Source organism: Proteiniphilum sp. LBM24028, from assembly GCF_056629195.1.
The window spans coordinates 2,364,531-2,479,873 of sequence record NZ_CM152817.1; the positions used below are offsets into that span (position 1 = coordinate 2,364,531).

Sequence of the window (115,343 nt, forward strand, 5' to 3'; positions counted from 1 at the left end):
AGATAGGCGACTACTACCCCGACCCTGCCAACTCCGCCACCGCCATAGGCGTGGTGTTCAGCATAAGCAACGGCAGCAAAAACGGCAAGATCGTGAGCTTGGATGAGGGGCAAAATCTGCAATGGAGTACAGAATCCTGTGTTACCGGTGCAATATCTGACTTTGACGGAGAGGCGAATACCAATGCCATTAAGGAGTATAAGCAGAACAACCCGACAAGCACCGTTACCTTCCCCGCCTTTGCATGGTGCATCAACAAAGGCGCGAGGTGGTATCTGCCGTCAAAAAATGAGTTAGTTGAGCTTTATGGTAAAAAACAGGCAGTAAACAATGCTTTAGCGGGCATTGCCGGAGCAACGCAGTTGTACAGTGGTTGGTACAGGTCATCGACGGAATACGCCCCCTACAGTAATCATGCGTGGTTAATCTATTTCAGTAATGGCAATATAGACTATGATTACAAGCTCGCTTTTATTAATGTTCGTGCGGTGTCTAAGTTTTAGCAATTAATGATTACAGAAGAAATCGTTTAAAAACAACCGATTATGCGAATGAAAGAAATATTTAAAAATGTAGAGACGTTGCATGTTGTAGAGACGCAATTACTTGCGTCTCTACGAACGGCATCTCTACTGGTGTTACTGCTGGCAGCAGTATCCTGCACCAAGGATACCGATATAGCCATTGCCCCTAACACCGACACAACGCAGCCCATCTGTTTCGAGATAGGTTTTGCGTGGCAAGGGGCGGGCGGAATGCAAACCCGCGCCGCTACCGACAAGGATTTCCACACCACGTGGGAAGACGGCGATGCCATCGGCATTTTTGCCGTGAAGTATAAAAAAGGTGAAACAGCTACCCTTGCGGCTTCGGGCAACTACATCCAAAATGTGAAGCTCACTTACAGTAATGCGACAGGCACGTGGACACCCGCCACGCCGCTCTATTTTCCGGCAGAAGAAAATATGCAGCTCGATTTTTATGCCTACTATCCTTATATGGATTTGACTGAAATAAATCCCCCTACTCAAATGGCATTTGGCGTGCAGACCGACCAGAGCGGCAACGGTTTTAACGCTTCCGACTTGTTGTTTGCCAAGGCGCTGAACGTAAACAAGGGTAGTACGGCTTCCCTCTCTTTTAACCATCTCTTTGCGCTGGTGGAGGTGGATATTTCGGAAAGAGCCGACAACACGCCCCTCTATGTTGCCGACAAACTGAAAGTATCACTCAGTGGAGTACAAAACTACGCGATGGTTGATTTGTCTCATAATCCCGTTTATCCCATCGTCATTACCGGTATTTCGCCATCCGATATTCTGATGCACCGCATGGATATGGGCGATGCCTCTAAATACGTGTATCGTGCCATTGTGCCCGCGCAAGCTATTGTTGCCGGGCATAAGATGTTTACCTTCCGGCAAGATTTGGACGGCAACGGCAGCTATGCCGACGGCAACGAGTTTTCGCTCTCCTACACCCTTCCCGCCCAAGCCGATCTGGTACCCGGCAAAGCCCTGCGCTACAAGATAAAGACGGTGGAAACCGCCACGCCCGACCCCAACCACCTGTATGCCGTGAGCAACTACTATCCACACGTGGGGAGAGTGCAAGGCGTGGTGTTCAGCGTAACCAACGGCGGCAAAAACGGCAAGATAGTGAGCCTGGATCAATCGCCGGAAGGCCTTATATGGAGTTCAGTAGATGACAGAGATTTTGGTGCAACATCTGTCAATGACGGACAGGCGAATACCAATACCATTAAGGCGTATAAGCTGAACAATCCGGCAAGCACCGTTACCTTTCCTGCCTTTGAGTGGTGTATAGCTAAGGGAGCGCAGTGGTATCTGCCGGCAAGAGATGAGTTGAGGGAGCTTTACACCCCAAAAGCAGCGATAAATACGGCTCTGGCGGGCATTAGCGGCACAACACAGTTAGACGATAGCGTGACCTACTGGTCATCGTCTGAATTCAATAAAAATAATTACGTGTGGAATGTCCTATTATTAGATGGTCACGGCAGTGCCTACTTGAAAAGCAGTAAATACTACGTCCGCGCCATATCCGCATTTTAACAATCGAACTATTATATAAACGTGGTATCAAAATAAAATAAATTAATTATGACACAAACAAAACAACAGTGGCGGCAGCCGACAAAAATCTGGTAGCGGTTGAATTGTACGACCTCTCCATCTCCGCACACAAAGAAGACCGTTTCGGACGGGTAGTAACCGGAAAATCGCTCAACGAGGACGATTTGATTAAAATTGCCGTGCGGCGGCGCACCGACATCAGCCCCGCCGTCTTCCGCGCGGTGCTGGACATCTTATTTATACTTTCCTCCAATTCCTTCAAATGCAGATAATATTAATATATCGCTTAAAGGGGATGATTTTAACTGGAAAGGAGTTGTAGTAAAAAACACAATAGAAAAATTTATTTAATTTCTATGACCGGATTTTTGAGTTTATCGGCATAAAAACCTCCGTACTCACGGATATGCCTCTCAATAAATAAACTAAAAGTATCGGACGCTGACGCTCGATAATGTTGTAATCTTCAATGAGTCTTTTCAATTGCCCGCCAATGCTCTTGTTTCCTAAAGCCGATTCAATTTCGGGTTGAGTATTGATTCCACCTGAAATCGCACTTAAAATAGAAAAATATGTGGCATAATTTTTACCAAATTCTTCTATCAATAAATTCTTTCCTTCATCCATAAATGAAGAGTTTTCCGGAACCATGAATTCTATCATTTTACTGATGCTCAAGCTTTTTCAATAACGAAACATGATGAATGGAACAGGGTATGGAGCGCAGTAATACGAATGGAAAGCAAGCACGATTTACATAAAGTGAAATGTCCTACCCTGTTGATGATAGGAGATCATGATACGATGACGAATTATCAGCAACCCTACATACAGGAAAATATTCCTCATTCCGAACTCAAAGTTATTCCCAATGCGCATCATGGAACCAATCTGGATAATCCCGATAAGGTTAATGAATTGATTAGGGAATTCTTACAAAAAATAATGTCTAAATATTGATGTTTAAAGGAATGTCAAAAAGGGAATCTTTTTGAATGCTATTTGAAAGGCCGTATCAGATAACGCGGCAATGAAAAAACAATCAGTGTAATAATTCGTTTTTATATAACAATCCTAAAACAATAACAATGAAGAAAAAACTATCATCCCTACTATTGCTTGCGATGGCACTGTCCGCTATCAGCTGTTCGCAACGCAAACCGGCTTCTGAAAAATCTACAGAAGCAACTGATTCTATTCAAAAAACAGATGTTTCACAGACGGTTACAGAAAAAGATGAATTAAGGAAATACGTTTTAACCCTGCCGTCGCTTCAAAATGAATCACAGTATAAAGTAGAAATTATACCTTCGGTATGGATGGAGGTTGACGATTGCAACGGCTACGGATTGCAGGGTAAATTTGAAAAGTCGGTTGACTTGGAAACAGGATTGACAAACTTGATCTTTAAGTCGGATGGAGAAGTATTTCAAACCGCGATGGGTTGTCCTACCGACAGCATGCACTATGAATATGTGACCGGACCAACCACATTGATGGATTACGATAGCTCTAAACCAATAAACGTTGAGGTTCCAGCTGGCAAGAATATCGAAATACGGCATACCGTGTGGAAAGTATCCGAGATGATATCGGTAGCCCAAAGTACGGAAGAGATTTTGAAAGATTTTCCTGAATATCAAAAGAAATTATATGGTTCCACCTACGAGGGTTACATGATTAAACTAACCAACATAGCTGAGGACTCAAAAATTGAACTTATCCCCGGAATAACCAAAGCGGTAGATTGTAACGAACATTGGATTACCAACCAAGGTTCTGGCAGCGGGGGTATGGTTGAAGTTCCTTATACCTTCTATTTTTACGAGTCCGACGGCAAAATATCATCCACGCGCATGGCTTGCCCTGACGGAAAGTTAACTAAAAAATTCATTCACAGTATGAATCCAATGACTGTCCCCTTCAAAAAATCGGAACCCATCGTTATATTTATCTCCAAAGGATTGGAACTTCGTTATCGCATATGGGATAAAACGGAAACGAATAAGAAATAATTGCTTTACAAGTAAACCTCCGATTATAAATCAAAAGCATACCCGTAGTGCATTTGTAAAATAGTAATAAAAAGTTGTTCATATCGGGTAATATCCGTACATTTATTTGACTGACAATCAATTAAACATCTTGAACAACTTCCTGTCAAAGTTCGAGAAAAATCTCGAGATATTAAAGCAATTTGAAACAAAAAGTAACTTTTTAAATCAAATTCGTCAGCCTCGTTTAAGCGATCTTGAATTAATCGCTGTTGATTTAACGGCAGAGTCTTTTGGAATTGATTTTGAACCTCACTTATTTAGTGAACTGCCTGAGGCAATTAGTTCAAAAATTGAACGTAGTGTTTACAATCGTAGAAGACGTAAACTGTTTTTTGTCAAAGAGCGAATCCGGAAGGCGTTGTCGGAGAAACTAATCGGCTCTGAAAATTATTTCATTGTTGACAGCATGCCTTTGGAAGTTTGTAAATTGTCACGCTCGTCAAGAGTAAAGATTTGCAAAGAAGATTACCTTACGAGTCCCTCCAAAGGATATCGTGCCAGTCAAAAGATGAATTTCTATGGATACAAGTTACATGCTGTATGCAGTTCAAGCGGAGTGTTTTGTGATTCTGAACTTACCTCGGCAGCTGTTCACGGCATCCATTATTTGAAAAATATAAAAAACAATTTTTCGTCTTGCGTTTTACTGGAAGATAAAGCTTATTTAAGTGATGATTATCAGTTGGATTTATTCACATCGAATAATATCTATCAGATTGGAAGTCCCTATGGAGAGTAAAACAGCGAAATTATATAAAACAGCCTTATCTGTTAAGCAAAACAAGATACCGTACAGAGGATCAAGCACAGTACAATCAGTTTTTTTGTAATTGTTTTCATTGTTATTTTTTTTAATTAAAGAGTTGTAATACAAAATTACGGTGGTACCTGCAAGGGTTCATTGACTTTGGTTAAGAACTGATTAGCGAAAACACAAGCCTGCTACAGAAATGCGTTGCATTGATGGAAAATTCAGTACATTTGCTGCGTAAACAAGGCGTTATGGGTAATTGTATGACGACCGCAAACAAAACGATACTAACAATAACAAGAAGATGATTTTACTGAATATAGTATGGCCTGCCGTTTACGTTTATGACGAAATTTGGCGATTTTGGTTTTTAGTATTTGCGACAATTGTAATTGAGACATTCACAATTATGGCAATGCTGAAATATTCATTCAAAAAATCCTTTTTAGCATCAATAATAGGTAATTTAGTTTCTGGACTTGTTGGGACTTTTGTAATGATGTGGGCAATGCTCTTTTGGCACGCACTAGTAGACAACTTTGTTCCTCACGCAACATTTGACATTACTAATTGGGTAGCAACATACATTCTAATGTGCTTAGGTAGTGTGTTCATTGAGGCCTTGACAATAAAACTTATTTTCAAAGGCACTTTAAAAAGGTTATTTATTCCTTTTTTAATCGGTAATTTATTGACTTATGGTTTCATTGCATATATAATGGCAACTAAGACAGACAAGGAACCAAATAAAAAAAGGACAGAACAAGTTTTGTATTTTCCGACACCGAGCAGTTTTACTCTGCTTGACAGCACAAAACTTTTAATATATACAGCTAATACAGAAATATCTTATGGTAAAGACGACAAAATATTGAACACAAATTATTCGTTAGAAATATTATTTGAAAAAGAGAAATCTGAGAACTTTCAATTTGAATTAAGACTTGTAGGTGACAAATACGCAGGTGGAATTGAAGATGGTAGAAAATTAATTCAACTTGACAAACTAACAGACACGATAGGAATAGTTTTAGAGCAAAAAAAATCTGATCCGGCCAAAGGCTGGACAGCGCCAATAATCACTGACACAATTATTTTTGTAAAGCAACCAAAAACAAAAGAATGATAAAAGCAACTACCCATAATAGCCGTTTGCCGCAATGGGCACTGATATGGTTAATCAAGTGCATTGCTTTTATCAACATTTGTGCGTGGATGACAGTAAAATACTCCGAAATTCGCCACCGCGCCCAGCCGCCAAACGTTAGTGGCAAGTGTAACATCCTTTAATAAAAAAATAATATGCAAGATTTACTATTCGACTTTATATCAAGATACATTTCTCTGACAGAGGAAGAAAAGGATGCTGTTTTTTCTTTGGACTTATTCAAGACGGTAAAGAAGGGAACTATTTTACGATTTTGATTATAGGCGCCACAGGCTCGGTAGGTTCTTCGGCAATTCAAATCGCAAAACATTACAAAGCAGACATTACCGCGGTTTGTAGTGCTGCAGGAAAAAGACTTGCAGAAGAATTGGGAGGAAATGACCGTGTTTTTTGACTTTCCCCTGGAGATCCGGAAGATTATTTACACGACCAACCTGATTGAAAATTTGAATGGTAAAATCAGAAAGTACACCAAAAACAAGATGGTATCCCCCAGCGATGAATCACTGAAAAAGTCTGTTTCTCTTTCACTTATGGAAATATCGAAGAAATGGACACAGCCCATTCAGAACTGGGGTTTGATTTTTAACTAATTTTTAGCTATCTTTGAAAATCAGGTTCAGCTGTAAATACAGCCAAACCCTCCGTTTCTTATTTACACAAAATGTTGAACAGTGTCATGAAGTATTTTATACCTATATTCTTCAGTGTTACCCTATTTTTCGTTGCCTGCACAATCCAATCGCCCGACAGGTTGGCCGATTATCCTTCTATCACTGAAATTTTCACGGAACAGGAAGTTTTGGATTTGCAAACATTGCTGGATTCGTTTGAACAAGAAATCGGCATTCAAGCCGATGCATCTCCTGAAACTAGAGTCGCTAGATATTCGGCATTCAACACGCAGGTTTTAGCCTCCATGGAGGAAGGGAACTTGAATAACTATCCGCTATCTAACGAACAGAAAATCAAACTGCTTGATATGTTGCATGTGGGTACGTTCCGCTCTATCTGGAGTTTGGGTAGCGGAGTTCGCCTGATTGAAGACTTGAAAAACAGGCCTGTTATTACCTTTGATATTCATACAATTGGTAAATTTACAGTTTTATTGGCGGAATTGGAAAAAGAGTACCCGCAATTTTCCGGTTTGACTGACGAATTACAAAGGTCAGGAGGTTTAACTCCTCACTTTGTTGTCACACTGTTTTTACAGAATGACAAACTCAATATGAGAGATGCTCGCATTCGACTTATTTATGTGATAAGTTGTCTGCAAGGAGAGTGGAGAAATTAGAAAAAGGAAACCGAAACAGCAAGTTTGCCATTCCGGTCTACTGATTTCGAACTCCTGACTTTTTTTATTTCAAATTACCCAAACCGTTACACCTTATGAAAGAAACAGCTCAGGAAATCAAGGCTATTTTCGACCCCTATTTTCAAGCACCCCTGGAAGTGTGGGAAAGTTTTACGTCTCACGGCGAAATCGTTGAAACAGAGAAAAACGAAGTGTTGAAAAAATTCGGCGAGCGAGAAAAGAGCTTCCATATTATCTTAAAAGGTTCGGGCGGAATTTTACTTTACAACAACAATAACTATATCTGCACCGACCTCTGCTACGAAGGCGATTTTTTGGTCGATTACCTTTCTCTTTTGTCCAATCAGCCTACGCAACTCGAAGTGCTGTGTTTTGAGCAATGCCGTTTATTTAAAATTATACGGCAGGATTTTATTAAACTCGCTCAAACCGGCTATGGCAGAATTATTTGTCAAACCGCGGCCGAAAGTTTGTTTATCCACAAGCAAAACCAGCAAATCGAAATACTTTCAAAAACGGCGGAACAGCGTTACATGGAAATACTGCGCAACCAACGTCATATTTTACAACGAACACCCGACAAATACATTGCTTCCTACTTGGGCATCACGCCCGAAAGCCTGAGCCGGATCAGGAAAAAAACCGTGTAACGCCGTTTCTTATCCTACGATAAGTTTTTTGAAGTTCTTGCACAATAATTTTGCATAAAACTTTAAAAACTTAATTACAATGGATAAAAAGAAAATTATTTTAACGACAATGCTGGCGGTTGTGGCTATAAACAGTACCGTGAAGGCACAACAAGCCGGATCAATTCAATTGGCAGATAAAACATCGGTGTTGCAAGAAATACTTGACAAGACGGTGGACAATAAAAAAGTATTCGGCGTCTCATTCAGCGTGAAGCACAAAGGCGAGGTATGGAGCGGTTCGGCGGGAGACATGGAAAACGAGCAACCGTTTTTTATTGCAAGCACCACGAAACTCTTTACCACAGCCATTATTCTGCACCTTGTTTCCGAAAATAAACTAATATTGGAGGATAAAATCGGCAGGTATCTTGATGACGATGTCATGCAGGGACTTCACTTGTATAAAGGTGTTGATTATTCCAATGAAATCACCGTTCGGAATTTGCTGGCGCACACCTCGGGACTGCCGGATTATTTTGAAGATAAAGGCACAAACGGAAAAAGCCTCGAAGAAGACCTTTTTTCGGGGAACGACCAATTTTGGACTTTTGAGCAAGCCATAGAAAGAAGCAAAAAAAATCAACCCCTGTTTGCTCCAAGCACGAAGAACAAAGCGCATTACTCCGATGCCAATTTTCAACTTTTAGGCAGAATCATCGAAAATATCACGGGCAAATCGTATTCGGAAAACTGCCGAGAACTGATTTTCGAGCCTTTAAACTTGTCAAAAACCTACTTGTATAACGACATAAATGACATCCGTCCCAAGGCAATGTATTACAAAAACAACGTATTGAAAATACCCAAGGCAATGACGTCTTTTGGAGCCGACGGCGGCATTGTTTCCACTTCGCGCGAATTATTGATGTTTGTAGAAGCGTTTTTTACCGGAAAACTTTTCCCTAAAAGCTACATCGAAGAATTACAGGTATGGAACCCTATTTTTCAACCCATCAAATCGGGCGTAGGCATTCATCAGTTTAAACTGCCTGCCATATTGGGCATGCCCGAACTTATCGGCCATTCGGGATTATCGGGCGCATTGGCGTATTATGATCCTAAAAACGACCTGTACATAGCCGGAACTGTAAACCAAATTTCCTATCCTTCAACCTCGTTCACGGTGGCAACAAAGTTAATTCAGGCAACAGTAAGCAAGCGGAAAGAGCAAAAAATCAAATCTGTTTCAGCTATCGGTATCGGAGCTACTTACTCAAGTATAGAAGATAACGCAGGAAAACCCAAAGCAGGCCTTTCGTTGGGTTTGTATAAAGAGTACAACATCTTCAAACCTGTTTCTTTCACGGCGGAGATTTTATACAACCAAAAGGGGGAAAGAGGCAATGACCCACTACAAAATATCAGGTTGCATTATATTGATTTTCCTCTTATGCTGAAATTCAATTTATGGAACGATAAAATCGGCATAGCGTCAGGTTTCAGCACCAATGTTTTATTGGGTTCCAATAAAGCCAAAAACACTTTTCAAAGAGTGGAGTATTCCGTCCCTTTCGCGGTAAATTATGTTTTAACTGATTTCCTACAGGTATCGTTACGATATAATATGGGCATCAGCAACATAGCCAAAAATGATTATCCCGATCAAAGATTAAAAAACAATTGGTTCGGTATTTCGTTACTACTGGTGAAACCATGATGAAAAATTTAAAAAATACTGTAAAGACTTGGAAGAACTATATGACAGATAAAAGAAAAGGAGCACGTTCCACAAAGGATATCCCGGCAAATATTTTGGAACAGCTAAATAGGGGTGAAATTGAAACTGCCAATCTTGTAGAATGGCTGGCAGTTGACCAGCGGATTTTGCTTGAAAACATGCTCAGACAGCATAACCGCACGGAATATCTAAGCCCTGTTCTATTGAAAATAAATCAATTGAAAAGGCAGACCGTAAACACCATAAACGAAGCCATCGGGACAGGTCTTTTTGAAATGGCGGTAAAAAATCGGGATGAAGACTTTTTGGCAATCATGTCAATGCATAAAGCCGACCTTGTTCGTTGCTGGGCAACGTACACCATCGGGAAAAACGAAAATCTGAATATTGTCGAAACATTGCAACAAATTCAACCTTTTGCGGCCGACAAACATTTTGGAGTGAGAGAAATATGCTGGATGGCCGTAAGATCGAAAATAACACGACAACTCAACGAAAGTATCGGAATCCTTTCCCAATGGACAGCCAGCGAAAACGAAAACATCAGGCGTTTTACGACCGAATCGACACGCCCTCGCGGTGTATGGTGCGAGCATATTGAAGACCTTAAACATCATCCGGAACAGGCATTACCCATTTTGGAACCGTTGAAATCGGACAAGGCAAAATATGTCCGGGACAGCGTTGGAAATTGGTTGAACGACGCCGGCAAAACCCGCCCAGACTTTGTTGTGCAACTTTGCAAGCGTTGGGAAAATGAAAGTGATACAAAAGAAACGAAATACATAACAAAAAAGGCATTGAGGACATTATCGATGAAATAAAAATCACTATGCTTAAACCGAAAGACATCTTCTTATTATTGGTTGTAATAGCCTTGACATTTGCGCTGGTGCCGATAGGCAATTGGGCAAACGGAGTGGTAATTTTCGACAACTTACCGCAAGTGATAAACAAGCAAATCGCTTATCAATCGGTTACATTGCTGGCAACCATTCTTTTCTTGCTGTTCTTGTGGGGCGTAAAAAGAAAGCAGTTTCGGGAGTATTTCAAGAAAGGTAATGTTTCCGCGGAGATTTTACCGGAGCCGATAGTCGGAATTAATCCAAAACCGACAGAAAACTGGTATCATTTCGGACGAAACTTCGCTATCGTCATCTCCGCTGTAACGGCTGTTGTCATCTATTTTCAACTTGTACGTCCGAATGGAATTACCTTTGGAACGATGCTATCCGTTTTACCGTTCACCATCCTCTTCGCGCTATCCAACGCTTTTGTAGAAGAAAGTATCACCCGCTTGGGAGTAGTAGTCGTGCTGAAAGGCAGGCTCAGAGACAAAACGATCCCCCTCATCTCGGCACTGATATTCGGAACGGTGCATTATTGGGGAAATCCCGGCGGAATTGCAGGTGTGATAGTCGCCGGATTTTTGGGATGGTTCCTGGCAAAATCGATACTCGAAACCAGAGGGATATTTTGGGCGTGGTTCATACACTTTCTGCAAGATGTAATTATTTTTTCAGCGTTATTGGCAATAAAATAAAAAGGCAATAAATAACTGCAAACAGTAATTAAAATGAAAAAGATACTGATAATTTTAAACGTCTTTGTACTTATTGCAGGAAGCTGTGTGCGGACAACAAAAAAACAGACAGAAAGTAAAGAATATCACATAGTTGAAAATAAAAAAGATACCATTAACAGCCCTTTAATAGAAGAAGATGTAGCGATAAATGGCTCGAGACCCGTATTGATAAACTCTTTGGACATTCACTTAATATTAAGTGATTCCATTTTTATAGGAAGTCCTGAAAAGATAGAGGTAAGAATAATCAATAATTCGGATCACAGGCTTCTTGCAGGAAACTCCTTTTTAATAAAACGTCTAGAGTTCGGATTTTGGGCTATTATTCCAGAATTCGAAAGAATAATATGGACGGATGAAGGATTTGAAATAGAGCCTAAAACTAAAAAAACTTTCAATTTAAATCTTGACATTCTTGATATAAACTTAGTTCAAGGGAAATATCGATTAGAAAAAGAAATATCTATTTTGGATACAAAAGAGAAAGCTAAACACGACAATGGATATCTTATTATGGGAAACCGTCTTCTTGATGCTGAATTTATTATCAAGTAAATCCATTTATATTTCCTGTAAAAGTTAATAAAAACGGGGATAGGTGAATAGAGATATAAAATAGGGTGCAAACCACGTAGATAGTTGATTTACACCCTTTATTGCGGAGAGAGAGGGATTCGAACCCCCGGAAGCTTGCACTTCAACGGTTTTCAAGACCGCCGCGATCGACCACTCTGCCATCTCTCCTTTCGATCGTATTGAAATTGAAGGAGTATAAAAACTCCCCTGTTTTTTTATGCGCGCTGACCGAAGTGAGTTAGCATCATCTTCAGCGCTTATATGCACCACATGGAAGCGAGAAACTCCCCCAAATGCGCGTGCAAAGATAAAACTATTTTTGTAAAGAAAAACATTCCATTGAGATTAATTTAGCCATTTACAGAAAATCAATTATTCATCGTATCTTTGTACCTTTGAAGAAATAAGGATATACAGATGCAATTTACCGAACTTTCACTTTGCAATACACTCCAGGAGGGCCTGGAAGCGATGAATTTTACAGAAATGACTCCCGTGCAGGAACTGGCGATCCCGGTGATCCTGGAAAAGAAGGATGTGATTGCCTGCGCCCAGACCGGCACGGGCAAGACAGCAGCCTTTCTGCTCCCACTCCTGAACAACCTGCAGTCGGAACCACATGAGGAAAACAAGGTGAATGCCATCATCATGGCTCCCACAAGAGAACTGGCACAACAGATCGACCAGCAGATGGAAGGTTTTTCCTATTTCACCCCCTTCTCTTCTGTGGCAGTATACGGAGGAAATGACGGAGAAGCATGGGATGTACAGAAAAGAGGGCTGCTTAGCGGTGCCGATGTGGTGATTGCCACACCGGGCAGGCTGCTCTCGCATATCAACCTGTATAACATTGATTTCTCGGGTGTGAAATATTTTATTCTGGATGAGGCGGACAGGATGCTCGACATGGGTTTCTTTGACGACATCATGAAGATTGCCAATCTGCTGCCAAAAGAGCGACAGACAGTAATGTTCTCAGCCACCATGCCGCCCAAGATACAGCAGCTGGCCAAAACCATCCTGCGTGATCCGGAGGAGATCACCATTGCCATTTCACGTCCACCGGAAACCATCCTGCAGTCGGCTTACATCTGCTATGACGCCCAGAAGATGGGTATTCTGAAGCAATTGTTCAAGGATAAGAAGCCCAACAAGGTGATCCTTTTCTCAGGATCGAAGCAGAAGGTAAAGGATATTGCCAGAACGCTCCATAAAATGGGTCTCTCTGCAGGCGAAATGCACTCGGACCTTGACCAGATGCAACGAAATCACGTGATGCACGAGTTCAAGAACGAAAGAGTGGATATTCTGGTGGCAACAGATATCGTGGCGCGGGGGATCGACATTGATGACATCACCCTGGTGATCAACTATGATGTCCCCTACGATGCCGAAGATTACGTGCACCGCATAGGGCGTACCGCAAGGGCGGGCGACACGGGCATGGCCATCACCTTTGTTTCGCCCGGGGAACAATATCGTTTCTCGTTGATCGAGAAATTTCTGCAGAAGGAAATCTACAGGATTCCGGTACCTGCAGACCTGGGTGAGGCACCTGAATACAATCCCACGCGGGAGAGTGCGCAACGCGGGAGAGGCAGCCGCACAAAAACAGGCAAAGGAGGAAAACGTTCAGGAGAATCCGATAAGTCGCAGGGAGCAGGAGGTACGGAAAGACCGCCCAAATCGGAACGCAAGGGCAGAAAAGAGAGGCCGGCCAAACTGGAGAAGCAGGAGGAGACGACAGCGGAACAGATTGAAGGAGCAGTGCTACATGCTAATGAAAGAGGAAAGTCCGGCAACCGAAGAAAAAAGGGTTCCCGTGTAAGGGAAGAAGACACGTTACAGCTCGAAAGCAGGGAAGCCGTTCCGATGGCGGATAACCATCCGGAAGGAAGGGATAAGCAACAGAAAAACCGGGATGACAGTGTATCACGTAAAGGTCGTGGAAAAGGGAAATCCCGCAGGAAACAGGAAGCTGCATCCGATGCAAGAGAACCCCTGGGAGAGAGGGAAGCCCGCAAGCAGGGCACCTCAGAAAGGGTACCCGGCGAAAAAACCGGGAAGAGACTTATTAAGAAATCGGAGAGACTGCAGCAGGATGCAGTAAAGCAGGCTTCCGACGGCGTGACCACACCACAGGAAAGCGCTTCCCGGGCACACGGTAATAATTCCAGCGTGAAGGGAGATCATTCCCGCGTAAAGGGAGATAAACGGACCGGTGAAGAACTAAAAAGAGAAAAAAGGTCCGGAAAAACGGGCATGATACGGCCCGAGAAAAACTCGGTGGCTCAGTCGGCAAAGGCCGGAGAATCCCAAAACAAACCGGTAGAACCGGACAGGAAAAAGAGATGGAGCTGGTGGCCTTTCGGCAAGAAATAAAATTTCTCGGGAATAGCTATTCAGCCTGTTGTTCCTGCTCTACAAGTTCCATACCCCGCAGGATAGCTGCCTCATTCATGGGCAGAAGCTTGTGGTGTCGCTCGGGCAGCGACTCCTTCAGTCCCTTCATCACATTCTCCAGTGCCACCATGGGCGATATCTTGAGCAGTCCGCCCAATATGATCATATTGAAAACCCGGCTGTTATCCATTTTCATGGATTCATCCATGGCATTGACCCTGTATACATTGATGTCCTTCCGTTCCACCTTTCTGTGGATGCCATAGCTATCGTAGATGAGTGCTCCGCCGGGCTTTACGCGCGACTCGAATTTCTCAAGCGAAGGCTGATTGAGCACGATGGCCACATCGAACTGATTCACCACCGGTGAGCTGATAGGCTCATTGGAGATGATGACCGTGACATTGGCGGTGCCGCCACGCTGCTCAGGCCCGTAAGCCGGGAACCACGATACTTCCTTTTCTTCCATCATACCCGAATAAGCGAGGATCTTCCCCATAGAGAGCACACCTTGTCCGCCAAAGCCTGATATCACTATTTCCTGCAACATGCTGTCTTCTTTTTAAATATTTTTCAAATCGCCAATAGGATATGCCGGGAACATGTTTTCCACCATCCAGTCGTTGGCTGCGGCAGGAGTCATCTTCCATCCCGAATTGCAGGTCGACACCACCTCTACGATGGAAGTTCCTTTTCCGGCCATTGAATTTTCAAAGGCAAGCCTGATCATTCGTTTGGCTTTTTTCACAGCTGCTGCAGTGTGGACGCTGACACGGGTTGCCAGGCAAACGCCGTCGAGCAGTGCCAGCAGGTCGAGTATCTTCAGCGGATTACCCATGGTCTGCGTATCACGTCCCTCGGGGCTGGTAGAGGTTTTCATATCTTTCAGCGTGGTGGGAGCCATCTGGCCGCCGGTCATCCCGTAAATTCCGTTGTTGATAAAGATGATGGCAATATTCTCACCGCGGTTGGCAGCGTGAATGGTCTCAGCCGTGCCGATGGCAGCCAGGTCGCCGTCGCCCTGATAGGTGAAGACCATCTTATCGGGCAGCAGCCGCTTGGTGGCGGTAGCGAGCGCGGGGGCGCGGCCGTGGGCCGCTTCCTGCCAGTCTATATCGATATAATTATAGGCAAACACGGCACACCCCACCGGAGCAATGCCAATGGTTTTTTCCTGCAGTTCCATTTCCCTGATGACTTCGGCTACCAATTTGTGTACCACTCCATGGGAACACCCCGGGCAGTAGTGCATATGGTTGTCGTTCATGAGCTCCGGTTTGGCATATACCAGGTTTTCGGGGCTTAGTATCTGATTTTTCTCCATACAATTATTTCTTACTAAATCGGTAGATGAGATAAAAAAGGATCGCGGCTCCACCGAAATACCAGGTAAGCTCCATATTCTGCGCAGACGAAAAATAGACGATGATGGTCCCAATGAATGACAACAGGAAAAGGAACAAAAATATATTTCTGATTTTTGGATCCATGACGGTTAATTTTTTAGTGAACTACTTTCTCTTTTAATGCCGCAAGCACCCCGTCGGGCGTGGGAACAATACCTCCCAGGCGGCCGTAGTGGGCGACCGGTATTTGGCCGTTCACTGCAAGGCGGACATCTTCCACCATCTGTCCGGCATTCAGCTCTACCGTGAGCATTCCTTTCATCTTGCCACCATAGGCATGCAATATTTCCGTTGGAAAGGGCCACAATGTGATAGGACGCAAAAGCCCCACCTTGATACCTTCCTTCCGTGCCAGATCGATCGCTTTAAGGCAGATACGCGCCGCGGAGCCAAAGGCCACCAGCAGATAATCGGCGTCGTTGCATTTCACCTCTTCATAGCGCACCTCCGTAGCTTCCACAACGCGGTACTTGGCCTGGAAGCGTTCGTTGTTCTTTTCCATAGCAGCAGAGTCGAGCTCAAGCGAGGTGATGATGTTCGGTTTCCTGTCGGCTGTTTTGCCGAGTGTGGCCCAGGGACATTGTTCCCGGATCTCCTGTTCGGTTCTGCGGCGGCGCCATGCAGGCAGCTTCACCTTTTCCATCATTTGGCCAATAACCCCGTCGGTCAATATCATGGCAGGATTTCGGTATTTGAAAGCCAAATCGAAAGCCAGCCCTACAAAGTCGGCCATTTCCTGCACCGAGTTGGGGGCCAGCGTGATCAGCTTGTAGTCGCCATGTCCGCCACCCTTCACCGTCTGGAAATAGTCGGCCTGCGACGGCTGGATGGTACCCAGCCCGGGTCCGCCACGTTGCACATTTACAATGAGTGCCGGCAGCTCTGCACCGGCCATATATGAGATACCCTCCTGTTTAAGGCTGATGCCGGGGCTGGAGGAGGAGGTCATGGCATATTTGCCGCAGGCGGCACCGCCATACACCATGTTGATGGCTGCTACCTCGCTCTCGGCCTGCAGGACCACCATACCCGTAGTTTTCCACGGGGCAGTTTCCATAAGGGTCTCGATGATTTCGGACTGTGGGGTAATAGGATAACCGAAGTAGCCGTCCACGCCGTAGCGTATGGCCGCATGTGCGATGGCCTCGTTACCTTTCATCAATACTGTTTCTTCAGACATAATACTCGTTTTATCCTACCTTTACCTTATAAATTGTCAGGCACCCATCGGGACAAACATATCCGCAGTTGGCGCAACCGATACAATCATCATCATTCTTCAAGTAGACGTAATGATAACCGCGGTCGTTCACTTCGCGCGGTTCCAGTTCGAGGACGTCGGTGGGACAAGCCACCACACAGAGATCGCATCCTTTACAGCGATCTGTGTTCACCTCTACATAACCCTTAAATTTAGCCATTATCAGGAGTGGTTTTTTAATTGATGCAAATATAACTTAAGTTTATGAAGCATTCAATTTTTCGATGTTAATTTTTAACATGTGGTCTTTCCTTACATCGTCTGTAACGGTCTGCCTGATTCATTATCAAAACCAGCAGGAACCCGTGTTTCATAAGGAATGCCGGTGAATGTCTTTGCTTATGAGGCTGTAAAGTTCTTTCATCACAGGATCGGTGAGCAGGGAGAGCTGTTTCTCCATCACTTCCTCGTCGTACCGTACGGCTGGCCCCGTCTGGGCCGCCTGTGGCGATATCTCCCGCACCTTGGCTGCTGTCTCCGTGATGAGTGGAAGCAGGAAACCGAAGGGAAGTTCTTCCTTTTCAATGATCTCCGAAGCCAGTGTATACATATGGTTCACGAAGTTGCAGGCATAGACGGCTGCAAGATGCAGGCAACGGCGTTTGTCGCCTGAAAGCAGATGTACATTGCATGAGAGGCTTTTTGACAGTTCTTCCAGCATCCGGGTGGTTGCGGGGCTGCTTCCCTCAATGAAGATGGGGACAGATGAAAAATTTATCTCCCGGTTTTTACTGAAAGTCTGCAAGGGATATATCACCCCATGTTCCTCCTTACGTGCGGCAAACAACTGCATGGGCAAGCTTCCGGCGGTGTGTACCCAGGCACCACCGGTGCCTGGCATCTGCTGAATGACGGCGGGAAGGGCATCATCCTTCACTGAAAAGATATAAAGGTGTGCCGCAGGGCTGATCTGAGACAGCTCGTTTGTTGCCTCAGCCCCTGTTTGTGCAGCAAGCAGTACTGCATTTTCCATTGTTCTGCTATATACCTGAACAATGGTGTGTCCTGCCGACCGGCATGCACGTGCCAAGTGTGTTGCCAGATTTCCGGCTCCTATAAAAACAACGTTCATCTTTTCCTTATTTTGTTCACGACGGACAACGATGCTGCTTATTGCTTTCGCTGCGCAGTTACTTTTATTCCGATCTTCTCTATACCTGGCAGCGGGTTGGCGTCCATCACCTGTCGCAGCTTAACCACATAACCAGAAGCTGTGTCGAGTGGCAATGAAAAAAGAAAGGGTTGCGACAGCTGGTTTAAGCCTCCCACGCCGTACCCCAGCCATCGGCCATAGTCATCGGCAATGCGAAAATGCAAGGTATCGTTCCGGGGAAGCGTATCGGTAAGATTATGGGTTACCTGTATCCAGATATCACGGTAAGGATAGGTTCCGTTCGTGGATATCTCGATGGAAAGATCATATTTCGCACCTGCCAGCAGTGTCAGGGAGTCCATATGAAACTGCATTGTACTGTCGCGATACCATCTACCCTTATCAATATGTTGAAATCGGTAATACACCTCTCCTTCCGCACAGGAAAACAAAAAGGCAAAGAGCAGAATCAAAGGATAAAAACGGATGTTACGCATCCTTCTCTCCGGATCCTCCGGCCGGCTGCCCACCTTGTCTGTTTCTGTTTCCCGGCGACTGATCGGGACGTCGGCGACGGGGTTTCCTTTTTTTGTTGGTCTGATTTTTCCGGTCGTCATCAAAACGGGTGATACTTTGATTTTCAAGAATATCTCCTCCTGCAAAAGTTTTCTCATCACGGGTCTTGTCATCTGCGTCGGATATCATCCTGAGCGGCTTCTGTCCTTTTTTATTCATTGCGACGATCTCGAAGACACGTTCTTTGGAGATTGTCACCAGGTTGCTGGCATTGAACTTATCGGTAGAATAGGTCATCAGACCCGAGAAGATATCAGTCTTGAAATGGTAGAAGTCTGCATCTTTTGTCTGCAGAATGATTTCCCGCGAGGGCAGGCTGCGCTGTGCTTCCACGTAGGCGTCCACCTCATAGTTCAGGCAGCACTTCAGCTTACCGCATTGTCCGGCAAGCTTCTGCGGGTTGATTGATATATCCTGGTAGCGTGCAGCCGAGGTGGAGACGGAGACAAAACTCGGCATCCAGCTGCTGCAGCACATTTCGCGACCGCAAGGACCGATACCTCCAATGCGGCCTGCTTCCTGACGTGCACCAATCTGTTTCATCTCAATCTTGACCCTAAACTCGGCAGCCAGCACCTTGATGAGTTCACGAAAGTCCACCCGTTCATCAGCGATATAGTAAAAGATGGCTTTATTACCATCGCCCTGATATTCCACATCTCCAATCTTCATCTGCAGTCCCAGCTCCTCTGCAATCTGGCGGGACCGTATCATGGTAGGCTGCTCGCGTGCCTTTGCCTGCTCAAACTTATCCAGGTCGGTGGGCCGTGCAATACGATAGACGCGCTTAAGACCACCATTGGCATCTTCGCGGAAGTTGTATTTCTTCATCTGCAGTTCCACCAGCTTACCGGTAAGGGTCACCGTCCCAATGTCGTGTCCCGGGATGGACTCAACGGCCACGATGTCGCCCAGTTTGAGCTCCAGGTCGTTGCTGTTAATGTAATAGCCTTTACGGGTATTTTTAAACTGTATCTCCACCATCTTCGAAAGGTTCTGGAATTCAGGAAAATCGTGAAGCCAGTCATAGATGTGAAGCTTATTATTATGGGGTGTGCAGCCTTTGCAGCTTTTTGTATTTCGTGTGGTAACCGTCTTCAGGGGGACGATATCCGCCATTTTATCTGATAAAACTTCTTTGTCCATATATATTTATTCGCTTTTCGATGACCGATTGGCGAGACTTTTGATTTTTAATTGGTAATGAGCCTGCAAGTTACTAATTTATTTTCTTAATAACACCGTAACTTTTAAACAAAGATCGAGGAAAATAATCTTTGCATTGCCGTTTTGTTCTATCTGCCGGTGTGCAAGCGAAAACTCCTCATTAAAATCCTCAATGTTCCGCTCGTTAATATAGGGAGAGAAGCGTTCTCCGAACAGTCTTTCTTCTTCGTTCAGGTAGACCATTACAGGCTCGCCAAGGTTACTCACGAAGTATTCACGGAACATGCGGAGGGCATAGAGGAGGTAGCTCTTTTGCATTTCGCGGCCAATGCCCGCCAGTTCGCCTGCGGTATCCTTAATGGCTTTGATGTTGCCCGACACCGATGTGCGCATCATCTTTACAAACAGGTCGAAAAAATAACGGGTCTCCTCGGAGGAGGTGATCAGCTCGATGGCTTTGGTGAAACTGCCGTTGGCAATATGGGCAAACGTTGCGGCATCGGTCTGTTCGAGGGTATATTGCTGCTGCAGGGCCGCTACAATCTCACTATCTTCAATGGCACGGATATGGAGTGGCTGACAACGGGACCAGATGGTCTGCAGCACGTTCTCCCGGTCTTCGGACACGAGCAGGAATACGGTATGTTCCGGCGGCTCCTCAATCATCTTCAGCAGTTTGTTGGCACAGGCGTCGTGCATCTTCTCGGGCAGCCAGACGATCATCACCTTGTAAGGTGCTTCATAGACCTTAAGGTTTAATTTGCGGATAATCTCATCACTCTCTTTTGAGTAGATGATCCCCTGTGCATTCTCGGCCCGGATAAAGCCAAGCCATTGATTGAGATTAAAATAGCGGTTTTGCGACAGAAACTCGCGCCATTGCGGCAGGTATTCGTCGCTCACCTTCGACTTTACCACGGGGAAGACAAAATGCAGGTCGGGATGTGCCAGTTTATCGAACTTATGACAGGAGGGACACTTACCACAGGCGTCCTGTTCACCACGGTGGGCGCAATTCAGGTAACGTGCGTAGGCGATGGCCAGCGGCAGCTTCCCCACCCCTTCGGGACCGTAAAAGATGCGCGCATGGGGTACAAGCCCCTGCCGTACGGAGTGGATAAGATGTTGTTTTACATCATGAAGCCCTATGACATCATTAAAGTACATTAATATATTGCACTTGCTACCTTATGTACACTTTCGGTGGCCATCAATGCATAAAAATGAATACCGGGAACCTTGTGCTGCATGAGCTCCTTACACTGTGCGATGCACCAGGCCACACCCACCTCTTTTGCATCTTCGTCATCCTTACAACGGCGCAGTTCCTTCTCAAGTTCTGCCGGGATATCTGAACGAAAAACCTTTGGCAGCACGGTGAGCTGATTCTTCAGATGAATGGGCTTGATTCCGGGAATGATGGGAACCGTGATGCCGGCCGCACGACAGCGGTTGACAAAGTCAAAATACTTGCTGTTGTCGAAAAACATCTGTGTGACCAGATAGTCGGCCCCCTGATCCACTTTCATTTTGGTGTAGAAAAGTTCCGACTCCATATTGGGCGACTCCTCATGTTTCTCCGGATAGCAGGCCATTCCGTATGTGAAAGGTGTTTCCGGGGGGGTAAAGGTGGAACCATCGTAGGCAATGCCTTTGTTGAAGTTGTTCACCTGCTCCTGAAGGCCCGTGGCATGTAGATGAGAATCCATTTTTCTCTGTTCGGCATCGAGCTTCTTCGTATCACCCCGTAGCAGTAACAGGTCGGTTACCCCCAGGAAGGAGAGATCGATCAGTGCATATTCGGTCTCTTCCTTCGAAAAGCCCTGTGAGATGATATGAGGAATGGCCCTGATGCCGTACTTGTTCTGTATGGCAGCAGCAATGGCTACCGATCCGGGCCGTTTACGCACATTTACCTTGCGGTAGACCCCTCGTTCATCTTCCTTATAATCATTCTCACTATGATGCGTGGTGATATTGATATATTTGGGATTGAACTCCTTCAAGCGATCTATCGTATTGAATATCTGCTGAATGCTATTTCCCTTCAAAGGAGGCAACAGTTCTAAAGAAAAAGCTGTTTTTTCCTCCTGGTTGAAAAAATCCGAAATCTTCATGTTTCAGTCTCCTTCCTGGTTGAATTCACAGGCTCCTGCCTAGTTAAATATTGCCCGGATCACATCCATGCCGTTGGCGTAAAGCACGAGACCCAGCAATAGTATCATGCCGGCAATCTGTGCATATTCCATGAACTTCTCATTAGGCTTGCGCCGCACGATTACCTCGTAGATGAGGAACATCACGTGCCCGCCGTCGAGCGCCGGGATGGGGAGTATATTCATGAAAGCGAGAATCACCGAAAGGAAGGCAGTCATCATCCAGAATGCTTGCCAGTTCCACTGCGCTGGGAATAGATTTCCAATGGCACCAAAGCCGCCGAGCGAGGAGGCTCCTTCCTTGGTGAAAACATATTTGAACTGGGCCACATAATCTTTCAGGGTCTGGATACCCATCCGGGTACCGGCGGGAAATGATTCAAAAAAGCCATAGGTACGTGTCACGGTCCTATAGACCTGGGCGGGTCCCATGGCATAGAAACCCAGCGTTCCGGCAGAGTCGACCCGTATGGCAGTGGTATGTAGCACACCGTTACGATAGTAATCGAGGGAAACCTCGCTGTTACGGTTGTTGTCGAGTATCGTACGCAGATCGGCAAACAGAGGTATTGTTTCACCATTTATTCCCACGATGCTGTCGCCGCGTACCAGTCCCGCCTCCCTGGCAGCACTGCCTTCCATGGTTTCATATACCACGGCCGGTACACGGAAGTTGGCAAAGCCCTCCTTGTCTGTGAGCAGGTTTTGCATCAACGTCTCCGGAATGGAGAGTACCACTTCCTGTCCATCGCGCAATACAGTGACTGTGCTGGCATCGGCCACATCGATCAGCGTACGCACGCCAAAGCGTTCCAGCTCCTTGTCGTCGGCTCTTAACAGGATGTCACCATCCTGAAAACCGGCATTTTTGGCAGCCTGACTAAACTCCATGCCCTGGGTCACGTTTTTGAGCGGGAGGTAGGTGTCGCTCCAGGTGAAGAGCACCATGGCGTAGATGAAAAATGCCAGCAGCAGATTAAAGAGCACTCCCGCCACCATCACCAGCAGACGCTGCCATGCCGGCTTGGAACGGAACTCCCAGGGTTGAGCCGGCTGCGCCATTTGCTCCTTGTCCATCGACTCGTCGATCATACCGGCAATTTTCACATAACCGCCAAGTGGCAGCCAGCCAATTCCATATTCGGTATGACTATTTTTTGGTTTGTAGCGGAAAAGCGCGAACCAGGGATCAAAGAAGAGATAAAACTTCTCTACCCTGATCTTGAACATGCGCGCGAAGATATAATGGCCAAACTCATGTATGACGACCAGTATGGATAAGCTCAGAATGAGCTGAAGCGCTTTAATTAAAAATGTCTCCATTATATGATTTTACTTGTTATTTTTCTTATTATAATATTTGTCATATCTCTTTATCTATTACAAACCTTCTCTTTAACCACTGATTGTCATCTCCCAGACCTCTACCCCCGACGACCTTCCACAAGCAAAACTGATTATTGAAAGTGAACAGGCTGATTACTTGTCGATAGTAAACTGACTGCTGACTGCCGATCGCTTATCTGCGATCATCTCCCTCACTTCCCGGTCGCTCTGCAGATAATCGTCGAGTGAAGGTTCCTTCACGAAGGAAGCCTGTTGCATTGCCTCCTCTATCAGGCGGCTCATCTGCGTGAAGCCGATACGTTCCTGTAGAAAGAGAGACACAGCCACTTCATTGGCCGCATTTAAAATGCAGGGCATATTTCCTCCAGTGCGGACAGCCTCATAAGCATAAAGAAGGTTCGGAAACCTTTCCGTGTCTGGTTTTTCAAAGGTCAGCCGTGCCAGTTCGGTAAAATCAAGCGGTGCTATGCCGGTAGCCAGCCTCCGGGGATAGGAGAAAGCATACTGTATAGGCAGATGCATATCGGGTTGTCCCAGCTGTGCCATTACCGAGCCATCTTCGAACTGCACCATGGAGTGAATGATGGACTGTGGATGCACCAACACCTCTACCTGACCGGGATCCACTCCGAAGAGCCACTTGGCCTCGATCATCTCAAATCCCTTGTTCATCAGTGTGGACGAGTCTATGGTCACCTTGTCACCCATGTTCCAGTTAGGGTGCGCCAGTGCCTCCGTCCTGGTTGCGGTCTCGAGTGCAGCCTTAGAATATGTTCTGAACGGGCCGCCCGAGGCCGTGAGCAGAATCCTCTCTATTTTATTGTCACCCTCACCATTGAGGCACTGGAAGATGGCAGAATGTTCCGAGTCGACCGGCAAGATGGCACTCCGGTGTTTCAGTGCCAGTGCAGTAATCATCTCTCCAGCGACCACCAGTGTTTCCTTATTTGCCAGTGCGATTGCCTTTCCTGCCTCGATGGCCCGAACGGTCGGTTTCAATCCGCTAAAGCCCACCATGGCGGTAAGCACCATATCGATCTCCCTGTCCTGTACTACATCCTCAATGGCACTGCTGCCACACCACACCTTGATGGGCAGGTCGCTCAGCGACTCCTTAAGCTGTGGATAATGCGACTCGTTCGCAATCACCACCACTTCGGGCAGGAAGGTACGAGCCTGTCTTATGAGCAACTCCACCTGATTATTGGCAACCAGGGCATAAGCAGCAAACCTCTCAGGATACCGCGAGATAACATCCAGTGCCTGTGTCCCTATGGAACCGGTTGAACCTAGAATAGCGATTTTTCTTTTTCTTACCTCCATGCTGAAGTGGATTGACCCGTAAAACGTGCAAAGATAATAAAAAAATGGCTAGTTTTCCATGAATCGGGAGATCTGCTGTAACGCCTCCCCAATGCTGTACGTTTCCACACTTTCTCCTTCATGGCTGATAATCCAGCAGCGCCGTTCTTCGTTCACCATCAATTCAACGGGTGCTCCTGAAGATATTCTGAACCCTCTTCGCGTGAGAGCCTTGGTGGTCCAGCGGGCCATGAGGCTGCCGGGATGTTGCACCCGTGTGGAGATTGATTTATCGAGGAGTTTCTGTACGACAAAGCTGCCGTATTCCTTGTCGAATTCATAGGAAGGATGTTGGAAAACCTTGTCGAAGATGCCATTGAGTACCATATCTTCAGGCACCCCCACGGTGACGCCTTTCTCCCTCTCCATAAGCCACAGCTTGTCGGCCACCTGCATGGCTGTCTCCAGCTCATGGGTAGAAATAAAGATTGTCTTGCCCGTTTCCCGTGCCAGCTTTTGCAGCAGGAGCAGGATGTTGATACGGTTTGGGAGATCAAGGTGCGAGGTGGGCTCGTCGAGCAATATCATCGGCGTATTCTGTGCCAATGCGCGGGCAATGAAGACACGTTGCCGCTCACCGTCCGACAGTTCGTGTATATTTCTCTGTTCAAAGCCGTTGAGATAAGTCATATTCATGGCTTCATCTATGATGCGGTTATCCTCCTCCGACAGGCTCCCCAGCCATCCCGTGTAGGGATCGCGCCCTATGGAGATAAGTTCCCGTACAGTAAACGACGCAACCTGCTGCTGCTCTGTGAGAACTACAGAAAGAAGCCTGGCCCTCCTTTTGGGCGACATCTCCGCCAGATTCTCGCCGTGAAGCAGTATGCTCCCCTGTAATATGGGCTGCAGACAGGCGATGGATCGCAACAGGGTAGACTTTCCACAGCCGTTTTTTCCAATCAGCGCAATCAGTTCTCCTGCATTTGCAGTGAGGGTGAGGCCATACTGCACTACCTTTGTTCCCTGGCCTGCAGGGTAACCGATGGTGACATTTGAAAGCTGGAGAAAGGACATCTTATATCATATTCCGTAAAAGCATGATGTATCTCACTCATCAGTCAGTCCTTCGGGGAGGTACATCTCAAGGAGTTTATTTTCTTCATCGACAGCCACAATAAAATCTTCGGTGGCAGGTATCAGGAGTTCAGTCTCATCATTCTGCACTACAAACAGCACATTGATAGTCGTATTGTCTACCTCCCGGATGACACCGAGTATTTCGCCGTGCTGATCCATAATGGAATAACCCACAAAGAATTCCCATTCTTCGTGCTGCGTATGCATCTCATTCACAGCCTCAAGGGGCAGAAGCACTTTCATGTTTACATAGCGTGAAGCCTGCTTTTCGTCATTCACATCTTCAAGCTTCACCCGTGCTGAGACATCAGTGGCATAGGTGAATTCTTCCACGGCAAAAGGTACCGGGATACCGTCAATTTCCAGAAAATAAAATTCAGCATCAATCCCTGCATATTCAGCCCTGCGGAAGAGAATCATAATCTCTCCCCTGATACCGTAAGGTTTCTGGGTATGTCCTACATGAAGGAGATCATCCCGGGAGATCATGGCGCGTTATTTTTTACGTTGGTACTTGATATTCTTCAGTTTATCGCGACTGTTGTTCAGTTTCACGTCGGGAATGGAGTGTGTGTCGACACTCATTTTTATTTTACCGGCCGACAGATCAAACAGGTCATGAAATATCTTTTCATCGTCAGCCTCCTTATTCCACTGTGTATATGAGCGTTTCATCTGACTCACCAGCATTTTCAGGAGGTGTTCTTTCTTATCGTTCTCCTCCATCCCTGCAGCAATTTTAACCATTTGCTCCATAATCTTTCCATAGTGGCGATACTTCATGGTGGGCCTGCTGTAATCGAGATGACCCGGAGTGGTATACAACTCTTCCCGGGTGATCACCTCGTAGGGATAATCTATCTCCAGTTTGAAATCGGACATGATGGCCAGATGATCCCAGAGAATATGCTTGAAATTGTTTACGTCACGCAGGTGCGGGAACATATTTCCCATGATGTCGATGACTGTATATGCGCATTTCCTTCGCTCTTCCGGATCTTTTATTAAGACGCAGTGATCAACCATATTCTGGATGTTGCGTCCATATTCCGGGAGGACAAGTTTTTCTTTTTGGGTGTTGTATTGCATTTGTATTTCGTATAATTGATTGTCTGTTTTAGGCGGTCATCGGTTTGCTTTTAGATTTCAGCGATCATTGGTCGGCCGAAAGCTTCTATCTTAATTTAAGCCGGTCTCCCTCTTCAGGGACATATTCATAACTTTTTTTGTTCAGGCGGTAAAGGTTTCTAAGCCGGATACCGTATTTTTGTGAAATGCTGTACATCGATTCACCTACCTGTACCGTGTGATATAGATAAGGTTCGTCGGCACGTGCCTTTTTCTTCTGAAAATAGACAATATCTCCCTCACTCAGCGGAAAATCTTCAGGCACCTCATTGTATTTCAACAGTTCTTTCTCGTTAAAACCAAACTCACGGGCAATGCTGGCAAACGAATCTCCATTCACAGCCATCACATAGACCAGGCCATGGGTGATATATGGCTGGTGAGTCCAGGTGACCTGTGCTGTCTCCCGTGTCCGTTGCGACAGCCGTTCACTGCGGCTGACTCCCCGGCGGTACTTTTTGTCATCGAACCTGTAGAGTTCATAATCTTCAATGAGCTTTATCAGCTTATTGGCATATGCCCTGTCAGTGGCATAGCCCAGTTTCTGCAATCCTCGCGCCCACCCTTTGTAATCGGTTAAGGAAAGTTCGAACAGTGTCCTGTAACGACCCCCGTTGACCAGAAACTCAGAGTGATCCTGATAAGAATCTTCCACCCGGTCATACTTACGGAAACAATCGTTGGGCGAATCGTCGACGGCATATACAGAAGGGCCTGACCAGCCGCGGTGGCACTTTATTCCGAAATGATTGTTCGAACGTCGTGCCAGATCACTCAACCCTGCGCCCGATTCCAGAATACCCTGGGCAAGGGTGATGGATGCCGGAATTTTGTAAAGTTCCATATGATCGATGGCCAGATCGCCGTATCTGGCTATATAATCTTCGTAAGTTTTCACCCTCTGTTGCGCACAGAGTTCTGTGGCGACAAAGAAAAAAGAAAGAATGACAAAGAGCGATAAAATATGGCTATATTTGCGTGACAAAATCTGCATGAGGATATGAAAGAAATCAATTTAATCACAAAGATAGCTGTTTATCCGTTAGAGGAATGCTCCGATGTGGAAAAAAAATTAATTGCGTCTGCAAAAAGTGCCACAACAAAAGCTTACGCTCCTTATTCGCATTTCAGGGTAGGGGCGGCTGTATTGCTGGAGAATGGTGAAATTATTGCGGGAAACAATCAGGAAAACGCCGCCTATCCGTCGGGCATGTGTGCCGAGCGGACTACACTCTTCTTTGCCAATGCCTCGTTTCCCGATCAAAAAGTGGATGCCATAGCCATTGCTGCCTGGCACGACGGGAAGTTTACACATGATGCCATCACGCCCTGCGGTGCCTGCCGGCAGGTATTGCTGGAAGCGGAAAACCGCTTCCATTCACCCGTGAAGGTTCTGATGTGCAGCGAGGAAGGCATCTATGTAGTGCCTGCCGTCAGTGACCTGTTGCCACTCAGTTTCGGGGATGGGATGTTGAAGAAGTAAACGCTCCTCTAGAAGGAAGCTTCGTATAATGTGACAAGATACCACTTTTTATCGATCAGGGCAAAGTAGTAATTGGCATAGATACCGTTATTAATACCGCGTAATTCCACAACGGCCGTATCTTTTCTGAAACGTACAGCCTGATAGTACTGATCGTAGGGGCGCGTAAGGTAGGTACTGTCGTAAGTGAGGTCAAGCATCTCCCAGTCGTACTTCCCTACAGACTCCTTCATGGGAGCCATGCCTTCGTGACCTGTGTCGGGCACGACAACACTGATGGGAAATTTGATCCGTTCAAACTGAAACGATTCATCTGTGCTAAACCTACGGATAAACTCATCAAACTCCTCTTCGTAAGAGGCAGTCAGATCATTGGAGTTATCCATAAGCGCCTCTTCTTCTGTCTTTTCTCTGCCCTGTTCCTTGTTCTTCTCACCCAAACCCTGAAAACAGGAGATAAAAAGAAAAATAAACAGACTGGGAAAGATAAGACTTGTTATTTTCATTGTTTTATTGATTTTTTCCTGCCGCATTTACCTTTGGGGCGGAACAGTTTCGCATTGCCGTTGCGCACCTCCCGCGGGCAAATAACCAATTCAGGCGCAAAGGTATAAAAAAAGTTGATAACCAAACAGTAAAGCGATTATTTTTAGTGAAAGAAAATATCGTTACCTTTGTTTTATTAAAGCAACAATGAATGAATCTTTCGGATGAAATAAATAATTTGTTCTCCCGACAACAGGAGGAATGGGAATTATTGAGAACAGCCGTCAGCCAACGGAGTGCTGTCAGGGAGAAAACGTTTTCCTGGGGAGACGATTTCCGGGTGAAGGTACAATATAATCCCGCGCGGATAATATCAACAGGGGCACTCATCGACTCAAAAACGGTTGAAAAACGTCCCTGTTTCCTATGTGCCGGGAACCGTCCTTCCCAGCAGAGAGGCATTTCTTTTCTGGAAAGATACCAGATACTTTGCAATCCCTATCCGGTGGTGGAAAACCATCTCACCATCCCACTCCATTCCCATGTACCGCAACGCATTCGCAGGAAGATCGCAGACATGCTTTCGTTGGCAGAGCTTTTACCTGACTATGTGGTTTTCTACAACGGGCCCCATAGCGGTGCTTCCGCCCCGGATCATTTTCATCTGCAGGCCGGGCACAAGTCTCCGGTTCTGTTACAGGGAGATCACGCACTCCGCACCTGTCTGATGATTGAAAGCACAGACAAGGAGGAGGTGGAGGAGCTGTTTGAAGATGTATATCAATATCTTCATCACCTCCAGCCGGAAGAAGAGGAGCCAATGATGAACGTGATAACCTTCACGGAACAAAACCGTTACAAACTGCATCTCTTTCCGCGCAAGGCACACCGTCCGCGTCAATATTTAGAGGAAGGAAACAAACAGTTGATGATCAGTCCGGGCGCACTGGATATTGCCGGGCTTATCATTACCGTTCGGGAAGAGGACTTCAACAAGATAGAGCCAAACGATATCGAAGATATTTACGCCCAGGTATCGTTGCCGGTTATATAGTATTCAGGAGCCAGCTGATGGCGAAAAAAAACGTATGGAAAATTCAGAAATTATTTTACTCAACATCAACGGGGAAGACAAACAGGGACTGACAGCCGCACTCACTGAGATACTGGCAAAGCATGGCGCCTTCATCCTCGACATCGGACAATCAGATATTCACAGGAACCTCTCGTTGGGTATCCTCTTCAAGTCGATGCACAATAACTCAGGTGATATCCTGAAGGATCTGCTGTTTAAAGCGTACGAGATGGACGTAAATATCCGCTTTACGCCCATTTCGGAGGAGCGTTACTCCAACTGGGTGAGCATGCAGGGCAAGAACAGATATATAATCACGCTGCTTGGAAGAATTCTGACAGCCAAACAGATTGCAGCCGTATCCCGGATTATTGCCGAGCAGAATCTAAATATCGACAACATGATCAGACTGACGGGGCGCATACCGCTTAATGTGGAGGAGCGTGCCGCAAAGTCGTGTGTTGAGTTGTCGGTGCGGGGCACGCCAAACGACCGGCACCAGATGCAACAGTCGTTTATGGAGCTCTCCTCGTCGCTCAACTTCGACATCTCTTTTCAGGAGGAAAGCATGTATCGGCGTATGCGGCGGCTCATTTGCTTCGACATGGACTCCACGCTCATCCAGACGGAGGTGATTGACGAGCTGGCAGAGAGGGCCGGCGTAGGTGAACAGGTGAAGGTTATCACCGAATCGGCCATGCACGGGGAGATCGATTTTGAAGAGAGCTTCAGGCAACGTGTGAAGCTGTTGAAAGGGCTTGATATTTCGGTGATGAAAGAGATTGCCATGAACCTTCCCATTACTGAGGGGCTCGACCGGTTGATGAAGGTATTACAGAAGGTAGGATTCAAGACAGCCATACTCTCGGGAGGATTCACTTATTTCGGAAATTATCTGAAAGACAAATACGGCTTCGATTACATGTATGCCAACGAGCTGGAGATTGAAAACGGAAAGCTGACGGGCAATTATGTAGGAGATGTGGTCGACGGCAAGAGAAAGGCGGAACTGTTGCGGCTTATTGCCCAGGTAGAACGGATAGACCTGCGCCAGACCGTGGCTGTGGGCGACGGAGCCAACGACCTGCCCATGCTGGGCATCGCAGGCCTCGGTATTGCTTTCCACGCCAAACCTAAGGTGAAACTAAATGCGGAGCAATCCTTGTCAACCGTCGGTATTGACGGCATCCTTTATTTTTTGGGATATAAGGACTCGATGCTCGACAGCAAAATACTGAATAGTTAAAATGAACTTTAAAATATACGGGTATGGATTTTGTGGACATCTTATTGAATCGCATCGATGGCGAATCGGAACTAAAAAAACCTACCCACGCGCTGGTATGTTTCACCCGGCTTGAGACAGGTAAGAGACTGAGCAGGCTTGTATCGGACGTTATTCTTTCGAAGGCGGAAAAGTCATCGATTACCCTGTTATATTTTATCGACGACATGGATGCCGGGTTGGGAGGTGAGCCAATAGAAATGGTTCAGCATAAGTTACTGGCCGAGCTGATACCAAAAAATGAAAAAAATAAAATCACCATGCGCCTTTTTATCAGTGAGCTTGCCGGTTACACATCCGAAATCCGCAGAATGGCAGACGAGCAGGGTAGCAACCTTTTGTTGATTGGCCTCGGCCATGACGAAGTAGATCCCGGAGAAGCAGAAAAATACATGCGGCTGATGAATGATCCGGCAAATTCAGAGTCCGCCGTCCTAACTCAATTGGATGAAAAGAAAGCGGATACTTTAAAACAGGTGTCATCTCTATTGGAAAGAAACAGGATACCTACGGGGATTTTTCTCGACAACGGCCTGACCGGGATAAACAACATTTTCATTCCCATACTCTGCAAAGCCGATATACATATTTTCACCTTCATTTATCAGACTGCCCTGAAGGAAAATGTGCAGATCATGGTGTGGGATGCAGTGGGTGTTATCCAGTCGGGGCCCAGGATGCAAAAGCTGTATCAGTTTATCGTCAAAAAAAGCGACGGACGGGTGCATCTCTGGGACGACAATAAAAAGATCGGGAAGGAGCTTATGCAGAGCCAGGATCTTCTTATCACAGGCATCGACGGATGGAACAGACTACTGGCCACTCCCCTCTCCTGGAAAGATTCACTTCCTTCCACTCTTATTATCAAGGATTCATCAAACTGAAATATTATGCAACCCTCCGACACCTGGACCAAATTAAAAGTGATTCATTCTCATATTGAGCAACGACACCTGAAACAGGCAATTGAAGGTGTCAGGGCACTTGCCTCGCTGTCTCAACTATGGGCCATTACCGAAAAAATATCGGAACTGGAGACCAATTATCAGTATATGCTCCACTACCTGATTGAAGGAAAAAAGGATCCCGAACAACAGCATATTTACGAGAAGCTGATCCGTGATCTTTATGCCGTTGCCGACGATGCGGCGGAACATTTACTTCTACAGGAGAGTTCCTCCCTCTTTTTTGAAAAATCAAGGCAGCTGCAGGTACGTATTCCTCTTTCGGTGGATGAATACCGGAACATTATCACGCGCCTTGCTGACACCTTTTCTTTTATCGGCCTGCTTGAAGAGGGCGAGGAGAAAGAACGCCGCCTGAAAGAAAATGAACTGACACATGAAAATACCCTGCAGGATTTCTTCTACAGCCTTTTTGTATCGCCAAGAGCCAATGCCGATATGATCGGCTCCTACCGCGCTTTTCTGGAAGACGACCTCATTCCGTTATACGACAAAAGCGTTTTCATTTCTGCCCTCACAATGAATATACTGCAACGGTTCGACGCCGCCAAGGTGGAGCTGCTGCTCGATGTGTGCGGACGCCCTGAGTCGGAGCTGGCTACACGTGCTATCATCGGCATCATTCCCATCTTCCAGACCTACACTGCCCGCTGGCCTCTTTACTCCGAGTGTGGCAACAGGCTGAAGCTGTTATCGGACGACAAGCTGTTCAACCGGCGCTTTGTCTCCGCCCTCATCGGCTTCATTCAGGCACACGAAACGGAGAAGATCACCAAAAGGCTGACAGAGGAGATCATCCCGGAGATGATGAAACTGAGCCCCATGATTGGCAAGAAAATAAACCTCGATGAATGGATGGGCGAGAGCGGACTGGATGAAAAGAATCCCGAATGGCAGAAGATACTCGACGAAAGCGGGCTGACTGACAAGCTTCAGGAGTTTTCCGAGCTACAACTTGAAGGGGCTGATGTGTTCCACTCAACCTTCTCCAACCTGAAGTCCTACCCCTTCTTTCAGGAGATGAGCAACTGGTTTCTGCCTTTCAATCCCCGGCACAGCAGTATCAGACAGCTTTTTTCGGACAAGTCGGAAGGTGCCTCCATGATCGAGACCATGCTCCGTTCATCGCTAATTTGTAACTCCGACAAATATTCTTTCTGTTTCAGTATCATGATGATGCCGGAGAATTATCGCCGCATGATGATTGCACAGCTGAGAGCCGAGGGCGAGGAGCTTACAAAGATGCAGGCGGAGGAAGAGGTGCTGAAGCCCTATCAGAAGGAGGATACGTTGATAAAGCAATATATTCAGGACCTTTACCGTTTCTTCAAGCTTTATCAGCGGCGTGCAGGGTTCGGTGATATTTTCAGCCTGCCACTGAATTATCACCTCATAGAGGCTTTTCATCCTGTGGTACTGCAACCACGGCACCTGGAGCAGATTGCTCTTTATTATTTTGAGAAAAACAACTTCAGTGAGGCGCTTACGGCCTACATGATGCTGGCAGAGACAGGAGCGACCAAAAGTGAGGTATGGCAGAAAATCGGTTATTGCAGGCAGATGCTGGCAGATCTCGGCGGAGCCCTGGAAGCTTATCTGCATGCCGATCTGATCGATGAAAACAATACCTGGGTCATACATCGCATCGCTCATTGCTACAGAATGCTGAAGCAGCCTGAGACAGCACTGACTTATTATCGCAGGCTGGAACATTTCAGGCCCGACGATCTCCAGATCCAGCTCAACATCGGCCATTGCTACCTGGAACTAAAACAGTACGACACCGCTCTCAACTTCTATTTTAAGGTAGAGCTGCTCGACAGCCGCAACAGGCGTGCCTGGCGTTCGGTGGCATGGTGTGCATTCCTGTCGCGCAAGTTCGATGTGGCCAGGAAATATTATGCCCTTATTCTGGAGAATGAGCCAAATGCCCACGATTACCTCAACGCGGGTCATGTGGAGCTTTGTCTGGAAGAGAACAAGAAGGCGGTGCAGTTCTACCAGACCGCAATGGAGAAAGCCGGCAGCTTTGAAGCTTTTAGGTCAATGCTTGAAGAAGACAAGGATGAATTAAAGGAAGCAGGTGTAAATATTGCCCTGCTGCCAATCATTCTGGATAAGATCAGGTATGATCTTTAATGGCATGATGATGTGTTAATCAACCAAACTGCTAATGATTTATGCGGTAGAGTTGATTTTGTTTGATGTAATCGTATACCTTGGGTGGGAGAAAGGCGCGTACTTCTTTACCCTCTGCGATGGCACGCCGGATAAAGGTAGAAGAGATTTCCACCTCGGGAGCATTGACGAGTTGCACCGATTTGCCAAGTTTTTTAGGGATACGGATATTTTCACCCGGCCGGGGGTAGATAAGTATCTGATAATTTTCTATAATCTGTTCGTAATCTTTCCATTTATCGAACAGTGACCAGTTGTCTCCACCGATAATCAGTGAGAAGCGTCTATCGGGATGTTCCTGTGCGAGTGCGTTCAGCGTGTCTATTGTGTAGGATGGGCGCGGCATATGAAACTCCACGTCCGAGACTTTGATATTGTCATAATCCTCCAATGCCAGTCGTGTCATCTCCAGGCGAATATTATCGGGTAACAGGCTTTCTTTCACTTTCAACGGATTGTGGGGTGTGACCACAAACCAGACCTCTTCCACATGGGTGAAGGCACTGATGTAACCAGCCAGCATGAGATGCCCCATGTGGATGGGATTGAATGATCCTGAGAATATGCCGGTCTCAATTTTTTTTTCCATTATTCTTATATTCGAATAAAAAAACCGATGCATCTTTCAATACACCGATCTTTATGCCATTTTACGGGTTTTATCAGGCCCGCTTGAAGAGAGAAATGATCCAGAGCAACAAGATTGCCCCTACCAGTGCCGTAACAAGGCTTCCGATAACTCCTCCGGCAGTAATACCCAACAGGCCGAAGACCCATCCACCGATTACTCCACCTGCAATACCAACCAAAAGGTTAACCAGGAAGCCAAAGCCACCGCCTCTCATTAATTTACCTGCGAGCCATCCTGCTACCGCTCCAATAATGATCCACCAAATCCATCCCATAATTACATAGTTTTAATGTGAATACTTTTTTTGATTATATTGGTGAGAAATCAACCTTCTCACTTCAATAAACGCAATGTGGACAGAAATTGTTTAAAAAAATCAAAACGGTTTATTCAACTCATCCGGTTCTTGTAATCCTCATAGCCAAAACGGCGATAGAGTATAAACTGGTTATCGGCGCTCCAGAGACCAATTGAAGGGTGTGTTACACCGTTAAAAAGGGTGGTTTTCACCGTAGTGTAATGAATCATGTCCTCAAATAGGAGTCGATCGCCCACCTGCAGCGGTTCATCGAACGACCATTCGCCCATAAAGTCGCCGCTCAGACAGCTGTTTCCTCCCATCCGGTAGGTAGGCTTTCCATCTACCGGGTCGTGATAAGCTCCCCGGATACGGGGCTTGTAGGGCATTTCCAGACAGTCGGGCATGTGACAGGCAAAAGAGACATTCAACATGGCTGTGTTCACGCCCTGGTTCTCTACAATATCGGCCACAGTCGCGACCAAGACCCCTGTTTCCCACACGAATGCACTTCCGGGTTCAAGAATAATTTCAAGATGCGGATAACGCGACTTCAGGGCAGTCAGCACCTCAATAAGATGTTCCACATTGTAGTCTTTATGCGTCATCAGATGTCCCCCTCCCAGGTTAAGCCATTGAATCCGGCCAAAAAGCCGGCCGAACTTTTGTTCCACCACTGCCAATGTTTTCTCCAGATCGAAAGAATTATTTTCGCAGAGGTTGTGCAGGTGCAACCCTGTGATTCCTTCGGGAAGCTTATCCCCTATCCTGTCGGCCGTGACGCCAAGGCGCGAGCCGGGGGCACTTGGATTATACAGGTCGGTCTCCACCACCGAATACTCGGGATTGATTCTCAGTCCGCAGGTGATATTCTTCCCCGACGCCTTTACCATGGGATAGAAGCGCCCGAACTGCGACAGTGAGTTAAAGGTGATATGGCTGCTGTACTTCAGAAAAAGCGGGAATTCCTCCTCCGTATAAGCAGGTGCGTAAGTATGTGCCGGACTGCCCATCTCCTCGAAGGCCAGTTGCGCCTCCGAGACAGAACTGGCGGTGGAATGCCGGATATACTCGCGGATGATGGGAAAAGAACGCCACAGGGCAAAGGCCTTGAAGGCAAGGATGATGTTTACGCCGGCACGTTCCTGTACCGATCTTATCAGCTCCAGGTTTCTCCGGAGCAGCGTTTCCTCCATCACATAGCATGGGGAGGGTATTTTTGTCAAGTCAATCATTTTAGACATTCAGTTATAGGCGATAAGCCGTCAGCTTTTTTAAAGTTGAATATTGTAAGGGCAATGTTCAGGAATGATTGGCAGATTGATCGATTTACTGATTAATCATTGAATCATTATATGATCACATCATTTTATATTTTTCAATATGAACTTTTTCCCAGTGCAAATCATCCAGGCTGGCGGGGGTTCTCACTTTCTCTTTTCTGCCGAAGGCAATCACGCAAAGCACTTCCAGCGGCATGGGAATATCCAGCAGGTTGTTAATATATTCGCCCGCCAAGATTGTGTCGGTGTAAAACCTGTTGCGTACCTGTACCCAGCAACTGCCTATGCCAAGTTCTTCGGCCTGCAGCTGCATGAGGATGGCAGCAATGGAGGCGTCTTCAATCCAGGCATCGCTCTCGAGGGGGTTACCCACAACGACCACAGCCAGGGAGGCGTCGGCAATAAAAGTGGCACTATGTGGTTTGCATTGTGATAATCGGGCAAGCATCTCCTTTTGTTCCACCGCGATAAATTCCCACGAACGGCGGTTCTTGGAGGTGGGTGAAAGCAACGCGGCCTCAAGTATCAAACGGGTTTCGTCGGCTGTAAGCTGCTCCTTACTGAATTTTCTGATGCTGCGACGTTGCAGTAACAGTGGTTGAAAATTGTTCATCGTCACTTTTTGAAATAAGATACAATAATACAAAAAAAAAGGGAGAATTTCCGATCGACTGGAAAGAGAAAGCAAAATCGGGAAAAGTGTGACAGGAGAAATAAGGTGAGAGAAGAAATTAGTTTAATTAGAATAATTCCAAATAATTGCCATCTTTTTTCTATTTTTGCATAAAAATAGTGTTTTTCCGATATGTATCACGCATCGAGAATAAAAGTAAAATCACAAATGAAGATGGCCGATCTGATCGATGCCAACCCGAACCTTCTGTTGATGCTACAACATTTTAACATTGATTTCCGGGTGAGTGATCAGACTGTTTTACAGCTCTGCACCGGACATGGTATCAGTGAAAATCTGTTTATCAGCATCGCAAATCTTTATAATGGGCTGGAAGCGAATGTGCGCATTCCATTTACCCGTGAAGACATGATGCATGTCATCGATTTTCTGAAACATAGTCATCATTATTACCGATCCGACAAATACCCGCAGATCAGTTCCTATATCCGGCAACTGCAGGAGAATCATTCCGCAAAAGAGCTGAAGTTGCTGGAAAAGTTTTTCAATGAATATTTTACAGAGGTGATCGAGCATCTCGATTATGAGGACAATGTTGCTTTTCCCTACTTCATAGCGCTGCTTAAAAATGAAGGCAATACGGATCGTCAGGAGCTTTACTCCTCCATTGAGTATGGTGAGCATCATACCGATATTGAGTTGAAGCTGAAGGATCTGAAACACCTGTTGCTGAAATATGTAAAAATTGAAAACGACCTGGATCTGCGCCGAAAGTTGTTTTTCGCACTTTATGAGCTTGAGTTTGATCTGTATATTCACTCATTGATTGAGGAAACCATCCTGATCCCGGCGGGTGTGAACATTGAGAGGGAGCAACATGCCTAAACCTTCGTTACATATCGCCATTCTGGAACCCTCACGGATCATCTGCGAAGGGCTGCAGACCATTCTTTATCAGTCGGACCTGGACTGCAGGATTCACCGTATAGAGACACTGGAGGAACTCACTGAACTTCTTGAGACTGTCACCGTAAACATTCTCATTACCAATCCGCTTCAGTTTGTGAACCGGGAGAAGGAAGTACGTAAGATCCGTAGACAGTATCCTTCAATATCAATTGCCGGCATAGACTACGGCATCATCCAAAAGCAATCGATGCTGACCGACCTCTCATTCACGCTGTATGATTCTTCCGAACATATCATCCACTTGCTCTCGAAACTCGACAAACAGAACCGGTCTTATACAATGCAGAAAAATGAGGACGACAACCTCACCAAAAGGGAGATCGAGGTCCTCACAGGACTTGTGAATGGATTGATGAACAAGGAGATTGCCGATTCGCTCAATATCAGCATCCATACCGTGGTGCGGCACCGGAAGAATATCACAATGAAAACCGGTATCCGCAGCCAGTCGGGCCTCACCATCTATGCCATTTCAAAAAAGATTGTGGCTATAGAGGACATTGAGATTTAAAATTGCCAGTTCAGTGCCACCGCCACATTTCGCGGATCGGTGGGATTGAGATACCCTCCCCTGTAGTAGGCAGTATATCCCACCGAGTTAAAGATATTATTCAGAAGCAGTCGCAGCTGACAGCGGTCTATCCTGTATCCCGCCTGTAGATTCACGGTGGTGTAAGGGTCGGCCAGGAATGGTTTTGTGTTGGGCTGCACGTTATGGCCCGGCAATACCTGGTAGGTATATTCGGCGAAAGGCCGTTTTCCCGTGAAGTAGATGCCCGCTCCCAAGGAGAGATTTCTCAGAAAACCATCAAAAAAAGTATAGTTGAGCCATCCGTTCGCAGTATGTGCTGCAGCGTTCATGGGAGCCGACCCTTCGTGGTAGTGGGGACTGTCGTGATACCCCGCATCGAGATAAGCATATCCCGCCACGGCATCTAAATTTTTCAGCACCCTACCTGTCAGCTCCAGCTCCAGACCCTGCCGTTTCAGGTTTCCGGCTTTGATGTAATACCCGGTGTTGTTTCCTGCCTCATTGAGCACAGCATAGGTGAGGTTGTTGTTCAAGATATGAAACCAGGTGGCATTGAAACGCAGTCTGTTGTCGAACCATTCTCCTTTGAAACCTCCCTCAAATTGTTTTTCACGTGAGGCACCTACCGTCGTAACCTTGTCTTCCAGCAGGTTTGAAGCACCGCGCAGCGAGGTTGTGGTCGTGTAGGAGGCAAAGAAATTGATATTCTTGTATGGGGTAATGATCACGCCAAAGAGCGGATCCCACACGCTACCACCGCTCGTAGATACTGCCTGCCCGGTGATGCCACTCATCTGGCTGTAACGAAGACCGAGAGAAAGTTTCAGATAACGGTTGAAGGTCATCACCTCCTGTAGCAACATACCATAGGCATATTCACGTGAACGTACAGGATCTTCATTCTTGAGGGTTACCTTCGGCGCCACGTTGGAGATGGGTTGCAACACATCCACCGTATCTACCAACACCGTGTTGGTATTGACGGTGGTAAGGTCGGTCCAGCGGTAATCAAATCCCAGGTTGAAGGTATGCTTCACCCTACCGGTATATAAATCTTTCCCGATCAGATCGAGCTGAAACACTCCATTTCTATCGTCTCTCTCACTCCCGCTGTAGGTACGGGATCGTAAATTGTAATGGCCTGTTTTCGTCACATTCTTCAGGGGCGAGGCAAGAGATGCCGTCTTGGTCAGGTTCATATCGGAGCCGGCGTAGGCGGTGCGAAGACTGAGGAAATCATTCAGTGTGCGATATATCTGTACCAGGTAGGTAAGCGTGTTGGTGGTCTGACGATCGGTAGAGAATCCGAGGAAGCGGTCGTGAGGCATCTCAAACACGTTGAATATACTATCGGCACTCAGGTTCACCGTACCCTGATCAGGAGTGCGGGAGTCGTGCAGGTAATCCATCTCGAGCGTGATGTTGGTCCGGTCATCAGGACGCCATGCGAAAGAAGGATTCAGATAGACCCGGTCTTTCGAGACATGAGCCCGATAGTTGTCGGCCCGTTCCCATGCTCCGTTGATGCGGAAAGCAGTGCGTTGCAACTTATCGGTCACGAACTGCACATCAAAGATGGGACGCAGCTGTCCCCAGCTTCCGACGCGGAACCCTACGTTGCCGCTGTTGATGAATCGTGGGGTCTTGGTGGCGATGTTGACCACTCCGCCTGCCGAGCCGAGATCATTTCCCAGCCCCTGCGCTATGGCAGCCGAGCCACGCAGGATCTGGATGGTCTCCACCCCCTGCAGGTCGGTCAGAAAACCGTTGCCCCGGAAATCGGAATGCACCCTTACCCCGTTTTTTACTACAGGTATTCCACGGTATCCGCGTGAAGTCAGACTCTCCGTAGTGTTGCCGAAGGTGGCAAAAGTACCCACACCGGGAGCATTCCTGACGGCATCGTTCAAAGTAAGCATGCCCTGGTCGGTAATCATCTTCTGCGAAATCACCGAGATACTCTGCACCTGTTCATCGATGCGAAGCGGTATACGGGTGAGTGCATCCATCTTCTCGGGTCGTTCACGTCTCCGTCCGAACACTTCCACTTCAAGCAGTACCCTTTCATCCTTTTGCAGGTGAAAAGTATCTTCCCTTACCGTACCCTTTTGAAAGTCGATCTCTTTCGTGACAGGCTTATACCCTACATAGCTGACCACCACGGCATGTGTTCCCTGTGGCACACTGGCAATACGAAATGTGCCCGAAGCATCGGTATCATCTCCGATGCCCAGTTCCTCGAGATAGACTGTGGCGCCAATCAGCTCCCGGTCTTCCTCTCCCACTACTGTTCCCCTGAATATGTTGTTTTGTTGTGAAAACATTTCACCAAAGCCTGCAAGCAGGCTCATCAATAAGATAACCAGTTTTTTATTCATCTTTTTTACAATTTATACATAGGCAACACCCATCATTTTGATGTTACTTGCTCGTTTTGTTTTATTGAGTTTACCGGGTTACAAAGAAAAGTGAAAAGAAAGGTGGGCACAATACCATAAAATCACCATTTCAAATGCGGCGAATACCCACTATAAGCAATTGAAGCGTCCTATCAACGTTATTACTTTTGCTCCGTAAAATCATTTAAAATTTCAGACTAATAATGAAAAAAATGTATCTATGGTTTTTGGCTTCCCTGCTTGCAATCAACGTCAGCGGGCAGGCGAACAAAACAGACAATGCGTTCTTTGGCGATGTAAAAGAGAAGGCACCGGAGGAGAATCACTTCAACCTGGAGCAGGTGGTCGTTACCGGAACACGCACCCAGCATTATGTAAAGAGCGTGCCCATACGCACGGAGGTGGTAACGTCCAAAGCATTACAAAATAAAAATGCATGGAACGTGTTCGAGGCCCTGGAGGGTGTGCCCGGTGTCAGGGTGGAAAATCAATGCCAGTCGTGCAATTTCACCATGGTGCGGATGCAGGGACTGGGATCGGAACATACCCAGGTGCTTATCAACGGTCAGCCCATCTACTCGGGACTGGCCAGCGTGTATGGACTGGAGCAGATCGGCACAGGTGATGTAGATCGCATCGAGGTGATCAAAGGGGCAGGCTCGGCACTGTATGGCAGCAGCGCCATAGCCGGAGCGATCAATATCATTACGAAAAAGCCCTCGCCTGTTCCATCTGTGTCGGCCGACCTCCAGTTTGGGAATCACAACTCCAACATCTACAACCTGAATGCCTCCATGCGAAACGAAGAAGGGAATATCGGACTGAGCCTCTACGCCCAGAAGATAGACCATGGCGTGATTGATGAAACAGGGGAGGGAGGAACCTGGCAAGAAGTGAAAATAAAGGACGGCATCTCCGACAGGGTAGCGTCAAGACTGCATAACATCGGCGCCAGCCTGCATATCGACCATCCTTTTTTTGATGATGACAAGCTGGTGATCCGGGGAAAAGCCATTAATGAAAAGCGCGAAGGAGGCGTAATTACCGATGACCAGTACAAGAATCCGTTCACAGAAGGTACCGAAAACATATGGACCGACCGGTACGAAGGAGAAATAAACTACCAAAAGAGATTTGGTCAGGAGACCCTCCTCAATTTCAGCAATACATATATCAATCACAACCGGGATGCCACAAACGACTCTTATTTATTAGATTACAGGGATACCCACGAAGGGGTCAAACCCGACGTGCTTGACATGAGACCCTATCTGGCAGAAGAGAACTCGCTGATCTCGACACTCACACTGGGAATGCAGACAGGCAGTCACAGCCTTCTCTTCGGGCTACAGTATGGAAATCGTCGGACCTGAAGGCGGAAACCTCCCGCAGTGCCAACCTGTCGGCCGATTATTACGGCCATCATGTTCAGCTGAGCGCCAACCTGTTTTACACCTATCTGAAAGATAAAATTGATTTCACCGGTGCTGATGTGGATGTAAAAAACCTGGGATACACTTATCAGTGGCGTAATATTGACGATGCCGTGGTAAGGGGGATTGAGATGACGCTGCTTCTAAATCCGATGAGAAATCTAAATATTGGAACCGACTTCAGCATCAACAGCGGCAGCTACAAAAACACAAGAGAAGATTGGAGAGGCACCTCCTATGAGGGTATCAGCGACAAGATATCACGGTTTCCCTCAACTTCGGGCAGCGTGAAAATAGAGTATGCGTCCCACAACTGGAGCCTGACAATCTATGGATTTTACCAGGGCAAGAGCTACATCGACTACATCAGCGAGATGGAAAGCAATTCCAAAATCAGGGAGAGCGATCCTTACATGACCTTTAACGCAAGCATATCTCGAACCTTCGGAAAGGCACGGCTCTATGTGGGAGGTAAAAATATTTTCAGTTATGTTCAGGTTGAAAGGCATCTGGATGATGCTGCTTTTCTCTATGCACCCGTTTACGGGGCACTTTACTATACCGGCCTCTCTCTGTTGATCAATTGACGCTACCATCTGTTCTGCCCGTGGGCTAAACATGTGTGACTCCATTTTTAAAACCCCTAGTACCCATTGCGGTGTAGGTTTTTTTCTTTTTCCTGTTTTTGTTAAACAATTCAACGGGATCATACGTTTCAGTTTCTTCAACGCTATCTTATACATTTTTTTATTTACAAAAAAAAATCATAGATTTACAATTCTAAATGATATACTGACACGTCATGTCATCATTAAAGCATGAAAAAAAATTATTAATCATATGAAACGAGCATGAATTACGAAGTAATCGACTTTGTCAAAATCATTATCACACAAGATCATGACTAAAGCAAGTTCCATATGACACCTTTGAACTTTTTCGATAAGTGAATACATAAGCAAAACTTGTTTTGACTATGGTGAGCGCAGAAAAAGTCTAATGAAATAGAAAATAAATAGTTTAGTCATATGAAAATACATGAATATCAGGCAAAAGAAATCTTCGCTTCCTATGGACTCCCGGTGGATAAAAGTATCATATGCCGTTCGGTAGAAGATGCAATAAAAGCATACAGCCAGCTGGATTCACAGAAGGTGATAGTAAAGGCGCAGGTACACACGGGTGGCAGAGGCAAGGCCGGCGGTGTAAAACTGGCTGACGGTGAGGTGGAATTAAGAAAGCATGCCGCAGCCATCCTGGGCATGAACATCAAGGGATTCACCGTGGATCGCATCCTCGTGGGACAGGCCGTAAACATCGAAAAAGAGTATTATGTGAGCTATGTCATTGACAGGAATAGCAAGTCGACCATCCTGATGCTGAGCCGGGAAGGCGGCATGGACATTGAGGAGGTGGCACGGACCGCGCCGCAGAAGATTCACAAGTTTGTGATCGATCCCGCTGTGGGTGTCCCTGACTATCTGGCACGCGAAGCTGCTTTCAAGCTGTTCGACGACATTGAACAAGTGCGTCAGGCCGCACCCATCTTCCGGAAGCTCTATCGGTTATTTGTTGAAAACGATGCATCGCTTGCCGAGATCAATCCGCTGGTGCTGACGAAAGAGGGCTCCATCATGGCCATTGATGCCAAGATGACGTTCGATGATAATGCGCTGTTCCGTCACCCGAAGGTATCCGGACTCAAAGAGCTCACCGACGAGGAGAAGAAGGAACAAAATGCCAGGGACAAAGGATTCAGCTATGTACATCTGGGCGGAGACATCGGTTGCATGGTTAATGGCGCCGGCCTGGCCATGGCCACCATGGACATGATCAAGCTCTATGGTGGCGACCCGGCCAACTTTCTCGACATCGGCGGAAGCTCCAACCCCACCAAGGTGATTGAGGCAATGAAGCTGCTGCTGAACGATAAGGATGTGAAGGTGGTGCTCATCAACATCTTCGGCGGCATCACCCGCTGCGACGATGTGGCAAATGGCCTGTTGGAGGCATTCCGGCAGATCAGGACCGATGTTCCCATTGTGATCCGACTGACCGGCACCAATGAGAAGGAGGGGCGAGCCATGTTGCAGGGTTCTCATTTTCATGTAGCCGAAACGATGGGCGATGCTACGCGCATGGCTGTGGAACTGACAAAACAATATCAAGACTGAAAAACAATCAAAATATGAGTATACTTATAAACAAAGATACCCGACTTCTTGTGCAGGGTATAACCGGACGTGATGGCGGGTTTCATGCATCGAAAATGAAAGCATACGGAACCCGGGTAGTAGCTGGCACATCACCCGGAAAAGCAGGTGAGATTGTACAGGATATTCCTGTCTTTAACACGGTACGGGATGCGGTGAGGGAAACTGGTGCCAATACTTCGGTCATCTTCGTGCCTGCTCCCTTCGCAAAAGATGCAATGATGGAAGCAGCCGATGCAGGCATCGGACTGATAGTCTGCATCACGGAGGGTATTCCCACCCTCGATGTGGTGGAAGCCTACCGTTTCATCAAAAGCAAAGGTGCCAACCTCATTGGCCCCAACTGTCCCGGACTCATTTCACCGGGCAAGAGTCTGGTAGGGATCATGCCTTCCATGATCTTCCGGGAGGGCAGCACCGGTGTAATCAGCCGCAGTGGCACACTTACCTATGAGGTGGTATATAATCTCACCGAACAGGGTATGGGACAGTCCACGGCAGTGGGTGTAGGAGGTGATCCTGTGGTGGGACTATATTACAGGGAGTTGCTGGAGATGTTTGAGAATGATCCCGATACCGGTTCAATTGCACTTATTGGCGAAATAGGCGGAGATGCCGAAGAGCGGGCCGCTGAATATATCAGGGATCACGTCACAAAGCCTGTCGCCGTGTTTATTGCCGGACAACAGGCTCCCCCGGGGAAACAGATGGGTCATGCCGGTGCCATCATCTCCAGCGGATCGGGCACCGCCGCCGAAAAGATTGCCGCCTTCGAAGCGGTAGGCGTTCCGGTGGCAAAAGAACCCGGAGAAATTCCCTCCCTCCTGAAAGGAAGAAGATAAACAGGATTATATAGGGCGAAAGAGCGTACGATCAGTCTACGAAGGCATGCCGGAATCCCTGTACCCTGTTCCAGTTCCCCCGTGTGAAATCGGGCACTTCCACGGCGGCGTTATTTTGCTCAATGGAGATACGGCTTAGTTCTGCGAGTGAACACCACTCTGCCAGGTCGTATACGTCCATGTCAAGAGGAAGGCCGTTTCTCAGGCAGTAGATCAATCGATAGTCCATGATGAAGTCCATCCCGCCATGGCCGCCCACCTCTTTTGCCTTTTCTTCCAGTTCGCGGTGGATGCGGTGTTTGTATTTTGTCATCAACGCTTCCTTTACCTCATCCGAGACATAGCCGTGCGCGTTGAGTTTCTCATGATCGGGTGTCACATCTTCGCCAAGCATCTCTCCTTCGAGTGCGTATCCTTCTTTTGGATATTTGTTGGCAAATCCTTTGGTGCCACTCACCTGGTACATGCGGCTGTAAGGACGGGGTGAAGACACGTCGTGCTGAATCTGGATAGTCTTTCCGTTCTCGGTACGGATCATGGTCATGGTATGTTGTCCGTTTGCAAACTGGTAGGCACTATCGCGCTGCATTCCCCTTTCCTCAATCAGGTACTCCGGAATATTCACCGGTCTGGTGTCCATGGCTACCAGCGTGTTCATCTTATCACCCCGGTGCAGGTCCATGAGTTGTGCAGCCGGGCCCATACCGTGTGTAGCATATACGTCGCCCCGGAACTCCTTGTTGTATTGCAGTCGCCAGTCCCCTTCGTAAGATCCCCAGTAGTCTTTCAGATTGTGGATGTATGCACCTTCGGCGTGGAGCACCTCCCCAAAAAGCCCCTGCTGTGCCATGTTCAGGGTGGTCAGTTCAAAGTAGTCATATACACAGTTCTCCAGTTGCATGGCATGTTTTTGCGTTCTCTCGGCCGTGTTGATGACATCCCATATTTCATTAAGTGTCATGGCGGAGGGAACCTCACACGCCACATGTTTACCCTGTTCCATGGCATAGATCATCATTTCGGCGTGATGCTTCCAGTCGGTAGCAATATAGACCAGGTCAATATCGTCACGCCTGCAGAGTTCTTTCCAAGCGTCTTCATTTCCGCTGTATGCCGCGGCACGCGGAAGGCCTGCCTTCTCTAGAATGGTCTGTGCCTTTTCTACCCTGTCGGCATGCAGGTCGCAAAGTGCAACAATCCTAGTACCGGGAATGAACGTAAAACGTCTTACTGCGCCAGGGCCGCGCATGCCCAGTCCGATAAAACCTACCCGTACCGTATCCATTCCGGGTGTCACTAAGCCGAGTACATCTTTTTGGCCGGCGGGGCGCTCGGGCACTTCCGTCCTGATCACATACCGGGAGGGATCGTCACCATTGGTTTGCCTTCCGTTTGTCGTACATGATACAAATAAAGCCAGTAAAAAAGAAAGCGATAAAAAATTGAACTTATTCATATGATTAAAACTATTTATTTTCTATTTCATTAGACTTTTTCTGCGCTCACCATAGTCAAAACAAGTTTTGCTTATGTATTCACTTATCGAAAAAGTTCAAAGGTATCATATGGAACTCACTTTTAATCATGTTCTTGTGTGAGAATAATTTTGACAAAGTCGATTACTTCGTAATTCATGCTCGTTTCATGCTAATAATTTTATTAATCATGGGTCTGCCTGATATGTTTAATCTTCTAATGGTCCTCCTTTTTTAAACACCGGTAATTTACTACCGGTGATTGTCATAGAAGCACCATTTTCACCTGCTGTTCCTACCTGCACCGATGAGCAGTTTGTGAATATTTCCCGATTTAGATCACAAATATATCCAATTTTATTATACAGAGGCGTATAATATCTGTTTTACATTGTAAGAAGCAGTTACTTCCCCGGAGCATTCAGTATTTTATTTCCCTGGTTTTTTGCTTTGGCAACAGAACCGGGATCGGCCGCATTGATCCCGTACTTGGTAGGATCAGGCACTGTCAGTTCTGTTCCGGCGGGAACACGGTTGGGATTGTTGATTTGAGATTTATTCTCAAGGTATATGTAGACCCAGAACTCGCGGTCCCCGAACAGATCCTGCGCCAGGAGACGCAAGGTTTTGCCGTCGGCAAGACGTATTTTCTTCACTTCTGGAAGAGACAACTTATTTTTCACTTCCCGATGAAGTGTATTGGCCCCCGTTGAGTCAGTTAAGGTGCCGGAGGATACGTCGTGATTTTCCGTGGCTTCACTTCTCAGAATTTCAGACCGGGACATGCTCAGCACTCCAGCTTCCGGCAACTGTTGGAACACTACTGTCGATTCATTTTTTCGGGGTTGCCACATCCGGAAAAAAAAAAGAGCAGCCAATGCAAGTGCCACACCCCCCGCGATGGGAATCCACAAAGGTGGGTAAGGCTTGTGGTCACGGACAATTTTCATTTTCGTGTCAATCTCGCCGGTTATCTTTTCAGTTTTCTTTCCGGCTTCTGTTATATCCTTTTTCGCTTCGCCAGTTTCTTCCGTTACTTTCTCTACTTCAGTTGTTTCTTTTTTGATCTCTTCCGCTGCTATTGCTGTTTCTTTTTCCGCTTCAGCCACCTCTCTTCCAATCTCTTCCGCTACTACCTCCGCTTCTTTTTCCGCTTCGTCAGTTTCTTCCGTTGTTTTTTCAACTTCCTCTTCATCCTCCTCATCTCCTCCGGCAATCACTTCAGGGACACCGGGCAACGCTACTCCCTCATAGAGCGGGGTAGGTTCAAAAAAGGAGAAAGCACTGTTTACCGATTCATTCAGGGAGTCTTCGGGCATAAAAAACAGATCGGCAGAAGATTCAAACAGTACTTCCACCGCCGGGGGCATGAGGTATCGGTCATTGGTTTGCCTGTCTGTCAGGATATATTCAGGTTGTTTCGGGGTTGAGAATTTCCCGAAATCATCGAGATCTACCGGATTATTTGCTGCCAGCTCTGTTTTCAACACGGCAATAATTGCATCCAGCGCATCTGATACTGCCATATCCGACCATCCAAGCTGCCCGGCAAGTCTTTGAACAAGATCTTCGTGTGTCATATGATAAAAAGTTTTTCTCAATACACGCTTCCCGTCAGATCGAAGGGAAGGGCAGAGAGAATGGTTACATCGTAAAAATCGCCTACTGTCAGTGGTTTCTCCTTGGTGATAAGCACCTCCCCGTCTACTTCGGGAGAATCAAACTCTGTACGTCCAACATAAAAATCAGCATCATCCCTGTCGACGATCACCTTCATTGTTTTTCCCACTTTTTCCTCGTTCACCCTTAGCGCAATCTCCTCCTGCGTCTCCATAAGCAGGTTCATTCTTTCCTGCTTCACTGCGGCAGGGACGTCATCTGTATAATGTTTGTCGTTATATGTATCCTCCTCGTGTGAGTACGGGAAAGCGCCAAGACGCTCGAAACGTGTTTCCTTTACAAATGCGAGCAGCTCCTCAAAGTCGGCTTCCGTCTCTCCGGGGTGACCCACCATCATGGTGGTACGCAAGTGGATGCCCGGCACTTCTTCCCGGAACTGTTGAATAAGGTCGGTGGTCTGTCGTTTACTGATATTCCGACGCATGGTTTTCAGCATGTTGTCGCTGATATGTTGCAGGGCAATGTCGAGGTAGTTGCATACGTTTTCTCTTTCACGCATCACCCGCAGCAGGTCGGCTGGAAAGTGTGCCGGATAGGCATAGTGCAATCTGATCCACTCCACGCCGGGTATGTCTGACACCTGTTCCACCAGTTGGGGCAATTTCATCGACTTGTAGAGATCAATTCCATAATAGGTAAGATCCTGGGCAATAAACTGGAACTCCTTTACTCCCCGGCTTACCAGTTGCCGCACTTCATGGGTAATGTCTTCTATAGAGCGAGACTTGTATTTCCCTGTAATCAACGGTATAGAGCAGTAGGAACAGGTTCTGTCACATCCTTCCGAGATTTTCAGATATGCGTAATGGGGAGGCGTGGAGAGGGAACGGTCATATTCCAGCTCCTTGTAGTATGATTTTCCCAGGTCGGCAATCAGATTTTTCCAGTCGAACTTCCCATAGAACATGTCCACTTCGGGAATCTCTTCTGTAAGTTCCTTGCGATACCGTTCTGAAAGGCAGCCCATCACGATGAGTTTTTTGAGCTTATTCCGTTTTTTAGCTTCGGCAAAGGAGAGGATCATGTTGATGGATTCCTCCTTGGCGTCACCAATAAATCCGCAGGTATTGATCACGGCAATGTCGCCCCGGGCTTCCTCGGGATCGTGCGAAACAGTATAGCCGTTTGCTACCAGTTGACGCATGAGTAACTCCGAGTCGACCAGGTTCTTTGAGCAACCCAGGGTCACGACATCTATTTTGTTTTTAATCATATGTACTAACCTATCTTGGAGTAAATCCCGATTTTTTGAAAAAAGGCGGCACAAAGAGTTGCCGGAGGTGGAAACGGTTCCCCGTTTACTCTCCGAACAGGGAATCCACGAACTCTTTTCTTCGGAATACCTGCAAATCATTGATTCCCTCACCCAGACCGATATATTTTACGGGAATCCTGAACTGATCAGAGATGCCAATTACTACGCCCCCCTTGGCGGTACCATCGAGTTTGGTGATGGCCAGCGCAGTCACTTCCGTAGCTGCGGTGAACTGCCGGGCCTGCTCAAAGGCATTCTGTCCGGTGGAGCCATCGAGTACGAGGAGCACTTCGTGGGGCGCATCGGGCACTATTTTCCCCATTACATTCTTGATTTTAGTGAGCTCATTCATCAGATTAATTTTGTTATGCAGACGTCCGGCGGTGTCGATGATTACCACATCGGCGTTGTGCGCCTTGGCTGAGTTCACGGCATCGAATGCCACAGAGGCAGGATCGGCACCCATACTCTGCTTTACCACAGGCACTTCTACCCTTCGGCCCCAAATATCGAGTTGTTCCACCGCTGCCGCACGGAATGTGTCGGCTGCGCCCAGGTACACGGAAAGGCCCCTCTGTTTAAACTGATGCGCCAGCTTGCCGATAGTAGTGGTCTTTCCCACGCCATTAACACCCACGACCATGATCACATAAGGCTTTTTATCTCCGGGTACAGTAAAGTCTGCCAGGTCGTCACTGTTGTTTTCGGTGAGAAGCCTGACGATCTCGTCACGCAGGATGGCTGTCAGTTCATCGGTACCCACGTATTTATCGCGTGCCACACGCTCCTCAATGCGATCGATGACCTTCAGAGTGGTCTCCACGCCCACATCGGAAGTGACCAGTACCTCTTCCAGCTGGTCGAGCACATCGTCGTCGACTTTTGATTTTCCGGCTACGGCGCGGGTGATCTTTGAAAAAAAGTTTTCTTTTGTTTTTTCAAGCCCCTTGTCGAGTGTTTCGTTTTTTCCTTTCGAGAATCTGTCAAAAAAGCCCATAAAGCACTAAATATTTAAACGATGAATGCCAAATCTACAAAATTGTCAATAAAAAACTTCCCTGCGTGATGGCACAGGGAAGTTTTTATATATTTTTAACGTGCTTCTTGCCGACTGCTCCGGACAAGTTCTTTATCCCGGGCAGATATTGGAAACACAGCGGGTAATGTTTATTTCGAAAAATAATCCTTTACCTGATCGTTCAGTATCATCTCTTCTTTGAAGCTGTACGCACCCGTCTTGGGTGATTTCACCATTTTAATTACTTTGGTGTGACTGCGCCCGGTGGTTGTATTTTTATCGCGGAAACCCGCAACTGCTTTTTTTGCCATAGTTTATCCTGTTTTTACTTTATTTCTTTGTGAACAGTCATTTTCTTGAGCACCGGATTGTATTTCTTCAATTCCAGGCGCTCGGTCGTATTTTTTCTATTTTTGGTGGTAATATACCGGGATGTACCGGGCATACCGCTCTGCTTGTGCTCAGTACATTCCAGAATCACCTGCACCCTGTTCCCTTTTGCTTTTTTTGCCATTGCTGCTTTCTCCTTCTCGTTATGCGTTTAAAAATCCCTTCGCAGCAGCTTGTTTCAAGGCTGCATCCAAACCGATTTTATTGATGGTGCGCAAACCGGATGCCGAAATGCTCAGGCTGATCCAGCAATCTTCTTCCACCCAATAAAATTTTTTTGTGAACAAATTTACGTTGAATTTGCGTTTCGTCTTCTTGTTAGAGTGAGAAACGTTGTTGCCAACCATTGCTCTTTTTCCTGTTATTTGACAAATCTTAGACATTGCTGTATATTGTGTATTTATTGTTTACTTTCAGTTCGGAACGCAATCTTCCCGACAAATCAGGGCGCAAAATTAAGCATATATTTTTAATTTACCAAAGCTTCGGGCAAATTAATTTTGATATAATTTTGACAGAATCAGCCGTTTCTGTCATCAAACGGCGGGATACTTTTTAACGCAATGCTTCCAAAAGATCGGCATAAAGCTTGTTGAGCACACGAAGTGTTTCTTTTCGCAGATTGTTTTTCAGTTCATTCTCAACGCCCTTGAGTGTCAAGGCCTGATCGGTAATGGTCTCCTCGGCTGTATATATTTTAGGGAAAAATGACCCTGCTTCCCTGCGTGCATTCTGATATGTAATATCACGCAACACAAGGACACATCCGGCGTTGGTGACAGTCGCATCAAACCGGTAACTCATGATCATGCTCTCCTGCGCTCCCGATTTGTTTGCCGGCAGATTAAGCTCAGCCTTCGAGCTTACCGTGACAGTCTGGGATTTGTCATCATAACGAATACCCGACAAAAGAGGACTCCCCGCAAAGGTCTTTCTGGTCCAGTCCTGCAATTTCGTGTAGCGTGGATTTGCATTTCCCACCGGCTCGGCAGGGATGAACTGTTCAAACACCACTTTTCCGTTTACAACCGGCACGTTAGTGAAGCCAGCATCAATCTGCCCTTCTATGTGGAACAGACTTGCGACCAGAATGATGAATGTAAGTATATATTTTTTCATATTCCTTTTCTTTTCTATCTCTTTTATTTTTCGGACCCTTTCCTATAAGACGGACTCAAGTACATTTTGTTACATCATGTCGAACACTTCGTTATCGAAAAACAGACCGGCAACTGTTCCTAAGACTGCAAACGTACAAAAAAGATTAATCCGCCGTGTCGTTTTTACAAAAAACAGTCTTTTAAATTTTATTTATCATTTAAAAACCATTACTTTTGCATCTCAAAAAATAACGTCACATTTTTCAACAATCATGTCTGCAAAAAAAACGAACGAATCGAAGGCTGAGAAAAATTTCGAAAATATCGGTGAAGCTTTAACCACATCGGAACAGTTTTTGGAGAAGAACCAGAAAGTCATTCTAACCGGGCTGCTCATCGTCATTGTTTTGGTAGGTGCATTTCTGGCATACCATTATTTATATAAGGTGCCCCGTAACGAGAAAGCACAGACAGCCATCTTCAAGGGTGAGCGTTATTTCCAGGAGGGGCAGGATTCCCTGGCACTTTTTGGTAACGGCAACGATTACGTTGGTTTTGAATCGATAATCAGTCAGTACAAGGGTACCCGCACGGCCGACCTGGCACACGCCTATGCAGGCATATCGTACAATCGCCTTGGCAACAACGAAAAGGCGCTCGAGCACCTGAAAAAATTCAAGGGGGGCGATTTACTCATCACTCCGGCCATCACTGGCGCCATAGGCGATGTGCACATGAATATGGGCAACGCTGCTGAAGCCATTTCTTTTTTCCTGACGGCAGCCAAAGAAGCCGGCGACCAGATGCTGACGCCAATATATCTGAAAAAAGCGGGAGAAGCCTATCTGAGTCTCCCTGATTATGACAAAGCAATAGAGACCTTCACCCGTATCAAGGAACAGTACATAAACACCCCCGAAGCACAGGAAGCCGACAAATACATCAAACAGGCAGAACTGCTAAAAGAATCGAAATAAAAATGGCAACCGAACTGAATAATCTTTCGTCATACGATCCGAAACAGGTTCCCTCGGGAAACGGAAAAAGAATTGGCATCGTGGTGTCGGAATGGAACTCGTCCGTGACGGGAAGCCTCTTGCGCGGAGCGACTGACACACTGCTTAAGTTCGGAGTATCAACCGACGACATTCTGATAGAACATGTTCCCGGAAGTTTTGAACTGACTTACGGTGCAAAGGTGTTGACAGAAAAAGGCAATGTAGACTGTGTGATCATTCTGGGATGTGTAATACAGGGAGAGACTCCCCATTTCACCTTTGTCTGCAACGGCGTAACGGAGGGAACTACCCAACTGAATCTTACTCAAAATGTTCCCGTGATCTTCGGATTACTCACCACCAACACACTTGACCAGGCAAAGGCCAGAGCGGGTGGTAGACACGGAAACAAAGGGGATGAAGCGGCAATCACTGCATTAAAAATGATCGCCCTCAGGGAAAAATACCAATAATTTATTGTATCTTTGTACAAGAATAGGATGCGCTTCGGCGCTGTTCAGGCGAGTTTGACACAGACTCCGGCTTTCACCAGGTCTTGTATGTACAAAAGGGCAGTTACCAGAGTGGCCAAATGGGGCTGACTGTAACTCAGCTGGCTTACGCCTTCGGTGGTTCGAATCCATCACTGCCCACGGTTACGATTCGATGATTTGAACATTTGCTGATTCGATGATTTCTCATTAGCCAATAGCCACATCATCAAATCAATTTTGCGGAAGTAGCTCAGTTGATAGAGCATTAGCCTTCCAAGCTGAGGGTCGCGGGTTTGAGTCCCGTCTTCCGCTCTCAAGGGGAAGTAACATTGAAAAGGGTTACTTCCTTTTTTTGTATCACACCATCGTATGAAAGAGTCACCAGTACACACTCCCAACATCCGTGATCTGACGAGGGGTAGCATCTTCAGGCAGCTGCTTCAGTTGGCGTTGCCGCTGATGGCCATCAGCTTCATCCAGATGACCTACAACCTGGTCGATATCCTCTGGATAGGGCGGCTGGGCAGTCGCTCGGTAGCGGCAGTGGGCTCCATCGGCATGCTGATGTGGATGATGAACTCGGTGGCACTCATCTCCAAGGTGGGTGCCGAGATCTCCATTGGCCAGTCGATCGGGGCACGGCGGCTTGACCATGCATCGCTCTACGCTTCCCACACCACCACACTTGCATTGTCAATAGGTCTCATCTTTGGCATCCTCTTCCTCCTCTTTCCCCACCCTTATGTCTCTTTCTACAGGCTGGAGCACTCTATCGCAGCAGATGCTGTTGGCTATTTGCGAATCATCGCTCCCGGCATACCGATCATGTTCCTGATCCTCAACTTTTCCGGTATCTATATCGGCTCCGGTCGAAGTGACATTCCCTTCTATCTCAATGCGATCGGACTGATTTTCAACATTGTGCTCGATCCGCTGCTGATATTCGGGATGGGACCTCTTCCGGCGATGGGTGTACGGGGTGCCGCGCTGGCCACGGTACTCTCGCAGGGGGTGGTACTTTTGCTCTTCACGCATCATCTCAAGCGGAGAGATGGCCTGCTTGGCCGTTTCCGCTTTCTGATCCGTCCGCGCAGGCGCTATACCCTCAACATCCTGAAGCTAGGATTGCCTGTGGCTGCGATGAACGTTTACTTTGCTTTCATCAACATGAACCTGGCACGCACCGCTTCGCTCTACGGCGGCCATCTGGGTATCACCAGCCAGACCACCGGAGGTCAGATTGAGGGGATCACATGGAACACCTCCAACGGCTTTGCCACGGCATTGGGCAGCTTCGTGGCACAAAACTTTGCAGCGGGCAAGATGCTGCGAGCCGGTCGCGCCTTCCGCTATACGCTGACAATGATGGGACTTCTGGGCAGCATTGTATCTGCCGCCTTTATCTTCCGTGGCGAGTGGATCTTTTCAATGTTTGTTCCAGAGAGAGAGGCATACATCGCCGGGGGTGATTACCTGCTGATCCTTGGTTTCTCGCAGCTCTTCATGATGCTGGAGATCACCACCCAGGGCATTTTCAACGGGTTGGGCAGGACTACCCCTCCTGCCATCATCAGCGTGGCGTTCAATACATTGCGTATTCCTCTGGCGCTATTTCTGGGTGCGCGTATCGGGGTGACGGGCGTCTGGTGGGCCATATCCATCACCTCTTTCTTTAAGGGAGTGATCCTGCTGACCTGGTACATGGTGCTGCGCAGGAAGAGAGCATGGTAGGTATTTCTGGTCCGTTCTAGTCAGCCGGTTAACGGGTACAAGTAGCGCGTTATTTTCCTGTTTATTTGGTATTGAATCGATAGCCCAATCCCATCATCAAGTTGTTCGGATCTTTAAAACGGTATAGCTGATAGCCTGTATGGAGGAATATGTTATGAGTGATATGGGTCTTGAGTACAAAAGTCTGGTAAAATGAGTTCGTATCATCTCCCTTGCACAAAAAGTTTTTTCCAATACCCAGGTTAATTGAGAAGATGGGCATGACAATTTCCCCACGCAGTGAGAGCCCTGCCGAAAACTGTTCCCTGAAGGGAGGCCTGTAGAATCTAAGTTCTTCAGGCTCAGAAGGAATATATGTATTGGCTATATGTTTGCCGATGTTGGCACTTTCATCATACTGCAGATCGAGAGAAATACCGGCACGAAAATAATTGCTGAAATGATACAATGGATTGAGGTTCAATCCTGCAATTCCAAACGAGCCGGGAACTAGCATCGGGCTTTGATCTTCAGGAAAGATGCCCTTTTTCCGTGTAGCCCCATAAACAATGAGGTCATAGGTAACATACGAATTCAATGCGTGATTCTGAGACGGGAAATAGGAGAACCTGTTTTCTCTATTGTTTCCAAAAAAGTGTGCTACACCTATGGAGGCTCCGATTGTATTCACCCCTGAGTTGGGATAACTGGTATTTCCGTTGGAATAGTGTGTCACCCCCACCCCGCCACGCAGATAGGTACTTGGTGTCATTTGCCAGTTCAAGAGAAATCCAAGGTTAATATAGGCGTTAATTTTTGAACCGACGACCATATTGAGCGGATTTTCCTCTTCATCATATTGCTTCCAACCGAAAGCTGCGCCAAAGTTCCATTCATAATCGAATGACAAGTCGGGGGTAATGCTCGCTATTCTTGACGTCTGGAAGAGATAAACATTGATGGGATTTCCCAGTTCGGAAGAGTTGAAGAATGTATTGTAAGCGATTCCGATACCTTGTATGGCATAAGGATATTGCCTACCCAGATATGTGTTGTCAGAGAACTTGAAACCGTACTTCAGATGACCGGAAAGAGTAGAGTTCATTCTCTGTCCTGCACGGTTGGAGCCTTTGAAGAATTCATGCGTAGGGAACAGATATCCCGGCCTCAAATCGGCACCGATCATGTGTGTGATTTTTGTTGAAGTGGAGTCGCTTTTACCGGCAAAAGAGTCTACGGCAATGAATAGCAACAATATGGTGCATAAGGAGGATTTTAGGGCTCCATTATTTATTCTTATTTTCATTCAACTTTTGTTTTTAGGATAAAATAATCCGTAGGACGACTACTGGTGAGTTCTCCCGAAAAGATACGTTTTTTACCTGTTTTAGGATTGGAAACATACAACTTATAGGGTACGAAATATCTCTCCATGTCATTAAATGTCCGTACTCTTCTCTTGTCGTAGGCATCAACGGTCACCTCTACCGACAACTCCTTGTCCAATGATGTTTCAAGCTCCTGTTCCTTAATTCCAAAAGGCACTTTGGTGTCATGTAATACGGGTTTTGAGTCAACAATATCAGGGATGACAATATCGGGGAGCGTGGTACCAAGCAACCGTTTGAACAGTCCTTCTTCCCAGACAATCGTAGGGTCATGAAACTGAATTTCACGCGCGGATTTTCGAAACGGATAAACCACAAAGGTTATAGGTGTGGAGAGCTTGTTGTCAATTGTGATGGATTCCATCTCCTTGACAACACCTTCATGAATTTTAAATTCCTTCCAGTTATATGCTACGCTATCTATTTGATATTTACTTGTGGGAGCCAGCAGAAGCTTGATCTGTTGTTGATTGTAATCATTGCCCACTCTGATCAGCATGGTCACATCCTCATTCATGAGATTTTCATTGAGTGTAAGCTGCAGTTTGTTGCCGCCTCTTTTCTCTACACGGAAATCTAGAAAGTCGCTCAAGCAATGAACAATAGCCGGTTCTTTTTCATCGAAAGAAAAAGAGACGGGCTCACCATCGATGGTATATGCCTCGATAGCAAAGTGATAGCTCATAAAAGACACGACCTCAAGCAGCCTCCAGTTGTCTGACTTAAAATTGATTTCCTTTCTGTTGTCCGTTTCCGAAAGTACAACATCAATCTGTTCTCCGGGAAGAAAATCTTCCACAAAAATATCGCCGTTGCAGCCGGTCAGTAGCATCAGCGTGCTCATGAACAGCAGCTTGTATATTTTGATCCCCATATTTTATTTCTTTCTATTTCCTGCAGATCCCTGAGTCAATCCATGTACATGCACCCTTCATCACAACTTTCAGGAACTTACGACCTTGAGCCGAATCCGGATTGGGGTCTGAAATTCCGGTCTGTTTGATGCATGCATCAACCTGTTTTTCTATAAAAAACCGACAGGCATTTCTATGATGGTCAGCCCAGCTTGTAATTTATATCCTTTTTCTGCCTCTTCCATCTGTATCACTGTTTCTTCTAATCTGACGATTTCATCCGCCCTTTCAGGCATTGAGGTCTCAAAGCCCAGGTTGAGATTTTGATTTAACCGGTGGAGTGCATAATCGGGAATTTCCAGCATATAGCTGGATGTAACATGTGTTGTTGATATCTCATTGAGCGTAGGTTGTTTCTCTTCATCAACAGGATACGACAATACCAAGTGGTATCCATCATCCTTGTTCATGAAATGGTAATTTCCTTTTCCTCTCACCTTCAACACATAATCGGTTAATGAGATCCGTTCTCTATTAATTAGATAAAGACTTCGTTCCTTGTTGTTTACAAGGACAATAAACTCTATGTTCTTCAATGTGGGAGGAAATTCCGCATCTTTGTCTTCGAGAATAGATTCAGAGATGCCTAGCGTTTCATAATTGTCGGTTATTTTAATTCTGATTTCTTGAGACTCATTGGTTGCATTGTCGGTAACGGTAAGCGCTGTCTTACCGGTAAGCAGGCCGCGAACGGCAATCATCCCTGATGGGCTTGACCATCCATTCTCTACTTCGGCGGATAAGAGAAACGGATTTTGAACTTCAAGCGTGTAGTTTCCGCTGCCTGTTTTCGGACCGATCATAACGGTTCCGTGAATGGGCACTTCACGATAGTCATCGTAGAAAGAGAGCGATTGAGGCTCTGTCTTATCACAACTTGTGATCAACACGACAATAATGATGAATTGGAAAAGCAATTTGCTTTTTTGACGGATGTTCATATTGATATAATATTTTAAAAGATTATCTATTGATTTGTATGCGACTTACAATGAGAATTAACCATTACTACAGACGCAGAATATGGAGAATTGCTGCATCATTAAATGTTAACAAAAACTAATCATTCGATTTCCCTGTTCGATGATACAATTAACCGCCCGTATCGGATATGTGTATTGTGTATTTGCATTATTGAAAATAATACAATTGATAGAGATATACAACTGTGAATTAAAAATGAATATCAATACCCGTGCAGAAAGAGGCTGATGTCGGCAACAGGAAAGTTAAAATGGTTGGCTACGTAGGAATTGACCATTTTTCCGGCATACATGTAGAAACCGGAGGCGAAGCCCCGGTCGAAACGTGCAAAGTGAGCCACACCACCACAGTCTCCCATGCCTGTGAACAAAGAGACAAAGATATTACTTAACGCGATGGAGGCAGTACGAGCCACGCGTGCGCTAAGGCTCATTTCACAGAAATGCAGTACGCCTTGTTTTTCAAAGATGGCCGGATGATCAGGCAGACAGGCCTCCATGGTGGTTTCAAAACATCCTCCCTGAGCCATACGCAAGTCGATGATAAGAGATCCTCGCTTCATCTCCCGGACAAGATCTTCGGAGATACGGTAAAAATGGGTTTTGTTAATGTACTGCATGGCGCCAATCACCACATCGGCCGAGCGAAATACATTTCTTAATACATTGGGCTGAAGTGTGGAGGTGAAAAGCGGGCTTCCCAGCTCATGCCTGATATTACGCAGTTTCAGGATGTCATCGTCGAATACCTTCACCACGGCTCCCAGGGCCAAGGCGGCGCGTGCTGCCATGGTGCCGGCCACACCGGCACCAATGATTACCACCTCGGTGGGTGATATGCCGGGGATACCGCCAAGAAGGATTCCCTTACCGCCATGGGCATTGCTTAACAGCTCTGCTGCCAGCGTGATGGAGGAAGCTCCTTCAATTTCGGAGATAGAAGTTACAAAGGGCGACACGCCGGTTTCATCATAAATGAGTTCGTAAGCGAGTGCATTAATTTTTTTCTCGGACATCAGTTCCAGTAATGGTTTGGTGAACTTATGCAGGTAGAGAAACGAGAAAACGGTGGTTCGCGGTCGCATCATCTGAACCTCTCCGAGCGTGGGAGGTAATATCTTCAGGATCAGGTCGGCCTGAAAGACTTCCATGGCTGTCTCTACAATCTCTGCCCCCGATTCGGCATAGTAACTATCTGAGTAGTTGATGGAGAGTCCTGCTCCCGCTTCAAACAATATTCTGTACCCCGCTGAAACCAGTAAAGAGACAGTTTCCGGGGTAAGTGGCACCCGTCTTTCCTCAGCCTGACTCTCTGCGGGTATGCCGATAACCAGGGATACTTTCTGCTTTTCAGCTTTCAGCATTAGTTCACGTACGATGAAAGAGGTGCTTTTTAGGGAGTCGTGGATCATGCTTTTTTTCTGTTACTTAATAGTTCTTCAATACCCAGTACCGTTAGATGAATTTCTTTTTTTGTAATCATACGGTCGGTATGGTAAACAATATGTGCACCGTTGTAATAACGCTCTCTTTGTGCCAAATGTTCCCTGATGAACGGAATAAGCTCCTCATCCGTTTTTCCGGCAATAAGTGGGCGTACCGTCTTGGATGCCTGCAGACGGGCGGCGAGTTCTTCGGGGGAGGCTTCAATATAGATGGTGGTACCGGTCCGGTTCATCAGCGCCATATTATCGAAATAACAGGGTGCTCCTCCGCCGGTGGAAATCACCACATCCTCAAAGGCTGACACTTCCTGCAGCGCATGACTCTCAATTCTTCGGAAAACCTGTTCCCCTTTCTCTGCAAAAAGAGCTACAATCGACTTTCTGTATTTGTTCTCGATATAGGCGTCCAGATCGATAAATTCCAGCGACAATGATTTGGCCAGCAGCTTACCTACCGTGGTTTTTCCTGACCCCATATATCCTATTATAAAAATTCGTTCCATAATTTTAGCGGTCAGTAATCAGCTAATTACAACAAAGGTGCAAAAAGCCGCAGCAATGATTCAAAAAAATGTCTTGTTACCGGGCGTTTCAACCATTCCCGTTGCGTTATCTGCTGACAATGGCGCTGATCATCGGTAAAGATATCTTCCGCCTTCTTCGCAAGCTCATTGTCGTATATAAAAGCCTCCACTTCGAAATTCTGATCGAAACTTCGCGAATCGAAGTTGGCCGATCCCAGGAGGGTGAGCGAATGGTCGAACACCATCATTTTGGCATGCAGGAAACCCTTCCTGTACTGATAAATTTTCACGCCGGCATGCAACATCTCCTTGAAGTAGGAGCGCGAGGCCTGCTGCACCAGGGCCACATCGGAACGCTCCGACAGCATCAGCCGCACATCCACTCCCCTCAGTGCAGCCGCCTGGAGGGCATGTACCATGGTGTCGGGTGGCAGGAAATAGGGTGTTTGAATGAAGATGGACTGACGTGCTTCATATATAGCCTGTGTAATACCGTATGAAATCTCGTTTTCCTCGCTCAGAGGTCCGCTATTGACAATTTGCATGGGACATTCGCCAAAATTGTCGAGCATGGGAAAATAATCGCGTGAGGTGATCAGCGTTTGGGAAACAAAATACCAGTCGATCAGAAAGACCGACTGCAATCCCTGCACTCCCTTTCCCTCTATGCGGGCATGGGTATCACGCCAGGGGCCCCAATTGAAACCGTGTAAATACCGGTCTGCAATGTTCATACCTCCCGTATAGCCTATCTGGCCGTCGATCACCACTATTTTCCGGTGTGTCCGGTAGTTCAGCCGCGAAGAGAATGCCGACCAGGTAAGTTTAAGAAAAGGTTCCGTTTCAATTCCAGCCATGCGGAACTCCTCGAAGAATCTCTTCTTTGCCTTCCGTGAACCGAAACTGTCGTAAATAATACGTACTTCCAATCCCTCTATGGCCTTTTGGATCAGTGCTTCCTGAAATTTACATCCTATTTCATCATCCATGAAAACATAATACTCCACATGGATGTGTTTTTTTGCTTTTTTTATGTCGTCAAGGAGGCTCTCAAATTTATCCCTGCCGTGAGTGAACAGTTTCACATTGTTTCCACCGAGAAGGGGGGTATAATCCATATTTTTCAGCAAATTCACCAGGTTGACATGTTCTTCCGGGACGGAGACCTCAACAGGTGTTTCCATCTCATCCAGCGGACGTTTCTTCAACTTGCTGTACATCCTCTTTGATATAAGATACTTTTTGGTGACATCCTGTCCGAAAATGGCATACCAGATGATGCCGATGAAAGGCAGAAAGACCACAGCCATCACCCACGCGACAGTTTTAATTGGATTGCGGTTCTCCGAAATCACCACTACCACGATTCCTACCACCGTGAGGAGGTAAAGTATCTCCAGTATCAGGATGAATGTCGCGTTGATTTGCATGCTTTATAAACGATATTTATCTGCGCCAGTGTCTTCCAGAATATTTAGGTAAGAATGATATCGGCTTTCACTGATGTAATGTTCTTCCACCCCTTTTAGGACGGCACATTCCGGTTCGTTCAGGTGCATACAGTTGTAGAATTTGCACTTCTCCGACATTTTGAATATTTCCGGGAAATAATGGGAAACTTCTGCCGGCACCATGTCGATGGTACCAAATCCTTTGATACCGGGTGTGTCGATGATAAATCCGCCATTATCCAGTTCAATCATCTCCGAGTAGGTTGTAGTATGCATCCCCTTATGATGATAGCCGGATATCTCGCCTGTTTTTTGCACGTTTTCCTTTTTCAAGGCGTTAATAATACTCGATTTTCCTACACCTGAATGTCCTGCCAGCAGGATTATCTCGTCACGGGTAATCTCACGGATCTCCTCCACTCCTTCACCCGTAATCATGGATGTCTTTATACAACGGTAACCAATTACCGAGTAAAGATGGGTTAGCGCCTGCAGGTACTCCTTCTCTTCTTCGTTGTAAAGATCAATTTTATTGAAAACCAGGACAACAGGCACGGAGTATGCTTCAGCAGTCACCAGGAACCGATCGATAAATACCGTGGTGGTTTCCGGATAGCGAACCGTGATGCACAGGAGAGCCAGGTCGATATTCGATGCCAGGATGTGAGCATGTTTGGAGAGGTTGGAAGCTTTGCGTACGATATAATTTTTGCGTTCGTCGATATCGGTGATAAAGGCGGTACCATCACGATTTACATCCATGAATACCATGTCGCCCACCACCACGGGGCTTGTGCTGCGGATGCCTTTCAGGCGGAGGTTTCCCTTGGCTTTGCAGACAAGGTCGCTTCCGCTCGCTGTGCGTACGAGATAGGTATTGCCGGTATTCTTAATGACACGGCCTTTCATACCTTTCAGGTTACTTTCTCCGCCCTCCTGCTCCATCAGACGGTGAGAATTTCTTTCTCCTTTGCTGCAAACTTCTCGTCCACCTTTTTTATATACACGTCATGGAGTTTCTGCAGTTCGTTTTCTCCATCCTTCCCCATGTCTTCGGGGAGTCCTTCCTTCACCGCCTTTTTCACTTCATCGATACCTTCGCGACGTGCATTGCGGATGCTGATCTTGGCTTCCTCGGCTTCCTGCTTGGTCTGCTTCACCAGTTGTCTACGACGTTCTTCGGTGAGAGGCGGTATTCCCAGTCGGATCACCTCACCATTGTTCTCGGGGGTAATTCCCACGTCGGAGTCCTGGATGGCCTTTTCCACCACCCTCAACATATTTTTCTCCCAGGGTTGTACCATGATGGTCTTCGCATCGGGTGTGGTCACCGTGGCCACGTTCGAAAGGGGAACCAGGCTGCCGTAATACTCCACGCGTATCCCGTCAAGAATGTGTGCATTGGCCCGGCCCGCCCTGATGCGGGAAAAGGTTTCTTCCAAAAATTCGAGGGTCATCTGCATTTTCTCCTCGGCATCTTTTCTGATTGTCGTTGTATCCATAGGTAATTTAATTGTTGTTTGTGGAAACAAAAATAGTGAAAATATTTTAAATGGCTCCTACAAATGAATCAATGTACCAATATCTTCGCCTTCAATTACCTTTTTCAAATTGCCGTAGCTGTCCATATCGAAGACCACGACAGGCAGGTTGTTTTCTTTGCACAACGTGGTGGCGGTTAGGTCCATCACCCGGAGTCCCCGCTCATATACCTCATCAAAGGTGATGGTACGGAACCTGGTGGCCATGGGATCTTTCTCCGGGTCAGCCGTGTAAACGCCATCTACTCGGGTTCCCTTGAACATGGCATCGGCTTCGATCTCAACACCCCGCAAGGCAGATGCCGTATCGGTAGTAAAGAAGGGGTTCCCTGTACCACCGGCAATGATGGCCACTTCATTCCGTTCCATTGCTTCAATGGCTTTCCACTTGGAATAAAGCTCACCCACCGGCTCCATACGAATGGCAGTAAAAACGTGGTTCTTTTGTTCCAATGAGGTCAGTGCCGAGCTTAACGCCAGGCTGTTAATTACAGTGGCCAGCATCCCCATCTGGTCGCCCTTCACCCGGTCGAATCCTTTGGAGGTACCACTCAGTCCGCGGAAGATGTTGCCTCCTCCTATTACTATACCCAATTGCACGCCCATCCGGGCTACCTCTTTTATCTGTCGGGCGTATTCTTCGAGACGGATTTCATCTATCCCATACTGTTTACCACCCATGAGCGACTCTCCGCTCAGTTTCAATAATATTCGTTTAAATTGCATATGTTTTATTTTTAGCGACCAGTGGTCAGTTTTTCATGTGAAAGCATATCAGTGTCATCGATCAGCCTTGTAAGCATTCAAAGATCATCGGCTTGCATCTCAATCTACAAATGAGACTTCCTTGAAAGCATACTTCCGCACATCATCGCCATCGAGTGTCCGCAACAGCAGGTGTCCCGACGGCATGACATCTTCAATCATCGCCTGAAATTTACCCTGTTCGTCTTCAAACCAGTAATAGTCATTTACCCGATAGAGGTCGAGCATATATTCATCCTCGATCACCCCACTCTCTCCCTGCTGCAGATCGCGGTACAACAGAGAAAATTCGCGCATAAACGTCTCAAGGATGTAATCCCTGTCCTGAACCGACCCTGTGATCTGTCGCAACGATACTGGATTTGGCAGTTCGGGCGGGAAGCTTTGCTGGTTGATGTTGATACCAATACCAATTACTGAATTCTCAATATGTTTTCCCTGAATATCGTTCTCTATGAGCATTCCGGCAATCTTTTTGTCTTTCCAGTAGATGTCGTTGGGCCATTTGATGCGGATGTCGTCAGTAAACTGGTCGAGGGTATTTTTTACCGCCAGGGAAGCTATTCGGGAAATAATAAACTGTTTGACAGCCTCCACCTCTTTTGGATAGATAAGCAGGCTGAACATCAGGTTCTCACCTTTTGTAGAAAACCAGGATGTACCCGTTTGTCCCCGTCCCGCGGTCTGATACTCCGCCATCACCAGCGTCCCCTCTTCGGGATGCTCTTTTCTGGCAAGCCTTTTCAAATAAAGGTTGGTAGAATCAACCTCATCTACCCGAATAGTAAGGCAATCTTTATCTAACTGACCCATAATACTGTTGTTGTAATTTTTTGGATAATTTCATCACCACTTCCTCGACTGAGTGATTGATCCATTTTTTGATTTCTTTTTCCGGCATATTACCATCCAGCCAGATGGTATTCCAGTATGTCTTGTTCATGTGAAAGGCACCCTCCACACATCCATATTCCTCGCGCAATTTCACGGCCTTTTCGGGATTGCACTTCAATGTGATGCATACACGGTCGCTATCGGTAGGAATCATTGCAAACATCTTCCCCATCACCTTCATCACGATGGTCACCTCGTTGAAAGGTGTGGTTGCCTCGGCTCCGGGAATGGTCATGCAATAATCGAAAAGTTCTTCTATATTCATTGTCTTTCTCTGTAAGTCTGTCACCCGTTTGCAGGGCAGCAGAAAACCTTCAGGAATACAGTGTTCAGCTGCAAAAAACATTTACAAAAAAGGCAAAAAGGCATCTTCGATATGTTCCAGCTCAAAATGCTGCCTGTCACTGATTACGGCGACAATATCGAACCGGGCAGGCTTATCGATGCAGTTCAGCTTCAGATAAATCCCGGCAGCTTGTATCATGCGCCGCATACGCTGTTTTCCGATGAAATCTTCGGGGTTACCCCAGGATAACGATGTACGTGTCTTCACTTCCACGAAAACGACATATTCACCATCTTCCGAAATAATATCAACTTCATAACCATTGAATCTCCAGTTTTTAGCCACAATACGGTGGCCTTTGGAGGTCAGGTAGTTCACCGCGGCCTCCTCTCCTTTCCATCCCAGCACATTGTGATCAGCCATCTTTTTACGGTAGAAAAGCCCTATAACTTCGTAAAAATACAAATTTAGGCTGTAAATACTTCTTTTTGGCGAAAATATTTTGTTTTTTTGTATCAGCAAAGGAAAAGCGACTGTTTACATTATTTTCAGGCAGGGCAGTTTCGATGAGAAATACAATGGTTTTTCATGAGGACAAAAAGTTATAAGTTGCAAGGAGGGAAGAAGCCACGCACCAGGAAGGCAGAGTTTATGCTGAGCGATGAAGAACATGAACTGATTGGCTTCTATCTGAAAAAATACAGGATCACCAACCGCTCACGATGGTTTCGTGAGACTGTCCTCAATCACATTCTCAAAAATATGGATCAGGATTATCCCACACTGTTCGAAGAAAACGAGATGCGCCGGTAGGAACCGCAAGCACAGGGGGGGGTGACGAAGAAGAAACGGATTACTGTAACAGGCAGTTTAAAATAAGCAGGATCACAGCATGTTAGACGATGAGTATTTTATGCGGCAGGCACTTCAGGAGGCCCACAAGGCTTTCGACAAGGGAGAGGTTCCAGTAGGAGCCGTGATGGTGTCTGGCCAGCGTATTATTGCCCGAGCGCACAACCTCACGGAGATACTGAATGATGTGACTGCCCACGCCGAGATGCAAGCCATTACTGCTGCTGCCAATGTGATGGGTGGAAAATATCTGACCGATTGTACACTCTATGTCACGATAGAACCATGTCCCATGTGTGCGGGGGCACTTCGGTGGGCGCAGATTTCGCGTGTGGTCTATGGCGCCCCGGACGAAAAAAGAGGATATTCACGCATCTCCACTCATCTGTTGCATCCCAAAACCAGCATAACCTCCGGGATTATGGCAGATGACTGTGCCGATCTAATGAAACTTTTTTTTGCCCGTTTCAGATAATCTGTTTGGAAATGTGATTCGTAAAACATATATTTGTTATACCTAAATCGCATGATATGAAAAAGCTCATTCTGATCTCGTTGCTGCTCGGGCTTTATGGCGTGAATCTGATGTCACAACAAGAAGAGCCAAAAAGGTTGGCATGGGACTCTGTCTCGTCCACTTTGCCTCCTTTTAAAATTGCATCTGTCGACACGCTCCGTTTTTTTCCCGGCGACACCATTCCAAACCCCATATGGGAAAAATACCTGAAGAAAAAGAGTCAGGAGAGAATGACCGAAGAGAGGATCCTAACCACCCCCCTCGACAACATGCCGGTCATTGTTCCTCCGCATCACCAGTTTCAAATGATTGTGGTGAAACCCGACACCACCTTTCATTATTTTCTACGGAACCTGAGAGACGAAGAGAAACCCAATTCCCTGAAACAGAAACAGGAGAATCGGATTAACAGAAGAAATCTGCCATGACCGGGTACCTCTTAAATAATTTAAACTCATGAACAGAAGATTGAAGCAGCAGATCGATTTCATCCTGGAGGCGGACAAACTGAAAAATGTGATCCGCCGCAACTATATTTCCGATGATTCACGACGGGAGAATACGGCGGAACATTCATGGCACACCATACTGACAGCGCTCTTGCTGTTTGAATATACCGAAAACAAGCATGAGCTCAATCTGCAGCGTATTGTAAGGATGATCTCCATCCATGATCTGGTGGAAATTGAAGCAGGTGACACTTTCATATTCGATGAGGAAGCCAATAAAAAAAAGTTCGACAGGGAAAATCAGGCTGCAAAAAAGATATTCAGCCTGTTGCCTTACGATCAGGGGAAGGAGTATTATGACATCTGGCTTGAATTCGAAAAGGAAGAAACGCCCGATGCTATTTTTGCATCATCTGTAGACAAGATTATGCCGGTATTGCTGAATACATACAGCAAGGGAACAAGCTGGCGGGAAGCGCAGATTACCGCGGAGCAGGTACATACAACACTGAAAGGGATTAAAAAAGGGCCGAGAAAAATACAGGAATTGCTGGAAGAATTGATCTTTATGGCCAGAAAAAATGGCAATCTTACATAAAATAGCCCATCGAAATTAACAATTAAACAAATTAAGATTTCAGATGTTATTATTTTCTAATGCAAAATTAATTGGTGCAGAGAACATTTGTTCTTTTAGGAAAAGAAATAACGAACAATCAACAAGACTTAAAAATGAAAAAGAAGAAAATTGCTGTTTTGGTAGGTAGTTTACGCAAAGAGTCGTATAACAGGAAACTGGCCAAAGAAATGATTGCCATGGCCCCCGATTCATTGGAAATGGAGCTGGTAGAAATTGGACAACTGGTACATTATAATGAAGACCTCGATCAGAATCCCCCGACAGAATGGGTTGAATTTCGTAAAAAAATTAAAGAAGCCGATGGTTATCTTTTTTTCACACCGGAATATAACCGTTCCATACCGGGAGTATTAAAAAATGCCATTGACGTGGCTTCAAGGCCCTACGGACAAAACAACTGGGGCGGGAAACCGGGCGCTATTGTGAGCAGCTCCATCAGTCCGCTCGGAGGAGAAGGAGCCAATCACGTACTGCGCCAACCCATGGTCTTTGTAAACGTATACATGATGCAACAGCCTGAAGCCTATATCGGGAACACCATGTCGCTTTTCGGAGAAGACGGAAAATTGTTGAAAGAGGAAACAAGAACCTTCCTGCGCAATTACATGCAGGCTTTTGAAGCTTGGGTAAACAGGTTCTGACAAACGCGATTAACTTCGATGACCACATTACAAGAGGGTGAATCACCGCGTGATTTCACCCTCTTTCCTGTTATCTTTCAAAACGGAAGATCAGACATTACCTTGTACAACTCTCTCATTAGACCTTTGGCAATTTCCACGGAGCGCGGTAGTTTGCCATTATCAAACGGTTTGCTTCTTCATTACCGATAAACTTGCCGGTCTTATTGTCCCAGTTCAGGGCGCTACCTACTCTACAGGAGATATTTGCCAGATGGCTGAGTTTCGCCACTTCGGCACCTATGGCGATGTCGGCATTAGGCAGTTTGCGTGACTGCATGCAATTGAGCATATTACCCGCATGCAGATAGAGGCCTTTGCCCGATCCCTTTCTTTTTTCAATTGCTTCCATGCGAAGGGTGTTCGGCTTTTTTTCATCGTCACAGGGATAGCAATATGGGAAATTACGGCTGTTGACTGCTTGTTCGGGCACAACCTCCCAACCGCTGCGGGTAAGGATGAGCGTACCGTTTTCTCCGAAAAAGGCTACACCTTCACGCAATCCGAAGAGCCCGTTCCCGATCCCGCAGGCATGATCCCAGATAATATTAAAATCGGGATATTTGTAGGTCGCCATCAACGTATCGGGTGTTTCCATGGCATCATCGGGATAACCGAACTTCCCGCCGGCCCCGTAAACATACGAAGGAAGCCCTGCATTCATCCCCTTCATTGCATAATCGAGCAGATGCACGCCCCAGTCGGCCATCAGCCCGCCTGCATAATCCCAGAAGAAACGGAAGTTATAATGGAAACGATTCTGATTGAAATTGCGTTTGGGTGCCGGGCCGAGCCACATATCATAATCCACACCGGCGGGAACAGCCGAATCGGGGACAACAGGCAGTGTCCACTTACTGGTCTGATAAGCCCATACTTTTACGGTTCTCACGCGCCCCAGTGCGCCACTCTGCACATAGGCCGCAGCTTCATCCCAGTGCGGGTCGCTACGTTGCCACTGGCCCACCTGCACGATCCGGTCATATTTCCGTGCAGCCCTGACCATGAGGTCACACTCTTCGATGGTGTTGGCCAGCGGTTTTTCCACATATACGTCCTTTCCTGCCTCACAGGCGGCAATCATCTGCAGACAGTGCCAATGGTCGGGAGTACCAATGATCACCATGTCCACATCTTTGTTGTCGATGACCCTTCGCCAGTCCTTCACCAGCTGTGCGGGTTTATTGCCTTTGAGTTTCTCATATTCTGCCGCGCGCTGGTAGAGCCACTGATCGTCCACATCGCAGAGCGAGATACATTCCACTGTAGGATACTGCAGAAAAGTTTTGAGATTGCTCCATCCCTGATTTCGACAACCTATCAGGCCTATTTTAATTTTGTTGCCTGGTGCCGACTGACCATACAGGGAAGAAAAGGGTTTTCCCATTAATGGTGTCAGACTTAAACCGGTTGCTGTAATGGCTGATTTTTTCAGAAAATTTCGTCTATCCATGATGATTATATAAAAAAGTTATCGCAAAGATAATAAAGATTGCTCCTCAAATGAATAAATTTACTATTTAAAGTAATTTTTCACTAACTAATTAAAAGATTATCCATATTTTTGGCCTTTTTGTTTCATATCACATAAACTGCTTCTATTATGCAGCAAATCAATGCGTTCTTCACTACTTTACATCAATATATCGGTAGGAATAACTGGTTTATTTTCTTGTTGTTGGGTACCGGTTTTTTCTTTACCCTCTATCTAAAGTTTCCACAGATCCGTTATTTCAGGCATGCCATCCGCATCATCAAAGGAAAATATAATAAAAAATCGGAAGGCATGGTGGCCATCCTTGAACCATTTATCGATACCACCATCATCTGGAACCTCTCGATGCTTACCGTGGCCTTTATGACGGTGCCCAACCTGATCGGGCTGTTGATCCTGCACAGAGAGGTGAAGCAGACAATCGGCGACTACTGGATCGGTTTCAAAAAAGAGTATACGAACGAGGAAATTTAAAAAAAAGTAGTATGTATACAACTAAACCATCGACTGTCGATGTTTTACGACCCATATTTGCTCTTATGCACTAAAAGAGTAGAACTTGCTTCGCTTCGAACAGCTACTCTTTTTACGTGCATCACGAGCAATGGGTCCCCGAAAAACATCTGAATATCTCTTTTTTAGCTGTATACAATGAGCGAAACAGTCAACTAATTTAAAGTAACCCGCTGAGCAGGCCGCCGTCGATCTGGATCGTGGTGCCGTTCACGGAGCGTGCCTGGTCTGAGCAGAGGTAAGCCACCATGCTGCCCAGCTCCTGCGGGTCCATATAACGTTGGTGCGGAAAAGCCTTGATTGCTTTCTGCTCATACTCATCCACAGAAATACCTTCGACTTCGGAGCGTACTTTCATCAGCTGTGTCACCCTGTCGGTTCGGAAATAACCCGGTGCCACATTGTTGATGGTAATTCCTTTTGCAATTAGCTCCTTGCTGATGGTCCTGGCATAACTGGCCACGGCAGTACGGAATATATTCGAAAGTACCATATTGGGTGCCGGTTCTTTTACGGTCACCGAGGTGATATTGACAATTCTGCCCCACCCTTTCTTTTCCATGTAAGGCAGACAAAGCCGGATCATCCGGATATTGTATTTCAGTACCGCGTTGTAGGCTTCATCCAGATCCTCCTCAAAGATCTCGCGGAATGTCCCCGGTTTGGGACCACCCGAATTATTTATTAGGATATCCACTCCTCCGAAACGGGCTACTGTCTCCCGCACGATGCGTACATTATCATCCGAACTGGCCATATCTGCTGTCAGCGCGAGGGTTTGCACTCCCAGTGCTTCTATCTCCCGCTGCGTCTCATGCAATGTATCTTCTCCTCTTGCACACAATACGATATTTACGCCTTCACCGGCCAGTGCCAGCGCACACGCCCTGCCCAGCCCCTTGCTGCTTCCACCGATAATGGCAGTTCTTCCCTGTAAGTTAAAATTCATACCAACTCTTTTATCTGAAAACAACAGGATCTCCTGTCTTGCTGCATATTTTGCAGTATTTGCTTCAGTATAACACTCCGGCGGGCAGGATGTTTTTATACTTTATTACAAAGTAGAAATACATATGCCAACTATTATTTCCAGAAATCAAAGAAGTGATGTACCGGGCCATGCCCCTTTCCTGTTTCATATTCAGCTCCCTTGAGGATCGCATTGTTGATATATGTTTTGGCGTTTCTTACCGCCTCATCAAGAAGAAGGCCATGGGCCAGAAAGGCAGCAATGGCCGATGAAAGCGTGCATCCCGTACCGTGGGTATTTCGGGTGTGTATCCGCTTTGAAGGGAGTGTCGTCACCTCATCGGTCTCGGCATTGTAAAACAGATCGGTCAGCACCTCCTCATCCAAATGTCCGGCCTTGAGATATACTGAAACCGAACGCCCAAAAGAGAGCTCCTTCACGACTGCCTGCAAATCTTCCTGACGTTGAATCTTTCTGCCTGACAAGATCTCTGCTTCCGGTATGTTGGGGGTGATCACGCGAACATAGGGAATCAGTTCTGTCATCAAGGTGCTTATCGCCTCATCCTGTAGTAATTTATCACCTGAGGTGGCCACCATCACGGGATCAAGTACAATATTTGCTATGTCATATGGCAGCAGGGCATCTCTCACGGCAATGATCAACTCGGAGGAGTGAAGCATCCCAATCTTTACTGCATCGGCACCAATATCATCCAGCACCGATCTGATCTGACTTGCAACAAACGCTTCGGGTACCGGATGCACACCGGTTACACCCACCGTATTTTCATCGACGACTGCTGTAATCGCGGTGGTTCCATAACAACCGCATGCAGAGAAAGTTTTCAGGTCTGCCTGAATACCGGCGCCACCACTGGGATCGCTACCAGCAATTGACAATGCTGTTGTATACTTTTTCTTCATGATTCTCTTCTTTTAAATATTCCATTGTTCCTGTTTGTATGCACTGTCCCAAAACATCCATTCCAGCTTCGAGCAGGTCACAAAGGCTTTTGTCATGGCCATCTGTTGCTCCGAGGTACACTTTTCTGCCACCTCATCGCATATGGAAATGGCCAATGCATTTGACTTTTCAAACTCTTCGCCTCCGTACGTATCTATCCAACTCTGGTAAGGATTGTTCTGCGTGGTTTGATTCGCGAGGATATGATCTCCCACCTTCTTATAGATCCAGAAACAAGGCAAGACGGCTCCCAGCATCGTCTCCAGGGGTGCACTGCTTATTTGTCTCAAAAGATACGAAGTATATAACAGACAGGTGGGCGACGGTTCAATTTCATCATCCGGCTTTAATTTCAATTCATTGACAAATAGCCGGTGCAAATTGCGTTCAACCGTCATTGTTCCACCCGCAAAATGCAGGAATGCTTCTGCGTACCAGGAATGATCGAACCTGGAGGCAATGGCAGCCAACACCTTTCGGTAATCCGATAAGTAGAGGGTATCCTGGCGGATATAAAAAATAAATTTCTCGCGTGGAAGCGTACCCTGCATCAGCTCTTTTATAAAGGGCGATGTAATTATCTCGTTGTATACGGGTTGGATCGTCGACCAGGCTTTTTTACTCCAGTTCATATGCTTCTTTTTAAGTGCATGATTCCTCTTGAGATTCTTTCTATGACTAAACCATGCGATTATTACCATGTTTTTTTGATTGATTCACCGTTTTAATCAGTTCCGACGCGGCGAGGCGGGGATCGGGAGCCGACATGATTGCCGAAACTACGGAGATGCCGGCAGCACCGGCAGCAATGACAGCCCTTGCATTCCGTATATTAATTCCGCCGATGGCCACACAGGGACACCTGGCAATTGAAGTAATGTCACGAACTCCCTCAAGACCCAACGCAGGTGCTGTATCGCTTTTGGTAGACGTACTGAACACCGGAGATATCCCGATGTAGTCTATATCTTCCCGGTTGGCTTCCATGACATTCGTCATGTTCTCTACCGACAGACCGATGATTTTATTCTTTCCCAATATTTTACGGGCTATACCACAGGGAAGGTCCGACTGTCCCAAATGCAATCCGTCGGCATCGCAGGCCAGCGCGATATCAAGCCGATCATTGATGATAAGGGGAACACGCCAGGGCGCCAGAAACCTCTTCAACTGTACCGCCACCCGGTAAAACTCTCGGGAAGAACATTGCTTCTCACGGAGCTGCACCATGGTAGCACCACCACGCACCGCTTCTCCGACAATATGTTCCAAGTCTCTCCCACCCGACAAGGAGCGATCGGTTACCAGATATAGGCTTATATCAAAATCGGTCATAATTTAATATTCTTTTTTATCTCATCTTCTCCGAGATTGAAGAGCACGTCCAGAAAGTTCATCTGCAGGCTGCCGTTTCCTTTCGACATCAAGGCGGCTATTTCTCCCGTTATTCCCATGATATACATACCGTGTGTTGCAGCCTCCAGGTAATCGCGGTTAATTGCGGCAAAAGTGGCAACAATAGCAGTTGCGGTGCAGCCCATGCCGGTAACTCTGCTCATCATCGGGTTCCCGTTATCTACGGTCTCCACCCTGTTCCCGTCGGTAATATAATCCCTCGCTCCACTGACGACGACCACGGCACCCGACTGCAGGGCCAGGGCTTTGGCAGCTTCAAGGGCCGCATCGGAAGAGTGTACGCTGTCGACGCCCTTGGTATGCGCATTCCTGTCATCCAGAGCCATGATCTCCGAAGCATTGCCTCTGATGATGGATGGCCTGCATACCTCAATGATTTCCCTGCTTATCTCCGACCGGTAAGGAGTGGCACCGGCACCTACGGGATCGAATATCACGGGGACAGATTTTTCCAAAGCTGTCTTACCGGCAATAAGCATTGACTCTACCCATGCAGCCTCAAGCGTACCAATATTGATTACCAGCGAGGAGGCAATTGCTGCCATCGCTGCCACCTCATCGGAAGAATGAGCCATCACGGGTGAAGCTCCCACCGCTAAAATTGCATTGGCCGTGTTGTTCATTACCACAAAGTTGGTTATATTATGAATCAACGGAGATTTTTTTCTTACAAGATGCAGATCTCTGATAATCTTTTCAATTTGTATCATTGTTTTGTTGTTTAAAATGAGACTATCCTTTGCCATGGCATAACTCAAAGAAGTTTGGTCCTGCCCGCCCGGCTTAACAGAATAATTGATTTATAGATGTCACGTAATACTTGCATATCAATTTTTTTTAAAAAAAACCGCTTCGTGGAGAACGAAACGGCATAAAATGCAAGAATTTGCAATCCATTGATATACCATGTAAATTCCGTTTTCCTACGATGTCAATTACAACATATCAGGTTCAAGGGTATGATCTCAGCTCTTTTAAAAAGAACACCCCTAACAGCGATGTTGCGAATATACGCAATAATTTATTGTAAAAGAAATTCAGGAGAAAAAAATCAGGGTGAGTTCGTTAAAACAGGTGCCGGATCAGGACTCCTCATGCATTTTTCAGCCTACATAGCATAAATTACCTGAACCCACGAATCGAGTTTTATATGTAGATTATTGCGGTAATAATGCAATAAAAAGAGCTATTTTTCGTACCTTTGCGTCCCATAACAAGAGCAATTCTTTATTTCTTGTTGCAATTCATATGTCAAAAAAATTCAAACGCACACTGATCACATCCGCGCTGCCCTACGCCAATGGGCCGGTGCATATCGGACACCTGGCAGGAGTATATGTTCCTGCCGATATTTACGCCCGCTACCTGCGGCTGAAAGGAGAGGAGGTTCTTTTTATCGGTGGTTCCGACGAGCATGGAATTCCCATCACCATCAAAGCCCGCAAGGAAGGCGTGACGCCCCAGGATATTGTAGACCGCTATCATGGTCTGATCAAAAAGTCGTTCGAAGAGTTTGGAATCACATTCGATATCTATTCCCGTACCACTTCCGATATACATCGAAAAACAGCGTCCGACTTTTTCCGCACGCTCTATGACAAAAACGGGTTTACCGAGCAGGAGAGCGAGCAGTATTACGACGAGGAAGCGGGTCAGTTTCTGGCAGACCGGTATATCACCGGAACCTGCCCGCACTGTGGCAATGAAAGAGCTTATGGCGACCAGTGCGAACAGTGTGGCACCTCGCTCAGTCCCACCGACCTGATCAATCCCAAATCGACCCTGAGCGGCAGTGTGCCGGTGATGCGGAACACGAAGCACTGGTATCTTCCCCTGGACAAGCACGAAGCATGGCTGCGCCAGTGGATCCTGGAGGATCACAAAGAGTGGAAGACCAATGTATACGGCCAGTGCAAGTCGTGGCTCGACCTGGGCCTGCAGCCACGCGCGGTGAGTCGCGACCTCGACTGGGGCGTGCCGGTGCCCGTGGAGGGTGCTGAAGGCAAGGTGCTCTATGTCTGGTTCGACGCTCCTATAGGATATATTTCGAACACCATTGAACTGCTTCCCAACGATTGGAAGAAGTGGTGGAAGGATGAGGATACCAAGCTGGTACATTTTATCGGGAAGGACAACATTGTCTTTCACTGCATCGTTTTTCCGGCGATGCTAAAGGCCGAAGGTTCTTACATCCTGCCTGAGAATGTACCTGCCAATGAGTTTCTGAACCTTGAAGGAGATAAGATCTCCACCTCACGCAACTGGGCTGTATGGTTGCACGAGTACCTTGAAGAGTTTCCCGGGAAACAGGACGTGTTACGTTACGTGCTCACAGCCAACGCGCCGGAAACCAAGGACAACGACTTCACCTGGAGGGACTTCCAGGCACGCAACAACAACGAACTGGTGGCGGTGCTGGGTAACTTTGTGAACCGGGCGCTGGTACTCACCCAGAAGTATTTCGACAACAAGGTTCCTGCTGTCGGGGAGCTTGCCGAATATGACCGGGAAACCATTGCAGAGGCAAAGCAGGTGAAGGAGGCCGTGGAACGGCAGCTGGAAAATTATCATTTCCGGGAGGCACAGAAGGAAGCGATGAACCTGGCACGTATCGGCAACAAGTACCTCGCGGATACCGAGCCGTGGAAAACGGCCAAAACCGATATGGAGCGGACGGCGACCATCCTCAACATCGCCCTGCAAATTACGGCCAACCTGGCCATCGTGATGGAACCATTTCTGCCCTTCACTGCCGAAAAGCTACTGGCATTCCTTCGTACCGATCATCTGAGCTGGGATCACCTGGGTGATTTCGGCCTCCTTGCAGAAGGACATCAACTTGGCAAACCGGAACTTTTGTTTGAAAAAATAGAAGACGAAACAATCGAAAAACAGATTCAGAAACTGGAGGAAACAAAAAAAACCAATGAGGCAGTTGAACAAAAGGTAAAGCCTGTGAAAGAAACCGTTCAGTTCGACACGTTCGAGAAGCTGGATATCCGCGTGGGGACTGTGCTGGAGTGCGAGAAAGTCCCCAAAGCTGACAAGTTGCTCCGTTTCCTGCTCGACGACGGCCTGCAAAAACGAACCATTCTTTCCGGAATAGCGGCATACTATCCCAATCCCGAAGAGTTGGTGGGCAAGCAGATATGCTTTATTGCCAACCTGGAACCACGAAAAATGAGAGGAATCCTCTCCGAAGGAATGATCCTCTCTGCAGAAGATGTCGATGGATCGCTTGCCCTGGTGACTCCCACGAAAACGGTAAACCCGGGGAGTCCTGTGGTGTAATTTAGTTAATTTAACCCTGTCATGGTAACTTTTCAGAAACTGATGCATCTATAGAGATAGTAACTCGATGAAGTAAAAACCTCATAAATGATGATCGTATGAAGAAACAAACACTTTTAATTGCTGCCATGCTGGTCAGCCTCACTGCCTTTTCGCAGAAGACACATCGCGTGATGGGTTGGAAGATATCCAGAGATCTTCCGCAAAATGAAATCAAACTGAACCTCGGAACCACCATTGTCGGGCTATACCCCGAAATCTCATACGAAAGGATCCTCAGCGAAGATTTCAGTCTGGGTGCGGCATTGGGAGCAAGTCTGAGTGAAGACGAATATCCTCTATATTTCGGATTAATGCCCTATGCGCGCTGGTTTTTTGGTGGTAGTGCAAGTAATCTCCAGAAATATGGTGCCGGGTTCTTTATTGAAGCCAACGGAGCCCTGTTATCTCAAAAAGAGTATTTGGACGGTGCCGCAAGCCCGACATCCGAGATTGGTGCCGGATTGGGACTGGCCCTGGGATGGAAATACCTCACACGCAATCACTGGATAGGCGAATTTTATTTCGGTGGCGGACGCGATTTTGTCAACGACGGTGGTTATCTCCGGCTTGGTGTCACCATCGGAAAAAGATTCTGAAGAATTTTCAACTTGAGCTTACACTTCTCCAGAAGAACCCGATGATTTCCTTCTTGTTGGGGAAAACGAAACTTGTCAGCCAGGCTATCAGGATGCCGGCAGCCATTCCGATAAAGCCGTACAGCAGGAACGACAGTGGAGTATTTTCCTTGACAACAAGCAATACACCCAAACCTGCTATCACACCGGTAAGCGCTGCTTTTGCTCCCACACGCGGAAAGAAAATTCCAAGAATGAAGAGTGCACCTAATCCACTGGTAAGCAGACCGAGGAAAGTGTTGAACTGGTCCCACAACGAAGCAATATTCCATGTGGCCAACACCAATGCCATTCCCAATCCCAATAATCCACAGAGAAGACCCGACCAGCGGGCCACTTTCAATTGGGAAGCGAAGGTACGGCGCGGGAAGATTGTCTGGTAGAAGTCGGATGTAATGACTGCGGCAGATGAGTTGATGTTGGATGAGAGGGTAGACATGGCTGCGGCAAAGATGGCTGCAATAAGCAGGCCGGCAAAACCCACAGGCATCTCCGACACGATAAACTGCGGAAATACCGAATCGATATTGGGATTGGTCACCATCATATTTGCCGGGTGATCTGTATAGAAGGCGAAGAGGCCCGTCCCTATCAGAAAAAACAGGATGGTGACCGGTACGCTGAGGATACCATTCAGCCAGATACTGCGGGAGGTTGCCTTTTCATCTTTTGTGCTCATATAGCGCTGTACTATGGACTGGTCGCTGGTATAGGTGATGAGAGAGTTGGCTACCCCTCCGATTAGTACTACCCAGAATACCGGCTGTGTAAAATCGAACCGGAAGTCGAACGTCCGGAATTTGTGAAACTCGATGGAAGTGTGCCAGAATTCCCCCAGGCCTCCATCGATACCCATAATCATCAAAACAAATGCAGCAAGTGCTCCAAAGACGAGAATAAATCCCTGTATGACGTCTCCCCAGACTACTGCCTCCATACCGCCGCTGGTACTGTAGATGATGGTTACCAACCCCATGACTACGATAGAGAGATAAATATCGAATCCTGTCACCGCATTCAGTGCCAGCGCCGGCAAAAACAGTACAATGGCAATGCGGCTCACCATAAAGACAACAAACAGGGCCGAAGCCAGCCATCTTGTGGTGCGGTTGAAGCGTTTCTCCAGGTATTCGTAAGCAGTACCCAGCCGGAATCGGGTAAAGAAAGGAAGAAAATAACGAATGACCACCGGGACAATGAGAATGATGCAGATATTAAAGACAAGCATACGCCAGTCGGTTGCATAAGTCTTGGCAGGTATGGACAGGAATGTGATGGCACTCAGCGTTGTGGCAAAAATACTTATACCTGCAGCCCACCATGGAATGCGGCCACTTGCTTTGAAGAAATCCTCGGTATTTTCATTTCGCTTCATAAAGTAGAACCCCAGCAACAGCATTCCTCCGAAATATATAAAAAGGACAAGGTAATTAATCCAACCGAAGGAGGGTTGTGAGGTATAAGAAAGCTGCGTGATTAGGGGGGAACGCACTCCGGGACGGATTTCCCCGCTGGCAATATAGACATTCTTCCCGTCGGATACATCCGATGTGACAGCCACGGGAGGATTCACGGTTTCTCCCGCTTCAAACCATGTATCGGTGATGGTATTGTAGATCAATATCTTGTTATGAAATCCCGTATGATGTATCCACAAACTATCTCTTTTAGCTGTATTGCCTTCCCGGACAGCCTTCTCTACCTGGTTAAAAATATGGCCAGTATCACCGCCATAGAGCAGCACGTGTGAACCACCCACAGCTGAGGCGGTAGCCATTGCCAAAGAAACTGAAGTGCCATCATCATGATGGATATCTCCTTTTTTAGTCCATCTGTTGAGTGAAGGTCGGAAATGGTATACTGATGCATAAAAGATTGTGGCTTCTCCGGCAGTTCTTCTGGCCCTTCCGCCAAAAGAGAAGAGAGCCACCTCTTCTCCATCCTGCTGGGAAGTAAGGGTCGCTCCCGACACCGGCACCGGATAATCGGGCAGTTTTGTCCATCCCGTTGCAGGGTTTGTGACGTCAAGTACAAGAAACTGTCCGGTTGATGTGCCGTCGGCCAGTTCGCCGCCAACCAAATAAACCTTTGAGCCTATGACTGTAGCTGTGGAATTCTTTACCGGTACTGGTAGCGAGGGATACTCTGTGACAGTGACGCCGTTGCCGGAGTATGCCAGTAACCAGGATTTTCCGGTGATGCCATCCGGGGTAAGTCCACCCACACAGAGCAGTCCGCCGGGAAGCGTGGCATAGGAGCCTTCCGCCAATGGTACAGGCAGGTCATGTCCCTGATAGACCTTGCTGAAAGACCCGTCAGGGAGCTGTTCAAAAACAAATACCTGATCCGAAAAATGTTTGATTCCATCCTGCCATGGTTTCCCTCCGGGGAAAGCGGATCCTCCAGCCATGATAAACCGGTTTTCCTGTTTACCGAAAAAAGTACCTGCCAGTCCCTCCCACAGGGTAGAATCTTCCAATGTCCCCATGGAGAAACAGTTGATCTGGTGAAGGGTATTTAGATTATCCGCTTTCAGGAAAGTGACGGATATGGATAACCACATCCATATAAGGAGATATATACGTGAAGTTTTCTTTCGGATCATGAAGTTAAATTTATTTGAAGTTTGTGGTGAGTAAAAAATTGTAAGTCTTCGAACGTATCATGGTTCTATCTCTTTTAGAGAAACAGTCTGGAAGGCCATGTCAGCCTGGCTGCTCTCATAGAGAATACCGATGGTGGAGTCATTCACCGAAGTGATACAGGAATATCCCCGTCCACTATGTTCATCGAGCAGGATATATTTTTCTTCGGGCCAGGTATTGCCACCGTCGTAACTCACTTTCAGGGTGATGTTATTCCGTTTTGAGGTAGATGCCGGATTGACAAACAGGAGCAACGACTTTTTCTCTTCTCCGTCATAATAGGAATGCTTGTGCAGGCTGGCCATGCAGGTGGGTTCTATAAGAGCTTTGCGGGATGTGGGGTGCTCTTTCCAAGTCTCGCCCAGATCACTGGTAACAAACACGGAACGACCGTTTACCTCCTCATTTCCCCGGTTGCGATTGTCACGCATATTCAGCATCAGTGATCCGTTGTGGAGTTCAACTACGGCACACTCTGTCGTATTTTTGGTTGCCGGGTTACTTGTATTCCATGTCTTTCCTCCATCTTTGCTCCAGGTAATGTTAGAGAATGAGGTGCCATTTTCATCCCTACCTTGTGATGGAAAAACCAACGTGCCGTCAGTCATGGTGATTCCCTGTCCGGGTGCCGGCGCAAAAAGCCACCACTCCTTCTTTTTTGCGGAGGTGATGTTGATTGGCTCGCTCCAGGTGAGGCCATCGTCGCTGCTTTTCGTAATCAGGAACTGGGAGGTTTCCTTCACACCAAAGCCGGGCTGAGAACCTTTCGCACGCCATTGGTGTAGCCATCGTGTGCTATCGGCAGTCAAACCCTCAACCCATTTCCCTGTCTCCGCATCCAACAATCCGTGCATCCACAGGCCAGCCACATAAATGTCTCCTGTTCGATCATCCACCAGGATGCAGGCATCGCTCACCCCGTTATATTTCTCCGGCATGCCACCCCACTCCTTTCTATCGAGTACCACCTGCATGGGTTCCCAGGTGCGTCCGCCATCGAAGCTCCGGTTCAAGGCAATGTCCATATGACCCTGCAGGTCACGCGCACTCTCGTAGCGTGCATCGTAAATTGCCATCAACGTGCCTTTTTTAGAGGTAGCCAGCCCGGGGATGCGTGAGGTATGTACTCCGTCCTGTCCCTGCTGCCGGAGTGCCACGCCCGTTCTCAGGGACTTCACCTCACTTCCGGGGATGTGTAGTGTCCCCTTGTCGGTGATAATCTTTTCACACTGTATCCCGATGCGGTGTGTGAGATCGGTACTCTCCTTCAGCAACACGGAAACCCAGAGGGTAAGCGTATCTTCTGTCACGGATAAATGGGGAAAAAAGGTAATCCTGTCTGTTGTCGGTCGTACCTCTCCCACCGGATTACACGTTTCAAACTGATCGTTTTCCCCTGCTTTGAACAGCATTACATTTTCAATATCGCGTATATCGGTAGTTCCTTCCAGGGACAGTATTACTCCCTCAATAATATATTCTTTTCCTTCCAAGCCGGTATTATCACGAATCAACCTGATCTTTTGTAGCGCATTGTATTCTTTCCTTGTCAGTACGGGAAGGGTGGTTGAATCAATTTCTACACTTACACGATTTTGATATCCGCATGAAATGATCAGCATGATCAAAGAAAATGAAAACAGTAGTTTTTTATGCATTATAAAAAGATATATATGTTATTATCTATTTTTGAAAAAACTCCGGAATGATATTTTTCGCTTTTTTTCGTACATGTTCGGCCAAGTCTTCGGGGATGGATCTGTAAGGCCATCTCAAATTGGCGCCCACATCGGCCCATGCACCTACCAAAGCCATAAAGCGATCGCAGGCATGATTGGGAAAATGATATTGTGTAATAAACGGCTCTATCAGGGTAGTCATGAAATGCCTGATGCGATGCTCCAACTCCAATGCCCGATTCATATCGGTTTGTGTAAGTTGATACCATTTCTGGGCAGCCCGGGGATTCAGGCAGGAAACGTTGGAATAGGCTCCCTGTGCACCAAGGGTGATGCCGGTAGCCAGATTATGTCCCGGTATAAATACGGAAATGTCATTCCTGTTGTTTCTTACCCTTTCATACCATTGCAGATCGGAATTCCTGTCAAACACCTTCACACCCGCCAATGCCGGGACCTCTCTTTTTAAAACCTGCCATTCTTCGGGTTGTAACTGTTTTTTTGCATGTGGCGGATTATACAGGACAAGATTGATCTCGCCGGCTTCCGCTGCAATTTTTTTCAGAAATATCGCGCACTCTTCCAAAGTGGGGGGAAACCAATCGGGAAGAATAACCTGTACCGCTCCCGGCTTTAAATGTGTAATCATTTTCAACCGGTGCAGCGATATCTGCGGACTCATATGACTGATTCCTATTTGAAACGGGATGTCTGCCTTTTCACATTTCACAGCCAGTAACTCACTGATCCGGAAAAACTCGTCGTCGGTCTGTGAATAAAACTCACCCGCCGTCCCGTTCGAATAAACTCCATTGGGTTGTGAATCGATTAAAACGTCAATCTCATCATTCATTCGGGAAAAGTCGATCTCTCCGTTTTTGTCAGTTGCCAAGAGCAGCGTTGCCCAATTGCCGTATATTTTATCTGAGGAAAGTGGTTTCATGAAGGTCTGTTTACAATTTATCAGAAATCACAATCCTTTCAGGAGAGTTCCCGGAAGAAAAATCTCATTCCAGTCAAAAGAGACAAAGATCAATTTTTCGTACGGTCTTTTTTTCCCGGCTTCAAAAAAAAGTCCCACTCTTCCATCCGGTAACATGGTAATGCAGGAGTATGCGGCCGGTCCCTCGTACACCAGCTTGCCGTTGCTCCAGCTCCGACAGTCATCCAGACTGACTTTAAGCGTCAGATGATCTCTTCCATGGGGCACGGCAGGATTAAGAAACAAATGAGACTGTTGTCTGCCGGCACTGTCAAAATTTAAGATAGCTGCCTGACATAACGACTCCACCAGCTGAAAGTCGTGTTCAATCTCCGACCAATTTTGCCCACCATCCGTGCTATAACTGATTGCTCTTGTCTGTTTATTATTGTAGGAACGCATATTCATCAGCAAAGTACCGTCGGATAATTCAGTCACCTGACTTTCATTGCATCCGGGTTTGATGGATTCGCTTATCTGCCACGATTTTCCATGATCATCAGAATAGATCACATGGGCCGCATAGCCATAGGGGCCTCCTGCCAGGTTTCCTTGCGGATCATCGTAACTGTGATTCGCCGGAATAACCAGCCTGCCTTTGTAAGCGCCCTTCTTCACTTGTATTCCTATTCCGGGGCCGGTAGCATACCACCCCCATGAAGGGTCGCGGCATGTTTTTTCCAGGCTCTCCGGCTCCGACCACGTTTTGCCATCGTCATCGGAATAACATACATAGGGTAATCTAGGAGACAACGATGTTTTATTGATGATATCACTTTCCTTGTCTTTTCCGTTATTCCAGCTCATAAACAACCAGATTCGTCCGGTTTCCTCATCCACTACCGGACAGGGATTTCCGCATGTGTTGTCTGCATCGTCCCAGACAACCTGTTCATCGCTCCATGTCATCCCATTATCTTCCGAACGTTTCAGCAACAAGTTGATATCTCCGGTATCACCCGCCTCACGTCCCTCGCAAAAGGCGATCAGTGTTCCTTCGTTGGTGACAACCAGCGCCGGTATCCGATAATTATTGTATTCACCCGTTTCCTGTTCCCACAAAACGTTCTGGTAGTTTTTACTTTTAATATTATCAGAAAGTAACAACATTAAAGTCAAAATGGATATAAACAATGGAATTTTGTTCATACTATGTAGTTTTTACTATTTAAATTAAAATAGGGGTAGGATTTCATTAAATTGGACAAAGAATGACCAATAACCGGATAAAATTTTATCATTATTTAGTTATCGGCCATTCATTCCTTTACATTCTATAGAAAGATATTTTATTTTTCAATTTAATAAGTGTAAAGTTTTATTGCTTCCTCCTCACTCAAGGCTCTCTTATAGAGAATGTAGTCATCGATGTATCCGCTCAGGAAATTTTCAGGAGCAAACAGTCCGTTTGTAAATCTGTAATTGGCACCAATCACATAGGGCGTTTTGTCGATTGTCTTTATGTCTTTACCAAGACTACTTGCTTCCAAGACTCCATCAATATACATATAGCCATTCTTTTTACCACCTTCTTCCTTGTATATACATACATAGTGATGCCACAAATTGTCATCCATTCTCTTCTCTGTGTATTCAACCCAGTTTCCGGCTTTACCCTTTTGTTCCACACAGAATCTGGCAAACTGACCACTAGGTTGAAATCTAAACCACGATTGTCTGTTTTCATTATCAGGACGGGCTCCCGGTCCGGAACCATGATGGAAGATTGCTGCATTTTTGGATATCTGAGGTAATTTCACCCAAAAGGCAACCGTAAAATCTGCAGTTTGAAAATCCAAATAATCGGTTTCGGGAATTGACAAAACTGCATAATTATTAGCATCAACACTCATAAATTGTGCTGCCGAGTATCCTTCTGCGTTTTTACCTGTAAATCGTGAATTAGCATCGAACTTAATTTCGGCAATCCCTTTATTCAGAATTTCAGGATTTAACTGATGAGGGCCGGCATCATGACTACTTCCATCAAACGGAAGATACATAACCAGATTTTCACTCGGTATAACGACAGTAAATTGTTCTTTTTCTATAGTTGAAGTGTTTACTGCATTAGAAGACTTCAAAGTCACCTTATACTTTCCAGGGGAAGAATAAGTGATTAACGGATTTTGCTCAGTGGAAGAAGAGGGTGTTCCTCCTTCGAAAGTCCACTCCCACTCGGCTGCGTTTCCAGAAGTTTTATCCTGAAACTGGATAGTGCCGCCGGCATATGTATTTCTCGACACCGCACCAAAGTCTGCGGCTACGGAGTATTTATCAATGATCGTCAGATAATCGGAGACGGTCTTGCTTGAAGATATATTGGGATTCTTTACAGTGAGTTTTACACTATATATTCCAGGTTCAAAATGTAATGAAGGGTTTTGTTCCGTACTTGTTACAACGACTCCTTCCTGAGTTATAAATTCCCAAAACCACTCAGTTGGATACCCTTCTGATATGTCTGTAAAACTGAATTGATCTTCATTTGTACCTATTGTTTTATCTACTGTGAAATCCGTGATAATTTCTGAAGGAAAATCTACCACCACGTAATCTTCTTTGTTTACTACTACAGAGTCATTTCCCCTGACAACTACCAGTCGGACCGAGTATGTACCCGGCACTTCATATTTTACCGTAGGGCTGAAAAGAATTGACGAAGCGGGAGTTCCTCCTTCAAAATACCAATTCCATTTTGAAGGTTCACCCAAGGACTCATCTTTAAAGACAATATTTTCTCCAACCACAATTTCTTTTACATCCGAACTAAATTCGGGGATGAGCGGCTGATCTACTTCATCGGTACACGCAGTCATGAACCCGATAAGGACAAAACATATAAAGAGTATTGATTTTATTGTTTTCATGTTTCTATTTGATTTTTTGTACATTAATTTTCTCAAAACTTATTTTTTCGTACGGATTATTATTCCCCTTTTCATATAAAATGCCGATCTCATTTTCTGAAACCATTACAATATCAGAATAGGCAGAGGGACCACTGTTTACTATATATGAGTAGGGCCACGTTGCGCCGTTGTCGCTGCTTTTTTTGATTGTCATATTAATTCGACTTGCACTTGCGGCATTGGAAAAGAAAAGGAAATGTTTATCATTTATGAGTGTATTGAGTATGCTTGCCTGACATGTAGGATCGGGTAAAGCGTAATCCTGCCTGCTGGCTGTCCATGTCTCACCACCGTCACTGCTGAAAGCAAAAGTTCTGTAAGGGCTCGAATTTCTCATATTCAGCATTAGTCGGCCATCTGACAATTCAGCCACGGTGGACTCGTTTCCTCCCACGGAGGTACCGCCAATTTTCCATGTTTTCCCTTTATCATCAGAATAAATAACATGAGAATATTGTTTTCTGCCAGCTCCTACCTCAATATAGTCGCAAGGAACCACGATCCTTCCTTTATATGGTTCTTTGGTCAAAATGATTCCGTGACAGGGACCGGTGGCGTACCAACCCCATGCAGGATTCTTTACGGAAGAGGTGATCTCTTTGGGTTTCACCCAGGTGAGTCCGTCATCATCAGACCAGCTGTAAAATACCCGTCGAGTATCTTTACTTGTTCCTGCATTGATCGCTCCAATATTATCTTCTCCCAGGTTCCACGTCATTAATAAATGAATTCTCCCGGTTTCCATATCCACGATCGGGCTTGGATTTCCACACGTATTATCGGCATCATCCCAAACCATAACCAAGTCACTCCATGTTTCTCCATTATCAGTTGACCGTCGCAGCACCAGATCTATATCACCTTCATCACGGCAATTTCTTTTTCTGCCTTCAGCAAAGGCGAGCAACGTTCTATTCTTAGTTTGAACAATGGCAGGAATACGGAAACAACTATAGCCCTCTGTCGATGCTTTGTATATTTCCGGAGCCTTGATCATGTCATTCGACGGATCCGGATTTGGATTCGGATTCACATCTCCGGGAGTATCGTTTGAACAAACCGTAAAAAGTAACAGTATGACCGTTAAAATAAAAGAGTATTTAGAGTGTTTCATTTTATTGAACTTATATTGACCACTTTAAAATCCATTCCATCCGTATATCGTTTTTTCCCTCCTTCGTAGAATATCCCGATCTGATTTTCAGAAATCTCCACAAGATCTGAATATCCCGAATTTTCAGGATAAACAATATACTTTCCACTCCAATTACTGCCATTGTCGGTACTCTTTTTAATGGTCATATTCGTTCTTGTTGCTGCCGCAGCATTGGATAAAAAGAGATTACTCCCAATAGTCAAGATGCTCCCCTGACATTTTGCATCCAGTTGTTTTACGTCGACTTTGGGAATTGACCATGTAATACCTCCGTCTACGCTCAAACTGTATTTCCGGTAATATCCTTCATCGGTTCTCATGTTGAGTATCAGGGTTCCATCTTCCAGTTCAGCCACAGAACACTCACCCACTTCACCCACTGGTGTAGGATTACCTGCCTTCCACGTAATCCCGTAATCATCGGAGTAAGCAATATGTGAATAATCTACAACCTTCCCATTTTCTCTTATTGTAAAATAGTTTGGAGAAACCAGACGGTTTTTGAATACGCCTTTTTTTATTTGAATACCATGAACGGGACCCGTTCCATACCAATCCCAGATTGGTTTTTTTATGCTTTTCGTGATTTCAACCGGTTTGCTCCATGTTTTTCCTTCGTCATCGGAATAGGAATAATAAGGTCTTCTGGTGTCGGTTCCCGTACCGTTTACAAGTGCACCCCATTTATCATCCTTGTAGTTCCAAGTCATCAGGAGATGGACTCTTCCTTTGTCATCTACAATGGGAACCGGATTTCCACAGGTATTCAAATCATCATCCCAGATTATTATCTGGTTACTCCAGGTTTTTCCGTTATCGGATGAACGTTTGACAACCAAATCGATATCGCCCGAGTCGCCATTGCTTCTCATTTTGCGGGCTTCAGCAAATGCCAATAATATATTTCCATTGGTTTTCACGATCGCAGGAATCCGATATGCTTCGTAACCGAGTGTTCCTTGTTCAAAAACATAATTAAATTCTAAAGGTTGCTCCGGAGACGGATCAGGGTCCGGAGCAGGATCAGGAGGTAAATCTGTATTGCTGCCACAGGATAATACAAGCAACTGCAAGATAAAGAAGAAAAGCAAAAATGATTGTTTATTATAAGTTTTCATACCCCTCGGTTTGTTCCAGATTAGGATTAATATCTATATCTCTCAATGGAATAGCAAGATACAATGGCACGCGAATTCCATCGTCCGCTCTACTTTTCAGATTGGGAACAAACTCATATACATCTATTGTTCCACCGAAATGAAATCGAAGAAGATCGGGCCATCTTTTTCTTTCCAGATACAATTCCCGCCCCCTTTCACTGAGTATCTCCTTTTCAACTGATATTTTATCTGTGGGACCGGCATAATTTCCGATTTTAGCCCTGTTTCTCACTTTGTTTAATTCGGCGATTGCTTCCGGCAGTTTATCCATCGCAGCATAAGCCTCCGCTTTGAATAGGTACATTTCTGCAAGCCGGTAAATAATGATATCCGAATCATAACTTCTGTCTCCTTCTGTTTTAGTACCTCTCATTTTATTATCAAAAACCCCGATGAGATTGCCATCCGCATCGATCGCCTTAATATATGACTTATTTTTTCTATCGTCTGCAGGGTTTTCTTCAAATAGAGCCATCAACCTTTCACTGGGTGCATAATTGGTTCCGGCACCACTTTTTGCATATGCTATATCATCTTTGTTAATGGCTTTCTCTACAAACACGTCCCGAGGTTTTAATTTGCTGCTATAGTGATCTGATTTTTCAAAAAGTTCAAAATGAATCGCAAAAATCACCTCTTTTCCTTTTTTGGTTCCGTAAATATTGGCGAAATCCTCTTCCAACGAAAGATTTTTGCTTGCCAAATCGGCATTTGTTATTACTTCCTGATAGTCTTGATTTGTGCCATTCAGAACTTTTGCTCTCCACAGCAACAGATCGGCTTTCAATGCATGCGAAGCTTGTTTTGACACCCTTCCTTTACCCTTGGAAAAACCATCCTGTGGGAACAACTCAATAGATTTATCTACGTCGGCCATTGCCTGCTGAAGTACTTCAGTAGCAGGAGATCTTCCGAGTTTGGGTTTGGAGGCATTTTCCGTCGGGTCCAGTTCTAAGGGGGCGTCCCCCCAGATTCTGAGAATACAGAAATACATGTATGAACGAATGAAATAAGTTTCTGCAAGAATGACATTTTTATCAGCCTCCATGCCAAAACTGATCGGTTCAATATTCTTAATCAACATATTACAATGTTGAATAACCGTATAGTAACTATTCCAGCCATATCCATTTTGTGAAGTCAGATTCTGGGTAAAAAGATTGGATGGCCCACCTATTAGTCCTACTTCAAATGCTTCACCCCTGTCTTCAAAATGAAGTGTTGCGTTCGAAACATCTCTCAAACTTGTATAGATACCTATCAGATAACTTTCCGCATCTCCTTTAGACTGCCAGTAGCCATCTCCTGAAATAGAGGAAACGTTGTCTACATCCAATAAATTACAGGAATTAAAGGATAATAATGAAACTGCAATCAGTATGTATGTTATTGTCTTTTTCATATGACTAAAATATTTATTTTCAATGGTGTCATATGGAACTCGCATTAGTCATGATCTTGTATGATAATGATTATCATGCTCGTTTCATATAATTTTTTTATTGAGATATTTGGAATAATAATTTAGAAACTAATCCTGGCCCCTGTATTAAACTGTCTTGGCCTGGGATAAATACCATAGTCCAAACCTGTATAAATTTCGGGGAACATACCTTCGTATTTGGTGATATATCCCAGATTATATGCTCCTACAAAAATTTCTATGCCGCTTAATTTAACACTTTTCACCCACGATCTCGGGAGTTGGTAACTCAGTGATATCTCCCGGAATGCCAAATAATCACCTTTGCTGTAGTACAAACTGTTATTGGTCGCTCCCTGGGCACTATTCCCTATTTGATTATCCCATCTCATACTGTTTCTGTATTGATAATCATAATCACTTTGTACGGTATACTTGGGATATCTGGTACCATCATTTGCACTTTGCCAGGTATTGGTCATCGATTCTTTAATGGCGTTGTTGTTATTTCTGGAGCTACCCATAATTTGTCCCTTAAATCCATTGTCAATCACATGACCTACAGCCCAGTCCATTACGACCCTTGCTGTCAATCCTTTATAACTAAATGTATTAATAATGCCTCCTGTTTTGTCAGGACGGATATATCCCATAAATACCATATCTTTCACATCAAGTCTCCCATCGCCGTTCACATCTTCAAAAATGGCATCTCCCGCATGTTTTCGGCGGCTTTGAGCATTCGGATCCACCGGAGCTTTTGACGCGTCTTCTTCTGTTTGATAGGTACCCAAATAGTTGAATGCCCACCTTCCTCCAAAGCGTTCACCTTCGGCTATTCCTCCAACTTTCATCTCCTTGCCGGTGACAGGATCGTATATAAAATTACCGCCTACCCTGTTTTTCTCTTCTCCGTTATCAGGAAGTTGTTCAACAACCCCTTTATTGTACGAAAAGGTCATGGCCAGATTCCAGATGAAACCTTGTATATCAATGGGTGTTGCATCCAGTTCTATTTCAAAACCGGTATTCCGGATTGAGCCATAATTACTTTTGATTGAACTAAAACCTGTAGAATACCATAGCGGCTCGTCGTATAAACGGTCATGAGTCAATTTATTATAGTAGTCAAACATAAAATTCAGTCGGTTCTTAAAAAAACCAATGTCAATCCCAATATCATAAGAATCGGTTGTCTCCCATTGAAGCTGGGAATTTTTCAATCTCGTATTCAGGATACCCACGCTTCCCATGTAATTACTGCCAGTAATAGTATAGGCACCACGGGAATCGGCGACACTTAAATTATTGTTACCGGTACGTCCCCAACTTGCACGCCACTTCCATCGGCTCATAATATTCATCAAAGGTTCAAAAAACTCTTCTCTGTGCATGTTCCATCCTGCGGATAACCCGGGAAAAATACCCCACATGTTTTCTTCCGCAAAACGTGACGAGGCATCAGTTCTTAAACTTGCCGATGCCATATATTTTCCCTTATAATCGTAGTTTACACGTCCAAAATAGCTAAGAGTTGCTTCATATGTTTTCGTGGAACTTGCACGTTGTGTACTGTCGGCTGTGGCGTTTAAAGTGGGGATCTGGTCAATCATGGCTCCACTGCCGCTTGCCGATAGTCTGTAGCTATAATCGTTTGTATAGCTTGTTCCTGCAACAGCAGACACATTATGGTTCTCACCAAATTTCGTATCATAAGAGAGCAGTGCATCACCCTGAAGATGTCTGTCGTAGTTATGATCGGCCGATGCTGGACGTATCGTGTTACCCGTGGTCTCGTTGTGGGCCTGGAAATAATTCTCTAGCCCCTCTGTTCCAAAATAATATGCTGATGGGCTAAATATCAACCCGGGCAATATATCCCATGTGGCACCAACTTGAAATGTGGTACGGTAGACGGTCACATCATCGTACTTCCCTTTATAATAAAGTTCATGAAGCCTGTTTCGGAACGACGAGATACCTTCACCCGGTGCGGGAGTTCCATCTTCATAATACTGTCGATAGGTGGGCGGTGTCAAAATACTTCTGGATATCGTATTGTTCGTATTCCCCCCGCCTTTAGAATCTCTTACCTGAAAGTTCGCCTTAGTAGACATTCTCCATGTATCGCTTAATTTATAATCCCCGTTATACAGGATACTGTAATTTTTATAGTTTGTACCTCTGAGAATACCATCCTGATCCATATATCTGAGTCCCACATAATAGCTGGCAAAATCATTTCCTCCACTTACATCCAAATCATATTCATGCTTGTTGCCGGTAGTAAAGGTGGCATCCTGGAAATCGTTGTCCTGAAAAATGAGTTGTCTGCCGGTTACAGGATCCTGCATTGTTTGCCAACCCTCTCTCTCCAATAAATTGCTTACGTATTGCTGTCCGTAATTGGCCAAATAGACATCCAGAAATTCAAGCGTATTTTTGGAATTTCTGGGATTTCCGGTAGACATGCCGTAAGAACCATTCAGAAACTTAGCCTGGTCTTCTTTGCCATTGTAAGTCAGATCGGCTTTGTTAAACTTGGCGGTATTACTCCGAGTTAAAAAGATATAATCTTTTGCGTTCAGAAGAGGAATTCTCTCCGGCTGCATTTCTATACCGAAGGTATATTTGAAATTCACTTTCGTTTTTCCTCCCTTACCCGACTTGGTCGTAATAAGTATAATACCATTTGCCGCTCTGGAACCGTAAATTGCTGTTGAGGCTGCATCTTTTAAAACTTCTACGGACTCAATGTCGGAAGGATTCATATCTGAAATATTTCTGAATCCCTGAGAAACTATTCCATCAATGATAAAAAGAGGTGTATCACTTTCGGGAGATGTGGAGCTTCCTCCTCGGATAAATACTTGCGGGTTTGCCCCAGGTTGCCCGTTTTGCATCTGTAATGACAAACCCGCCACTTTCCCTTGTAATTGCAATAAAGGATTTTGTCCGGGTGTTTTTAGAAATTCCTCCTCCCCAACGCTCGATATAGACTGTGTTACCAATGCGCGGGATTGCGTCCCATAGGCTATTGCTACAAACTCTTCCAGTTCCACGGTGGAAAGTTGCATCACCACGCGTATTTGTCTTGATTCTGTAATGATGATCTCTTGTGTTTGAAATCCTACGTACGAAAACTGCAGGGTCCCACCTTTCGGGACAGTTAATCGGAAGTTTCCGTCTATATCGGTCACCGTTCCCTGAGTAGTACCTTTCACAACCACGGAAACGCCCGGCAAAGTTTCACCTTCGTTGTCATTCACGGTCCCGGACACTGTTATCTCCTGTGCCCGGAGAAAGGTAATAGAAGCAAATAAACCAACTAGTAAGGCCAAAAATCGATAAATTTTTCTCATCTTTGTATTGATTTTAAAAATAATTGTGTTTTTAAATTCTGACTGAAGGGAGTATTGTTTACAGGACACACTCCCTTCTTTATTTTACCAATAAACCAACGCTCCGTAGACTCTCCTGAAGAGCATCATACTCTTCCCTTTCGAATGTGGCAAATGGCGGGCGACATGACCCACATTCGATTCCCATCAGATTCATAATGGCTTTTCCGCCTCTCACTCCTCCTCCATATTGAATAATGATTTTCACCATTTCAACCGACTGCATCTGAAAGGCACGCGCCGTTTCCACATCACTGATTTCCATGGCTTTCATGATATTTGAGTAGATATCTGGGATATAGTTATAGGTACTTCCCACACCGGCCACTGCACCGAGGGCCAATCCGCAAATCAGTGTCTCATCAAAACCGTGCAACACCTCAAACATCCCCTGATCAAGCTGAATACAGTCGCCCATTTCCATCAGGTTGTTGTGCGTGAATTTTACGCCAGCCAGATTAGGAATCGTTTTTTTTCCTTCGTGAAGGAATTGTGAAACCGAAAGGTTCACCCCGGTCATGGATGGCATATTGTAGTAATAGAATGGCAATTGTGGAGCAGAAGCAGCAATAGGAACAAAGAAATCTATCAGATCCTTCACTTTTTCCGGCTTGAAAAAAGAAGGGGCTATACACCCGATTCCATCAGCACCTAGCACAGCAGCATGACGTGCAAGCTCCATTGCCTCGCGCTGGTTATCGCTGCCCACATGGGCAATAATTTGAAAGTCACCTTCACCCCGTTTTATCCATTCCTCCAAGATCAGTTTTCTTTCGGCTGTGGTGAGGGAAGTAAACTCCCCGGTAGTCCCGCAAACAAATACACCCGATATTCCCGAATCCTTGATATGTTGCGCGTATTTTCTAATCACGGAATAATTAATATCACCATGTGTATCCAGAGGGGTGAAAACTGCGGCGATCAACCCTTTTAGTTTTTTGTAATTGTTCATAAATATTTAATTGGTTAGTATATTTTCTGTGTCCGGCAAATAATTACAAAGACGGGAAAAGTCTTGTAAATGCTTTTAATAAAACGCTTTATTATACCAGTCAAATCAGCCGTTTTGCAGAGCAACGTGATATTGATTCCTTTGACTGATAAAAATTCTGTAAACTTCAAAATGCTCTTCGAGGGCTCTTCTATACCCGTCTTCGTCTCCTTCTTTCAAATACCGCAGCAGATCCATATGGGTTACAATGCGCTCTTCTTCTTTCAACCGGATATTAATGGGAGCCAGAAACTCCTGAAACTTGTCTTTCACGAATGTCATCACCGGGTGAATGATATTCTGAAACTCAGAAATGGTTTTATTGCCGGTTATTTTATAAAGTGTCGTATGAAAGGCAAACTCACTAAAAGGAGCATATTCATTATTTTCATACATGATCCCCACATTCACAATCTCTTCAAGACTTGCAATGTCGTCAGGTGTAATTTTCCGGAATATCTCGCTGCATATGCCTATTTCCAGAACAATTCTAAATCCGAGTATATCAAAGAGGGTGTCCTCACTTAAAATTCTCGGATCTACCGCACGTTTCATTCCGCCAAATATAGAAGGTTCTGAAAGCAGCATGCCCCGTCGTGTGCGTGTCTCAACTATTCCCATCATCTTCAACCTGCTTAACGCCTCACGGACCACACTCCTCGATACGCCCAGCGAGGCAGTTAATTCCATTTCATTGGGAATGGCATCTCCCTTTCGCAGATCCTTCTCCTTGAAATAGTTCAAAAGCTTGTCTTCGACCTGATCCACCAGCGTGGTTGAATTGTTTTGTATCCTAAGTCTTTCCATTGTATGATTATTTTCAAATATGTTGTCTTCATTTAAAAATGAGAGATGTTTTCAGATAAAATGCACGACAGGTATTATTAATCTGATTTGTCTGACAAATAAAGCAACTTAAATTATAATTTCAATAAATATATTCGGTTTTAACGTTATATTTACATATTTTTAACTAATATTTGCCTTATTGATTATTTGAATTCAAAACTCGGACTGCATAATTCCATGATTTTATAAATCACAAAAGGATTACTTATACACACGATGGGCAAAATTGCCATCGCATTCATTTATCCAATTTTTCAAATACTGATTCGCATAAATCACAAATTCTATTTACATTCATATGTTCTTTACATAAAAGAGTAGCATTATTTGTCATTTTAATTGAAACCATATGAAACGAGCATGAATCACGAAGTAATCGACTTTGTCAAAATCATTATCACACAAGATCATGACTAAAGCGAGTTCCATATGACACCATTGAAAATAAATATTTTAGTCATATGAAATCTTTATTTTATCTATTCCGTCAACACTATTCCTTTCACATTCATTGACAGCCCATGAGACAAAATAGCCGGGGCAGGCTCCGATGAAACCTGCCATGACAGAGTACCGGCAACCTCAATATCAGGTTGTAGCTCCCGGCAGGTCATCTGAAAGTAAAGGAACATGGTGCAGGCCCTATCCGGCTGCAGGACCATGGTGACCCGAGTGTTCCGATCAGTTTCCGTAATATATGGATCAGGGAATTATGATGCAGTTCTGATCGAATTCATTGGCAGAATGGGATTCAAAAATGTACAAAAGGCCGTATAGGCCGGATGCAAACTCAATTTGAACTTTCGTGGGTATTTAGGAGAATTAAATGTAAATTTGTGACTTTAATGTTAAAACACAAAGGACAGACAATGGACAATTCCGGCACATTTAAAAAGCTCCTTCCAGATCTGACAGTGATCCTGGGATTTATTCTTATCTCTTTCATCTACTTTGCCCCGGCAGTGATGGAAGGACGGGCTATCGCGCAGCACGATTCGCTGGCAGCCATCGGGCAAGGACAGGAACAGCGTGGATATATGGAGCGTCATCACGGTGAACGCAGCCGCTGGAATATCTCCATGTTCAGCGGTATGCCCTCTTACCAGATGAGCCCGACCTACGACTCCTCCAAGCCGCAGGATCTGGCGAAAAAAGTCTATTCCCTGTTTTTGCCAAACTATGTCTATCTGGTATTCATCATGCTACTGGGCTTCTATATCCTGATGCGCTCAATGAAGGCCTCCCCGCTTCTGAGTGCGCTGGGAGCAGTTATATGGGCATTTTCGTCCTACTTTTTCATCCTGATCGCAGCAGGGCACATCTGGAAATTCATTACCCTGGCCTATATCCCGCCTACGATAGCGGGATTGATCTATATCTACCGGAAAAAATTTCTGGCGGGAGGATTGCTCTTCATGATCTTCGTGGCATTCCAGATTTCGGCCAACCACCTTCAAATGACCTATTACTTCCTGTTTGTCATGTTTTTTATCGTGATCGCTTTCTTGGCGGAAGCAATCCGGAACAGGCAGCTTCCTGATTTTTTAAAATCATCGGCGGTGGTGCTTGTGGCCGGACTCATCGGGGTGGCCGCAAATGCCAGCAACCTCTACCACACCTATGAATATTCGAAAGAGACCATGCGCGGCAAGTCGGAGTTGACGCATCATGAAGCAGAAAATAAAACCGGCGACGGTCTGGAACGCGACTATATCACTGCCTGGAGTTACGGCATAGGGGAAACATGGACGTTGCTGGTGCCCAACACAAAGGGGGGTGCTTCCGTTCCGATCTCCGAAAATGAGCGGGCGATGCGCAAAGCGCGACCCGAGTACAACCAGCTCTACCAGCAGATTGGCCAGTATTGGGGAGAGCAACCGGGCACCTCAGGGCCTGTATATGTGGGAGCATTTGTTTTGACCCTGTTTATTCTCGGGCTTTTCATTGTAAAAGGTCCGATAAAATGGGCATTACTTGCGGGTACCATTTTTTCGATCCTGCTTTCGTGGGGAAAAAATTTCATGCCACTGACCGATTTTTTTATCGACTACGTGCCCATGTACAACAAATTCAGGGCTGTATCCTCCATCCTTGTAGTGGCGGAATTCTGTATCCCCCTGCTTGCAGTACTGACCCTGAAAGAGATTGTCAGCAAACCGGATCAGTTCCAAAACAACAGGAAACCACTCTATATAAGTCTTGGAGTCACAGCCGGCATTGCGCTGCTATTCGCCATCGCTCCCAAACTGTTCTTTTCTTCGTTTATTTCTTCTTCTGAGATGACAGCGTTACAATCCCTGCCGCCAGAACATATTCAGGCAGTCATGGGCAACCTGACAGAAATGCGGGTGTCACTATTTACGGCCGATGCATGGCGTAGTTTCTTCATCATTGCCATTGGCACTGCGCTGGTATGGTTCTTTGTGAAGAAAAAGATAAAGGCAGAATGGATGATTGCCGGCATTTTGTTATTGAGCCTTGCAGATATGTGGGATGTAAACAAACGGTATCTGAACGATGCCGACTTTGTACCGGAGAACAATCCACAGCAACTATTCACAAAGTCGCCATCCGATGAAGTAATCCTGCAGGATACCACCAAGTACTACCGGGTACTGAACATGGCCACCAGCACCTTCAATGATGGCATCACACCTTATTGGCACAAGGTCATCGGTGGGTATCATGCCGCAAAACTGCGTCGCTACCAGGATCTGATAGACCGGCATATTGCCGGTGAAATGATGGCGTTGCAACAGAATATCATCGACACACAGGGCAGACTGGACTCGGTGGATGCCGGCAGGTTCAAAGTGATTAACATGCTAAACACCAGATGGATAATCATGCCTGCACAGGATGGAAGTACCATCCCTGTTAAAAATCCGTATGCCATGGGCAATGCCTGGTTTGTAGATAACCTGACATTTGTGGGGAGTGCGGATGAAGAGATTGATGCGCTGGGAACCATTGATCTGTGGAGAGAGGCTGTGGCCGACAAGAAATATGCCCCGGTTTTTGAAAAATTTCAAACAGGGTTTAAGCCATCTCCTGCAGATTCAGCGTCGACAATTACCTTGACCGACTATGACTCCGATTTTGTCACTTACGCCATAGATGCAAAAAAAGCAGAACTGGCTATTTTCTCCGAAGTCTATTATCCCAAAGGATGGCAGATCAGCATCGACGGCCAACCAGCTGAGATGATCCGCGCAAATTATACACTGCGTGCCCTTCCTGTACCTGCAGGAAAACATACGATTGAATTCAGGTTCGATCCACAGAGCATCAAAGTGACCGATGGAATAGCATACGCAGCATTGCTTATCATGCTGCTCACCGCGCTTACCATCATTTTAAAAGCGTTAAGAACAAATAAAAACCAAAAATAACTATGCATTCAAAAATTGTGACGCTTATCCTGGCAATATCCCTTTTATCAGGATCAGTCTCTGCTCAGCAAAATGTTCACGTTGAGCCCTCTCCATGGGCGTTTTCATGGGGTGCGGGAATGGGTACCATGATTCCTGCAGGTAGCCTGGGTAATAATTTTAAGACAGGGTTTGCAGTCGATACAGAGCTCAATATCTATTACAACAAAATGTTTTTCATGATTAACGGTGGATTCTCTTCCAACACACTTCTCCGGAATATCCCCGTCGAGATGGTCAACGACGAGTCTACCTGGCCGAAAGGTTCCAATGCCCTGCACGCCTTTATCGGCGGCAACATCGGAATAAACATCCTCGAAGCGGACAATATCAGTTTTTATCCTTTTACAGGCATCGGGTACGGTTTTATTGAGCCAAACTTGAAGACGGCCAATTCCGATCCGGTTCTTTCCGCACTAAAAATAAACTCTCTGGTATGGAATGCCGGATTTGGGGTGGACTACAATTTCCCGGACAAAGATTATGATCCGGCCGGGATAAACAGAATCCTGAAAGTGGGTTTACGCTATCAGTTTCAAAAGCCCGATTATGAAGGTGACGTGGCAGGGTTTGGTGGCTCCACGCACTGGTTCACGCTCCGTTTTGTGATAGGGTCCTCCATGCCGGGAAGAGTAATTTAATTGTCAGACCCTTACAGTATTCACCTGTTGCAGAGACTTTTAAAGGCACACCATTCACAGTTTTTCGAGTTAGGTGTTTGGATAAATGGAACTGCAGGATCAAAAATCTCTTTCAATAAACTACGGAACATTTCGCTGAACTCTTCCATATAGACCGAAATATCATCGATGGGATGCTTACCGAAAAAGATAGATGGATTAAAATCTTTGAAAACCGAGCGCAAATAATAAACTGCCGGCGTAATGCGCACACCGGGATTTTCTAGAAGATAGAATAATCCATACACAAAGACCTGCAGAATCTGATAGGGACGGTTATTTTTTGACGAATCGAACAGGTCGGCTATTTCCCGAAAGGAAGTGGGACCGGCACCTGTTTTGTAATCCACAATCCGCACCAATTCCCCTACCCTGTCAATGCGGTCGATGCTTCCTTTAAAATTTACGTTCAGTCGTTCATCGGCACGGTATATTGTGCGGAACCTGTACTCCGAGCCAATGTACCGGAAGGGAGTAAACTGTTTGTCCACCTTCAGAGTTTGCTTCACATAGCTTCGTAAAATTTCCCCGATGAGGTAATGCTGCCCTTGCAGGGGACGTGGATTGTCCTCATCCATAAAATAATAACGCGCAAATGCCTTTTCTAACATATCTGTCAGATAAGTCTCGTCCCTTGCAATACTTTCCAGCGCATCGGGTGTTACAACCTTATCTTTGTAACGGTTATAGATGATTTCCATCAACCTGTGAAAAATGGATCCGAACACATCGGCTTCCACCGACTCCTGCACCTCATTCTCCTCGGAAAGTCCTTCCACCGCCGTGAAATAGAATTTCAGCGGACAATCAATGTAATTGTTGATCAGCGAAGCAGAGAGAAATTTTTCGTTTCCGGCACGAAAGTCGTCCAGCTTGCACATTACTTCCGGTGTTTTTGTCACCGTGACCGGTAAATTTTCGGGAGCGGTCACATCATAAGCCACCACTCGCTCTGATATTTCGAACAGAGGGTTGTACAGGTATTTCAACTGATAAAAATAACGGCTTACTTCCCCGGTCTGCATCTCCTCGGTGCGGGTATCGTACAACATATACACCTTTTTGGCGCGGCTGATCATCCTGTAAAAATGATAGGCATAGGTGCCGTCCCGATACTCATGGGTGGGCAATCCGAATCCTTTTCTCAGCGTATAGGGAATAAACGAGCTGGAAGAATTTCCCAGTGGGAACACCCCTTCATTCATGGATAGGATGATCAGGTTCTCGAAATCGATTGTACGTGTTTCCAGTACACCCATAACCTGCAGGCCCATCAGCGGTTCACCGCTGAAAGATACACTGATACTGCGGCTCAGTTTTTTCAGGAGACTGAACCATGTTTCCACCGTCATGTTCCCTGCCCCTTTTAGTCGGTCCTGTAATTGGGTAACCGTCTTATAATACTGAACTATAAACTCCTGCTCAATATCGGCCGAATGGATGTTATCTCCCGGCTTGGTTTCATCATGTTTCCCGGACATATTCTTTTCTCCGATGGTGTTTTCCGTATTCTTTTCGGAGGTAAGAAACTGATAGATATAGATAAAAATGCGGTGCAGGTAATCGCCGGCTTCCTCCCAGCCGGTTACCGGAGTGAAGATCAGTGACAGCAGGGGGTGGCGGGGAATCTCCGACAGCGGTACCACAATGCGATTATGGGTGAGTATATGTTCTTTGAGGGATTCCACTTCTGCACTTGCAGCTCCGTTCACCAGGGGGTGATTGAGCAACGCTTTCACGTAACGGTGATAAAAGGCGGTTTCGCCGTTCCAGCTACGCAAATTATGTTGCAAAAGTGCCACATGCTCCACCAGGCTGGCTATAGAAGAGAGAGATAATCCGTACCCCATGGTCACGTTGATCTTTCCTATTTCCGGCGGGATGGAATAAAGAACGGGTAACAGCAAACTTTCGTCGGGCAGCACTATGGCAGAGTTGATGGCTTCGCCGGGATCGGGAATCGCCTTCGACCCGATGAGCCGGGAAAGAATGTGGGTCACGTGCTTTGCCTGTCCTACGCCGGAAGGGACGCCGATAACTTCAATCGTCGTTTTGTCCGTTTTCTCATCCGACTCCGGCAGTGTGAATAACGACGGATATCGGGTAAGATTTTCCTGTACGCAAAACGATGCCCGGTTTTGTGGATCGCGCACCAGTGGAGAATCATAGTCCCAGTAAAAATCAGCCTTATGCTGATTTTTCAGATGATCCATTAACATCTTTTCCGCTGGAGTAAGTGCATTCAGTCCCACAAATATAAAGTGTCCGGCAGGCCACTCCTTTTCATTTCCGGTCTTCGTTCTTTCAGCCACTTCCCGGTATATCATCCCTTCATAGGCTCGGCTCTTCTCCATCAATTCACTCCGGAAGGAAACATATAGCGCATACAAAATCTTCCAGGTTTCATGAAACCTTTGTTTGGCCTCACTACCCTCAGTCGGCATAAAGTTCGTCCAAAAGCGGCGAATGGCTTCCACCTGATCCGTAGAAAGATGCGTCATGTCATCATCCAGCGACCTGAAGTCATGGACATTGCGGAAGAGCTGCTTTGCATCTGCCAGATACTTATCCACCTCATCGAAATCGTTAAGCAGCATATCACCCCAGTAGAGGAAATCGTCGAACGACTCTTTCGATCCGCTGATCTTCCCGAAATGACGGTACAGCATCACCAGCATCTCTACCCGGTCGGCAGGTTGATAGGAGGAGAGCGACACAAAAAGCTCCTGGATGGTGAGCATGGCAGGGGAAAAAACAGGTTTACCGGCAATCTCCGCCAGGTACTTCTGCAGAAAAATCCCTGCACGCCTGTTGGGAAGCACAAACGTGTACCGGTAAAGCTCGTCACCGTACTGTGTATGAAACCGTTTTGCTACTTTATAGAGGAATGGCACCATTGTTTGATAGAAATAGAATAGTGTCGCTTAAATAAGCTACGGCTGCAAATATAACTTTTAATTACTTTATAAATGGTGTAAAAAAACAAATTCCTTAGATGAGTTTCGACAGTACTTATTGAAACATTATTCAAAATAAATCACTTTCATTTGTTTTTATTCGCAATTTTTGAGAAATTTGGCGAATAATTGAAGATGTCTACCGTTGAATTCTCACATATCGCCTCCACATACATCGAAAATATGGATGGTCTCTATGCATACGCCCTCCATATGGGCTTCGATGACCAAACTTCGATGGATGCTATCCATGATGTGTTCTATAAGCTTTGCATCCGTCACTCCTCATTGGATGAAATAGAAAACCTGAAATCTTACCTTTTCCGGGCGTTACGTAACCGGCTCGTGGACCTTAAGCGATCCAACAGAGAAATACCCAGCCTCTTTACAGCAAATGAAAAGAACGAAGAGATCCTATCCTTTAATCTGCACGTGACGGTCGAGGATGAATTAATTCTGAAAGAGGATTCCGATGAAATTCGACGAAAGGTTGAAACTGTTCTCAACCGCTTAACTCATCGCCAACGTGAAATTATCTATCTGCGTTATATTCAGGAATGCAGCTACGACGAAATCTCTGACATCATGAATATTTCTATCGCCGCTTCCCGAAATCTCGTAAACAGATCGTTCGTAAAACTTAAAGAAGCCATGTTAACAATCTCCTTATTTATCTTCATTATAAAATAAGGATCTTGCCCTATCATGATTACATTTAATTATAAGCACTTTACACTATCAATTCATGTGATATTAGGCACGAAAAAGCCCTTCCGTAAAATAATTTTAATTTAATGCAATTTTCTTTTATGATGAATATTGATGATATTTATCATACATCCTCGTCTTCTAATAAGGCAAGGGTAAATGTAATGAAATCTTAATTAATTCTTAACGATTCTGTAATATTTTAATTATTCCTTTGCACTTTCTTTATTAATCAAAAGAGTTGATTCATATTCACCTATGCGGAATGAAATTGACAATAACGATTTTGTCCGGTTCCTGAAAGAGGAAACATTCATTGAGTGGAAATTATTTCCAACCGATGAACTTGATATGTACTGGAATGATTATATCAAAAATCATCCGGAGGATCGAAAGAATATCCTATTGGCTGAACAACATTTCCAGTCAGTAAATATTTCGTCACACGCCATACCAAACGCTATGAGACAGGAAGCCATCAAACGGCTTAAACAGTCACTTCTTGCATACAAAAGAAAACGTAGAATCCGCCTTTTTTCATATACAGCCGCAGCGTGTGTAAGCCTATTAGTTATCTCGGTTCTCTACATCCAGAAAGTGGCGAATCAATCCGAAAGAGTTTTGACCAACTCGGGTAATTACATTGTCGGGAATGAACTAGAATCAGAAGATATCTTATTTGTAACAGGTGATAGAACCACCACTTTCCAAGGAAATGTCGATATGGAGATGAAGGGTAATCAAACGATTCAAATTAAAAGTGAACACGCTGAAGACACGGAGATCTCAATAGGACAGCATGCCACAAACAAGTTGATTGTTCCTTATGGGAAACGGTCTGAAATTCTGTTGTCTGATGGGACACACGTTTGGTTAAATTCCGGTTCGTCCCTTGAATTTCCCTCGACATTCTCCGAAATGAAACGGGAAGTGATCCTCTCGGGGGAAATGTATATCGAAGTCGCACCCGTTAAAAATCAATCTTTTATCGTTCATACGCCAGGTTATGATGTAAAAGTGTATGGAACAAAATTCAATATATCCACTTATTCCGGATCACCATCTAACGTAGTGCTAGTGGAAGGAATAGTAAGTTTGAAAGCTGCTGAAAAACAGGAATTATTCATGTCTCCGAAAGAGCAGGCTATTTATTCCGAAATTTCTGGCAGTTTCAATAAGCGGGAAGTGGATGTCCAATCTTTTATAAGCTGGAAGGAAGGGTATCTTACTTTCTCGGACTCACCTGTAAGTGAAGCACTTAAACAAATAGAAAGATACTATAACCTTTCATTCAATTTGGATGATGGTGTTTCTTTACAGGGCTTAACCTGCACCGGAAAAATAATCCTTTCGGACAATCTGGACAATGTGATGACTGCGCTTTCATTAATATCTGCAACAGAATATAAAAGAAAAGACAAACTGATATATATTTATAAAAAGGGAACCATTTAAAAATTATATGTATGAAAAGAAAGAATAAGGAACCTCAAAAGGAATAAATACTTGAAGTAAAATGCCGAACGATAGTGCGAATATCGTTCGGCCAATTGATTCCCAATTACTATGTTCATTAATAATTAAAATCATAACAAAGGTATGAATAAATACTCTATCGGGGAGAAAGAAACAATTAATAAATTTAAACACATCATGAAAATAACCTTACTCCTGTTATTTTTAAGTGTCTTTTTCTCGCAAGCTGCAGATAGCTATTCACAGGAAACATCATTCACGCTACATCTTAAATCATCTTCAATAAAAGAAATTTGTGTAGAGTTGGAAAAGAAGAGTAATTTTCGGTTTATTTTTGCAGGAAATGCTAAAAAGATTATCAACAAGAAAGTTACTTTATTAGCAAATTCTAAAAATATTGAAGAGATTCTGGATATTATATTGTCTGACACGGACCTGTCCTATAGGCTGCTGGAAGATCAGGTTGTCATTTATCAGAACAATACTGACATTGATTCAAGGAAGGATGAAAACATACTTTCCATGCAGAATTCTCAACAATCAAACCGTATTAATATTACAGGCAAGGTAACTGATGCATATAACGATGAGCCAATTCCGGGAGTCAATGTCGTGATTGCGGGTACAACTCTTGGAACGACAACCGACATTGACGGTATTTACGATTTGATGGTCAATGAGGGAGACACTCTTATCTTTTCATTTATCGGTTATTTAACACAGAAAGTTGAAGTTGGTAAAGCGAAGATTATCAACGTAAGACTTTCTGAGCACACTGAGATGTTGGAAGAAGCCGTGATTGTAGCGTTCGGCAAACAGAGCAAAGAGAGCGTTGTCTCTTCAATCACAACGGTCAACACCAAAGATTTAAAAGTACCATCCAGTAATTTAACGACCGCTCTATCGGGAAAAATGGCCGGCCTGATCGCCTATCAAACAACGGGAGCACCTGGTGATGAAGATGCCCAGTTTTTTGTGCGAAGTGTTACCTCTTTTGGTAGTGGTCTGACATCGCCACTGATTTTGATTGATAATATTGAGATGACCTCAAGAGATCTCTCCAGGCTAAATCCTGACGATATTGCCAGTTTCTCCATTTTGAAAGACGCCTCCGCCACAGCTCTCTATGGGGCAAGGGGTGCGAACGGCGTTGTGCTGGTTACAACCAAAGAGGGAAAGAAAGGAGCAGTAGATGTACAGATCCGTGTGGAGACTTCCGTCTCCACGCCAACAACGAAAGTCGACATTGCCGACCCTGTCACATTCATGGAATATTCCAATATCGCAAGCATGACACGTCACGGGGAACTGACCTATCCCCAGAGTAAAATAGATCAGACAAAAAATCCGAACAGGAACCCATATGTCTATCCGGCAGTCGACTGGAAGGATATTCTGACCAGGGATCATTCTGTAAACCAGAGAGCAAACATCAATCTTACCGGTGGTGGAGAAGCGGCCACCTATTATATTGCAGGTTCTTTTTCCCAGGACAATGGTATCCTGCAGGTCGATAAGGTGAATCCATTCAATTCCAACATCAATTTGAAGTCATACGTTGTCCGCTCGAACGTCAATCTCAACCTATCGAAGTCCCTGGAAGCCAAGGTCAGGGTCAACGCAAATTTTGAAGATTACACCGGCCCAATCGGTGAGTTTGGAAGTGGTGGCGCCAACACCTACGGGAAAACATTGATTGCCAACCCCGTTTTATTTCCTCACGTATATGCTCCGGACAGGGAGACACAATATGTAGATCGTATGCTGTTTGGTAATTATTCTGACGACGATTACGGAATGGGTTCCGACCAATACATCAATCCTTATGCCGACATCATGAAAGGATATGAGGATGTACGAAACAACACTCTCCTGGCACAACTGGAGTTGCATCAGAATCTGAACATGCTCACGGAAGGCTTAAGAGCCCGCTTCATAGGAAGCGTGACACGTTATTCAGGTTTCAACATCCAACGCAGTTACAGACCATTCTTCTACCAGTATATCAAGGGTACACATGACCCGGGAAATACTACTTTCCCGTATGAACTGGCTGTCTTGAATCCGGAAGGTGGTTCCGATTTTATCGATTACAGTGCAGGTGACAAGTTTGTAAGATCCAGTTATTACGGAGAGGGCGCGGTGTTGTATAACCGGAACTTTGCAAGCAAACACGACGTGGGGGGACTGTTGGTGGGTTCTCTCAAGGAGAGCATGGATGGAAGTCCCAGCAATCTTGATTCATCATTACCCTCAAGAAATATTTCGTTTGCCGGACGTTTTACGTATGGATTTGATCAGACCTATTTTGCAGAATTTAACTTTGGACTAAACGGTTCCGAGCGCTTTGACCCGGCACATCGTTGGGGATTTTTCCCTTCCATTGGTGCGGGGTGGCAGGTATCAAACGAACCATTCTGGTCGGCTATCAAGAAGGTTGTTCCCAGCATGAAAATCCGGGCAACCTATGGATTGGTGGGTAACGACGTCATTGTTTCAGACAGGGACAGATTCTTTTTTACCTCAAACATTGACCTGAACGGGCCCTCGGCAGGCAGGTTCGGCAACAATCCCTATGAGACATTCAGTCGTCCTACAATCAATATTCTGAGATATGCAAATCCCAATATCACATGGGAGGTATCATACAAAACCAACCTGGCTATCGAGCTGGGATTGCTGGATGATGACTTGACACTGATAGGTGAGCTGTACCACGAAAAACGCACCAACATTGTTCAGCTCAGACCTGACATCCCTTCAACAATGGGACTGGCTGCAGGCATCCGCACAAACTACGGCGAAGCAGTAGGAAAAGGTGTTGATTTGACTCTGGACTATAATAAATCATTCAGTAACTCAATGTGGTACATTATCAGGGGTAACTTCACCTATGGGACAGCAAGGATTACCAAGTATGACGAACTGGATTACGCTGAAATTGCCCCATGGCTTTCGGTTGTGGGACAAAAGGTGGGGCAACAGCGTGGTTATGTGGCTGAACGTCTGTTTATCGATGATGAAGAGGTAAACAACTCTCCCTTACAACAGGTTAACAGCGGAATAGGCGATTATCAGGCGGGAGATATCAAGTATCGCGACATCAATGGTGACGGGGTGATTAACTCATTTGACATGGTTCCCATGGGATACTCGGCCAATCCTGAAATCCAATATGGACTTGGGGGGTCATATGGTTACAGGAATTTCGATATTTCGCTTTTTTTTCAAGGTTCTTCGCGATACTCATTTTTCCTGGATGCGGAAAAAATGGCTCCTTTTGTTGAAGTCACCTCTGGTGGCAAGAAAGGGAACAGAGCAATGTTAAACTTTATTGCCGAAAGTGTCTGGACGGAGACCGACAGGGATATCTACGCCAAGTGGCCACGTTTATCGCCGGATGTTGGTTCAGCCTCAAAGGGAAACAACAACAACTTTGTGAGAAGTAATTACTGGTTGCGGTCGATCGGTTACCTGCGGTTAAAATCATTAGAGTTTGGATACACCATCCCTGAATTTAAGGGTATAAAAGCGAGGGTATATGCAAGTGGAACAAATTTGATGACATTCTCAAATTTCAAATTATGGGATCCGGAAATGAGTGGAAACGGACTGGCGTATCCTCTGCAGCGTGTTTTCAATGTGGGTCTTCAACTTAATTTCTAACCTGCTTATTAATAATAACAACAATGAAAAAAATATTTTGCTACATCATAACCATTTTTCTTTTCACTTTATCGGGGTGTAACAAGTTCCTGGATATTTTACCGGACGATAAAGCAGAACTGAAAGATGCTTTTAAAGATAAATACAATGCAGAGAAATACCTGTTTACCTGCTATAATAGCCTTCCCAATTTTGTTTCTCCCATGAATACGCTTGGCCTGTCCGGTGGAGGAGATATTATCTATTCGGAAAGAAATACCGGTGGTGGTTTATCATCTGGACCTCCTGCGCCTATGATGGCCTTTCTCAAGGGAAACAATACGGTCAATCCCTACATGAATTTCTGGGATGGACTGAACGGTGCTCCAAGAAATCTATGGGAAGGGATCAGGCATTGCAATATCTTTTTAGAGGAAATACTGATTGAAAATGGTGGTCCCCGTGATGTGGATGAGATGCTCAGAACCAGATGGATTGCTGAAGCCAAGGCCATTAAAGCGTATCTGCATTTTTACCTGTTTCAGCTTTACGGCCCGATTCCGATTGTAGACAAGGCTGTTCCCATTTCGGAGAAAGGAGACAAAGTGAATGTCTACCGGGCTCCGGTTGACGAAGTAGTAGATTATATCGTAAACACACTGGATGAAGCGATTGAAGATCTACCGACCATGAACGAGCTGGATGTCGTCAGTGAATTTGGGAGATTCACGAAAACCATCGCCTTGTCAATCAAAGCCAAGACATTGGTGTTGGCTGCCAGTCCGCTATTCAACAACAACAACTATTACACCGGTTACAAGGACAAAAGAGGGACAGAGCTCTTTCCTGCCGGGGATAGTGGAAAAAGATGGGAAAGGGCATTGGAAGCCTGTGATGTGGCCTGTCGGGCTGCAGAAGAAGAAGGTGCGGTTATTTTGATTACTACTGATGGCGGGAACAATGCGATCAGGGGAATTAACATAACCAATATCAACGATACTACCAAGGCGATGGTAAGCCTGCGTCAGGCAGTTACAGAATCGTGGAATCCGGAAGTAATCTGGGCTGTCAATGAGAGTACCACTTTGTTACAGAGATGGAGCACCATGTTGAGCAACGACGAATGGTTCAACTTTGGAGGAACTGCAGGAAATGATCTGGGTCAAAGGCATTCGCCAACCTTGAATATGGTTGAACAATTTTATTCGTCAAAAGGGATTCCCATTGAAGAAGATGCCGATTGGGAACACAATGGCTGGTATCAGAACAGGTATAACACACAGCTTCCTGATAAAGAACATAGCAAGTACTTTATCAAAAAAGGTCAAGAAACAGCCATCCTTCATTTCAACCGTTCTTTACGATTTTACGCGTCAGTGGGTTTTGATGGTGGCATTTGGGAAGGGAGAGAAAAAAGCCTGTCAGAAGCATCTTATCCCAACATGTTCAGACATTCTGGAAGTGGTTACAAGCATTCGGAAACTTATGGTGGATATCCTTATGCTGGTTATCTGGCAAAAAAGCTGAGCCACCTGAAAACAACCTATACTGAAACCCGAATCACGCTGATAAGAGAAGACTACTCTTTCCCGATCATTCGACTGGCTGATATCTATTTGCTGCTGTCTGAATGCCTCAATGAGGTGGGTGGTCCTACGAAGACCGATTCAAAGGGCAACAATGCTTTCTTTTACCTCGACCAGATCAGGGCAAGATCCGGCATGGAGGGCGTTGTGGAGAGCTGGAATAAGTATGCGCTTGACAGATACAAGACAAAACCCAACGATATCAATGGCTTAAGAGACATTATCCGCCAGGAGCGAATGAACGAATTGGCATTTGAGGGACATTTTTATTATGATGTAAGAAGGTGGATGTTGGCTGAGGAGATGTTCAACAAGCCAATATTGGGCTGGAACAAGGATGGGGAAAACAAGAAAGACTTTTACAATATTAGAGTTCTATTGGTTCCCCGATTCTCGATGAAAGATTACCTGATGCCTATCAGGACCAATTCACTGCTACAAAATCCCAATCTGGTACAAAATCCGGGCTGGTAAATCACAAGAGAATACAAGCAAATTTATGAAAATGATGATAAATAAATATCTTTTACTATTGGCAATCATCTGTTCCCTGTTGATGATTGCATGCACTGATTCCTATATGGGCATAGAGCAAATAAAGACCAGTTCGGAAAAACCGGACAAAATCAGTGTCAGGGAGGTAATACCGAAATCGGGTGCTCTGGAAATCCATTTCACACTTCCCAAAGGGAATCCCAACATTGCTCAGGTAGTTGCAACCTACACCAACAAACATGGTAAAGAAATGGAGTTCAAGGTCTCCAGATACAGTTCTTCAATATTGGTCGAAGGTTTTATCGGCACAGAGGAAATGACTGTGCAACTGGTCTGCATCGATAGTAGCGGAAATGAATCGGATATCACGGTTGTGAAAGCTGCACCACTTATTTCCCCCGTTGAAATTGCACTCCAGACCATGAAAGTTGAACCTGCGTTTGGAGGTATCAAGGTGGAATGGCAAAATACACATGCTAATCCTTTTATAATTCATGTTCTAGCAGAGGATACCCTACAAAAGGGTGTTGCTTCACTAGCGGAAGATTTAAGTAAAGCGATCTACTCGAGCGACTCGTTGAAAACATTCGCCTATGTTCGGCAATATCCCGCAAAAGAACAAAAGTTTGGTTTTATCGTATCCGATAAATGGGGTAACAGAACGGATACATTGATTTCTGTATTGAAACCCTACAAGGAGGAATTGATCGAATACAGTCGTGTAAAAGCAGTTACATATTTTAACCCCACCTATTACGGTGGAGTCAGGGACTATGATACGTATGCCATCAATCCAGCTACAGGAATTCAAAATGATGGGAATGCTCATTCTACCTCTTTTGCCCCGCAAACCATGTTCAATGGTGTTAAAACAGGCAATCTTTTCTTGGCCTATAAATTCATGCGAAATCTCACAAATCCTGATCCCTCCACTCGCTCCTTGGTGCATGATGTGTTTGTCACTTTTGACTTGAACATGGAAACCCGCATTAGTAGAGTGAAAATTTTTCCTAGAACTGGTTTAGGTTATACCTATACGCGTTCAAGTGTGAAACGTTTCCGTATTTGGGGTACCAACGATGATAACAGCGAAAGGTGGTCGAAATTCCCGGGTAATTGGACTTTGATTGGAGAGTATGTGGGAAGAGAACCGGCAAAAAGGGATAATTTAACTCAGGAAGAAATTGAATATTTCAATTTAAAACAAGAGTATTCAATCAGCGAAGACAATGTGAACCCTGCAGCAAATACAACCGCGACCTTCCGCTATATGCGCCTTCAGCTGATGGAATCATATGTGCAAGAAACGACTTTCTACACGATCAATGAGTTCGAGATGTACGGAGATATTCAACAGTATTACTAGTTAAATAAATCAATATGAAAAAGATAAAGCAATATTTTTTCAAAGTTGCGGTAATCAGCTTCCTCTTTCTGGTCAGTTGTGACAATGCCAACGACTTATTGAATCAATATATCAAGGATGGGCCTATCATTTATGCTGCAAAAATAAATGAACTACATACCCAGTCGGGCTATTACCGATTCAGGGCAAACATTTATCCTGCAGAAGACGTAAACCGTTCATACTGTATTTTGAGCTGGAACAACTCGGAAGGATTAAAAGATTCCGTAAGGATTGAATACAATAAAGAAAACTTCGACAATGATCTGAACTGTTATTACGCAATTATCAATATTCAGCCGGAAGAGGGTATTCAGGGAAACCTGGAGATCAGAGGTCAGAATGTAGATCTATTCGGCAACAGATCGTTAATTGTAAATGGCAGCGCCTACATATACGGCCTAAACTATGTCTCCACCTTGATTAACGCACAGATCAGCTTTTCAACCGGTAACAAAAATATCATTTTTGAACCTAGGGTTGGAGCAGTCGGGAATCTGCTCAGTTATGAAAAAAACAGTGGTGGTTTTACGGAAGAAGTTTTTGTTTCAGACAACAGCTATCCACTTACCGATGCAAAACCGGGTGGTGTAGTAAGAACCAAAACGAGGTATCACATCTCCGACACGGATATCGATACCCTGGAGGTTGTTGAATATCTGGAATCAACCATTCCACCTCTCTAAAATTGAGTCCCTTCCTGATAAACAGGTTCTGGTTCAACACTGAAATTCATGTTTCACGGAAGGGACCATTTTTTATTAAAAGGAGATTGCATACATTATTATTACAAAGCAATTCATCATGAGAAAAACAAATATAGCGCTGCTACTCTTCATCATTATTAGTGTATCTTGCCAGAAAGGGCTTTACAGTGAGAGCAAAAGAAATAACAGACGCAATGAGGCTGTCCGTGAGGCAGCAATGACAATGTCTCAATTCCGTAACACATCTCCGTTAAATCTGGATAGTGAAAGATTAATGCTATGGAGAAAATTTCAGGAATATTCGGATCAATTAAAGAGCACTACTTTCAAGGAGTATCTGAAGAAACCGGAAGAGGAAGCTGTGATGATGGAAGATACAATCCCCACACTGTACTTCTATCGGGAAGGATTCGACAAGGTACTTCACGAGGTAAAAAACAGCGAAGTGCAATATGGAAACACACTCGTCTGGATGTTGTATAACATGGGGTTTGTGGTAAAAACGCCCTCCGGCTGTTTCGGCATCGACATTGATCATCGTTTGGCAGAACGGTTGGAACCCTATCTTGACTTCCTCTGTATTACCCATAACCACGGAGATCACTACAATAACAAATTGATTGAAGCGATGATCAATCATGATAAACCGGTGTTATCAAATTTCCACAAGGGAAGTCAGGAATATGTTTCTACAGTAGCCACATCTTATAAGATTGGCAATTTTTCCATCCGCACCGACATTTCGGATCATCTGGCCAACCCTGATTTGCCAGACTTTGTCACTCTTTTCCGAATTGAGGGAGGGGATGATTCCGGGAATTTCTCTATACTTCACTGCGGTGACTCGGGATTTAACCCAAAACATTTCACCAATATTGCGGGAGAGGTAAACATGGTTATCCTCAGATGGGGAGCACCACGAGAAAACAATATCCTGGGCAGCGGGAAAGGTCAGGTAAAACCGGACTACGCAGTGTTATCACATCTGATTGAATTAAGACATGAACCCTATCCACATGGGCAGGCTTCGATAACCAAAACATTGGAACATCTGCCAAATGTAAATTGTGAAAACACCATCCTCCCTTTCTGGGGTGAAAAAATGAGATGGGAAAATGGGAAATTATATTGAATAGATTTAAAAATAGATTCTTCAAATTTTAGAGATTGTCGCAAAATTTGCGACAATCTCTAAAATTATGCACATATAGCAATACCTTTTCATAACACACCCTGCGCCATCATGGCATCGGCCACTTTCATGAAGCCGGCAATGTTGGCTCCTTTCACGTAGTTGATGTATTCACCGTTCTTTCCGTAGGTTACACACTGTTCGTGGATGTCATTCATGATCTGATGGAGCCAGCGGTCTACTTCCTCGTTACTCCAGGAGATATGCATGGCGTTCTGCGTCATCTCCAGTCCGGAACATGCCACACCGCCAGCATTCACAGCCTTACCCGGTGCAAAAAGCATCTCATTTTCTATGAAGAAGTCTACAGCATCTGAGGTACAACCCATATTGGAAACTTCAGCTACCAGAATCACCCCGTTTTTCTTCAATGTTTTGGCATCCTCCAGATTCAGTTCGTTCTGGATAGCACAAGGCAAAGCGATATCCACCTTGCATTCCCAGGGTTTCCTTCCGGGAATGAATCTGGATCGGGGAAATTCATCGGCATAGGGAGCCACCACATCATTGCCCGAATTGCGGAGTTCCAGCATAAAGGCTATCTTTTCGGGCGTATTTACGCCATCTTCATCATATATGTATCCATCGGGGCCGGAGATTGCCACCACTTTGGCACCCAGTTCGGTGGCTTTGGTGACCGCACCCCAGGCAACGTTTCCAAAGCCGGAAACAGCAACGGTTTTTCCTCTTAGCATGATATGGTACTCGTCACACATCTTCTGTACGAAATAGAGCGCGCCGAAGCCGGTGGCCTCGGGACGGAGGCGTGAGCCTCCAAATGTGAGTCCTTTCCCGGTGAAAGTGCCGGTATGTTCGCGGGCAAGCTTCTTGTACATGCCAAACATGTAACCCACTTCACGGCCACCCACACCAATATCACCGGCCGGAACATCGGTATCGGGACCGATGTTGCGCCAAAGCTCCAATACGAAAGCCTGGCAGAAACGCATAATCTCTGCCTGGGAACGGCCTTTAGGCGCAAAATCAGATCCGCCTTTTGCCCCCCCCATGGGAAGTGTTGTGAGTGCGTTTTTAAAGGTCTGCTCGAAACCCAGAAATTTCAGGGAAGAAAGTGTGACGGATGGATGGAAACGAATACCGCCCTTGTAGGGCCCGATGGCACCATTAAACTGTACGCGATAACCGATGTTAACCTGGACCTTGCCCCTGTCGTCTACCCAGGGTACCCGAAAGGTAAATATACGATCGGGTTCAACAATACGTTCAATAATGCCCGCTTTCTCAAATTCAGGATGCTGGTTATACACATCTTCAATGGAAATTAGTACCTCTCTCACTGCCTGCAGGTATTCCGATTCGCCGGGATGTTTTGCCTCAAGCTGTGTCATTATGTCATTCACTTTCATACGATAATATTTTATTAGTTTCATTAAGGTCGCAAGAAACTCGCTTTAAATCATCAATAGTGAAATATGGATTGATAATTTCAGTTCATGTAAAAAGGTTATTTTACCTCTAGACC

Annotated in this window: 104 protein-coding genes, 3 tRNA genes and 5 pseudogenes (1 of these 112 only partly in view); 49 read left to right on the plus strand and 63 right to left on the minus strand. The window is 45.6% G+C overall.

Annotated features, from left to right (window positions below; translation table 11 throughout):
• The 3 genes from AC1HCU_RS09370 to AC1HCU_RS09380 form a co-directional block, all read left to right on the plus strand.
• Positions 1–503 carry the end of a fimbrillin family protein gene (locus AC1HCU_RS09370; protein WP_480365399.1) on the plus strand. 922 nt of this gene lie to the left of the window's left edge, so only the last 503 of its 1,425 coding nucleotides appear in the window; its start codon lies beyond the left edge, outside the window; the stop codon is at positions 501–503.
• Between the two features lie 48 nt (positions 504–551).
• Complete coding sequence (locus AC1HCU_RS09375) at positions 552–2,075, plus strand: fimbrillin family protein (protein WP_480365401.1); 1,524 nt, start codon at positions 552–554, stop codon at positions 2,073–2,075.
• A 68-nt stretch (positions 2,076–2,143) separates the two neighbouring features.
• Positions 2,144–2,368: a hypothetical protein gene (locus AC1HCU_RS09380; RefSeq protein ID WP_286850577.1), complete on the plus strand. Its 225-nt coding sequence runs from the start codon at positions 2,144–2,146 to the stop codon at positions 2,366–2,368.
• Between the two features lie 160 nt (positions 2,369–2,528).
• Here AC1HCU_RS09380 and AC1HCU_RS09385 read toward each other — a convergent pair.
• A pseudogene (locus tag AC1HCU_RS09385) lies at positions 2,529–2,759 on the minus strand (ATP-binding protein); the annotation flags it as partial.
• A gap of 425 nt (positions 2,760–3,184) precedes the next feature.
• Between AC1HCU_RS09385 and AC1HCU_RS09390 the strand changes: the two are divergent.
• The 11 genes and pseudogenes from AC1HCU_RS09390 (at position 3,185) to AC1HCU_RS09440 (ending at position 11,897) form a co-directional block, all read left to right on the plus strand.
• A complete protein-coding gene (locus AC1HCU_RS09390) occupies positions 3,185–4,111 on the plus strand; it encodes an ecotin family protein (protein ID WP_480365403.1) in 927 nt (308 codons plus the stop codon).
• A 130-nt stretch (positions 4,112–4,241) separates the two neighbouring features.
• Entirely contained in the window at positions 4,242–4,892 is a 651-nt protein-coding gene (locus AC1HCU_RS09395) for an IS982 family transposase (protein WP_480365405.1), read from the plus strand.
• Positions 4,893–5,208: 316 nt separating this feature from the next.
• Positions 5,209–6,030, plus strand: a complete 822-nt coding sequence (locus AC1HCU_RS09400) for a hypothetical protein (RefSeq protein ID WP_286850584.1) — start codon at positions 5,209–5,211, stop codon at positions 6,028–6,030.
• A gap of 295 nt (positions 6,031–6,325) precedes the next feature.
• Entirely contained in the window at positions 6,326–6,466 is a 141-nt protein-coding gene (locus AC1HCU_RS09405; RefSeq protein ID WP_414703277.1) for a hypothetical protein, read from the plus strand.
• Positions 6,459–6,665 (plus strand): annotated as a pseudogene (locus AC1HCU_RS09410) (transposase); the annotation flags it as partial. The gene AC1HCU_RS09405 and the pseudogene AC1HCU_RS09410, both read left to right, overlap by 8 nt.
• A gap of 86 nt (positions 6,666–6,751) precedes the next feature.
• The gene (locus tag AC1HCU_RS09415) at positions 6,752–7,366 is read left to right on the plus strand and encodes a hypothetical protein (protein WP_480365407.1); all 615 of its coding nucleotides are present in this window, start codon (positions 6,752–6,754) and stop codon (positions 7,364–7,366) included.
• Between the two features lie 95 nt (positions 7,367–7,461).
• Positions 7,462–8,037, plus strand: coding sequence for a Crp/Fnr family transcriptional regulator (locus AC1HCU_RS09420; RefSeq protein ID WP_480365409.1), 576 nt, complete (start codon positions 7,462–7,464; stop codon positions 8,035–8,037).
• A 79-nt stretch (positions 8,038–8,116) separates the two neighbouring features.
• Positions 8,117–9,736 (plus strand): serine hydrolase, encoded by a 1,620-nt coding sequence (locus tag AC1HCU_RS09425; protein ID WP_480365411.1) that lies wholly within the window; start codon positions 8,117–8,119, stop codon positions 9,734–9,736.
• A gap of 41 nt (positions 9,737–9,777) precedes the next feature.
• Positions 9,778–10,581, plus strand: a complete 804-nt coding sequence (locus tag AC1HCU_RS09430) for a DNA alkylation repair protein (protein ID WP_480365413.1) — start codon at positions 9,778–9,780, stop codon at positions 10,579–10,581.
• An 8-nt stretch (positions 10,582–10,589) separates the two neighbouring features.
• Positions 10,590–11,300 carry a CPBP family intramembrane glutamic endopeptidase gene (locus AC1HCU_RS09435; RefSeq protein ID WP_480365415.1) on the plus strand — a complete coding sequence of 237 codons (711 nt, stop codon included), beginning with the start codon at positions 10,590–10,592 and terminating at the stop codon, positions 11,298–11,300.
• A gap of 33 nt (positions 11,301–11,333) precedes the next feature.
• Positions 11,334–11,897: an immunoglobulin-like domain-containing protein gene (locus AC1HCU_RS09440; RefSeq protein ID WP_480365417.1), complete on the plus strand. Its 564-nt coding sequence runs from the start codon at positions 11,334–11,336 to the stop codon at positions 11,895–11,897.
• 104 nt (positions 11,898–12,001) lie between these two features.
• On the opposite strand, the gene AC1HCU_RS09445 is transcribed toward AC1HCU_RS09440, so the two are convergent.
• Positions 12,002–12,086 (minus strand) — tRNA-Ser (locus tag AC1HCU_RS09445).
• A gap of 249 nt (positions 12,087–12,335) precedes the next feature.
• Here AC1HCU_RS09445 and AC1HCU_RS09450 point away from each other — a divergent pair.
• Positions 12,336–13,616 (plus strand): annotated as a pseudogene (locus AC1HCU_RS09450) (DEAD/DEAH box helicase); the annotation flags it as partial.
• Between the two features lie 700 nt (positions 13,617–14,316).
• On the opposite strand, the gene AC1HCU_RS09455 reads toward AC1HCU_RS09450, so the two are convergent.
• The 16 genes and pseudogenes from AC1HCU_RS09455 to AC1HCU_RS09530 form a co-directional block, all read right to left on the minus strand.
• Positions 14,317–14,871 (minus strand): 2-oxoacid:acceptor oxidoreductase family protein, encoded by a 555-nt coding sequence (locus AC1HCU_RS09455; protein ID WP_480365419.1) that lies wholly within the window; start codon positions 14,869–14,871, stop codon positions 14,317–14,319.
• A 12-nt stretch (positions 14,872–14,883) separates the two neighbouring features.
• Positions 14,884–15,645, minus strand: a complete 762-nt coding sequence (locus AC1HCU_RS09460) for a thiamine pyrophosphate-dependent enzyme (protein ID WP_480365420.1) — start codon at positions 15,643–15,645, stop codon at positions 14,884–14,886.
• Positions 15,646–15,649: 4 nt separating this feature from the next.
• Complete coding sequence (locus tag AC1HCU_RS09465; protein WP_480365422.1) at positions 15,650–15,811, minus strand: hypothetical protein; 162 nt, start codon at positions 15,809–15,811, stop codon at positions 15,650–15,652.
• A 13-nt stretch (positions 15,812–15,824) separates the two neighbouring features.
• On the minus strand, positions 15,825–16,907 hold the full coding sequence (locus AC1HCU_RS09470) for a 3-methyl-2-oxobutanoate dehydrogenase subunit VorB (RefSeq protein ID WP_480365424.1): 1,083 nt from the start codon (positions 16,905–16,907) through the stop codon (positions 15,825–15,827).
• Positions 16,908–16,917: 10 nt separating this feature from the next.
• Positions 16,918–17,148, minus strand: coding sequence for a 4Fe-4S dicluster domain-containing protein (locus tag AC1HCU_RS09475; protein ID WP_480365426.1), 231 nt, complete (start codon positions 17,146–17,148; stop codon positions 16,918–16,920).
• 150 nt (positions 17,149–17,298) lie between these two features.
• A complete protein-coding gene (locus tag AC1HCU_RS09480) occupies positions 17,299–18,060 on the minus strand; it encodes a Rossmann-like and DUF2520 domain-containing protein (protein WP_480365428.1) in 762 nt (253 codons plus the stop codon).
• Positions 18,061–18,098: 38 nt separating this feature from the next.
• Positions 18,099–18,611 (minus strand): gliding motility lipoprotein GldH, encoded by a 513-nt coding sequence (locus AC1HCU_RS09485; protein WP_480365431.1) that lies wholly within the window; start codon positions 18,609–18,611, stop codon positions 18,099–18,101.
• A gap of 7 nt (positions 18,612–18,618) precedes the next feature.
• Positions 18,619–19,776: pseudogene (locus AC1HCU_RS09490) on the minus strand (PSP1 domain-containing protein); the annotation flags it as partial.
• A gap of 105 nt (positions 19,777–19,881) precedes the next feature.
• Positions 19,882–20,991 carry a DNA polymerase III subunit delta' gene (gene holB, locus AC1HCU_RS09495; protein ID WP_480365433.1) on the minus strand — a complete coding sequence of 370 codons (1,110 nt, stop codon included), beginning with the start codon at positions 20,989–20,991 and terminating at the stop codon, positions 19,882–19,884.
• The gene (locus tag AC1HCU_RS09500; protein WP_480365435.1) at positions 20,991–21,941 is read right to left on the minus strand and encodes a methylenetetrahydrofolate reductase; all 951 of its coding nucleotides are present in this window, start codon (positions 21,939–21,941) and stop codon (positions 20,991–20,993) included. The genes holB and AC1HCU_RS09500 overlap by 1 nt, the downstream gene beginning before the upstream one ends.
• A 39-nt stretch (positions 21,942–21,980) precedes the next feature.
• Complete coding sequence (rseP, locus tag AC1HCU_RS09505) at positions 21,981–23,303, minus strand: RIP metalloprotease RseP (RefSeq protein WP_480365437.1); 1,323 nt, start codon at positions 23,301–23,303, stop codon at positions 21,981–21,983.
• 156 nt (positions 23,304–23,459) lie between these two features.
• Positions 23,460–24,650, minus strand: coding sequence for a 1-deoxy-D-xylulose-5-phosphate reductoisomerase (locus tag AC1HCU_RS09510; RefSeq protein WP_480365439.1), 1,191 nt, complete (start codon positions 24,648–24,650; stop codon positions 23,460–23,462).
• 48 nt (positions 24,651–24,698) lie between these two features.
• Entirely contained in the window at positions 24,699–25,706 is a 1,008-nt protein-coding gene (locus AC1HCU_RS09515) for an ABC transporter ATP-binding protein (RefSeq protein ID WP_480365441.1), read from the minus strand.
• A 33-nt stretch (positions 25,707–25,739) separates the two neighbouring features.
• The gene (gene rimM, locus AC1HCU_RS09520) at positions 25,740–26,258 is read right to left on the minus strand and encodes a ribosome maturation factor RimM (protein WP_480365443.1); all 519 of its coding nucleotides are present in this window, start codon (positions 26,256–26,258) and stop codon (positions 25,740–25,742) included.
• A 6-nt stretch (positions 26,259–26,264) separates the two neighbouring features.
• On the minus strand, positions 26,265–26,858 hold the full coding sequence (locus AC1HCU_RS09525) for a DUF4290 domain-containing protein (protein ID WP_480365446.1): 594 nt from the start codon (positions 26,856–26,858) through the stop codon (positions 26,265–26,267).
• Between the two features lie 85 nt (positions 26,859–26,943).
• Positions 26,944–27,891: a glucosaminidase domain-containing protein gene (locus AC1HCU_RS09530; RefSeq protein WP_480365448.1), complete on the minus strand. Its 948-nt coding sequence runs from the start codon at positions 27,889–27,891 to the stop codon at positions 26,944–26,946.
• Positions 27,892–27,897: 6 nt separating this feature from the next.
• Here AC1HCU_RS09530 and cdd point away from each other — a divergent pair, with 6 nt between their 5' ends.
• Positions 27,898–28,380 carry a cytidine deaminase gene (gene cdd / locus AC1HCU_RS09535; protein ID WP_480365450.1) on the plus strand — a complete coding sequence of 161 codons (483 nt, stop codon included), beginning with the start codon at positions 27,898–27,900 and terminating at the stop codon, positions 28,378–28,380.
• Positions 28,381–28,388: 8 nt separating this feature from the next.
• Here the strand turns inward: cdd and AC1HCU_RS09540 are convergent, their stop codons facing one another.
• Entirely contained in the window at positions 28,389–28,886 is a 498-nt protein-coding gene (locus AC1HCU_RS09540) for a DUF4348 domain-containing protein (protein WP_480365451.1), read from the minus strand.
• Positions 28,887–29,077: 191 nt separating this feature from the next.
• On the opposite strand from AC1HCU_RS09540, the gene AC1HCU_RS09545 reads away from it, so the two are divergent.
• Genes AC1HCU_RS09545 through AC1HCU_RS09560 form a run of 4 tightly spaced genes read left to right on the plus strand, consistent with a single transcriptional unit; the run spans position 29,078 to position 34,330 of the window.
• Positions 29,078–29,920 carry a DUF4922 domain-containing protein gene (locus AC1HCU_RS09545; RefSeq protein WP_480365453.1) on the plus strand — a complete coding sequence of 281 codons (843 nt, stop codon included), beginning with the start codon at positions 29,078–29,080 and terminating at the stop codon, positions 29,918–29,920.
• A gap of 34 nt (positions 29,921–29,954) precedes the next feature.
• Complete coding sequence (gene serB, locus AC1HCU_RS09550) at positions 29,955–31,187, plus strand: phosphoserine phosphatase SerB (protein ID WP_480365454.1); 1,233 nt, start codon at positions 29,955–29,957, stop codon at positions 31,185–31,187.
• A gap of 23 nt (positions 31,188–31,210) precedes the next feature.
• On the plus strand, positions 31,211–32,110 hold the full coding sequence (locus AC1HCU_RS09555) for a hypothetical protein (RefSeq protein ID WP_480365456.1): 900 nt from the start codon (positions 31,211–31,213) through the stop codon (positions 32,108–32,110).
• Positions 32,111–32,116: 6 nt separating this feature from the next.
• A complete protein-coding gene (locus AC1HCU_RS09560) occupies positions 32,117–34,330 on the plus strand; it encodes a tetratricopeptide repeat protein (RefSeq protein ID WP_480365459.1) in 2,214 nt (737 codons plus the stop codon).
• Positions 34,331–34,361: 31 nt separating this feature from the next.
• On the opposite strand, the gene nadD is transcribed toward AC1HCU_RS09560, so the two are convergent.
• From nadD to AC1HCU_RS09580, 4 genes are all read right to left on the minus strand, one after another.
• Complete coding sequence (nadD, locus tag AC1HCU_RS09565; RefSeq protein WP_480365461.1) at positions 34,362–34,958, minus strand: nicotinate (nicotinamide) nucleotide adenylyltransferase; 597 nt, start codon at positions 34,956–34,958, stop codon at positions 34,362–34,364.
• Positions 34,959–35,031: 73 nt separating this feature from the next.
• Positions 35,032–35,274 carry a GlsB/YeaQ/YmgE family stress response membrane protein gene (locus tag AC1HCU_RS09570; RefSeq protein WP_480365463.1) on the minus strand — a complete coding sequence of 81 codons (243 nt, stop codon included), beginning with the start codon at positions 35,272–35,274 and terminating at the stop codon, positions 35,032–35,034.
• Between the two features lie 116 nt (positions 35,275–35,390).
• Positions 35,391–36,533, minus strand: coding sequence for a carboxynorspermidine decarboxylase (nspC, locus tag AC1HCU_RS09575; RefSeq protein ID WP_480365465.1), 1,143 nt, complete (start codon positions 36,531–36,533; stop codon positions 35,391–35,393).
• A 124-nt stretch (positions 36,534–36,657) separates the two neighbouring features.
• Complete coding sequence (locus AC1HCU_RS09580) at positions 36,658–37,194, minus strand: nitroreductase family protein (protein WP_480365467.1); 537 nt, start codon at positions 37,192–37,194, stop codon at positions 36,658–36,660.
• Between the two features lie 228 nt (positions 37,195–37,422).
• Here AC1HCU_RS09580 and AC1HCU_RS09585 point away from each other — a divergent pair, with 228 nt between their 5' ends.
• Together AC1HCU_RS09585 and AC1HCU_RS09590 are read left to right on the plus strand one after the other, a co-directional pair.
• Entirely contained in the window at positions 37,423–38,100 is a 678-nt protein-coding gene (locus AC1HCU_RS09585; RefSeq protein WP_480365468.1) for a hypothetical protein, read from the plus strand.
• Positions 38,093–38,695, plus strand: a complete 603-nt coding sequence (locus tag AC1HCU_RS09590; RefSeq protein ID WP_480365470.1) for a helix-turn-helix transcriptional regulator — start codon at positions 38,093–38,095, stop codon at positions 38,693–38,695. Before AC1HCU_RS09585 ends, AC1HCU_RS09590 begins: the two co-directional genes overlap by 8 nt.
• On the opposite strand, the gene AC1HCU_RS09595 is transcribed toward AC1HCU_RS09590, so the two are convergent.
• Positions 38,692–41,094 (minus strand): TonB-dependent siderophore receptor, encoded by a 2,403-nt coding sequence (locus tag AC1HCU_RS09595; RefSeq protein WP_480365472.1) that lies wholly within the window; start codon positions 41,092–41,094, stop codon positions 38,692–38,694. The genes AC1HCU_RS09590 and AC1HCU_RS09595 overlap by 4 nt on opposite strands.
• 224 nt (positions 41,095–41,318) lie before the next feature.
• On the opposite strand from AC1HCU_RS09595, the gene AC1HCU_RS09600 reads away from it, so the two are divergent.
• The 4 genes from AC1HCU_RS09600 (at position 41,319) to sucD (ending at position 45,603) form a co-directional block, all read left to right on the plus strand.
• Positions 41,319–42,488 (plus strand): TonB-dependent receptor plug domain-containing protein, encoded by a 1,170-nt coding sequence (locus tag AC1HCU_RS09600; RefSeq protein ID WP_480365474.1) that lies wholly within the window; start codon positions 41,319–41,321, stop codon positions 42,486–42,488.
• Positions 42,489–42,514: 26 nt separating this feature from the next.
• On the plus strand, positions 42,515–43,135 hold the full coding sequence (locus AC1HCU_RS09605; RefSeq protein WP_480371144.1) for a TonB-dependent receptor domain-containing protein: 621 nt from the start codon (positions 42,515–42,517) through the stop codon (positions 43,133–43,135).
• A 441-nt stretch (positions 43,136–43,576) separates the two neighbouring features.
• The gene (sucC, locus tag AC1HCU_RS09610; protein ID WP_480365476.1) at positions 43,577–44,722 is read left to right on the plus strand and encodes an ADP-forming succinate--CoA ligase subunit beta; all 1,146 of its coding nucleotides are present in this window, start codon (positions 43,577–43,579) and stop codon (positions 44,720–44,722) included.
• Positions 44,723–44,736: 14 nt separating this feature from the next.
• The gene (gene sucD / locus AC1HCU_RS09615; protein WP_480365478.1) at positions 44,737–45,603 is read left to right on the plus strand and encodes a succinate--CoA ligase subunit alpha; all 867 of its coding nucleotides are present in this window, start codon (positions 44,737–44,739) and stop codon (positions 45,601–45,603) included.
• A gap of 31 nt (positions 45,604–45,634) precedes the next feature.
• Here the strand turns inward: sucD and AC1HCU_RS09620 are convergent, their stop codons facing one another.
• The 8 genes from AC1HCU_RS09620 to AC1HCU_RS09655 form a co-directional block, all read right to left on the minus strand.
• Entirely contained in the window at positions 45,635–47,059 is a 1,425-nt protein-coding gene (locus AC1HCU_RS09620) for a Gfo/Idh/MocA family protein (RefSeq protein WP_480365480.1), read from the minus strand.
• A gap of 423 nt (positions 47,060–47,482) precedes the next feature.
• Positions 47,483–48,658, minus strand: a complete 1,176-nt coding sequence (locus AC1HCU_RS09625; RefSeq protein WP_480365482.1) for an HU family DNA-binding protein — start codon at positions 48,656–48,658, stop codon at positions 47,483–47,485.
• A gap of 17 nt (positions 48,659–48,675) precedes the next feature.
• Positions 48,676–49,971, minus strand: coding sequence for a 30S ribosomal protein S12 methylthiotransferase RimO (rimO, locus tag AC1HCU_RS09630; protein ID WP_480365484.1), 1,296 nt, complete (start codon positions 49,969–49,971; stop codon positions 48,676–48,678).
• Between the two features lie 85 nt (positions 49,972–50,056).
• Entirely contained in the window at positions 50,057–51,010 is a 954-nt protein-coding gene (gene ftsY, locus AC1HCU_RS09635) for a signal recognition particle-docking protein FtsY (protein ID WP_480365486.1), read from the minus strand.
• Between the two features lie 170 nt (positions 51,011–51,180).
• Entirely contained in the window at positions 51,181–51,342 is a 162-nt protein-coding gene (locus tag AC1HCU_RS09640) for a DUF4295 domain-containing protein (RefSeq protein ID WP_019539519.1), read from the minus strand.
• A gap of 14 nt (positions 51,343–51,356) precedes the next feature.
• A complete protein-coding gene (gene rpmG, locus AC1HCU_RS09645; RefSeq protein ID WP_480365488.1) occupies positions 51,357–51,545 on the minus strand; it encodes a 50S ribosomal protein L33 in 189 nt (62 codons plus the stop codon).
• A 19-nt stretch (positions 51,546–51,564) separates the two neighbouring features.
• Positions 51,565–51,804 carry a 50S ribosomal protein L28 gene (rpmB, locus tag AC1HCU_RS09650; RefSeq protein ID WP_294072080.1) on the minus strand — a complete coding sequence of 80 codons (240 nt, stop codon included), beginning with the start codon at positions 51,802–51,804 and terminating at the stop codon, positions 51,565–51,567.
• 172 nt (positions 51,805–51,976) lie between these two features.
• Positions 51,977–52,540, minus strand: coding sequence for a DUF4468 domain-containing protein (locus tag AC1HCU_RS09655; RefSeq protein ID WP_480365491.1), 564 nt, complete (start codon positions 52,538–52,540; stop codon positions 51,977–51,979).
• Positions 52,541–52,793: 253 nt separating this feature from the next.
• On the opposite strand from AC1HCU_RS09655, the gene AC1HCU_RS09660 reads away from it, so the two are divergent.
• The 5 genes from AC1HCU_RS09660 (at position 52,794) to AC1HCU_RS09680 (ending at position 55,744) form a co-directional block, all read left to right on the plus strand.
• Positions 52,794–53,498: a tetratricopeptide repeat protein gene (locus AC1HCU_RS09660; RefSeq protein ID WP_480365493.1), complete on the plus strand. Its 705-nt coding sequence runs from the start codon at positions 52,794–52,796 to the stop codon at positions 53,496–53,498.
• A gap of 2 nt (positions 53,499–53,500) precedes the next feature.
• The gene (ribH, locus tag AC1HCU_RS09665; RefSeq protein WP_480365495.1) at positions 53,501–53,992 is read left to right on the plus strand and encodes a 6,7-dimethyl-8-ribityllumazine synthase; all 492 of its coding nucleotides are present in this window, start codon (positions 53,501–53,503) and stop codon (positions 53,990–53,992) included.
• Positions 53,993–54,089: 97 nt separating this feature from the next.
• A tRNA-Tyr gene (locus AC1HCU_RS09670) sits at positions 54,090–54,172 on the plus strand.
• A gap of 80 nt (positions 54,173–54,252) precedes the next feature.
• Positions 54,253–54,325: transfer RNA gene (locus AC1HCU_RS09675), tRNA-Gly, on the plus strand.
• A gap of 57 nt (positions 54,326–54,382) precedes the next feature.
• Complete coding sequence (locus tag AC1HCU_RS09680) at positions 54,383–55,744, plus strand: MATE family efflux transporter (protein WP_480365497.1); 1,362 nt, start codon at positions 54,383–54,385, stop codon at positions 55,742–55,744.
• Positions 55,745–55,805: 61 nt separating this feature from the next.
• Here the strand turns inward: AC1HCU_RS09680 and AC1HCU_RS09685 are convergent, their stop codons facing one another.
• From AC1HCU_RS09685 to AC1HCU_RS09740, 12 genes are all read right to left on the minus strand, one after another.
• Positions 55,806–57,029, minus strand: a complete 1,224-nt coding sequence (locus tag AC1HCU_RS09685; protein WP_480365499.1) for an acyloxyacyl hydrolase — start codon at positions 57,027–57,029, stop codon at positions 55,806–55,808.
• Entirely contained in the window at positions 57,026–57,985 is a 960-nt protein-coding gene (locus AC1HCU_RS09690) for a hypothetical protein (RefSeq protein WP_480365501.1), read from the minus strand. Before AC1HCU_RS09690 ends, AC1HCU_RS09685 begins: the two co-directional genes overlap by 4 nt.
• Before the next feature lie 150 nt (positions 57,986–58,135).
• On the minus strand, positions 58,136–58,966 hold the full coding sequence (locus AC1HCU_RS09695) for a hypothetical protein (protein WP_480365502.1): 831 nt from the start codon (positions 58,964–58,966) through the stop codon (positions 58,136–58,138).
• Positions 58,967–59,211: 245 nt separating this feature from the next.
• Positions 59,212–60,420, minus strand: coding sequence for an alanine dehydrogenase (locus AC1HCU_RS09700; protein WP_480365504.1), 1,209 nt, complete (start codon positions 60,418–60,420; stop codon positions 59,212–59,214).
• The gene (locus AC1HCU_RS09705) at positions 60,417–60,956 is read right to left on the minus strand and encodes a shikimate kinase (RefSeq protein WP_480365506.1); all 540 of its coding nucleotides are present in this window, start codon (positions 60,954–60,956) and stop codon (positions 60,417–60,419) included. The genes AC1HCU_RS09700 and AC1HCU_RS09705 overlap by 4 nt, the downstream gene beginning before the upstream one ends.
• Positions 60,957–60,982: 26 nt before the next feature.
• A complete protein-coding gene (gene cls / locus AC1HCU_RS09710; protein WP_480365508.1) occupies positions 60,983–62,407 on the minus strand; it encodes a cardiolipin synthase in 1,425 nt (474 codons plus the stop codon).
• A gap of 3 nt (positions 62,408–62,410) precedes the next feature.
• Positions 62,411–63,337 (minus strand): ribosome small subunit-dependent GTPase A, encoded by a 927-nt coding sequence (rsgA, locus tag AC1HCU_RS09715; protein ID WP_480371147.1) that lies wholly within the window; start codon positions 63,335–63,337, stop codon positions 62,411–62,413.
• Between the two features lie 35 nt (positions 63,338–63,372).
• Positions 63,373–63,930 (minus strand): ribosome recycling factor, encoded by a 558-nt coding sequence (gene frr, locus AC1HCU_RS09720; RefSeq protein WP_480365510.1) that lies wholly within the window; start codon positions 63,928–63,930, stop codon positions 63,373–63,375.
• A 57-nt stretch (positions 63,931–63,987) separates the two neighbouring features.
• Positions 63,988–64,695, minus strand: a complete 708-nt coding sequence (gene pyrH, locus AC1HCU_RS09725) for a UMP kinase (protein WP_480365512.1) — start codon at positions 64,693–64,695, stop codon at positions 63,988–63,990.
• A gap of 99 nt (positions 64,696–64,794) precedes the next feature.
• The gene (locus tag AC1HCU_RS09730) at positions 64,795–65,547 is read right to left on the minus strand and encodes a biotin--[acetyl-CoA-carboxylase] ligase (RefSeq protein WP_480365514.1); all 753 of its coding nucleotides are present in this window, start codon (positions 65,545–65,547) and stop codon (positions 64,795–64,797) included.
• On the minus strand, positions 65,531–65,893 hold the full coding sequence (locus AC1HCU_RS09735; RefSeq protein ID WP_480365516.1) for an MmcQ/YjbR family DNA-binding protein: 363 nt from the start codon (positions 65,891–65,893) through the stop codon (positions 65,531–65,533). The genes AC1HCU_RS09730 and AC1HCU_RS09735 overlap by 17 nt, the downstream gene beginning before the upstream one ends.
• Before the next feature lie 81 nt (positions 65,894–65,974).
• On the minus strand, positions 65,975–66,337 hold the full coding sequence (locus tag AC1HCU_RS09740; RefSeq protein ID WP_480365518.1) for a YraN family protein: 363 nt from the start codon (positions 66,335–66,337) through the stop codon (positions 65,975–65,977).
• Positions 66,338–66,502: 165 nt separating this feature from the next.
• Between AC1HCU_RS09740 and AC1HCU_RS09745 the strand changes: the two genes are divergently transcribed.
• The 5 genes from AC1HCU_RS09745 to AC1HCU_RS09765 all read left to right on the plus strand — a co-directional run bounded on the left by AC1HCU_RS09745 (position 66,503) and on the right by AC1HCU_RS09765 (position 69,013).
• Entirely contained in the window at positions 66,503–66,727 is a 225-nt protein-coding gene (locus AC1HCU_RS09745) for a hypothetical protein (protein ID WP_480371283.1), read from the plus strand.
• Positions 66,728–66,806: 79 nt separating this feature from the next.
• The gene (locus AC1HCU_RS09750; RefSeq protein ID WP_480365520.1) at positions 66,807–67,241 is read left to right on the plus strand and encodes a nucleoside deaminase; all 435 of its coding nucleotides are present in this window, start codon (positions 66,807–66,809) and stop codon (positions 67,239–67,241) included.
• A gap of 56 nt (positions 67,242–67,297) precedes the next feature.
• A complete protein-coding gene (locus AC1HCU_RS09755) occupies positions 67,298–67,711 on the plus strand; it encodes a hypothetical protein (protein ID WP_480365522.1) in 414 nt (137 codons plus the stop codon).
• A gap of 28 nt (positions 67,712–67,739) precedes the next feature.
• Positions 67,740–68,330, plus strand: coding sequence for an HD domain-containing protein (locus tag AC1HCU_RS09760; RefSeq protein WP_480365524.1), 591 nt, complete (start codon positions 67,740–67,742; stop codon positions 68,328–68,330).
• A gap of 134 nt (positions 68,331–68,464) precedes the next feature.
• Complete coding sequence (locus AC1HCU_RS09765) at positions 68,465–69,013, plus strand: NADPH-dependent FMN reductase (RefSeq protein WP_294072130.1); 549 nt, start codon at positions 68,465–68,467, stop codon at positions 69,011–69,013.
• A 118-nt stretch (positions 69,014–69,131) separates the two neighbouring features.
• On the opposite strand, the gene AC1HCU_RS09770 is transcribed toward AC1HCU_RS09765, so the two are convergent.
• Complete coding sequence (locus AC1HCU_RS09770) at positions 69,132–70,505, minus strand: Gfo/Idh/MocA family protein (protein ID WP_480365526.1); 1,374 nt, start codon at positions 70,503–70,505, stop codon at positions 69,132–69,134.
• Between the two features lie 150 nt (positions 70,506–70,655).
• Here AC1HCU_RS09770 and AC1HCU_RS09775 point away from each other — a divergent pair, with 150 nt between their 5' ends.
• Positions 70,656–71,021, plus strand: coding sequence for a hypothetical protein (locus AC1HCU_RS09775; RefSeq protein WP_480365528.1), 366 nt, complete (start codon positions 70,656–70,658; stop codon positions 71,019–71,021).
• A 199-nt stretch (positions 71,022–71,220) separates the two neighbouring features.
• Here the strand turns inward: AC1HCU_RS09775 and AC1HCU_RS09780 are convergent, their stop codons facing one another.
• The 5 genes from AC1HCU_RS09780 to thiM form a co-directional block, all read right to left on the minus strand.
• Positions 71,221–72,009 carry an SDR family oxidoreductase gene (locus AC1HCU_RS09780; protein ID WP_480365530.1) on the minus strand — a complete coding sequence of 263 codons (789 nt, stop codon included), beginning with the start codon at positions 72,007–72,009 and terminating at the stop codon, positions 71,221–71,223.
• A 134-nt stretch (positions 72,010–72,143) separates the two neighbouring features.
• Positions 72,144–72,956 (minus strand): bifunctional hydroxymethylpyrimidine kinase/phosphomethylpyrimidine kinase, encoded by an 813-nt coding sequence (thiD, locus tag AC1HCU_RS09785; protein ID WP_480365531.1) that lies wholly within the window; start codon positions 72,954–72,956, stop codon positions 72,144–72,146.
• A gap of 12 nt (positions 72,957–72,968) precedes the next feature.
• Positions 72,969–73,628 (minus strand): thiaminase II, encoded by a 660-nt coding sequence (gene tenA, locus AC1HCU_RS09790; RefSeq protein WP_480365533.1) that lies wholly within the window; start codon positions 73,626–73,628, stop codon positions 72,969–72,971.
• A 46-nt stretch (positions 73,629–73,674) separates the two neighbouring features.
• Complete coding sequence (thiE, locus tag AC1HCU_RS09795; RefSeq protein ID WP_480365536.1) at positions 73,675–74,331, minus strand: thiamine phosphate synthase; 657 nt, start codon at positions 74,329–74,331, stop codon at positions 73,675–73,677.
• Positions 74,328–75,122 carry a hydroxyethylthiazole kinase gene (gene thiM, locus AC1HCU_RS09800; protein ID WP_480365538.1) on the minus strand — a complete coding sequence of 265 codons (795 nt, stop codon included), beginning with the start codon at positions 75,120–75,122 and terminating at the stop codon, positions 74,328–74,330. The genes thiE and thiM overlap by 4 nt, the downstream gene beginning before the upstream one ends.
• 538 nt (positions 75,123–75,660) lie before the next feature.
• Here thiM and metG point away from each other — a divergent pair.
• Both metG and AC1HCU_RS09810 read left to right on the plus strand, forming a co-directional pair.
• A complete protein-coding gene (gene metG / locus AC1HCU_RS09805) occupies positions 75,661–77,703 on the plus strand; it encodes a methionine--tRNA ligase (protein ID WP_480365540.1) in 2,043 nt (680 codons plus the stop codon).
• Between the two features lie 98 nt (positions 77,704–77,801).
• Positions 77,802–78,341, plus strand: coding sequence for a hypothetical protein (locus AC1HCU_RS09810; RefSeq protein WP_480365542.1), 540 nt, complete (start codon positions 77,802–77,804; stop codon positions 78,339–78,341).
• 7 nt (positions 78,342–78,348) lie between these two features.
• On the opposite strand, the gene AC1HCU_RS09815 is transcribed toward AC1HCU_RS09810, so the two are convergent.
• The 11 genes from AC1HCU_RS09815 to AC1HCU_RS09865 form a co-directional block, all read right to left on the minus strand.
• Positions 78,349–80,985 (minus strand): sodium:solute symporter family protein, encoded by a 2,637-nt coding sequence (locus AC1HCU_RS09815; RefSeq protein ID WP_480365544.1) that lies wholly within the window; start codon positions 80,983–80,985, stop codon positions 78,349–78,351.
• Between the two features lie 57 nt (positions 80,986–81,042).
• The gene (locus AC1HCU_RS09820) at positions 81,043–82,683 is read right to left on the minus strand and encodes an exo-alpha-sialidase (RefSeq protein WP_480365546.1); all 1,641 of its coding nucleotides are present in this window, start codon (positions 82,681–82,683) and stop codon (positions 81,043–81,045) included.
• 25 nt (positions 82,684–82,708) lie between these two features.
• Positions 82,709–83,647, minus strand: a complete 939-nt coding sequence (locus tag AC1HCU_RS09825) for a dihydrodipicolinate synthase family protein (RefSeq protein WP_480365548.1) — start codon at positions 83,645–83,647, stop codon at positions 82,709–82,711.
• Between the two features lie 27 nt (positions 83,648–83,674).
• The gene (locus AC1HCU_RS09830) at positions 83,675–84,835 is read right to left on the minus strand and encodes a sialidase family protein (RefSeq protein ID WP_480365550.1); all 1,161 of its coding nucleotides are present in this window, start codon (positions 84,833–84,835) and stop codon (positions 83,675–83,677) included.
• Between the two features lie 152 nt (positions 84,836–84,987).
• Positions 84,988–86,556: a PKD domain-containing protein gene (locus AC1HCU_RS09835; RefSeq protein ID WP_480365552.1), complete on the minus strand. Its 1,569-nt coding sequence runs from the start codon at positions 86,554–86,556 to the stop codon at positions 84,988–84,990.
• A gap of 4 nt (positions 86,557–86,560) precedes the next feature.
• Positions 86,561–87,712, minus strand: coding sequence for a sialidase family protein (locus tag AC1HCU_RS09840; RefSeq protein WP_480365554.1), 1,152 nt, complete (start codon positions 87,710–87,712; stop codon positions 86,561–86,563).
• Positions 87,709–88,872 carry a sialidase family protein gene (locus AC1HCU_RS09845; RefSeq protein ID WP_480365556.1) on the minus strand — a complete coding sequence of 388 codons (1,164 nt, stop codon included), beginning with the start codon at positions 88,870–88,872 and terminating at the stop codon, positions 87,709–87,711. The genes AC1HCU_RS09840 and AC1HCU_RS09845 overlap by 4 nt, the downstream gene beginning before the upstream one ends.
• Entirely contained in the window at positions 88,859–90,316 is a 1,458-nt protein-coding gene (locus AC1HCU_RS09850) for a RagB/SusD family nutrient uptake outer membrane protein (RefSeq protein WP_480365558.1), read from the minus strand. The genes AC1HCU_RS09845 and AC1HCU_RS09850 overlap by 14 nt, the downstream gene beginning before the upstream one ends.
• Positions 90,317–90,438: 122 nt before the next feature.
• Positions 90,439–93,699 (minus strand): SusC/RagA family TonB-linked outer membrane protein, encoded by a 3,261-nt coding sequence (locus AC1HCU_RS09855; RefSeq protein ID WP_480365560.1) that lies wholly within the window; start codon positions 93,697–93,699, stop codon positions 90,439–90,441.
• A gap of 79 nt (positions 93,700–93,778) precedes the next feature.
• Positions 93,779–94,690: a dihydrodipicolinate synthase family protein gene (locus AC1HCU_RS09860; protein WP_480365562.1), complete on the minus strand. Its 912-nt coding sequence runs from the start codon at positions 94,688–94,690 to the stop codon at positions 93,779–93,781.
• A gap of 105 nt (positions 94,691–94,795) precedes the next feature.
• Positions 94,796–95,536 (minus strand): FadR/GntR family transcriptional regulator, encoded by a 741-nt coding sequence (locus AC1HCU_RS09865; RefSeq protein WP_480365564.1) that lies wholly within the window; start codon positions 95,534–95,536, stop codon positions 94,796–94,798.
• 650 nt (positions 95,537–96,186) lie between these two features.
• Here AC1HCU_RS09865 and AC1HCU_RS09870 point away from each other — a divergent pair.
• The 3 genes and pseudogenes from AC1HCU_RS09870 to AC1HCU_RS09880 all read left to right on the plus strand — a co-directional run.
• A pseudogene (locus tag AC1HCU_RS09870) lies at positions 96,187–96,294 on the plus strand (DUF1080 domain-containing protein); the annotation flags it as partial.
• Between the two features lie 129 nt (positions 96,295–96,423).
• Positions 96,424–98,970 (plus strand): YfhO family protein, encoded by a 2,547-nt coding sequence (locus tag AC1HCU_RS09875; protein WP_480365567.1) that lies wholly within the window; start codon positions 96,424–96,426, stop codon positions 98,968–98,970.
• A 2-nt stretch (positions 98,971–98,972) separates the two neighbouring features.
• Positions 98,973–99,650, plus strand: a complete 678-nt coding sequence (locus AC1HCU_RS09880; RefSeq protein ID WP_480365570.1) for a hypothetical protein — start codon at positions 98,973–98,975, stop codon at positions 99,648–99,650.
• A 20-nt stretch (positions 99,651–99,670) separates the two neighbouring features.
• On the opposite strand, the gene AC1HCU_RS09885 is transcribed toward AC1HCU_RS09880, so the two are convergent.
• Positions 99,671–102,586, minus strand: a complete 2,916-nt coding sequence (locus tag AC1HCU_RS09885) for a PD-(D/E)XK nuclease family protein (RefSeq protein WP_480365573.1) — start codon at positions 102,584–102,586, stop codon at positions 99,671–99,673.
• A 195-nt stretch (positions 102,587–102,781) separates the two neighbouring features.
• Between AC1HCU_RS09885 and AC1HCU_RS09890 the strand changes: the two genes are divergently transcribed.
• The 7 genes from AC1HCU_RS09890 to AC1HCU_RS09920 all read left to right on the plus strand — a co-directional run bounded on the left by AC1HCU_RS09890 (position 102,782) and on the right by AC1HCU_RS09920 (position 113,800).
• On the plus strand, positions 102,782–103,336 hold the full coding sequence (locus AC1HCU_RS09890) for an RNA polymerase sigma factor (protein WP_480365575.1): 555 nt from the start codon (positions 102,782–102,784) through the stop codon (positions 103,334–103,336).
• Positions 103,337–103,705: 369 nt separating this feature from the next.
• Positions 103,706–104,809, plus strand: a complete 1,104-nt coding sequence (locus AC1HCU_RS09895; protein WP_480365577.1) for a FecR family protein — start codon at positions 103,706–103,708, stop codon at positions 104,807–104,809.
• A 198-nt stretch (positions 104,810–105,007) separates the two neighbouring features.
• Positions 105,008–108,496, plus strand: a complete 3,489-nt coding sequence (locus AC1HCU_RS09900) for a SusC/RagA family TonB-linked outer membrane protein (RefSeq protein WP_480365579.1) — start codon at positions 105,008–105,010, stop codon at positions 108,494–108,496.
• Between the two features lie 23 nt (positions 108,497–108,519).
• Positions 108,520–110,535, plus strand: a complete 2,016-nt coding sequence (locus AC1HCU_RS09905; RefSeq protein ID WP_480365581.1) for a RagB/SusD family nutrient uptake outer membrane protein — start codon at positions 108,520–108,522, stop codon at positions 110,533–110,535.
• A 25-nt stretch (positions 110,536–110,560) separates the two neighbouring features.
• Positions 110,561–111,922, plus strand: a complete 1,362-nt coding sequence (locus AC1HCU_RS09910) for a DUF5126 domain-containing protein (RefSeq protein WP_480365583.1) — start codon at positions 110,561–110,563, stop codon at positions 111,920–111,922.
• Positions 111,923–111,936: 14 nt separating this feature from the next.
• Complete coding sequence (locus tag AC1HCU_RS09915; RefSeq protein WP_480365585.1) at positions 111,937–112,647, plus strand: DUF4998 domain-containing protein; 711 nt, start codon at positions 111,937–111,939, stop codon at positions 112,645–112,647.
• A 118-nt stretch (positions 112,648–112,765) separates the two neighbouring features.
• Complete coding sequence (locus AC1HCU_RS09920; protein WP_480365587.1) at positions 112,766–113,800, plus strand: MBL fold metallo-hydrolase; 1,035 nt, start codon at positions 112,766–112,768, stop codon at positions 113,798–113,800.
• Positions 113,801–113,889: 89 nt separating this feature from the next.
• On the opposite strand, the gene gdhA is transcribed toward AC1HCU_RS09920, so the two are convergent.
• Positions 113,890–115,227: an NADP-specific glutamate dehydrogenase gene (gene gdhA / locus AC1HCU_RS09925; RefSeq protein WP_480365590.1), complete on the minus strand. Its 1,338-nt coding sequence runs from the start codon at positions 115,225–115,227 to the stop codon at positions 113,890–113,892.
• Positions 115,228–115,343 lie beyond the last annotated feature (116 nt).

Coding starts and splice junctions, on each gene's coding strand:
- AC1HCU_RS09695 (WP_480365502.1), bottom strand. CDS start 58,966: ATGAACATCCGTCAAAAAAGCAAATTGCTTTTCCAATTCATCATTATT.
- AC1HCU_RS09865 (WP_480365564.1), bottom strand. CDS start 95,536: ATGGAAAGACTTAGGATACAAAACAATTCAACCACGCTGGTGGATCAG.
- ftsY (WP_480365486.1), bottom strand. CDS start 51,010: ATGGGCTTTTTTGACAGATTCTCGAAAGGAAAAAACGAAACACTCGAC.
- AC1HCU_RS09700 (WP_480365504.1), bottom strand. CDS start 60,420: ATGATCCACGACTCCCTAAAAAGCACCTCTTTCATCGTACGTGAACTA.
- AC1HCU_RS09545 (WP_480365453.1), top strand. CDS start 29,078: ATGAATCTTTCGGATGAAATAAATAATTTGTTCTCCCGACAACAGGAG.
- AC1HCU_RS09655 (WP_480365491.1), bottom strand. CDS start 52,540: ATGAAAAAATATATACTTACATTCATCATTCTGGTCGCAAGTCTGTTC.
- AC1HCU_RS09455 (WP_480365419.1), bottom strand. CDS start 14,871: ATGTTGCAGGAAATAGTGATATCAGGCTTTGGCGGACAAGGTGTGCTC.
- AC1HCU_RS09580 (WP_480365467.1), bottom strand. CDS start 37,194: ATGAACAATTTTCAACCACTGTTACTGCAACGTCGCAGCATCAGAAAA.
- AC1HCU_RS09855 (WP_480365560.1), bottom strand. CDS start 93,699: ATGAGAAAAATTTATCGATTTTTGGCCTTACTAGTTGGTTTATTTGCT.
- cdd (WP_480365450.1), top strand. CDS start 27,898: ATGAAAGAAATCAATTTAATCACAAAGATAGCTGTTTATCCGTTAGAG.
- AC1HCU_RS09840 (WP_480365554.1), bottom strand. CDS start 87,712: ATGAAACACTCTAAATACTCTTTTATTTTAACGGTCATACTGTTACTT.
- AC1HCU_RS09880 (WP_480365570.1), top strand. CDS start 98,973: ATGCATTCAAAAATTGTGACGCTTATCCTGGCAATATCCCTTTTATCA.
- AC1HCU_RS09755 (WP_480365522.1), top strand. CDS start 67,298: ATGAAAAAGCTCATTCTGATCTCGTTGCTGCTCGGGCTTTATGGCGTG.
- AC1HCU_RS09820 (WP_480365546.1), bottom strand. CDS start 82,683: ATGCATAAAAAACTACTGTTTTCATTTTCTTTGATCATGCTGATCATT.
- AC1HCU_RS09885 (WP_480365573.1), bottom strand. CDS start 102,586: ATGGTGCCATTCCTCTATAAAGTAGCAAAACGGTTTCATACACAGTAC.
- AC1HCU_RS09590 (WP_480365470.1), top strand. CDS start 38,093: ATGCCTAAACCTTCGTTACATATCGCCATTCTGGAACCCTCACGGATC.
- AC1HCU_RS09430 (WP_480365413.1), top strand. CDS start 9,778: ATGACAGATAAAAGAAAAGGAGCACGTTCCACAAAGGATATCCCGGCA.
- AC1HCU_RS09825 (WP_480365548.1), bottom strand. CDS start 83,647: ATGAAACCACTTTCCTCAGATAAAATATACGGCAATTGGGCAACGCTG.
- AC1HCU_RS09620 (WP_480365480.1), bottom strand. CDS start 47,059: ATGAATAAGTTCAATTTTTTATCGCTTTCTTTTTTACTGGCTTTATTT.
- AC1HCU_RS09570 (WP_480365463.1), bottom strand. CDS start 35,274: ATGGGATGGATTTGGTGGATCATTATTGGAGCGGTAGCAGGATGGCTC.
- AC1HCU_RS09400 (WP_286850584.1), top strand. CDS start 5,209: ATGATTTTACTGAATATAGTATGGCCTGCCGTTTACGTTTATGACGAA.
- frr (WP_480365510.1), bottom strand. CDS start 63,930: ATGGATACAACGACAATCAGAAAAGATGCCGAGGAGAAAATGCAGATG.
- AC1HCU_RS09875 (WP_480365567.1), top strand. CDS start 96,424: ATGTTAAAACACAAAGGACAGACAATGGACAATTCCGGCACATTTAAA.
- AC1HCU_RS09515 (WP_480365441.1), bottom strand. CDS start 25,706: ATGTCCTTTCTCCAGCTTTCAAATGTCACCATCGGTTACCCTGCAGGC.
- AC1HCU_RS09775 (WP_480365528.1), top strand. CDS start 70,656: ATGCAGCAAATCAATGCGTTCTTCACTACTTTACATCAATATATCGGT.
- AC1HCU_RS09760 (WP_480365524.1), top strand. CDS start 67,740: ATGAACAGAAGATTGAAGCAGCAGATCGATTTCATCCTGGAGGCGGAC.
- gdhA (WP_480365590.1), bottom strand. CDS start 115,227: ATGAAAGTGAATGACATAATGACACAGCTTGAGGCAAAACATCCCGGC.
- AC1HCU_RS09640 (WP_019539519.1), bottom strand. CDS start 51,342: ATGGCAAAAAAAGCAGTTGCGGGTTTCCGCGATAAAAATACAACCACC.
- AC1HCU_RS09900 (WP_480365579.1), top strand. CDS start 105,008: ATGAAAATAACCTTACTCCTGTTATTTTTAAGTGTCTTTTTCTCGCAA.
- holB (WP_480365433.1), bottom strand. CDS start 20,991: ATGTACTTTAATGATGTCATAGGGCTTCATGATGTAAAACAACATCTT.
- AC1HCU_RS09685 (WP_480365499.1), bottom strand. CDS start 57,029: ATGAAAATAAGAATAAATAATGGAGCCCTAAAATCCTCCTTATGCACC.
- AC1HCU_RS09510 (WP_480365439.1), bottom strand. CDS start 24,650: ATGGAGGTAAGAAAAAGAAAAATCGCTATTCTAGGTTCAACCGGTTCC.
- AC1HCU_RS09895 (WP_480365577.1), top strand. CDS start 103,706: ATGTACTGGAATGATTATATCAAAAATCATCCGGAGGATCGAAAGAAT.
- AC1HCU_RS09910 (WP_480365583.1), top strand. CDS start 110,561: ATGAAAATGATGATAAATAAATATCTTTTACTATTGGCAATCATCTGT.
- AC1HCU_RS09730 (WP_480365514.1), bottom strand. CDS start 65,547: ATGGGTCAGTTAGATAAAGATTGCCTTACTATTCGGGTAGATGAGGTT.
- rpmG (WP_480365488.1), bottom strand. CDS start 51,545: ATGGCAAAAAAAGCAAAAGGGAACAGGGTGCAGGTGATTCTGGAATGT.
- thiM (WP_480365538.1), bottom strand. CDS start 75,122: ATGATACAAATTGAAAAGATTATCAGAGATCTGCATCTTGTAAGAAAA.
- rsgA (WP_480371147.1), bottom strand. CDS start 63,337: ATGAAAGGCCGTGTCATTAAGAATACCGGCAATACCTATCTCGTACGC.
- tenA (WP_480365533.1), bottom strand. CDS start 73,628: ATGAACTGGAGTAAAAAAGCCTGGTCGACGATCCAACCCGTATACAAC.
- AC1HCU_RS09835 (WP_480365552.1), bottom strand. CDS start 86,556: ATGAAAACAATAAAATCAATACTCTTTATATGTTTTGTCCTTATCGGG.
- AC1HCU_RS09690 (WP_480365501.1), bottom strand. CDS start 57,985: ATGGGGATCAAAATATACAAGCTGCTGTTCATGAGCACGCTGATGCTA.
- AC1HCU_RS09390 (WP_480365403.1), top strand. CDS start 3,185: ATGAAGAAAAAACTATCATCCCTACTATTGCTTGCGATGGCACTGTCC.
- AC1HCU_RS09890 (WP_480365575.1), top strand. CDS start 102,782: ATGTCTACCGTTGAATTCTCACATATCGCCTCCACATACATCGAAAAT.
- AC1HCU_RS09815 (WP_480365544.1), bottom strand. CDS start 80,985: ATGATCCGAAAGAAAACTTCACGTATATATCTCCTTATATGGATGTGG.
- AC1HCU_RS09540 (WP_480365451.1), bottom strand. CDS start 28,886: ATGAAAATAACAAGTCTTATCTTTCCCAGTCTGTTTATTTTTCTTTTT.
- rimO (WP_480365484.1), bottom strand. CDS start 49,971: ATGATTAAAAACAAAATAGATGTCGTGACCCTGGGTTGCTCAAAGAAC.
- AC1HCU_RS09740 (WP_480365518.1), bottom strand. CDS start 66,337: ATGGCTGATCACAATGTGCTGGGATGGAAAGGAGAGGAGGCCGCGGTG.
- AC1HCU_RS09425 (WP_480365411.1), top strand. CDS start 8,117: ATGGATAAAAAGAAAATTATTTTAACGACAATGCTGGCGGTTGTGGCT.
- sucC (WP_480365476.1), top strand. CDS start 43,577: ATGAAAATACATGAATATCAGGCAAAAGAAATCTTCGCTTCCTATGGA.
- cls (WP_480365508.1), bottom strand. CDS start 62,407: ATGCAAATCAACGCGACATTCATCCTGATACTGGAGATACTTTACCTC.
- AC1HCU_RS09465 (WP_480365422.1), bottom strand. CDS start 15,811: ATGGATCCAAAAATCAGAAATATATTTTTGTTCCTTTTCCTGTTGTCA.
- pyrH (WP_480365512.1), bottom strand. CDS start 64,695: ATGCAATTTAAACGAATATTATTGAAACTGAGCGGAGAGTCGCTCATG.
- AC1HCU_RS09420 (WP_480365409.1), top strand. CDS start 7,462: ATGAAAGAAACAGCTCAGGAAATCAAGGCTATTTTCGACCCCTATTTT.
- AC1HCU_RS09680 (WP_480365497.1), top strand. CDS start 54,383: ATGAAAGAGTCACCAGTACACACTCCCAACATCCGTGATCTGACGAGG.
- AC1HCU_RS09460 (WP_480365420.1), bottom strand. CDS start 15,645: ATGGAGAAAAATCAGATACTAAGCCCCGAAAACCTGGTATATGCCAAA.
- AC1HCU_RS09765 (WP_294072130.1), top strand. CDS start 68,465: ATGAAAAAGAAGAAAATTGCTGTTTTGGTAGGTAGTTTACGCAAAGAG.
- AC1HCU_RS09810 (WP_480365542.1), top strand. CDS start 77,802: ATGAAGAAACAAACACTTTTAATTGCTGCCATGCTGGTCAGCCTCACT.
- AC1HCU_RS09530 (WP_480365448.1), bottom strand. CDS start 27,891: ATGCAGATTTTGTCACGCAAATATAGCCATATTTTATCGCTCTTTGTC.
- AC1HCU_RS09525 (WP_480365446.1), bottom strand. CDS start 26,858: ATGCAATACAACACCCAAAAAGAAAAACTTGTCCTCCCGGAATATGGA.
- rseP (WP_480365437.1), bottom strand. CDS start 23,303: ATGGAGACATTTTTAATTAAAGCGCTTCAGCTCATTCTGAGCTTATCC.
- AC1HCU_RS09470 (WP_480365424.1), bottom strand. CDS start 16,907: ATGTCTGAAGAAACAGTATTGATGAAAGGTAACGAGGCCATCGCACAT.
- thiE (WP_480365536.1), bottom strand. CDS start 74,331: ATGACCGATTTTGATATAAGCCTATATCTGGTAACCGATCGCTCCTTG.
- AC1HCU_RS09480 (WP_480365428.1), bottom strand. CDS start 18,060: ATGAACGTTGTTTTTATAGGAGCCGGAAATCTGGCAACACACTTGGCA.
- rpmB (WP_294072080.1), bottom strand. CDS start 51,804: ATGTCTAAGATTTGTCAAATAACAGGAAAAAGAGCAATGGTTGGCAAC.
- nspC (WP_480365465.1), bottom strand. CDS start 36,533: ATGATTGACTTGACAAAAATACCCTCCCCATGCTATGTGATGGAGGAA.
- AC1HCU_RS09920 (WP_480365587.1), top strand. CDS start 112,766: ATGAGAAAAACAAATATAGCGCTGCTACTCTTCATCATTATTAGTGTA.
- AC1HCU_RS09560 (WP_480365459.1), top strand. CDS start 32,117: ATGCAACCCTCCGACACCTGGACCAAATTAAAAGTGATTCATTCTCAT.
- AC1HCU_RS09705 (WP_480365506.1), bottom strand. CDS start 60,956: ATGGAACGAATTTTTATAATAGGATATATGGGGTCAGGAAAAACCACG.
- AC1HCU_RS09915 (WP_480365585.1), top strand. CDS start 111,937: ATGAAAAAGATAAAGCAATATTTTTTCAAAGTTGCGGTAATCAGCTTC.
- AC1HCU_RS09860 (WP_480365562.1), bottom strand. CDS start 94,690: ATGAACAATTACAAAAAACTAAAAGGGTTGATCGCCGCAGTTTTCACC.
- thiD (WP_480365531.1), bottom strand. CDS start 72,956: ATGAAGAAAAAGTATACAACAGCATTGTCAATTGCTGGTAGCGATCCC.
- nadD (WP_480365461.1), bottom strand. CDS start 34,958: ATGGAAAAAAAAATTGAGACCGGCATATTCTCAGGATCATTCAATCCC.
- AC1HCU_RS09440 (WP_480365417.1), top strand. CDS start 11,334: ATGAAAAAGATACTGATAATTTTAAACGTCTTTGTACTTATTGCAGGA.
- sucD (WP_480365478.1), top strand. CDS start 44,737: ATGAGTATACTTATAAACAAAGATACCCGACTTCTTGTGCAGGGTATA.
- metG (WP_480365540.1), top strand. CDS start 75,661: ATGTCAAAAAAATTCAAACGCACACTGATCACATCCGCGCTGCCCTAC.
- AC1HCU_RS09750 (WP_480365520.1), top strand. CDS start 66,807: ATGTTAGACGATGAGTATTTTATGCGGCAGGCACTTCAGGAGGCCCAC.
- AC1HCU_RS09660 (WP_480365493.1), top strand. CDS start 52,794: ATGTCTGCAAAAAAAACGAACGAATCGAAGGCTGAGAAAAATTTCGAA.
- AC1HCU_RS09735 (WP_480365516.1), bottom strand. CDS start 65,893: ATGAATATAGAAGAACTTTTCGATTATTGCATGACCATTCCCGGAGCC.
- AC1HCU_RS09780 (WP_480365530.1), bottom strand. CDS start 72,009: ATGAATTTTAACTTACAGGGAAGAACTGCCATTATCGGTGGAAGCAGC.
- ribH (WP_480365495.1), top strand. CDS start 53,501: ATGGCAACCGAACTGAATAATCTTTCGTCATACGATCCGAAACAGGTT.
- AC1HCU_RS09500 (WP_480365435.1), bottom strand. CDS start 21,941: ATGAAGATTTCGGATTTTTTCAACCAGGAGGAAAAAACAGCTTTTTCT.
- AC1HCU_RS09375 (WP_480365401.1), top strand. CDS start 552: ATGAAAGAAATATTTAAAAATGTAGAGACGTTGCATGTTGTAGAGACG.
- AC1HCU_RS09905 (WP_480365581.1), top strand. CDS start 108,520: ATGAAAAAAATATTTTGCTACATCATAACCATTTTTCTTTTCACTTTA.
- AC1HCU_RS09595 (WP_480365472.1), bottom strand. CDS start 41,094: ATGAATAAAAAACTGGTTATCTTATTGATGAGCCTGCTTGCAGGCTTT.
- AC1HCU_RS09555 (WP_480365456.1), top strand. CDS start 31,211: ATGGATTTTGTGGACATCTTATTGAATCGCATCGATGGCGAATCGGAA.
- rimM (WP_480365443.1), bottom strand. CDS start 26,258: ATGATCTCCCGGGATGATCTCCTTCATGTAGGACATACCCAGAAACCT.
- AC1HCU_RS09475 (WP_480365426.1), bottom strand. CDS start 17,148: ATGGCTAAATTTAAGGGTTATGTAGAGGTGAACACAGATCGCTGTAAA.
- AC1HCU_RS09435 (WP_480365415.1), top strand. CDS start 10,590: ATGCTTAAACCGAAAGACATCTTCTTATTATTGGTTGTAATAGCCTTG.
- AC1HCU_RS09845 (WP_480365556.1), bottom strand. CDS start 88,872: ATGAAAACTTATAATAAACAATCATTTTTGCTTTTCTTCTTTATCTTG.
- AC1HCU_RS09745 (WP_480371283.1), top strand. CDS start 66,503: ATGAGGACAAAAAGTTATAAGTTGCAAGGAGGGAAGAAGCCACGCACC.
- AC1HCU_RS09585 (WP_480365468.1), top strand. CDS start 37,423: ATGAAGATGGCCGATCTGATCGATGCCAACCCGAACCTTCTGTTGATG.
- AC1HCU_RS09625 (WP_480365482.1), bottom strand. CDS start 48,658: ATGACACACGAAGATCTTGTTCAAAGACTTGCCGGGCAGCTTGGATGG.
- AC1HCU_RS09850 (WP_480365558.1), bottom strand. CDS start 90,316: ATGAAAAAGACAATAACATACATACTGATTGCAGTTTCATTATTATCC.
- AC1HCU_RS09770 (WP_480365526.1), bottom strand. CDS start 70,505: ATGGATAGACGAAATTTTCTGAAAAAATCAGCCATTACAGCAACCGGT.
- AC1HCU_RS09830 (WP_480365550.1), bottom strand. CDS start 84,835: ATGAACAAAATTCCATTGTTTATATCCATTTTGACTTTAATGTTGTTA.
- AC1HCU_RS09415 (WP_480365407.1), top strand. CDS start 6,752: ATGAAGTATTTTATACCTATATTCTTCAGTGTTACCCTATTTTTCGTT.
- AC1HCU_RS09600 (WP_480365474.1), top strand. CDS start 41,319: ATGAAAAAAATGTATCTATGGTTTTTGGCTTCCCTGCTTGCAATCAAC.
- serB (WP_480365454.1), top strand. CDS start 29,955: ATGGAAAATTCAGAAATTATTTTACTCAACATCAACGGGGAAGACAAA.